This window comes from Streptomyces sp. NPDC033177, from assembly GCF_055577715.1.
On sequence record NZ_JBVIPS010000013.1, the window covers coordinates 1 to 115,343 of the forward strand.

The 115,343-nt window shown below is 70.4% G+C and carries 97 protein-coding genes, 3 pseudogenes and 2 riboswitches (1 of these 102 running past the window's edge); of the genes and pseudogenes, 63 read left to right on the plus strand and 37 right to left on the minus strand.

Features of this window, described 5'->3' with window-relative positions; all coding sequences use genetic code 11:
* The 3 genes from ACZ5U5_RS36505 to ACZ5U5_RS36515 form a co-directional block, all read right to left on the minus strand.
* A partial coding sequence (locus tag ACZ5U5_RS36505; RefSeq protein ID WP_365823831.1) for an alpha-amylase family glycosyl hydrolase occupies positions 1-611 on the minus strand: 611 nt, incomplete at its 3' end.
* On the minus strand, positions 608-2,818 hold the full coding sequence (locus tag ACZ5U5_RS36510) for an alpha-1,4-glucan--maltose-1-phosphate maltosyltransferase (RefSeq protein WP_469030654.1): 2,211 nt from the start codon (positions 2,816-2,818) through the stop codon (positions 608-610). The genes ACZ5U5_RS36505 and ACZ5U5_RS36510, both read right to left, overlap by 4 nt.
* 373 nt (positions 2,819-3,191) lie before the next feature.
* Complete coding sequence (locus tag ACZ5U5_RS36515) at positions 3,192-4,406, minus strand: S8 family peptidase (RefSeq protein WP_469030656.1); 1,215 nt, start codon at positions 4,404-4,406, stop codon at positions 3,192-3,194.
* A 347-nt stretch (positions 4,407-4,753) separates the two neighbouring features.
* Here ACZ5U5_RS36515 and glgP point away from each other — a divergent pair, with 347 nt between their 5' ends.
* Positions 4,754-7,384 carry an alpha-glucan family phosphorylase gene (glgP, locus tag ACZ5U5_RS36520; RefSeq protein ID WP_469030659.1) on the plus strand — a complete coding sequence of 877 codons (2,631 nt, stop codon included), beginning with the start codon at positions 4,754-4,756 and terminating at the stop codon, positions 7,382-7,384.
* Between the two features lie 151 nt (positions 7,385-7,535).
* Here the strand turns inward: glgP and ACZ5U5_RS36525 are convergent, their stop codons facing one another.
* The 4 genes from ACZ5U5_RS36525 to ACZ5U5_RS36540 form a co-directional block, all read right to left on the minus strand.
* Positions 7,536-9,170, minus strand: a complete 1,635-nt coding sequence (locus tag ACZ5U5_RS36525) for a M4 family metallopeptidase (RefSeq protein ID WP_469030661.1) — start codon at positions 9,168-9,170, stop codon at positions 7,536-7,538.
* A 319-nt stretch (positions 9,171-9,489) separates the two neighbouring features.
* Positions 9,490-11,547 carry a M4 family metallopeptidase gene (locus ACZ5U5_RS36530; RefSeq protein ID WP_469030663.1) on the minus strand — a complete coding sequence of 686 codons (2,058 nt, stop codon included), beginning with the start codon at positions 11,545-11,547 and terminating at the stop codon, positions 9,490-9,492.
* 369 nt (positions 11,548-11,916) lie between these two features.
* A complete protein-coding gene (locus ACZ5U5_RS36535; RefSeq protein WP_469030666.1) occupies positions 11,917-13,815 on the minus strand; it encodes an ABC transporter ATP-binding protein in 1,899 nt (632 codons plus the stop codon).
* Entirely contained in the window at positions 13,812-15,644 is a 1,833-nt protein-coding gene (locus ACZ5U5_RS36540; protein WP_469030668.1) for an ABC transporter ATP-binding protein, read from the minus strand. Before ACZ5U5_RS36540 ends, ACZ5U5_RS36535 begins: the two co-directional genes overlap by 4 nt.
* A gap of 177 nt (positions 15,645-15,821) precedes the next feature.
* Here ACZ5U5_RS36540 and ACZ5U5_RS36545 point away from each other — a divergent pair.
* The 3 genes and pseudogenes from ACZ5U5_RS36545 to ACZ5U5_RS36555 all read left to right on the plus strand — a co-directional run.
* Positions 15,822-15,968: pseudogene (locus ACZ5U5_RS36545) on the plus strand (ATP-binding cassette domain-containing protein); the annotation flags it as partial.
* Positions 15,962-16,123 (plus strand): annotated as a pseudogene (locus tag ACZ5U5_RS36550) (hypothetical protein); the annotation flags it as partial. The pseudogenes ACZ5U5_RS36545 and ACZ5U5_RS36550, both read left to right, overlap by 7 nt.
* A gap of 30 nt (positions 16,124-16,153) precedes the next feature.
* Positions 16,154-16,774 carry a LuxR C-terminal-related transcriptional regulator gene (locus ACZ5U5_RS36555; protein ID WP_469031004.1) on the plus strand — a complete coding sequence of 207 codons (621 nt, stop codon included), beginning with the start codon at positions 16,154-16,156 and terminating at the stop codon, positions 16,772-16,774.
* Positions 16,775-16,784: 10 nt separating this feature from the next.
* On the opposite strand, the gene ACZ5U5_RS36560 is transcribed toward ACZ5U5_RS36555, so the two are convergent.
* The 3 genes from ACZ5U5_RS36560 to glgX form a co-directional block, all read right to left on the minus strand.
* Positions 16,785-18,155 (minus strand): carbohydrate-binding protein, encoded by a 1,371-nt coding sequence (locus ACZ5U5_RS36560; RefSeq protein WP_469030671.1) that lies wholly within the window; start codon positions 18,153-18,155, stop codon positions 16,785-16,787.
* Positions 18,156-18,292: 137 nt separating this feature from the next.
* On the minus strand, positions 18,293-19,240 hold the full coding sequence (locus ACZ5U5_RS36565) for a LysR family transcriptional regulator (protein ID WP_469030673.1): 948 nt from the start codon (positions 19,238-19,240) through the stop codon (positions 18,293-18,295).
* Between the two features lie 78 nt (positions 19,241-19,318).
* Entirely contained in the window at positions 19,319-21,655 is a 2,337-nt protein-coding gene (gene glgX / locus ACZ5U5_RS36570; protein ID WP_469030675.1) for a glycogen debranching protein GlgX, read from the minus strand.
* 220 nt (positions 21,656-21,875) lie between these two features.
* Here glgX and ACZ5U5_RS36575 point away from each other — a divergent pair, with 220 nt between their 5' ends.
* The 7 genes and pseudogenes from ACZ5U5_RS36575 (at position 21,876) to ACZ5U5_RS36605 (ending at position 28,500) form a co-directional block, all read left to right on the plus strand.
* On the plus strand, positions 21,876-23,075 hold the full coding sequence (locus tag ACZ5U5_RS36575) for a L,D-transpeptidase (RefSeq protein WP_469031006.1): 1,200 nt from the start codon (positions 21,876-21,878) through the stop codon (positions 23,073-23,075).
* Between the two features lie 157 nt (positions 23,076-23,232).
* Positions 23,233-24,480 (plus strand): L,D-transpeptidase, encoded by a 1,248-nt coding sequence (locus tag ACZ5U5_RS36580; RefSeq protein ID WP_469030678.1) that lies wholly within the window; start codon positions 23,233-23,235, stop codon positions 24,478-24,480.
* 67 nt (positions 24,481-24,547) lie between these two features.
* Entirely contained in the window at positions 24,548-25,318 is a 771-nt protein-coding gene (locus ACZ5U5_RS36585) for an enoyl-CoA hydratase/isomerase family protein (RefSeq protein ID WP_469030680.1), read from the plus strand.
* Positions 25,319-25,517: 199 nt separating this feature from the next.
* The gene (locus ACZ5U5_RS36590) at positions 25,518-26,126 is read left to right on the plus strand and encodes an ATP-binding protein (RefSeq protein ID WP_469031008.1); all 609 of its coding nucleotides are present in this window, start codon (positions 25,518-25,520) and stop codon (positions 26,124-26,126) included.
* Positions 26,127-26,558: 432 nt separating this feature from the next.
* A pseudogene (locus ACZ5U5_RS36595) lies at positions 26,559-26,675 on the plus strand (polysaccharide deacetylase family protein); the annotation flags it as partial.
* A complete protein-coding gene (locus tag ACZ5U5_RS36600; protein ID WP_469030682.1) occupies positions 26,675-27,862 on the plus strand; it encodes a YncE family protein in 1,188 nt (395 codons plus the stop codon). The pseudogene ACZ5U5_RS36595 and the gene ACZ5U5_RS36600, both read left to right, overlap by 1 nt.
* An 86-nt stretch (positions 27,863-27,948) precedes the next feature.
* Positions 27,949-28,500 carry a glycoside hydrolase family 25 protein gene (locus tag ACZ5U5_RS36605; RefSeq protein WP_469030685.1) on the plus strand — a complete coding sequence of 184 codons (552 nt, stop codon included), beginning with the start codon at positions 27,949-27,951 and terminating at the stop codon, positions 28,498-28,500.
* Positions 28,501-28,527: 27 nt separating this feature from the next.
* On the opposite strand, the gene ACZ5U5_RS36610 is transcribed toward ACZ5U5_RS36605, so the two are convergent.
* The gene (locus tag ACZ5U5_RS36610; RefSeq protein ID WP_469030687.1) at positions 28,528-29,187 is read right to left on the minus strand and encodes an NADPH-dependent F420 reductase; all 660 of its coding nucleotides are present in this window, start codon (positions 29,185-29,187) and stop codon (positions 28,528-28,530) included.
* A gap of 222 nt (positions 29,188-29,409) precedes the next feature.
* On the opposite strand from ACZ5U5_RS36610, the gene ACZ5U5_RS36615 reads away from it, so the two are divergent.
* Together ACZ5U5_RS36615 and ACZ5U5_RS36620 are read left to right on the plus strand one after the other, a co-directional pair.
* Complete coding sequence (locus ACZ5U5_RS36615) at positions 29,410-30,105, plus strand: RNA polymerase sigma factor (protein WP_469031009.1); 696 nt, start codon at positions 29,410-29,412, stop codon at positions 30,103-30,105.
* The gene (locus ACZ5U5_RS36620; RefSeq protein ID WP_469030690.1) at positions 30,102-31,256 is read left to right on the plus strand and encodes a CU044_5270 family protein; all 1,155 of its coding nucleotides are present in this window, start codon (positions 30,102-30,104) and stop codon (positions 31,254-31,256) included. Before ACZ5U5_RS36615 ends, ACZ5U5_RS36620 begins: the two co-directional genes overlap by 4 nt.
* Before the next feature lie 127 nt (positions 31,257-31,383).
* Here the strand turns inward: ACZ5U5_RS36620 and ACZ5U5_RS36625 are convergent, their stop codons facing one another.
* Positions 31,384-32,076, minus strand: a complete 693-nt coding sequence (locus ACZ5U5_RS36625) for a FadR/GntR family transcriptional regulator (protein ID WP_469030693.1) — start codon at positions 32,074-32,076, stop codon at positions 31,384-31,386.
* Positions 32,077-32,406: 330 nt separating this feature from the next.
* Here ACZ5U5_RS36625 and leuA point away from each other — a divergent pair, with 330 nt between their 5' ends.
* Both leuA and ACZ5U5_RS36635 read left to right on the plus strand, forming a co-directional pair.
* The gene (leuA, locus tag ACZ5U5_RS36630; RefSeq protein WP_469031011.1) at positions 32,407-34,113 is read left to right on the plus strand and encodes a 2-isopropylmalate synthase; all 1,707 of its coding nucleotides are present in this window, start codon (positions 32,407-32,409) and stop codon (positions 34,111-34,113) included.
* Positions 34,110-34,910 (plus strand): ABC transporter ATP-binding protein, encoded by an 801-nt coding sequence (locus tag ACZ5U5_RS36635; protein WP_469030696.1) that lies wholly within the window; start codon positions 34,110-34,112, stop codon positions 34,908-34,910. The genes leuA and ACZ5U5_RS36635 overlap by 4 nt, the downstream gene beginning before the upstream one ends.
* Positions 34,911-34,970: 60 nt before the next feature.
* Here ACZ5U5_RS36635 and ACZ5U5_RS36640 read toward each other — a convergent pair whose 3' ends face one another.
* Entirely contained in the window at positions 34,971-35,186 is a 216-nt protein-coding gene (locus ACZ5U5_RS36640) for an EF-hand domain-containing protein (RefSeq protein ID WP_363212409.1), read from the minus strand.
* 81 nt (positions 35,187-35,267) lie between these two features.
* Between ACZ5U5_RS36640 and ACZ5U5_RS36645 the strand changes: the two genes are divergently transcribed.
* Complete coding sequence (locus ACZ5U5_RS36645) at positions 35,268-35,927, plus strand: GNAT family N-acetyltransferase (protein ID WP_469030698.1); 660 nt, start codon at positions 35,268-35,270, stop codon at positions 35,925-35,927.
* Positions 35,928-35,949: 22 nt separating this feature from the next.
* On the opposite strand, the gene ACZ5U5_RS36650 is transcribed toward ACZ5U5_RS36645, so the two are convergent.
* The 4 genes from ACZ5U5_RS36650 to gcvT all read right to left on the minus strand — a co-directional run bounded on the left by ACZ5U5_RS36650 (position 35,950) and on the right by gcvT (position 40,395).
* Positions 35,950-37,320: an L-serine ammonia-lyase gene (locus ACZ5U5_RS36650; protein WP_469031012.1), complete on the minus strand. Its 1,371-nt coding sequence runs from the start codon at positions 37,318-37,320 to the stop codon at positions 35,950-35,952.
* Positions 37,321-37,535: 215 nt separating this feature from the next.
* Complete coding sequence (glyA, locus tag ACZ5U5_RS36655) at positions 37,536-38,795, minus strand: serine hydroxymethyltransferase (protein WP_469030701.1); 1,260 nt, start codon at positions 38,793-38,795, stop codon at positions 37,536-37,538.
* Positions 38,796-38,825: 30 nt separating this feature from the next.
* On the minus strand, positions 38,826-39,203 hold the full coding sequence (gene gcvH / locus ACZ5U5_RS36660) for a glycine cleavage system protein GcvH (RefSeq protein ID WP_363314537.1): 378 nt from the start codon (positions 39,201-39,203) through the stop codon (positions 38,826-38,828).
* A 58-nt stretch (positions 39,204-39,261) separates the two neighbouring features.
* Positions 39,262-40,395 carry a glycine cleavage system aminomethyltransferase GcvT gene (gene gcvT, locus ACZ5U5_RS36665; RefSeq protein WP_469030703.1) on the minus strand — a complete coding sequence of 378 codons (1,134 nt, stop codon included), beginning with the start codon at positions 40,393-40,395 and terminating at the stop codon, positions 39,262-39,264.
* Between the two features lie 36 nt (positions 40,396-40,431).
* A riboswitch (glycine riboswitch) is annotated at positions 40,432-40,551 on the minus strand.
* Positions 40,552-40,659: riboswitch (glycine riboswitch) on the minus strand.
* A gap of 153 nt (positions 40,660-40,812) precedes the next feature.
* Here gcvT and ACZ5U5_RS36670 point away from each other — a divergent pair.
* The 11 genes from ACZ5U5_RS36670 (at position 40,813) to ACZ5U5_RS36720 (ending at position 53,174) form a co-directional block, all read left to right on the plus strand.
* Complete coding sequence (locus ACZ5U5_RS36670; protein WP_469031013.1) at positions 40,813-41,484, plus strand: AAA family ATPase; 672 nt, start codon at positions 40,813-40,815, stop codon at positions 41,482-41,484.
* A 133-nt stretch (positions 41,485-41,617) separates the two neighbouring features.
* Positions 41,618-42,421, plus strand: coding sequence for an enhanced serine sensitivity protein SseB (locus ACZ5U5_RS36675; RefSeq protein WP_469030706.1), 804 nt, complete (start codon positions 41,618-41,620; stop codon positions 42,419-42,421).
* 125 nt (positions 42,422-42,546) lie between these two features.
* Positions 42,547-43,320, plus strand: coding sequence for an enhanced serine sensitivity protein SseB C-terminal domain-containing protein (locus tag ACZ5U5_RS36680; protein ID WP_453450146.1), 774 nt, complete (start codon positions 42,547-42,549; stop codon positions 43,318-43,320).
* Between the two features lie 354 nt (positions 43,321-43,674).
* Positions 43,675-44,679 carry an ABC transporter permease gene (locus ACZ5U5_RS36685; protein WP_469030709.1) on the plus strand — a complete coding sequence of 335 codons (1,005 nt, stop codon included), beginning with the start codon at positions 43,675-43,677 and terminating at the stop codon, positions 44,677-44,679.
* A 100-nt stretch (positions 44,680-44,779) separates the two neighbouring features.
* Positions 44,780-46,549, plus strand: a complete 1,770-nt coding sequence (locus ACZ5U5_RS36690) for an ABC transporter substrate-binding protein (protein WP_469030711.1) — start codon at positions 44,780-44,782, stop codon at positions 46,547-46,549.
* Positions 46,550-46,681: 132 nt separating this feature from the next.
* Positions 46,682-47,683: an ABC transporter permease gene (locus ACZ5U5_RS36695; protein ID WP_469031015.1), complete on the plus strand. Its 1,002-nt coding sequence runs from the start codon at positions 46,682-46,684 to the stop codon at positions 47,681-47,683.
* Positions 47,680-48,777 carry an ABC transporter ATP-binding protein gene (locus ACZ5U5_RS36700; RefSeq protein WP_469030712.1) on the plus strand — a complete coding sequence of 366 codons (1,098 nt, stop codon included), beginning with the start codon at positions 47,680-47,682 and terminating at the stop codon, positions 48,775-48,777. Before ACZ5U5_RS36695 ends, ACZ5U5_RS36700 begins: the two co-directional genes overlap by 4 nt.
* A 35-nt stretch (positions 48,778-48,812) precedes the next feature.
* Positions 48,813-50,015 carry an ABC transporter ATP-binding protein gene (locus ACZ5U5_RS36705; protein ID WP_469031016.1) on the plus strand — a complete coding sequence of 401 codons (1,203 nt, stop codon included), beginning with the start codon at positions 48,813-48,815 and terminating at the stop codon, positions 50,013-50,015.
* Between the two features lie 108 nt (positions 50,016-50,123).
* Positions 50,124-51,509 (plus strand): M1 family metallopeptidase, encoded by a 1,386-nt coding sequence (locus tag ACZ5U5_RS36710; protein WP_469030713.1) that lies wholly within the window; start codon positions 50,124-50,126, stop codon positions 51,507-51,509.
* Positions 51,510-51,584: 75 nt separating this feature from the next.
* Entirely contained in the window at positions 51,585-52,256 is a 672-nt protein-coding gene (locus ACZ5U5_RS36715) for a trimeric intracellular cation channel family protein (protein ID WP_469030715.1), read from the plus strand.
* Between the two features lie 30 nt (positions 52,257-52,286).
* Positions 52,287-53,174 carry a thioesterase family protein gene (locus ACZ5U5_RS36720; RefSeq protein WP_469030717.1) on the plus strand — a complete coding sequence of 296 codons (888 nt, stop codon included), beginning with the start codon at positions 52,287-52,289 and terminating at the stop codon, positions 53,172-53,174.
* A 234-nt stretch (positions 53,175-53,408) separates the two neighbouring features.
* Here ACZ5U5_RS36720 and ACZ5U5_RS36725 read toward each other — a convergent pair whose 3' ends face one another.
* The 3 genes from ACZ5U5_RS36725 to ACZ5U5_RS36735 all read right to left on the minus strand — a co-directional run bounded on the left by ACZ5U5_RS36725 (position 53,409) and on the right by ACZ5U5_RS36735 (position 56,044).
* A complete protein-coding gene (locus tag ACZ5U5_RS36725) occupies positions 53,409-54,446 on the minus strand; it encodes a YeiH family protein (RefSeq protein ID WP_469030718.1) in 1,038 nt (345 codons plus the stop codon).
* Positions 54,446-55,015, minus strand: a complete 570-nt coding sequence (locus ACZ5U5_RS36730) for a cysteine dioxygenase family protein (RefSeq protein ID WP_469030720.1) — start codon at positions 55,013-55,015, stop codon at positions 54,446-54,448. Before ACZ5U5_RS36730 ends, ACZ5U5_RS36725 begins: the two co-directional genes overlap by 1 nt.
* A 123-nt stretch (positions 55,016-55,138) precedes the next feature.
* Positions 55,139-56,044: a LysR family transcriptional regulator gene (locus ACZ5U5_RS36735; RefSeq protein ID WP_469030721.1), complete on the minus strand. Its 906-nt coding sequence runs from the start codon at positions 56,042-56,044 to the stop codon at positions 55,139-55,141.
* 74 nt (positions 56,045-56,118) lie between these two features.
* Here ACZ5U5_RS36735 and ACZ5U5_RS36740 point away from each other — a divergent pair, with 74 nt between their 5' ends.
* Entirely contained in the window at positions 56,119-57,096 is a 978-nt protein-coding gene (locus ACZ5U5_RS36740; protein ID WP_469030723.1) for a helix-turn-helix transcriptional regulator, read from the plus strand.
* Here the strand turns inward: ACZ5U5_RS36740 and ACZ5U5_RS36745 are convergent.
* Both ACZ5U5_RS36745 and ACZ5U5_RS36750 read right to left on the minus strand, forming a co-directional pair.
* Positions 57,068-57,910: an alpha/beta fold hydrolase gene (locus ACZ5U5_RS36745; protein WP_469030725.1), complete on the minus strand. Its 843-nt coding sequence runs from the start codon at positions 57,908-57,910 to the stop codon at positions 57,068-57,070. The genes ACZ5U5_RS36740 and ACZ5U5_RS36745 overlap by 29 nt on opposite strands.
* A 68-nt stretch (positions 57,911-57,978) precedes the next feature.
* Entirely contained in the window at positions 57,979-58,620 is a 642-nt protein-coding gene (locus ACZ5U5_RS36750; RefSeq protein ID WP_469030727.1) for a TetR family transcriptional regulator, read from the minus strand.
* A 117-nt stretch (positions 58,621-58,737) separates the two neighbouring features.
* Here ACZ5U5_RS36750 and ACZ5U5_RS36755 point away from each other — a divergent pair, with 117 nt between their 5' ends.
* The 4 genes from ACZ5U5_RS36755 (at position 58,738) to ACZ5U5_RS36770 (ending at position 62,052) form a co-directional block, all read left to right on the plus strand.
* On the plus strand, positions 58,738-58,902 hold the full coding sequence (locus ACZ5U5_RS36755) for a hypothetical protein (protein WP_469030729.1): 165 nt from the start codon (positions 58,738-58,740) through the stop codon (positions 58,900-58,902).
* Positions 58,903-58,958: 56 nt separating this feature from the next.
* Positions 58,959-59,285 (plus strand): DUF4190 domain-containing protein, encoded by a 327-nt coding sequence (locus tag ACZ5U5_RS36760; RefSeq protein WP_469030730.1) that lies wholly within the window; start codon positions 58,959-58,961, stop codon positions 59,283-59,285.
* A gap of 48 nt (positions 59,286-59,333) precedes the next feature.
* Positions 59,334-60,497 carry a cysteine desulfurase family protein gene (locus ACZ5U5_RS36765; protein ID WP_469030732.1) on the plus strand — a complete coding sequence of 388 codons (1,164 nt, stop codon included), beginning with the start codon at positions 59,334-59,336 and terminating at the stop codon, positions 60,495-60,497.
* Positions 60,498-60,819: 322 nt separating this feature from the next.
* On the plus strand, positions 60,820-62,052 hold the full coding sequence (locus tag ACZ5U5_RS36770; protein ID WP_469031018.1) for a cytochrome P450: 1,233 nt from the start codon (positions 60,820-60,822) through the stop codon (positions 62,050-62,052).
* Positions 62,053-62,077: 25 nt separating this feature from the next.
* Here the strand turns inward: ACZ5U5_RS36770 and ACZ5U5_RS36775 are convergent, their stop codons facing one another.
* Positions 62,078-62,755 carry an N-acetylmuramoyl-L-alanine amidase gene (locus tag ACZ5U5_RS36775; protein WP_469030734.1) on the minus strand — a complete coding sequence of 226 codons (678 nt, stop codon included), beginning with the start codon at positions 62,753-62,755 and terminating at the stop codon, positions 62,078-62,080.
* Positions 62,756-62,816: 61 nt separating this feature from the next.
* Between ACZ5U5_RS36775 and mnmA the strand changes: the two genes are divergently transcribed.
* Positions 62,817-63,950 (plus strand): tRNA 2-thiouridine(34) synthase MnmA, encoded by a 1,134-nt coding sequence (mnmA, locus tag ACZ5U5_RS36780; protein WP_469030735.1) that lies wholly within the window; start codon positions 62,817-62,819, stop codon positions 63,948-63,950.
* Between the two features lie 17 nt (positions 63,951-63,967).
* Here mnmA and ACZ5U5_RS36785 read toward each other — a convergent pair whose 3' ends face one another.
* On the minus strand, positions 63,968-64,294 hold the full coding sequence (locus tag ACZ5U5_RS36785; RefSeq protein WP_469030737.1) for a DUF427 domain-containing protein: 327 nt from the start codon (positions 64,292-64,294) through the stop codon (positions 63,968-63,970).
* A gap of 80 nt (positions 64,295-64,374) precedes the next feature.
* On the opposite strand from ACZ5U5_RS36785, the gene ACZ5U5_RS36790 reads away from it, so the two are divergent.
* From ACZ5U5_RS36790 to ACZ5U5_RS36870, 17 genes are all read left to right on the plus strand, one after another.
* Positions 64,375-64,920, plus strand: a complete 546-nt coding sequence (locus tag ACZ5U5_RS36790) for an LOG family protein (RefSeq protein WP_453691455.1) — start codon at positions 64,375-64,377, stop codon at positions 64,918-64,920.
* Positions 64,921-64,951: 31 nt separating this feature from the next.
* Positions 64,952-65,641 (plus strand): SDR family oxidoreductase, encoded by a 690-nt coding sequence (locus ACZ5U5_RS36795; RefSeq protein ID WP_469030739.1) that lies wholly within the window; start codon positions 64,952-64,954, stop codon positions 65,639-65,641.
* Entirely contained in the window at positions 65,638-66,633 is a 996-nt protein-coding gene (locus tag ACZ5U5_RS36800; protein WP_469030740.1) for a methionine synthase, read from the plus strand. The genes ACZ5U5_RS36795 and ACZ5U5_RS36800 overlap by 4 nt, the downstream gene beginning before the upstream one ends.
* 30 nt (positions 66,634-66,663) lie before the next feature.
* Positions 66,664-68,847: an NAD-dependent DNA ligase LigA gene (ligA, locus tag ACZ5U5_RS36805; RefSeq protein ID WP_469030742.1), complete on the plus strand. Its 2,184-nt coding sequence runs from the start codon at positions 66,664-66,666 to the stop codon at positions 68,845-68,847.
* A gap of 251 nt (positions 68,848-69,098) precedes the next feature.
* Complete coding sequence (locus ACZ5U5_RS36810; RefSeq protein WP_469030743.1) at positions 69,099-71,495, plus strand: putative bifunctional diguanylate cyclase/phosphodiesterase; 2,397 nt, start codon at positions 69,099-69,101, stop codon at positions 71,493-71,495.
* A 122-nt stretch (positions 71,496-71,617) separates the two neighbouring features.
* Entirely contained in the window at positions 71,618-71,914 is a 297-nt protein-coding gene (gene gatC, locus ACZ5U5_RS36815; RefSeq protein WP_016642027.1) for an Asp-tRNA(Asn)/Glu-tRNA(Gln) amidotransferase subunit GatC, read from the plus strand.
* A 5-nt stretch (positions 71,915-71,919) separates the two neighbouring features.
* Complete coding sequence (gatA, locus tag ACZ5U5_RS36820) at positions 71,920-73,425, plus strand: Asp-tRNA(Asn)/Glu-tRNA(Gln) amidotransferase subunit GatA (RefSeq protein WP_469030745.1); 1,506 nt, start codon at positions 71,920-71,922, stop codon at positions 73,423-73,425.
* On the plus strand, positions 73,422-73,664 hold the full coding sequence (locus ACZ5U5_RS36825) for a hypothetical protein (protein WP_399396243.1): 243 nt from the start codon (positions 73,422-73,424) through the stop codon (positions 73,662-73,664). The genes gatA and ACZ5U5_RS36825 overlap by 4 nt, the downstream gene beginning before the upstream one ends.
* Positions 73,665-73,680: 16 nt before the next feature.
* Entirely contained in the window at positions 73,681-75,192 is a 1,512-nt protein-coding gene (gene gatB / locus ACZ5U5_RS36830; RefSeq protein ID WP_469030747.1) for an Asp-tRNA(Asn)/Glu-tRNA(Gln) amidotransferase subunit GatB, read from the plus strand.
* Positions 75,193-75,555: 363 nt separating this feature from the next.
* Positions 75,556-76,809: an SLC13 family permease gene (locus ACZ5U5_RS36835; protein WP_469031020.1), complete on the plus strand. Its 1,254-nt coding sequence runs from the start codon at positions 75,556-75,558 to the stop codon at positions 76,807-76,809.
* A gap of 128 nt (positions 76,810-76,937) precedes the next feature.
* A complete protein-coding gene (locus ACZ5U5_RS36840; RefSeq protein ID WP_469030748.1) occupies positions 76,938-79,043 on the plus strand; it encodes a phosphocholine-specific phospholipase C in 2,106 nt (701 codons plus the stop codon).
* 215 nt (positions 79,044-79,258) lie between these two features.
* Positions 79,259-81,502, plus strand: a complete 2,244-nt coding sequence (locus ACZ5U5_RS36845) for an MMPL family transporter (RefSeq protein WP_469030750.1) — start codon at positions 79,259-79,261, stop codon at positions 81,500-81,502.
* On the plus strand, positions 81,471-82,049 hold the full coding sequence (locus ACZ5U5_RS36850; RefSeq protein WP_469030751.1) for a GNAT family N-acetyltransferase: 579 nt from the start codon (positions 81,471-81,473) through the stop codon (positions 82,047-82,049). Before ACZ5U5_RS36845 ends, ACZ5U5_RS36850 begins: the two co-directional genes overlap by 32 nt.
* Positions 82,050-82,084: 35 nt before the next feature.
* On the plus strand, positions 82,085-82,669 hold the full coding sequence (locus ACZ5U5_RS36855; RefSeq protein ID WP_469030752.1) for a hypothetical protein: 585 nt from the start codon (positions 82,085-82,087) through the stop codon (positions 82,667-82,669).
* A 239-nt stretch (positions 82,670-82,908) separates the two neighbouring features.
* The gene (locus ACZ5U5_RS36860) at positions 82,909-83,094 is read left to right on the plus strand and encodes a hypothetical protein (protein ID WP_469030754.1); all 186 of its coding nucleotides are present in this window, start codon (positions 82,909-82,911) and stop codon (positions 83,092-83,094) included.
* 77 nt (positions 83,095-83,171) lie between these two features.
* Positions 83,172-86,282, plus strand: a complete 3,111-nt coding sequence (locus ACZ5U5_RS36865) for a helix-turn-helix transcriptional regulator (RefSeq protein ID WP_469030755.1) — start codon at positions 83,172-83,174, stop codon at positions 86,280-86,282.
* A gap of 79 nt (positions 86,283-86,361) precedes the next feature.
* Positions 86,362-86,586: a DUF6191 domain-containing protein gene (locus tag ACZ5U5_RS36870; protein WP_469030756.1), complete on the plus strand. Its 225-nt coding sequence runs from the start codon at positions 86,362-86,364 to the stop codon at positions 86,584-86,586.
* A gap of 17 nt (positions 86,587-86,603) precedes the next feature.
* On the opposite strand, the gene ACZ5U5_RS36875 is transcribed toward ACZ5U5_RS36870, so the two are convergent.
* A complete protein-coding gene (locus tag ACZ5U5_RS36875) occupies positions 86,604-87,785 on the minus strand; it encodes a PQQ-dependent sugar dehydrogenase (protein WP_469031022.1) in 1,182 nt (393 codons plus the stop codon).
* A gap of 118 nt (positions 87,786-87,903) precedes the next feature.
* Positions 87,904-88,896, minus strand: a complete 993-nt coding sequence (locus ACZ5U5_RS36880; protein ID WP_469030758.1) for an aldo/keto reductase — start codon at positions 88,894-88,896, stop codon at positions 87,904-87,906.
* A gap of 96 nt (positions 88,897-88,992) precedes the next feature.
* On the opposite strand from ACZ5U5_RS36880, the gene ACZ5U5_RS36885 reads away from it, so the two are divergent.
* From ACZ5U5_RS36885 to serA, 6 genes are all read left to right on the plus strand, one after another.
* On the plus strand, positions 88,993-89,943 hold the full coding sequence (locus tag ACZ5U5_RS36885; protein WP_469030759.1) for a 2-hydroxyacid dehydrogenase: 951 nt from the start codon (positions 88,993-88,995) through the stop codon (positions 89,941-89,943).
* Positions 89,944-90,244: 301 nt separating this feature from the next.
* Entirely contained in the window at positions 90,245-93,178 is a 2,934-nt protein-coding gene (locus tag ACZ5U5_RS36890) for a putative bifunctional diguanylate cyclase/phosphodiesterase (protein WP_469031023.1), read from the plus strand.
* A 233-nt stretch (positions 93,179-93,411) separates the two neighbouring features.
* A complete protein-coding gene (locus ACZ5U5_RS36895; protein WP_469030761.1) occupies positions 93,412-95,259 on the plus strand; it encodes an acetolactate synthase large subunit in 1,848 nt (615 codons plus the stop codon).
* Positions 95,260-95,288: 29 nt separating this feature from the next.
* Positions 95,289-95,816 carry an acetolactate synthase small subunit gene (gene ilvN, locus ACZ5U5_RS36900; protein WP_361838263.1) on the plus strand — a complete coding sequence of 176 codons (528 nt, stop codon included), beginning with the start codon at positions 95,289-95,291 and terminating at the stop codon, positions 95,814-95,816.
* A 110-nt stretch (positions 95,817-95,926) separates the two neighbouring features.
* Positions 95,927-96,925 carry a ketol-acid reductoisomerase gene (gene ilvC / locus ACZ5U5_RS36905; protein ID WP_469030762.1) on the plus strand — a complete coding sequence of 333 codons (999 nt, stop codon included), beginning with the start codon at positions 95,927-95,929 and terminating at the stop codon, positions 96,923-96,925.
* Between the two features lie 227 nt (positions 96,926-97,152).
* On the plus strand, positions 97,153-98,757 hold the full coding sequence (serA, locus tag ACZ5U5_RS36910) for a phosphoglycerate dehydrogenase (RefSeq protein ID WP_469030764.1): 1,605 nt from the start codon (positions 97,153-97,155) through the stop codon (positions 98,755-98,757).
* A 49-nt stretch (positions 98,758-98,806) separates the two neighbouring features.
* Here serA and ACZ5U5_RS36915 read toward each other — a convergent pair whose 3' ends face one another.
* Entirely contained in the window at positions 98,807-100,369 is a 1,563-nt protein-coding gene (locus ACZ5U5_RS36915; RefSeq protein ID WP_469030765.1) for an MFS transporter, read from the minus strand.
* Positions 100,370-100,464: 95 nt separating this feature from the next.
* On the opposite strand from ACZ5U5_RS36915, the gene ACZ5U5_RS36920 reads away from it, so the two are divergent.
* Positions 100,465-101,049, plus strand: coding sequence for a TetR/AcrR family transcriptional regulator (locus ACZ5U5_RS36920; protein WP_469030766.1), 585 nt, complete (start codon positions 100,465-100,467; stop codon positions 101,047-101,049).
* A gap of 104 nt (positions 101,050-101,153) precedes the next feature.
* Here ACZ5U5_RS36920 and ACZ5U5_RS36925 read toward each other — a convergent pair whose 3' ends face one another.
* A complete protein-coding gene (locus ACZ5U5_RS36925) occupies positions 101,154-101,561 on the minus strand; it encodes a hypothetical protein (protein ID WP_469030768.1) in 408 nt (135 codons plus the stop codon).
* A 66-nt stretch (positions 101,562-101,627) separates the two neighbouring features.
* Entirely contained in the window at positions 101,628-102,794 is a 1,167-nt protein-coding gene (locus ACZ5U5_RS36930) for a PucR family transcriptional regulator (RefSeq protein ID WP_469030770.1), read from the minus strand.
* Between the two features lie 180 nt (positions 102,795-102,974).
* On the opposite strand from ACZ5U5_RS36930, the gene ACZ5U5_RS36935 reads away from it, so the two are divergent.
* Together ACZ5U5_RS36935 and pruA are read left to right on the plus strand one after the other, a co-directional pair.
* Positions 102,975-103,901: a proline dehydrogenase family protein gene (locus ACZ5U5_RS36935; protein ID WP_469030772.1), complete on the plus strand. Its 927-nt coding sequence runs from the start codon at positions 102,975-102,977 to the stop codon at positions 103,899-103,901.
* A 58-nt stretch (positions 103,902-103,959) separates the two neighbouring features.
* Positions 103,960-105,591, plus strand: coding sequence for an L-glutamate gamma-semialdehyde dehydrogenase (gene pruA, locus ACZ5U5_RS36940; RefSeq protein WP_469030774.1), 1,632 nt, complete (start codon positions 103,960-103,962; stop codon positions 105,589-105,591).
* A 78-nt stretch (positions 105,592-105,669) separates the two neighbouring features.
* Here pruA and ACZ5U5_RS36945 read toward each other — a convergent pair whose 3' ends face one another.
* Positions 105,670-106,551, minus strand: coding sequence for an alpha/beta fold hydrolase (locus tag ACZ5U5_RS36945; protein ID WP_469030776.1), 882 nt, complete (start codon positions 106,549-106,551; stop codon positions 105,670-105,672).
* Between the two features lie 86 nt (positions 106,552-106,637).
* On the minus strand, positions 106,638-107,006 hold the full coding sequence (locus ACZ5U5_RS36950; RefSeq protein ID WP_469030778.1) for a MerR family transcriptional regulator: 369 nt from the start codon (positions 107,004-107,006) through the stop codon (positions 106,638-106,640).
* A 74-nt stretch (positions 107,007-107,080) separates the two neighbouring features.
* On the opposite strand from ACZ5U5_RS36950, the gene ACZ5U5_RS36955 reads away from it, so the two are divergent.
* On the plus strand, positions 107,081-108,208 hold the full coding sequence (locus ACZ5U5_RS36955) for an alkene reductase (protein ID WP_469030780.1): 1,128 nt from the start codon (positions 107,081-107,083) through the stop codon (positions 108,206-108,208).
* Here ACZ5U5_RS36955 and ACZ5U5_RS36960 read toward each other — a convergent pair.
* From ACZ5U5_RS36960 to ACZ5U5_RS36975, 4 genes are all read right to left on the minus strand, one after another.
* Entirely contained in the window at positions 108,187-108,894 is a 708-nt protein-coding gene (locus ACZ5U5_RS36960; RefSeq protein WP_469030782.1) for a nitroreductase family protein, read from the minus strand. The genes ACZ5U5_RS36955 and ACZ5U5_RS36960 overlap by 22 nt on opposite strands.
* Positions 108,895-108,913: 19 nt before the next feature.
* Positions 108,914-110,008, minus strand: a complete 1,095-nt coding sequence (locus ACZ5U5_RS36965; RefSeq protein ID WP_469030783.1) for a lysophospholipid acyltransferase family protein — start codon at positions 110,006-110,008, stop codon at positions 108,914-108,916.
* Positions 110,009-110,145: 137 nt separating this feature from the next.
* Complete coding sequence (locus tag ACZ5U5_RS36970) at positions 110,146-111,009, minus strand: phosphatidate cytidylyltransferase (protein WP_469030785.1); 864 nt, start codon at positions 111,007-111,009, stop codon at positions 110,146-110,148.
* A gap of 306 nt (positions 111,010-111,315) precedes the next feature.
* Entirely contained in the window at positions 111,316-111,912 is a 597-nt protein-coding gene (locus ACZ5U5_RS36975) for a CDP-alcohol phosphatidyltransferase family protein (RefSeq protein ID WP_469030786.1), read from the minus strand.
* Between ACZ5U5_RS36975 and ACZ5U5_RS36980 the strand changes: the two genes are divergently transcribed.
* Positions 111,911-112,516, plus strand: coding sequence for a GNAT family N-acetyltransferase (locus tag ACZ5U5_RS36980; RefSeq protein ID WP_469030788.1), 606 nt, complete (start codon positions 111,911-111,913; stop codon positions 112,514-112,516). The genes ACZ5U5_RS36975 and ACZ5U5_RS36980 overlap by 2 nt on opposite strands.
* A 29-nt stretch (positions 112,517-112,545) precedes the next feature.
* On the opposite strand, the gene ACZ5U5_RS36985 is transcribed toward ACZ5U5_RS36980, so the two are convergent.
* The gene (locus ACZ5U5_RS36985) at positions 112,546-113,535 is read right to left on the minus strand and encodes an NADP-dependent oxidoreductase (RefSeq protein ID WP_469030790.1); all 990 of its coding nucleotides are present in this window, start codon (positions 113,533-113,535) and stop codon (positions 112,546-112,548) included.
* 101 nt (positions 113,536-113,636) lie between these two features.
* Between ACZ5U5_RS36985 and ACZ5U5_RS36990 the strand changes: the two genes are divergently transcribed.
* The gene (locus ACZ5U5_RS36990; RefSeq protein WP_469030791.1) at positions 113,637-114,569 is read left to right on the plus strand and encodes a LysR family transcriptional regulator; all 933 of its coding nucleotides are present in this window, start codon (positions 113,637-113,639) and stop codon (positions 114,567-114,569) included.
* A 190-nt stretch (positions 114,570-114,759) separates the two neighbouring features.
* Complete coding sequence (locus ACZ5U5_RS36995; protein WP_469030792.1) at positions 114,760-114,888, plus strand: hypothetical protein; 129 nt, start codon at positions 114,760-114,762, stop codon at positions 114,886-114,888.
* A 33-nt stretch (positions 114,889-114,921) separates the two neighbouring features.
* Here ACZ5U5_RS36995 and ACZ5U5_RS37000 read toward each other — a convergent pair whose 3' ends face one another.
* On the minus strand, positions 114,922-115,343 hold the 3' end of the coding sequence (locus tag ACZ5U5_RS37000) for a purple acid phosphatase family protein (RefSeq protein WP_469030794.1). It continues 1,186 nt past the right edge of the window; 422 of the gene's 1,608 nt are visible here — the last part of the coding sequence; its start codon lies beyond the right edge, outside the window; it ends in the stop codon at positions 114,922-114,924.

Here is a 115,343-nt window from a genome sequence, read left to right on the forward strand (position 1 = left end):
AGGGCGGAGATGATTTCTTCCTGGACGGCCGGGTTCTCGTAGTTGAGGTCGGGCTGGTGGGAGAAGAAGCGGTGCCAGAAGTACTGTTTGCGCACTGGGTCGAAGGTCCAGTTGGAGACCTCGGTGTCGACGAAAATGATGCGCGCGTCCTGGTACTGCTTGTCGTCATCGGCCCAGACGTAGTAGTCGCCGTAGGGGCCTTCTGGGTCGCTGCGGGACTGCTGGAACCACGGGTGCTGATCGCTGGTGTGGTTCATCACGAAGTCGATGATCACGCGCATGCCCCGCTGATGCGCGGAGTCCACGAACTCCACGAAGTCAGCGAGATCGCCGAACTCCGGGAGGACCGCGGTGTAGTCCGACACGTCATAACCGCCGTCCCGCAACGGCGACTTGAAGAACGGTGGCAGCCATAGGCAGTCCACGCCCAGCCACTGCAGATAATCCAGCTTGGCCGTGATCCCCTTGAGGTCTCCGATGCCGTCGCCGTTGCTGTCCTGGAAGGAGCGGACCAGGACTTCGTAGAAGACCGCGCGCTTGAACCACTCGGGGTCGCGGTCCTTGGCGGGCGTGTCCTCGAATGTGTCCTGGACGGGCTCGTTGATGATCATGGTGTGGGTGACCCTCCGATCAACGGTGAGGACGGTCGCAGAACCTCGCTGTGCTCATCCGGGGGTAAATCCCCGGGCCCCCGGCCGACGAGCAACACATGCGCGCCGCCCGGACCGAGGCGCACGTAGTTGGCCCTGCCCCAGTGAAAGGTGTTGCCGGTGAGCTCGTCGCGCACCGGCACGGAATCGTGCCAGTGGAGGCCGAGTTCCGGCATGTTCAACGAGACCGTGGCCTCCTGGGTGTGGTGGGCGTCGAGGTTCACGACCACCAGAACCGTGTTCGATCCGTCCTCGCCCCCGGCCGTCTTCGAGTACGCGATCACCGCTTCCTGGTCCGTGGGGTGGAAGTGCAGGCCACGCAGTTGCCGCAGGGCGGGGTTGGAGCGCCGTACGCGGTTCAGCGTGGTGATGAGGGGCGCGATGGTGGAGCCGGTGCGCTCCGCCGATTCCCAGTCACGCGGGCGCAGTTGGTACTTCTCCGAGTTCAGATACTCCTCGCTGTCGGCCCGCGCAGGGGCGTTCTCGCAGAGTTCGTATCCGCTGTAGACGCCCCAGGTCGGCGCGAGGGTCGCGGCGAGCACCGCGCGGGCCTCGAAGGCGGGGCGGCCGCCGTTCTGCAGGTAGGCGTGCAGGATGTCCGGGGTGTTGACGAAGAAGTTCGGCCGGAGGTAGTGGGCGGTCTCCGTCGCCAACTCGCTCGCGTAGTCCGTGAGTTCTTCCTTGGCATTCCGCCAGGTGAAGTAGGTGTAGGACTGCTGGAAGCCGATGGCGGCCAGGGTGCGCATCATGGCCGGGCGGGTGAAGGCCTCGGCCAGGAAGATGACGTCGGGGTCGGTGTCGTTGATGTCGGCAAGCACCTGTTCCCAGAAGGCGACCGGTTTGGTGTGCGGGTTGTCGACGCGGAAGATGCGCACGCCGTGGTCCATCCAGAACCGCAGCAGGCGTACGGTCTCGGTGATCAGGCCGGGCATGTCGCGGTCGAAGGCCAGGGGGTAGATGTCCTGGTACTTCTTCGGGGGGTTCTCGGCGTAGGCGATGCTGCCGTCGGCGCGGTGCTGGAACCACTCGGGGTGTTTGTCGACCCAGGGGTGGTCGGGGGAGCACTGCAGGGCGAAGTCCAGGGCGACTTCGAGGTGCAGGTCGCGGGCACGGCGCACGAAGGCGTCGAAGTCCTCCAGGGTGCCCAGGTCGGGGTGGATCGCGTCGTGGCCGCCTTCAGGGGAGCCGATGGCCCAGGGCACGCCGACGTCGTCGGGGCCGGGGGACAGGGAGTTGTTGGGGCCCTTGCGGAAGGTGGTGCCGATGGGGTGGATGGGCGGCAGGTAGACGACGTCGAAGCCCATCGCGGCGATCGCCGGAAGCCGCTCGGCGGCCGTGCGGAAGGTGCCCGACTTCGGCGGCTGCCCCTCCCGGACCACGGCGCCCTCCGAGCGCGGGAAGAACTCGTACCAGGACCCGAACAGGGCCCTCTCCCGCTCCACAAGCAGCGGCAACCGCTCCGACTCCGTGACGAGTTCGCGCAGCGGATGCTCGGCGAGGACCGCGTCCACCTCCGGGGTGAGGGCGGCGGCGAGGCGGGCCGTGGCGGGACGCCCCGTGTCGCGCAGGGCCTCGACGGCGGCGCCGAGGGTGGCGCGGTCGCTCGCCGGGGCGACGTCAGCGGCGCGTTCGTGGAGGCGGGCGCCTTCCTCCAGGACGAGTTCGGTGTCGATGCCCGCCGGGATCTTGATGTGCGCGTGGTGGCGCCACTGGGTGAGGGGATCGCCCCACGCCTCGACGGTGTACGTCCAGTGTCCCTCCGCGTCCGGGGTGACGTCCGCGCCCCACCGGTCGGTGCCGGGGGCCAGCTCGCGCATCGGCGTCCATGGCCCGGGGCGCCCTTGGGGATCGCGCAGGACGACGTTGGCGGCGACCGCCTCGTGCCCTTCGCGGAAGACGGTGGCGGTGACCTGGAAGGTCTCGCCCACCACGGCCTTGGCGGGCCGCCGCCCGCCGTGGACGAGCGGCGCGATGTCGAGGACGGGTATGCGGCCGGTGAGGGTGCCGGGCCGGGCGGGGAAGGGGGGCGGTTCCTGCGGGTGCTGCTGGTCCCGCGGGTCCTGCTGGTCCCGCGCGTCCTGCTGTGGTGCCGGGGGTGTGGGCACTCTTGTGGAGACCTTTCCCGAGGCTTTTCCCGAGGGTGTCGCCGACGGGCGAGTTGAGGGCATTACCGCTCCTGTCCGCGTTACATGAGTGGGGCGGATACGGGGTTCTGGAGGGGTTCAGCGACTGCGTGCCGCGCTTGTGGCCGTACTTGAGCCGTGACTGCCGTACTTGAGCCGTGACTGCCGTACTTGAGCCATGACTGCCGTACCGAGTCGTGACTGACCGTACTGAGCCGTGTGCGTACCGGGGGAGCCTTCCCACCAACTTCGGGTGGGCAATCCGGCGCTTTGCTGGCTACTGGTGCGTAAGGCCCCATAACAAGACCGGTGTCCTATCGAGGGTGCTTCGGGATCGCGCAGGAGGCAAGGCCGCACCCGCACACACGAAACCGGCCCCGCCATGTGCGGCGGGGCCGGTTCTGTGCTGCGCCGTGCTCTACGGGTTGCTGACCTGCAGCAACTTGTTCGGGGATCCGAGGCCGGCGCCCGTCACCTTGCCCGGCACCGCCTGGTCGGTCAGTGCCTTGCTCACCTCGGCCGGGGTGGCCGACGGGTGATCGGCGAGGTAGAGCGCCGCCGCGCCCGCCGCGTGCGGCGAGGCCATGGACGTCCCGGAGAGGGTGTCCGTGGCGCTGTCGTCCGTGTTCCAGGCGGAGGTGATGCCGACGCCCGGCGCGAACAGGTCCAGGCTGCCGCCCCAGTTGGAGAAGCTCGCCTTGGCGTCCTTGACGTCGGTCGCGCCGACCGTGATCGCCTCCTTCACCCGGGCGGGCGAGAACAGGAACGCGGGAAGCCCGTCGTTGCCGGCCGCGACCGTGTAAGTGACCCCGGAGGCGATGGAGTTGCGTACGGCGGCGTCCAGCTGGGCGTTGGCCGTGCCCCCGAGGCTGAGGTTGGCGACGGCGGGCTTCGTCGCGTTCTTCGTCACCCAGTCGATGCCCGCGATGACCTGCGCGGTCGTTCCCGACCCCGCGTCGTCGAGCACCCTGACGCCCACGACGTCCGCCTGCTTGGCGACGCCGTGGCTCTCGCCCGCGACGGTCGCCGACACGTGCGTGCCGTGGCCGTTGCCGTCCTGTGCCGTGGCGTCGTTGTCGACGAAGTCCCAGCCGCTGCTCGCGCGGCCGCCGAAGTCCTTGTGCGAGGCACGGATTCCGGTGTCGATGACGTATGCCGTCACGCCCTGGCCCGACGACTCGGGATAGGTGTAGGACGTGTCGAGCGGCAGGTTCTTCTGGTCGATCCGGTCCAGGCCCCAGGAAGGCGGGTCCTTCTGGGTGTGGTCCAGGGACACGGTGCTGTCCTGGGAGACGGAGGCGACCCGGGGGTCACCCGCGAGCCTCTTGGCCTGTGCGGATCCGGCCTTCACCGCGTAGCCGTTGATCGCGGTGCTGTAGGTGTGACGTATCTTCGCCCCGTACTTCGCGGCGAGGCCCTTGCCCGCCTCCGACGGGGCAGTGGTCCCGCCCTTGAGCGTGACGATGTAACTCCCGCTGACGGAACCGGGCTCACCGGCGCCGAGTATCTCCCCGAGCGGGGGATCGGCGGGATCGGCGTGTGCGGGCAGCGTGATGGCCGAAAGTACCACCGCCGTGGTGGCGGCGGTCACGGCCCCGGCCCACCGCAGACGCTTCGTGCGCGACAGAGTCATACGCTGGTTTCCCTCCCCAACTTGACATGCGACTCGCGGAGTTGGAGCGGTCTGTGCCGGATTCCCCGTATCCTCCACGAGCGCCACTTGGCAGCCTCTCGTGCGGCGTGAGGGCCTACAAGACCACACGGCGTGGGGGAATCGGTCAGACCGCCGGTGGGAGTGCTGTGAGGGTTGCGCCGATTTCCGGACGGATTCGGGATGCCTGCGGCAGGTGCGGGACCACGGGGTGACCGCCGGGCCCTGTGCCGTGCGCGTCCGTGCGCCGTAGTTGCAGAGGGGCGGGCACCGCTACCTTCTACGCGTAGGTCGATAGGTAACGCATCCCCCGCAGAGGTGGAGTCGCTGTGAAGGCCATCCGTCGATTCACCGTACGTCCCGCCCTTCCCGAACCCCTCACCCCGCTCTCGGAGCTGGCGCGCAATCTGCGCTGGTCCTGGCACGCGGAAACCCGTGACCTGTTCACGTACGTCGACCCCGAGCAGTGGGCCGCGTCCCAGTGCGACCCCGTGCGCCTGCTCGGCAGTGTGTCGCCCGCGCGGCTCGCGCGGCTGGCCGGGGACGGGGAGTTCCTGCGCCGTCTCGCCGCGGCCTCGGACGGGCTTCGGGAGTACGTCACCGGGGACCGCTGGTATCAGGAGCAGGCCGCCGAGCGCGGGGGTGAGCTCCCGCGCGCCGTCGCCTACTTCTCGCCCGAGTTCGGCATCACCGCCGCCCTGCCGCAGTACTCGGGAGGCCTCGGCATCCTCGCGGGCGACCACCTGAAGGCGGCGAGCGACCTCGGGCTCCCGCTCATCGGGGTCGGTCTCCTCTACCGGCACGGCTACTTCCACCAGTCCCTGTCCCGTGACGGCTGGCAGCAGGAGACCTACCCGGTGCTCGACCCGAACGAGCTGCCGCTCACCCTCCTGCGCGAGGCGGACGGCACCCCGAGCCTGGTCTCGATCGCCCTGCCCGGCGGGCGCTCGCTGCGTGCGCACGTATGGCAGGCGAGCGTCGGGCGCGTACCGCTCCTGATGCTCGACTCGGACGTCGAGGAGAACGACACCGGCGCCCGCGAGGTGACCGACCGGCTCTACGGCGGTGGCAGCGAGCACCGGCTGCTCCAGGAGATGCTGCTCGGCATCGGCGGGGTGCGCGCCATCAGGACGTACTGCCGGCTGAGCGGGCACGCCGAGCCCGAGGTCTTCCACACGAACGAGGGGCACGCGGGCTTCCTCGGACTTGAGCGGATTCACGAACTCGCCCGCGAAGGGGTCGAGTTCGACGCGTCGCTCGAAGCCGTGCGCGCCGGGACCGTCTTCACCACCCACACGCCCGTACCCGCAGGGATCGACCGCTTCGACCGTGAACTGGTGGCCCGGCACTTCGGACCGGACGCCGAACTGCCCCGCATCGACGTCGAGCGGATACTGCGTCTCGGCATGGAGACGTACCCCGGCGGTGAACCCAACCTCTTCAACATGGCGGTGATGGGCCTGCGGCTCGGGCGCCGCGCCAACGGCGTCTCCACCCTGCACGGCAAGGTGAGCCGCGAGATGTTCGCGGGCCTGTGGCCGGGATTCGACGCCGAGGAAGTGCCGATCGCCTCCGTCACGAACGGCGTGCACGCCCCGACCTGGGTCGCTCCCGAGGTGTTCCGCCTCGGCGCACGGCAGATCGGCGCACAGCGCACGGAGGACGCGCTGTCGGTGGGCGGCTCCGAGCGGTGGGACGCGGTCGCCGAGATCCAGGACGCGGACATCTGGGAGCTGCGGCGTGAGCTGCGCGGGCAGTTGGTGACGGAGGTCAGGCAGCGGCTCTACGCGTCCTGGCGCCAACGGGGCGCCGCGAGCGCGGAGTTGGGGTGGATCGACGACGTACTCCACCCGGATGTCCTGACGATCGGCTTCGCGCGCCGCGTCCCCTCGTACAAACGCCTGACGCTGATGCTGCGGGACCGCGACCGGCTGATGGAGCTGCTCACGCATCCGGAGCGGCCGATCCAGATCGTGGTGGCGGGCAAGGCGCACCCGGCGGACGACGGGGGCAAGCGGCTCATCCAGGAGCTGGTGCGCTTCACGGACGACCCGCGGGTGCGGAACCGCATCGTGTTCCTGCCCGACTACGGCATGGCGATGGCGCAGAAGCTGTATCCGGGGTGCGACGTCTGGCTGAACAACCCCCTCCGTCCGCTCGAGGCGTGCGGGACCAGCGGGATGAAGGCCGCGCTGAACGGCTGCCTCAACCTGTCGGTCCTCGACGGCTGGTGGGACGAATGGTTCGAGCCGGACTTCGGCTGGGCGATCCCCACGGCGGACGGGGCGGCGACGGACGAGGACCGCCGGGACGACCTGGAAGCCGCGGCGCTGTACGACCTCCTTGAGCGCAGGATCACGCCCCGCTTCTACGAGCAGGGGCCGGGCGGCCTGCCCGACCGGTGGATCGAGATGGTGCGCCGGACGCTGACCCGGCTCGGCCCGAAGGTGCTCGCCGGGCGGATGGTGCGGGACTACGTGGAGCAGCTGTACGTCCCCGCCGCGCGGGCGCACCGCACGCTGGACGCGGATGCCGCGGCGGATCTTGCCGACTGGAAGGCGCGGGTGCGTGCCGCCTGGCCGCGGGTCGCCGTCGACCACGTCGAGGCAACGGCGACGGGAGCCACCGCCGAACTGGGGGCCACGCTCTCCTTGCGGGTCCGCGTGCACCTGGGCGACCTGACCCCGGACGACGTGGAGGTGCAGACGATCGCGGGTCGCGTCGATCCCGAGGACGTCATCGCGGATGCGAGCCCGATTCCGCTGAAGCCGGTGGGTGGGCCTGACGCGGAGGGCCGCCGTCTCTACGAGGGGCCGCTGTCCCTGGACCGCACGGGGCCGTTCGGCTACACGGTCCGCATCCTGCCGGCACATCGACTGCTGGCCAGCGGGGCCGAGTTGGGGCTGGTCGCGGTGCCGTCGGAGGGGACGGGGGAGGCTGCGGGGGTGTTGTTGCGGTAGGGCGGCCCTGCGGGGCTTCCCCCAACCCCGCCCCTTCCCGAAAAACCCGCTCTGGCGCGGGGGCCTTGGTTGCCGTTGATCACCGGCTCCGCCGAGTTCGTCCTCAAACGCCGGACGGGCTGACAAATCAGCCCGTCCGGCGTCGGGGGAGCTACTTGACGTTCACGCCCGTCCAGGCCGCCGCCACGCCCTTGGCCTCGGCCGAGTCCGCGCCGTACAGGTCCGTCGCCGCCTTCAAGGTGCCCTCGCGGGCCGCCTTGTAGTCCGTCGTCGTCGTGAAGTACGACGTCAGGGCCTTGAACCAGATCTTCTCGGCCTTGTCGCGCCCGATGCCCTCGACCTTGGAGCCGTCGGCGGTCGGGGAGTCGTACTTGACGCCGTTGATCTCCTTCGCGCCGCTGCCCTCGGACAGCAGGTAGAAGAAGTGGTTGGCGATGCCGGAGGAGTAGTGGACGTCTACGTTGCCCGCCTCCGCGCTCCAGTTGTCCAGGGAGTTGCCGTCCTTGGAGGGCTTGTCCATGTAGCGCAGCGGCGTACCGTCGCCGTTGATGTCGATCTTCTCGCCGACCATGTAGTCGGGCACGTCCTCGGCGTTCTTGGCGTTGAACTCGACCGCGGCCGCGAAGATGTCGGAGGTGGCCTCGTTCAGACCGCCCGACTCACCGCTGTACTCCATGTTGGCGGTCGCCGCCGTGACGCCGTGCGTCATCTCGTGCGCCGCGACGTCCATCGACGTGAGCGGCTTCTTGTCGCCCTCGCCGTCGCCGTACGTCATGCAGAAGCAGCTGTCGTCCCAGAAGGCGTTGACGTACGCGTTGCCGTAGTGGACACGCGAGGTCGCGCCCTTGCCGTCGCCCTTGATGCCCTCGCGGCCGTGCACGGCCTTGTAGTAGTCCCAGGTCAACTGGGCTCCGTAGGCGGCGTCGACGGCGGCGGTCTGGGCGTCCTCCGGCTTTCCGGTGCCCCAGGTGTCGTCGTCGTCCGTGACGAGCTTGCCCTCGCCGCTCTGGGCGTGGTTCAGGTCGTACGTCGAGTGGCCGCCACGCGCGTCGTCGATCAGGTCGAAGCCGCTCGAACCCTTCTTGGAGCCGACCTCGACGTCGCCGCTGTACTGGCTGTGGCCCGCGCCGTTCTCGATGGCCTGGTACTGGAAGAGCTTCTTGCCCGTGGCCGCGTCGGTGATGACGTGCAGCTTGCTGGGCGTGCCGTCCTTCTGGACGCCGGTGACGACGGTCTCGTGGGCGAGGACCGGCTTGCCGGACGCGGCCCAGACGACCTTGCGCGGGGTCTGCGCGTCGGCCTTCTTGGTGTCGCCGGACTTCGACGCGGTCGACTCGGCGGACTTCGCGGCCGACTTGGCGCCGACCTTCGCGGAGGTGGACGCGACCTTGATGGTGGCCTTGGCGGCCTTGGTCACGCTCTTGACCGAGCCGCTCTTGGCGGTGTGGACGACCAGATCGCCGCCGAGGACGGGCAGGCCGTCGTAGGTGCGCTCGTAGCGGGTGTGCGTGGTGCCGTCGCGGTCCTTGACGACATCTCTGACGACGAGCTTCTCCTTGCCGCCGAGGCCGATCTTCTCGGCGGTGGCGGCCTTGTCCGCGTTCGCGTCCTGCAGCAGTCCGGCGCGGGCGGTGGAGGAGAGCGCGATCTGCGATCCGGCGGGCGCCGCGGCCCGGTCGGGCTGCGCGGAGGCTCCGGTGGTCAGACCGCCGGCGAGCAGTGCTCCGGCGGCGACTGCGGTGGCGATGGCCAGCGTGGAGCGCTTCCGGGATATGTGGGGGGTCACGCATGCTCCTTCTGTGGGGGGCCCGGACGGCGTTGGGGAGCTGTCCGGGCTGAAAGATGCGGTGCGGGTGTACAGATGTTCTGTTGTGTCGTGCGAGGGAAGAGTGTCAGTTGGGCCACGCGCATGTCAGGTACCTGACCGCAGGTTGGCCGGAAATCGTCCGTTGAGCGATGGTCCATGTACGCAATGCGAACGGGGAGTTGAGCGGTGCCCCGCACACAGCCGTACACATGGGTGCGCCGCTCCGGGGAGTGGATCCACCCGGAGCGGCGCAGTCTGCATGTGCCATCGAGCCCGAGCCCGGACAGGGCTCAGAGGTCTACGGGAACGTCAGCTTCCAGCTGTTGATGCGGCCGACGTCCTGCGCGGCCACGTCCTGGACCTTCAGCTTCCAGGTGCCGTTGGCCACCTCGGACGAGGCGTTGACCGTGTAGGTCGCCTGGATGTTGTCGGCGGAGTCCGACGAACTCGAGTTCTTCAGGCGGTACGTCGAGCCGTCCGGGGCCACCAGGTCGACGACCAGGTCGCCGCGCCAGGTGTGGACGATGTCGACGCCGACCTTCAGGGCGGCGGGAGCGTTGCCCGTGCGGCCGGTGACGTTGATGGACGAGGTGACGGCCGCGCCGCGGTCCGGGATGGCGACGTCGGTGGTGTTCTCGAAGTCGGTGCCACCGCCGCCACCGGGACGCGCGCCGACGTTGACGCCGGCCCACGCGTGGGCCACCGCCGCGTACTCGGCGCTGCTGGTGCCGTACAGCTCACCGGCCACCGCGAGGGTCCCGGTGCGGGCCGCCGCGTAGTTGGTGGTCGTGGTGAACTTCGTCGTCAGCGCCTTGAACCAGATGAGCGACGCCTTGTCACGACCAATTCCGGCCACGGGCAGACCGTCCGAGGTGGGCGAGTCGTACGCGACGTCGTTGATGACCTTGGCGCCGCTGCCCTCGCTCAGGAGGTAGTAGAAGTGGTTGGCGACACCGGACGAGTAGTGCACGTCGATGTTGCCGATGCCCGAGTACCAGGAGTCCTTGGACGCGCCGTCCTTGGAGGGCTTGTCCATGTAGCGCAGCGGCGAGCCGTCGCCGTTGATGTCGATCTTCTCGCCGACGTAGTAGTCGCCCTTGTCCTGCGCGTTGTTGGCGTGGAACTCCACGGCCGCCGCGAAGATGTCGGACGTCGCCTCGTTCAGGCCACCTGACTCACCGCTGTACGTCATGTTGCCGGTGGCCGCCGTGACGCCGTGCGTCATCTCGTGGGCCGCCACGTCGATGGACGTCAGGGGCTTGGCGTTGCCCGCGCCGTCGCCGTACGTCATGCAGAAGCAGGCGTCGGACCAGAACGCGTTGACGTAGTTGTTGCCGTAGTGGACCCGCGAGTACGCGCCGACGCCGTCACCCCGGATGCCGGAGCGGCCGTGCACGTTCTTGTAGTAGTCCCAGGTCAGCGCCGCCCCGTAGTGGGCGTCCGCGCCGGCCGTCTCCAGGTTGGACGCCTGGCCGTTGCCCCAGACGTCGTCCGGGCCCGAGAAGAGCGTGCCGGTGCCGGACGTGCCGCGGTTCAGGTTGTACGTCTTGTGGCTGCCGCGAGCGGTGTCGGTCAGGGTGTAGTTGGACCCCGACTGCGCCGTTCCCAGCGTGACTTGACCGCTGTACTGGGTGTTGCCCGTGCCGTTCTCGATGCCCTGCCACTGGAAGAGCTTCTTGCCGGTGGCCGCGTCCGTGATGACGTGCAGCTCGTTCGGGGTGCCGTCGTGCTGAAGGCCGCCGACCACCGTCTCGTACGCGAGCGTCGGCTCGTCCTCGGCCATCCAGACGACCTTGCGCGGCTCGCGGTCCGCGTCGGTCTTCTTCGACCCCTCGGCCTTCGCCGCGCCGAGCGCCTGCTTCTCGGCGGTCGACGCCTTCACCTCGGCGCTGGTGTCGACACCCTTGAGCTGTGCCTTCGCGGCCTTGGTGACGCCCTCGGTCTTCCCCGACTTCGCCTCGTCGACCACCAGGTCGCCGCCGAGGACGGGCAGTCCGTCGTACGTGCGCTCGTAGCGGGTGTGCGTCGTGCCGTCGCCGTCCTTGGTGACGTCACGTACGACGAGCTTCTCCTTGGCGCCGAGCCCCAGGTCCTTGGCCGTCTCCGCCTTGGTGGCGTTGGCGTCCTTGAGGAGCGCCGCACGCTGGGCGGGGGTGAGCTTCACGGGCAGGGAACCGGGGTCGGCCTTGCCTATTTTCGCGGCGGCCGGGGCTTTGGACTGCGATATCGCCGGATCGTCGGCGGATGCCGGGCCCGTCTGGAAAGCCACCGCGATGAGGGCGGCGACGGCCGTCAGGGCGCCCGCGGCGGTGGCGCGTCTGTGGGAGGCAGGTCTGTGAGAGGTGCTTCTCAACACGGACTCCTTCTGCGTGGCCGCGGGATACGCGGCCAGGGGGACCGGGCGGCGCGGTCGTGCCGTCCGGGCAGAACAAGGCAGAACGTGGAGCTGGGAATTCAGGGGTCGAGCGGGGTCTTGCGGGGTGGAGCGAGGTGGCGCTGGGAATCGAGGGGAAGAGTGGCACTGGCGCGCATTGTTTGTCAGGGGTGCGTCAAGAGTTGGCCGGAACTGGTCCGCTGCCCGGTGGCTCACGTTCGATATACGGAGGGGTCGCCCGAGGTGAGGGGCTCCCGATTGTTCGACGAGAGCCCCGCACCACCGGGCCGGAGCGGCGTGGCTGATTCCGCACCCCTCGGCTGGGCGCGGGAGTCGGCCTGAACTGTTCGGCTACCCCACCACGCTGTCCCGCCACGCCCGGTGCAGGTCCGCGAACGACCCGCTGCCCTTGATGAGCTCGGCCGGGGTGCCGTCCTCCACGATGCGCCCGTGCTCCATCACGAGCACGCGGTCGGCGATCTCCACCGTGGAGAGCCGGTGGGCGATCACCACGGCGGTCCGCCCGCGAAGCACCGTGTGCATGGCGCGCTGCACGGCCCGCTCGCCCGGGATGTCGAGCGAGCTGGTCGCCTCGTCCAGGATCAGCACCGCCGGGTCGGCGAGCAGCGCCCGCGCGAAGGCGACCAACTGGCGCTGACCGGCGGAGATACGGCCACCCCGCTTGCGTACGTCGGTGTCGTAGCCGTCGGGCAGGGACGCGATGAAGTCATGCGCGCCGATGGCCTTCGCCGCCTGCTCGATCTCCTCGCGGGTGGCATCGGGGCGGCCGATGGCGATGTTCTCGGCGACGGTCCCGGAGAAGAGGAAAGCCTCCTGCGTCACCATGACGACACCGCGCCGCAGCTCGGCGTTGGCGAGATCCCGCAGGTCCACGCCGTCGAGCAGGACCCGGCCGTCCGTCGGGTCGTAGAAGCGGGCAAGGAGCTTGGCGAGCGTCGACTTGCCCGCGCCGGTGGAGCCGACCACGGCGACGGTCTGCCCGGCGGGCAGCGTCAGGTCGAAGCGGGGCAGGACCTCGCCGCCGGTCCGGTAGGCGAACCGTACGCCGTCGAAGTCGACCTCGCGGCCGGGGTGTTCGGAGGCGAGGGCGGGCAGTGGCCGGGCGCGGTCGGGGTGCGGCTCGGGCACGGAGGGGGTCTGGGCGAGCAGCCCCGCGACCTTCTCCAGGGAGGCGGCGGCCGACTGGTAGGAGTTCAGGAACATCCCGAGCCGGTCGATCGGGTCGTACAGGCGGCGCAGGTACAGCACGGCCGCGGCGAGGACGCCGAGCGCGAGGGTGCCGTCGGTGACGCGGTAGGCGCCCCACAGGACGATCCCGGCGACGGCGGTGTTGGCGACGAGCCGGGAGCCGACCACGTAACGGGCCATCTCCAGCATGGCGTCGCCGTTGGCCCGCTCGTGGTGCCGGTTCAGTACACCGAACTCCGCCTCGTTGGCGCGCTCGCGCCGGAACGCGCGGACCGGACGGATGCCGTTCATCGTCTCGGCGAACTTCACGATGACGGAGGCGATCGCCGTGGACCGCTCCCCGAAGAGGGGGCCCGCGCGGCGCTGATAGCGGCGTACGAGGAGGTAGAGCGGCACGAAGGACGCTACGGCCATGGCGCCGAGGCTCAGGTCGAGCCAGAGCAGCATCGCCGAGATGTAGACGAAGGACAGGATGACGGTGATCAGCTCCTGCAGCCCTTCGCTGAGGAGTTCCCGCAGGGATTCCACGTCGGTGGTGGACCGGGAGATGAGCCGCCCCGAGGTGTACCGCTCGTGGAAGTCCACGCTGAGGGCCTGCGCGTGCCGGAAGATGCGTCCGCGCAGATCGAGCAGCACGTCCTGGTTGACGCGGGCGGAGGCGACGATGAACGCGTACTGGAAGCCGCCGGACGCGGCCGCGCACAGCAGGTAGCCGATGCCGATGGCGATGAGAGGCCCGTAGTCGTCGGCACGGACGGCGGGCACCCCGCTGTCGATGGCGTACGCGACGAGCAACGGCCCGCCCTGCACGGCGGCCTGCTGGAGGAGCAGCAGCACGGCCGCGAGGACGACGCGCCCACGAAGGCGCGAGAGCAGGGACCGCAACAGGGCGGAGGTGGCACCAGGCGGCGCGGGAAGAGCGTCCCGATCGAAGTCATCGGCGGTCCCACCGCTTGCGACCGGCTGCTCGGTCACCTGCTCGTCGGGTTCGGGGGCTTGATCCGTGTCCGCCGTCCGCGAGGCGGGTGTCGAAGCGGTCATCGAGCAATCTCGCCTTCCGCGGACACGGGGCCCGCCTCTGTCCCTGCCCCCGACATCAGCCACGCGTACTCCGCGTTGCTTCGCAGCAGTTCGTGGTGGGTGCCCACTGCCGTGATTCTGCCTGCGGAGAGCAGGGCGACCCGGTCGGCGAGCAGGACCGTGGAGGGGCGGTGGGCCACCACCAGGGCCGTCGTGTCCCGCAGTACGCGGCGCAGGGCCGCCTCCACCAGGGCTTCCGTGTGGACGTCCAGCGCCGAGAGCGGGTCGTCAAGGACCAGGAAGCGGGGGCGGCCCACCACCGCGCGGGCCAGGGCCAGGCGTTGGCGCTGGCCGCCGGAGAGGCTCAGGCCCTGCTCGCCGACCTGCGTGGCCGTGCCCTGCGGCAGCGCGTGGGCGAAATCGGCCTGGGCGACATCGAGGGCGCGGAACAACTCCGTTTCGCCCGCCGCCTCTTCGGCCCCCATCAGGACGTTCTCGCCCACCGTCGCGGAGAACAGCGTCGGCTCCTCGAAGGCGACCGCCACCAGCGTGCGCAGCCGCTCGCGGTCCATCTCCGCGATGTCCTCGCCGTCCAGCGTGATGCGGCCCCCGCTCACCTCGTGCAGCCGCGGCACCAGCGCCGTCAGCGTCGTCTTGCCGCTGCCCGTCGCCCCGACGAGCGCGAGCGTCTCGCCGGGGCGGACGTGCAGGTCGATCCGGTCGAGCGCGGGCGGCACGTCGGCAGGCGCGTCCGGGTAGCGGAACTCCACGCCGTGGAAGCGAAGTCCGGTCGTGGCGGAGCCTCCCGCGGCAGGGAGGCCGGTCTCCGTGGAGGATTCCGGCTCCGCGTCCATCACCTCGAAGTACCGCTCCGTGGCCGTCGCCGACTCCTGGCTCATCGCGAGCAGGAACCCGATCGACTCCACCGGCCAGCGCAGCGCGAGCGCCGTCGAGAGGAACGCGACCAGCGTTCCCGTGGACAGGCCGCCGTCCGCCACCTGCACCGTCCCCAGGACGAGCGCCGCACCGATCGCGATCTCCGGCAGCGTCATGATCACCGCGTTGATCGCGGCGAGCAGCCGCGCCTTGGCGAGCTCCGTGCCCCGCAGGGTGTGCGACAGCTCGCGGAACGCCCGCGCCTGACTGCGGTGGCGGCCGAAGCCCTTGATGATGCGGATGCCGAGCACGCTCTCCTCGACGACCGTCGTCAGATCGCCGACCTGGTCCTGCGCCCGCCGGGCCACGGCCATGTACCGGCCCTCGAAGTACGCGCCGACGATCATCAGCGGCACCAGCGGGGTCAGCAGCACGAGGCCGAGCGCCCAGTCCTGTGCCAGCAGGATCGCCATGCCGACCACGATCGTCGCCCCGTTCACGACCAGGAACGTCAGCGGGAAGGCGAGGAACATCCGCAGCAGCATCAGATCCGTGGTGCCGCGCGACAGCAACTGGCCCGAGGCCCAGCGGTCGTGGAAGGCCACCGGGAGCCGCTGCAGATGGCGGTAGAGATCCGCCCGCATCGACGCCTCCACCGAGGCGAGCGGCCGCGCCACCAGCCATCGCCGCAGACCGAAGAGCAGCGCCTCCGCGACACCGAGCAGCAGCAGGAGCAGCGCCCCGAGCCACACCCCCGCGAGGTCCCTGTCCGCCACTGGGCCGTCCACGAGCCACTTCAGCACGAGGGGGAAGACCAGCCCCGTACAGGACGCGAGGACGGCCACAAAAGCCGCGCTGAACAGGCGAGTTCGGACAGGGCGGACGTACGGCCACAGGCGCAGCAGCGTCCGTACGGCGGACTTTCCGCCCGCCGGATCCGCTGAGTCCTTGGTCGGTGCATCTGGTTTCGGCATCAGGAGTGAGCCTACGGATGGCCACTGACAGAGCCCACCGAGTTTTGGCCCGTCCCTGTTCATCCGCTGGTCCTAAGACCGGGGCGAAGTCGTACCCCTCCGTCAACCGATCGGCTGATGCCCCTTCGAGCGCGATGGGCGATGCCCCGGCCCCCGCCCACCCGGGAGGCTCGACCCATGCCCATCATCGAAGTGCACGACCTGCGCAAGGCTTACGGCGGACGGCCCGCCGTCGACGGCGTCTCCTTCGCCGTCGAGGAGGGCGAGATCTTCGGCGTCCTCGGACCCAACGGCGCCGGCAAGACCACCACCGTGGAATGCGTGGAGGGGCTGCGCGTCCCCGACGCCGGAACCGTCCGCGTCGCCGGACTCGACCCCGTCGCCGACCACGACCGCGTCACCCAGATCCTCGGCGCCCAGCTCCAGGAGAGCGCTTCGGCAGGCTCTCCGGCGGCCAGAAGCAGCGCCTGTTCATCGCGCTCGCCCTGATCGGGAACCCGAGGGTCGTCGTGCTCGACGAGCTGACCACCGGCCTGGACCCGCGCGCCCGCCGTGACACCTGGCAGCTCATCGAGGACGTACGCGACAGCGGTGTCAACGTCCTGCTCGTCACGCACTTCATGGAGGAGGCTCAGCGCCTCTGCGACCGCATCGCGGTCATCGACCAGGGGCGGATCGCCGCGCTCGACAGCCCCGCGGGCCTCATCAGCCGGGCCGCGGGCCCACCGTCATGTCCTTCACGCCGTCCGCGCCGCTCGACGAGCGGGAGCTCGCCCACCCTGCCCGCGATTGAGGCGGGCGCGACGGGCTACCTCCTCAAGGACGCGCCCCGCGACGACCTGTTCACCGCGGTCCGCGCGGCGGCGCAAGGCCGCACCGTCCTCTCGCCCGCGGTCGCCTCCCGGCTCGTCTCACGTGTGCGTGCCCCCGGCAACGAAGCGCTGAGCACCCGTGAACGGGAGGTGCTCGCGCTCGTCGCCAAGGGCACGTCGAACCGTGCGATCGCCGTGGAACTCTTCATCAGCGAGGCCACGGTCAAGACCCATCTCACGCACATCTACGGCAAGTTGGGCGTCAAGGACCGGGCCGCGGCCGTCGCGACGGCGTACGGCCGCGGCATCCTGAGCTGACCCCCGGGGGTCAGGCGCGCTGCCAGAGAGCCGGGGTGTTCGGCGGCTCCCAGCCGGACTGTGCCTGGTGACCCTGGAGGCAGCGGTAGGTCGAACCGCCGTACGTGACGGTGTCACCGGGCGCGTAGACCTTGCCCGCGGCCCACGTGCCACCCGGCTCGGGGTCACCGGGGCCGGGGCCACCGCCCGTGGTCTTCAGCGTCAGGCCGAACTGCTGGAGCAGCGGATTGATCGGCTGGTGGAAGGTCGTCCCGCCGCTGGAGCAGTTGCCGGACCCACCCGAGGTGACGCCCTGCGCCTGACTGCCGGATATGTAGGAGCCGCCCGAGTCGCCGGGCTCCGCGCAGACCGTCGTACGCGTCACGCCGCTGATGGTGCCCTCGGGGTAGGTGACGCTGGTGTTGTGCTGCTGGATCGTGCCGCAATGCCACCCCGTAGTGGAGCCGGAACGGCAGATCGACGCACCCACCGGGGACTGTGTGGAGCCCCCGACGCCGACCCGTTGCCCGCCCTGGCCCTTCACGTACGGGGTGGCGGTCCACTGGGAGTTGGTGGCGACCCAGGCCATGTCCCTGCCGGGGAAGATGGACGCCTGGAACGTGCCCTGAGCCACCTGGTTGTAGCCGCTGGTCGCGGTGCCGGCCCGCCCGCAGTGACCCGCAGTGGCGAAGCCCTGCTGCGTGCCCTTGGTGATCGGGAAGCCGATGGAACACCGGCCGCCCATGTAGTACGCGTCCCCGCCCACGAGGTCGTACAGCGGGCGCGGCCGTTCCTTGGCCTTCTCGACGCGTACGAGGGCTGAGTCGACCCCCGCGGCGGCGACGAGGGATTTCGCGGCAGGGGCGTGCACGGCACGCACCACGACCGCGTTGGACCGCACGTCGACGTACCAGACGGGAGCATCGCGCGTGGCCGCCTTCTTGGCGGCCTGGTCCAACTTGGCCTTGGCGGCGTCCAGTTGGCCGACGGAGTACGGCACGACCTCGGCCCGTGCGCCGCGGGCCTCGATCGCGCGGACATCGGAGGCGTCGGTGGTGGCCACGGTGAGCCGCGCCGAGGTCGCGCCGTGCACCCAGGCGCCCGCGAAGTCACGGCCGAGCGCGGCCCGCAGGGCTCCCGCGACGGCGCCGGCCTCGGCCTCGTTGACCAGCCGGGCCTCGGCCTGCGCCGACGTGAGGCCGAGGTCCCGCTGCATGGCCTTCAGGACCTCGGGGGATGTCCTGTCGACGGCGGCGGTCTCGGCGGGGGAGGGCGAAGAGGACGAAGATGACGCGGCGGGATCGGCCTGGGCGTTCGCGGTGCCGGGCAACCCGGCGAGCAGCAGGGTACCGGCGGCGGCGAGCGCGGCGGCCGCGGCACGTCTGCGATGGATGGGGAGCACGGGGGATCTCCTCGGTGTCGAGGGCGAGCGGATCGCCCACACCGTAGAAGCCTCAACTGCCCACCAGTAGCTGTCAGCTGACCCCCGCCCCTGACGTTATGGAAGGCGCGGGGGCGGACATCCCGGAAGCAGAGGTGTCACGGCAGCTGTGGGGAAGGCGTTGCCAGCCATGCCGTGTAACTCTCGCTGCGGGCCACCGCCTCGGCGTGGGCCGCGCCGGCCTGGGCGAAGACCGTGAGTGCGTGGGCGCCGGTCGCCGGGTGCCAGCCCAGGAGGTGGCGCCAGTACAGCGGCGTTCCCGACAGGGGGCGGGTCACCACGCCCGGCGTCGGCGGGAACGTCGCGCGGCAGAGCCCCACCGCCCGCCCGACCTGGACCAGGTGGACGCACGACGCCACGTCCGTCTCGTACACGGAGGCCGGAGTGAAACCCGCGCGGGCGCACGCCGCCGTGAAGCAGTCCGCGAAGCAGCCGTCGCCCGGCACGTCCGTCCACGCCTCGTCGGCGAGCCACGCCAGGTCGATCTCCCGGCGGGCGGCCAGCGGGTGGTCCGTGGGCAGCATGACGAAGACCGGGTCACGTGCCACCTCCCGCCACACCAGGAGCTCGCTCTCCGGCGGTGTACTCGCCCCGCACGTGCCCACCAGCGCGAAGTCGAGGCGCCCGTCGGCCGTCCGGGAGGCGATCTCCCGCTCCGACCAGGAGATGTGGGTCGTCACCGGCACCCCCGGATGCGCGGCGGCGAGCCGGTCCACCAGGGCGCCGAGCAACGGCCCGTGCGTCGCGCCGAGCCGGAACCCCGCGCCGCCCTCCCAGGCCGTGGAGAACCGCAGCGCCTCCTCCCGCAGGCCGCTGACCGCGGGCAGCACCACGCGCGCGCGGGCCAGCACGAACTCCCCGAGCGCGGTGGCCCGCACGCCGTGCCGCCCCCGCTCGAAGAGCTCACCACCCAAGGCGCGCTCGATCCGCTTCAGCTGCGCGCTCAGGGCGGGCTGCGCGAGCCCCAGCACGGTGGCGGCCTTGGTCAGGCTGCCCGCGTCGGCGATCGCCCGGATCGTCTTGAGGTGCCGCAACTCCAGGTCCATGGGCCGAGCTTGACCGGTGCGGCGGACCGCGGCAATGGGAAGGTACGGACCAATACCCTCACCCGACGTCACCCGCCCTCACGCTCCCGCGCCCGCCTCCGCATCCCCCTCCCGCACCCGCAGCAACAGCACCGACCGCCCGGCCACCGTGACCGTCGTGTCGGCGCGCAGGACCGTGCCGGGCGCCTCGCCCTGCTCCTCCAGGGACGTGTCCACCACCACCTCGTACTCCCGCGCCCATGGCACCCCCGGCAGCACGAACCTCCCGGCACGGTCCGCCGCGTGCAGGATCGCGAGGAAACTGTCGTCGACGACCGGCGCGCCCCGGGCGTCCCGCCCGGGAATGTCCCGGCCGGACAGATACATGCCGAGCGTCGCGGCCGGCGCGTACCAGTCGCCCTCCGTCATCTCCGTCCCGCGCGCCGTGAACCACGCCAGGTCCCGCAGACCGTCCGCCGAATGCGCACGCCCCGAGAAGAAGGCCCGCCGCCGCAGCACGGGATGCTCGTGGCGCAGGGCGATCAGACGGGACGTCAGGCCGAAGAGCGCCGCCCACCCCGGCTCGTCGAGCAGCCCCCAGTCCACCCAGCTGACCTCGTTGTCCTGGCAGTACGCGTTGTTGCTGCCCCCCTGCGTACGCCCCATCTCGTCCCCGGCGACGAGCATCGGCACCCCCGTCGAGAGCAGCAGCGTCGTCAGGAGATTGCGCAGCTGGCGCCGCCGCAGCTCCGTCACCCGCTCGTCCGCCGTCTCGCCCTCCGCGCCGCAGTTCCAGGCCCGGTTGTCGTCCGATCCGTCCCTGTTCCCCTCCCCGTTCGCCTCGTTGTGCTTCCGCTCGTAACTCACCAGGTCCCGCAGCGTGAACCCGTCGTGCGCCGTCACGAAGTTCACCGACGCGTACGGACGCCGCCCGCCCCACGCGTACAGATCACTCGACCCGGAGAGCCGGTAACCCAGATCCCGCACATCGGGCAGCGCGCCCCGCCAGAAGTCCCGCACCGCACCGCGGTAGCGGTCGTTCCACTCCGTCCACAGCGGAGGGAAGGCCCCCACCTGATAGCCGCCGGAGCCCACGTCCCACGGCTCGGCGATCAGCTTCACCCGCCGGAGCACCGGGTCCTGCGCGATCACCGCGAGGAAGGGGGACAGCATGTCGACGTCGTGGAACGAGCGCGCGAGGGCCGCCGCCAGATCGAAGCGGAAACCGTCCACCCCCATCTCGGTCACCCAGTACCGCAAGGAGTCCGTGATCAGCCGAAGCACGTGCGGCTGCACCACCTGGAGCGTGTTCCCGCAGCCCGTGTAGTCCGCGTACCGCCGCGCGTCGGACGGCTGCAGCCGGTAGTAGCCGCGGTTGTCGATGCCCTTGAGCGAGAACGTCGGGCCCAGCTCGCCCGCCTCCGCCGTGTGGTTGTAGACCACGTCCAGGATCACCTCGATCCCGGCCGCGTGCAGCGCCCGCACCATCCGCTTGAACTCCCCGACCTGCTCACCCCTCGTCCCCGACGCCGCGTACGCCGCGTGCGGGGCGAAGTAGCCGATCGAGTTGTAACCCCAGTAGTTGCGCAGGCCCCGCTGCAGGAGATGGTCCTCATGGGCGAACTGGTGGACAGGCAGCAGCTCCACCGCCGTCACGCCGAGCCGCACGAGATGGTCGATCGCCGCCGGATGCGCGAGCCCCGCGTACGTACCCCGTAGTTCCTCCGGAATCCCCGGGTGCAGCTTGGTGAAGCCGCGTACGTGGACCTCGTAGATGACCGAGTCCGCCCACGGCGTCTTCGGGCGCCGGTCGTCCGCCCACTCGTCGTCCGGCGCGTCGTCGTGCACCACCACGCCCTTGGGGACGTACGGCGCCGAGTCCCGGTCGTCCCTGACGGTGTCGGCCACATGCTGCTGCGGCCAGTCCCGCACGTGCCCGTACACCTCGGGCGGCAGCCCGTGCGTCGCGAAGTCGCCGTCCACCGCGCGCGCGTACGGGTCCAGGAGCAGCTTCGCCGGGTTCCAGCGCGCGCCCGTCCACGGGTCCCAGCGGCCGTGCACGCGATAGCCGTAGCGCCGGCCCGGACGGACGCCCGGCACGAAGCCGTGCCATATCTCGTGCGTCAGCTCCGTCAGCGGCGCGCGGGTCTCGACGCCCCGGTCGTCGAAGAGGCAGAGCTCGACGGCCTGAGCGCCCCCCGCCCACAGCGCGAAGTTGGTGCCCGCGACACCGTCGGGCCCCACTCTGAACCGCGCGCCGAGCGGCGTCGGCGCCCCCGGCCACACGGGCACCGCGGGCGCGACCGATGCGGCCCGCGGCGCGGCGCGCGACTGCGTGGACGTCCCGTTCACGACAACGGCCTCCCCGTTCACGGCGGCCGCGCCGGTCCCGCGCCGCCCACCCCGGAGTGCTTCCTGTTCGGCTGCGCTGGACACCCATTCGCCTCCTGCGGCTCGACCCCTGCCGCGTCCCGGCGGCGGTGGCGTACCCGACCGGACGGCACCGTGGACCCGCGGGTCCGTGACGTCCTCCCCACTGTTCTGCCCAGCGTGTGCGTCGCACTCACGTTTCCCCAGGAGGGGGACCGTCGTTGGGACGGACGTGAGACAGGTAGCGAGGCGCGCTCGGCGCGCAGGGGCCGCGCTGGCCGCCGTGGTGACATGGGCAGGACTGCTTGCCGGGGCCGCGGGATGCAGCGGCGACGGCGACGGCATCGACAGGCTGATGGGCAAGCCACGGTCGCCCGCCGACGCGATCCGGGTGACGCCCGACGACGGCAGCAAGGGAGTCAAGGGAGACGAGAGGCTCCAGGTCGAGGTCCCCGACGGCCGCCTCGAATCGGTGAAGGTCGTCCGGGTGCAGGACGCGCGGGAGCAGCCCGTGCCCGGCCGCATCGACGAGGACGGCATGACCTGGAGGCCCCTGGACGAGGGCGGCCTCGCGCTCGCCGCGAAGTACTCGGTGGACGCCGTCGCCCTCGACGGCCACGGCCGCCGCTCGGCTCGGCACACCACGTTCACGACCGCCGTCCCCGACGAGCGCTTCATCGCCTACGTCTCGCCGGAGGACCGTTCCACCGTCGGCACCGGCATGATCGTCTCCCTGGAGTTCAACGAGGAGATCGAGAATCTGGAGGCCGTCCAGCGCGCCATCAGCGTCACCGCGAAGCCCGCCGTCGACGTCAAGCCGCACTGGTTCGGCAAGACCCGCGTGGACTTCCGCCCCGAGAAGTACTGGAAGCCCGGCACGAAGGTCACCGTCGGCCTGCGCCTGCGTGACGTCGAGGCGGCCCCCGGCGTCTACGGCCTCCAGGACAAGAGCTTCTCGTTCACGATCGGCCGGAGCCAGACCTCCCTGGTCGACGCCGCCGAGCGCACGATGGAAGTACGCCGCGACGGCGAGGTCATCTCCACGGTGCCGATCACCGCCGGGGCCCCCAAGACCCCCACGTACAACGGGAAAATGGTGGTCACGGAGATGCTGGAGGTGACCCGGATGAACAGCCGCACCGTCGGTTTCGGCGGTGAGTACAACATCCCCGATGTCCCGCACGCGATCCGTCTGACGACGTCCGGCACCTTCCTGCACGGCAACTACTGGGCGCCGGACGCCCCCGGCAACACGAATGTCAGCCACGGCTGCGTCGGCCTGCGCGACGTGAAGGGCGGCAGCTCACAGACCCCGGCGGGGTGGTTCTTCGACCGCACCCTGATCGGTGATGTGGTGGAAGTCGTCAACAGCGATGACAAGAAAGTCGCTCCTGACAACGGCCTCGGTGGCTGGAACATGGAGTGGAAGGAGTGGACGGCGCCCCCCGGGACGAAGCCGAAGGCCGATCCCACGGACGGGCGCTGAGGCAGGGCCCGCACCCCATGCGCAGTTGGGACTGAACGGTGACATTGGCGGGGAGTCATCGGTCAGGGCCGTGTGGTTATCTAGCGCAGGCGCGTGTCTGTGCGCGCTGAGGCACTGGGGTGCGGGCCTGACCAGGCCGTGCGAGGGGAGACACATCTTGAACGGGCGACCGATATCGGGGACGTCGGTTGGTGCGCGGGGGCGTGCACGACGACGGGGGGCCAAGGGCCTCTTTGCGGTGGCATCGGGTGTGACGCTGCTGTTGGTCACGGCGTGCGGCGGGGGCGGCTCGGACTCGGGCAACGACGGCAAGTCCGGCGACAAGGCGGCCGACAAGAACGCGCCGTCGACGGCGGTGGTGACCATAGCGCCGAAGGACGGTGCCGACTCGGTGGCGACCAGCGGCGCACTGAAGATAGCCGCCGACAAGGGCAAGCTTTCGCAGGTCAAGGTCGAGGACAGCAAGGGCAATCCGGTCCCGGGCAAGATCACCTCGGGCGGCGCCAGCTGGACACCGGCGCATCACCTCGCCGCCTCCACGAAGTACAAGGTCCACGCGATAGCCAAGGACTCCGAGGGACGTGAATCGGCCAAGGACACGTCGTTCACGACGCTGACGCCGAAGAACACCTTCATCGGCCAGTTCACGCCGGAGGACGGCTCGAAGGTCGGCGTGGGAATGCCGTTCTCGATCCACTTCAACCGTGGCATCACCGAGCCCGGGGACGTCGAGAAGGCCATCAAGATCAAGACCGAGCCGGCCGTGGACGTCGAGCCCCACTGGTTCGGCAACGACCGCATCGACTTCCGCCCCGAGAAGTACTGGAAGGCGGGGACGAAGGTCACCGTCGACCTCAACCTCGACGGTGTCGAGGGCCGGCCCGGGGTTTACGGCGAGCAGGCCAAGACCCTGAAGTTCACGATCGGCCGCAGCCAGGTCTCCACCGTCGACGCCAAGTCGCACCAGATGAAGGTCGTCCGGGACGGCAAGCAGATCAAGAAGATCCCGATCACCGCGGGCGCCCCCGGCACGACGACGTACAACGGCCAGATGGTCATCAGCGAGAAGCTGCAGGTCACGCGCATGAACGGCGAGACCGTCGGCTTCGGCGGCGAGTACGACATCAAGGACGTCCCGCACGCGATGCGCCTGTCCACCTCGGGCACGTTCATCCACGGCAACTACTGGTCGGGCGGCGCCTTCGGCAACACGAACGCCAGCCACGGCTGCATCGGCCTGAGCGACGTGCGCGGCGGCTACAGCAAGAAGACGCCCGCCGGATGGTTCTTCGACAACTCCCTCATCGGGGACCTCGTGGTCGTGAAGAACTCCGCGGACAAGACGATCCAGCCCGAGAACGGCTACAACGGCTGGAACATGTCCTGGGAGAAGTGGAAGGCCTGACCGGCCGACCGGGATCACACCCCGGCCACATGTCGCCGTCATGCGGGGCACGGCTAACGTGCCCCGCATGACATCTGTGCATCTCGAAGTCGCCGAAGGCGTCGGTACGATCCGCCTCGACCGCCCCCCGATGAACGCGCTCGACATCGCCCTCCAGGACCGGCTCAAGGAGCTGGCCGAAGAGGCGACCCTGCGCGACGACGTGCGCGCCGTGATCATCTACGGCGGCGAGAAGGTGTTCGCGGCGGGCGCGGACATCAAGGAGATGCAGGCCATGGACCACGCGGCGATGGTCGTACGGTCCAGGGCCCTGCAGGACTCCTTCACCGCGGTCGCCCGCATCCCCAAGCCCGTCGTCGCCGCCGTCACCGGCTACGCGCTCGGCGGCGGCTGCGAGCTCGCCCTCTGCGCCGACTTCCGCATCGCCGCCGACAACGCCAAGCTCGGCCAGCCCGAGATCCTGCTCGGCCTGATCCCCGGCGCGGGCGGCACCCAGCGCCTGTCCCGTCTGGTCGGCCCGTCCAAGGCCAAGGACCTCATCTTCACCGGCCGCATGGTCAAGGCCGACGAGGCGCTCACCATCGGTCTGGTGGACCGGGTCGTGCCCGCCGCCGAGGTGTACGAGCAGGCGCACCAGTGGGCCGCGCGGCTCGCGCAGGGGCCCGCGCTCGCGCTGCGCGCCGCCAAGGAAGCCGTGGACGCGGGCCTGGAGACGGACATCGACACCGGGCTCGCGATCGAGCGCACCTGGTTCGCCGGTCTGTTCGCCACCGAGGACCGGGAGCGTGGCATGCGCAGCTTCGTCGAGGAGGGGCCCGGCAAGGCGAAGTTCCTCTGAGTTCCTCTGGGTCTCTCTGGGTCTCTCTGAATTTCCGCCGGGACGCGGCCAGTTGAGGCCGCGTCAGCCAAAGTGTCCCCCGAAGGGGCGGATTATGCGCAGCTTAAGAGAACCTTAAGCCTGGGTGTTCAGAGGCCGTAAGTGATCACCCGTAAGCGGGCAGTCATCGCAGGTCAGTAGGGGTGCGGCAGGGTCCCTGCTGCCGCTGGCATATGCCTACCCGGCCCCCCGGAATGGATGGTTCCGGGGGGCTTATTCCGTCGGAACGGCCCCGGAGCGCGCTGTGTGCGGCCATGATGGGGGCATGGCGGGGCTGGAGGGTATCGAACAGCCGCGGCGACACGGGAGTGCGACCGCGGCGCGCTGGTCGCCGGCGATTGAGGACGAACACGCGCTCAAGGCGCTCGAGTTGTTCGGCAATCCGACGGACGCGGAGGTTCCGCTGCCGTCGCGCCCGGAGTCCGCCGCCATCGCGCGCCGGCTCGCCCAGGTCGTGGTGCTCCGGCACTGGGGGCTCTCCCCGAAGCTGACCGAGGACGCGGTGCTCCTCACCTCCGAGCTCGTCGGCAACGCCGTGCGGCACACCGGCGCCCGCGTCTTCGGGCTGCGGATGATGCGGCGGCGCGGCTGGATCCGGATCGAGGTGCGCGACCCCTCGCGCGGACTGCCCTGTCTGATGCCCGTCCAGGAGATGGACCTCAGTGGCCGCGGCCTCTTCCTGGTCGACAAGCTCTCCGACCGCTGGGGCGTGGATCTGCTGCCGCGCGGCAAGACGACGTGGTTCGAGATGCGGGTCGCCGACCGCTGAGGGTCCGCTGAAACGCGGAAGCCCCCGGTCGCCGGTTGTGGCGTTGCGGGGGCTACGCGGGGCGCCGCGGACAAAGGGGTGTGGTCCACGGACGCCGATGACGACCTGAGCCCGGGTCAATGGGGGTCGTGCTTCCGACTATGGCAGACGGGGGCCAGCGATCCAAAAGTCCCGTTCCGGGTATATGGGTGCAAATCATGACAATTCAAAGGTGAATCCTTGGTGAGCTGGGACACCTGCCTGGTAAACGCTGGTTAAGTTCCCGCTGTGACAGGTGTTCCGCAAGGGGCGCCGAGGTGGCCGCCCGTCTGCTGGGCCCGACCCGCGGGGGCGCGCGCACGAGCAATAAGCGTCTTTTGCCCTCTTAGCCCATTAAATGGTCGGGTGACCGAGACCGACTGCCGCGGAGCCCTGCGCACGGGCGCCGGCCTTGCCGTCGTGAGCCTGCGCTTCGGGTACGCGGACACGGTCGCCGCGCTCCCCGCCGTCCTGGAAGAACTGGCCCGCCGCAACCTGCGCGCGGTGACGACCACGGAGTTGCTGACCTGATGAGCCTGCACCTGAACCTCACCCGGCGCACCGGAGCGGTCGTCGCCGCCGGTGCCGTCGCCGCCGCCGCGCTCGCCGGATGCGGCGGCGAGCCCCGCGAGGACGAAGCCCTCGGCACCAAGGGCATCCAGAAGACCGCCAAGCCCAAGACCGCATCGGGCCTCCCGGGGATGCCGCCCGTCCTCGACCCCAAGGACGTCTACGCGGCCGACCGCCCGGGCAAGCTCTCCCCGGTGGTCAAGGACTTCCCGTCCCGGATCTACGTCCCCAACACCAACTCCAACACCGTCTCGGTCATCGACCCCAAGTCGTACGAGGTCATCGACACGATCGACGTCGGGGTCCAGCCCCAGCACGTCGTCCCCTCCTGGGACCTGAAGACGCTGTGGGTCAACAACAACCGCGGGCACACGCTCACGCCCATCGACCCCAAGACCGGCAAGGCGGGCAAGCCGGTCGACGTACACGACCCGTACAACCTCTACTTCACGCCCAACGGCAAGCACGCCATCGTGATGGCCTCCATGGACCGGGAGCTGGTCTTCCGCGACCCGCACACCATGAAGAAGGTCAAGACCGAACCGGTCAGCTGCTACGGCGTCAACCACGCCGACTTCTCCGCCGACGGGCGCTACTTCATCGTCTCCTGCGAGTTCTCGGGCGAACTCCTGAAGGTCGACACGGAGAAGATGAAGGTGGTCGCCCAGCAGAAGCTGCCCTTCAAGGGGGCCATGCCGCAGGACGTAAAGATCTCACCCGACGGCAAGACCTTCTACGTGGCCGACATGATGGCGGACGGCATGTGGGTCCTGAGCGGCGACAAGTTCGACAAGCCGAAGCTACTGCCGACCGGCAAGGGCACCCACGGCCTGTACGTCAGCCGGGACTCACGCGAGATGTACGTGTCCAACCGCGGCGAAGGCACCGTCTCCGTCTTCGACTTCCCCAAGAACAAGCTCACCAAGAAGTGGAAGCTTCCCCAGGGCGGCAGCCCCGACATGGGCGGCGTGTCGGCGGACGGCAACACCCTCTGGCTTTCGGGGCGTTACGACTCCGAGGTGTACGCCATCGACACCCGCACCGGGGTCCAGACCGCCCGCATCCCGGTGGGCGGCGGCCCGCACGGCCTCGCGGTCTACCCGCAGCCCGGCCGCTACTCGCTCGGCCACACGGGGATCTTCCGCTGAGCTGTTCAACGGTTGACCACAGCGGCCACCGGGCACGACAAGGGTAGATCTACCCGCCCTCCCCTCTGCCGCTCAGGAGGTCGCCCGTGCTGAAAGGCATCGACGTCAGCTCGTACCAGTCCACGTTCGACACGGCCGGCATCTCCTTCGTGATCATAAAAGCGACGGAGGGCCGCACGTACGTGAACCCACGCCTGACGGCCCAGACGAAGCGAGCACGGGACGGCGGCTGCGTGGTCGGCTTCTACCACTTCCTGTGGCCGGGGAACATCACGGCGCAGGCGGAGTACTTCGTGAGCAAGGCCCCTGAAAAAGCAGGGGACTTGCTGGCGGTGGACTGGGAATGGACGGGCGAACACACCCGGGCGAGCAATGCGGAGAAGGACCGCTTCATCCGGGAGGTGAAGCGGTTGCGGCCTTCTCATAGGACGGTGCTCTACACGAACCGCGATTTTTGGTTGAACCACGACACCACGTCCTACGCCGGCGACGGCCTCTGGATCGCCGACTACGTCACGGCGGGCAAGCCCCGCATCCAGGCGAAGTGGCGCATCCACCAGTACACGTCGACGCCGCTGGACAAGAACGTCGCGGACTTCGCGAGCGAGGACGCGCTGCGGGAGTGGGCCACGCCGTAGCCGCTCCCGCCGCGCGACCGCTGGCTGTCAGGCCCGCCACTCCGCCGTGCGTTCCGGGGAGGCCTCGGAGAGGGCCTTGGTGATTGCTTCTGTGTCCTTGGCCAGGCCGTAGACCGGGGTGCCGGGCTGCTGGCGCCAGGAGTTGTCCTGGCCGCCGTTGTCGACGGTGTCGAAGCCGATCTCGTCGATGAGGTCGCGTACGACCTTCTTCGCGGCCTCGTCGTCGCCGGAGACCGGGAGGGCGACGCGGCCGGGGGTGCCCTTGGGCTGGGGCTTGTCGAGGATGTCCTGGGCGTACGTGCCGTTGAAGGCCTTGATGACCGGGTGGCCGATCTGGCGCTCGGTCCAGCGGCTCTCGGTCAGCCCCTCCTCGATCTCGGCGATCTTCCCGTCGCGCTGCTGGGGGTAGTAGTTGCCGGTGTCGATGACGGCGACGTTCTCGGCGGCGCCGTCGAGGACGTCTGACGGCAGGTTCGGTACGGCCTTCAAGGGGATCGTTATTACGACCACCTCCGCGCCGCGGGCTGCCTCCTCGACTGTCACCGGCTTCGCGCCGGTCTCCTCGGCGAGAGCGGTGAGGGTGTGCGGGCCACGGGAGTTCGCGACGGACACGTCGTGGCCGAGGGCCGTGAGGCGGCGGGTGAGGTTGCCGCCGATGTTGCCCGCGCCGATGATGCCGATCTTCATGACTGACCCTTCCGGGGGTGGTTCGCCGGTGTCTTGACGTAACGGAGCCAACCTCCGGAACAGCTGACGTATTCCTGCCGGAGGGCGGAGTCCGACACTTGCATCGGCAAGGTCATCGGGGAACTCCAGGGGGCGGTGTGACGCGGGGCACAGGAACTCCTCGGAGGTCGCGGAGAGGTACGTGGTGTGAGGCGTACTGAACCGGGAGAACCGGGAGACGGCATCCATGCTCGGATCCGGGCGGGGGAGCGGGAGGCGTTCGGTGAGCTGTACGAGGCGTATGCGCGGGCGGTCTACAACCACGCCCTTCGGCTGACCGGCGACTGGTCGACCGCCGAGGAGGTCATGTCCGAGACCTTCCTCGCGGCCTGGCGCACCCGCGACCGCCTTGAGCCCGACGGGGGTTCGCTCAAGCCGTGGTTGCTCGGCATCGCGACACACAAGGCGCAGAACGCCAACCGCGGCCTGCGCAGACGGCTCGCCTTTCTGTCCCGTCAGCCCCCGCCGCCCGAAGTGGCGGACTTCGCGGAGGAGTCGGCGGGGCGGATGGACGACGCGCGGCGGCTCGCGGCGGTGCACGGCGCGCTGCGCAGGCTGCGCCGCCCGGAGCGTGAGGTGCTCGTGCTGTGCGTGTGGTCCGGTCTTGACTACGCGCAGGCGGCGGAGGCGCTCGGCGTTCCGGTCGGCACGGTGCGCTCGCGGCTCTCGCGGGCCCGCGCACGGCTTCGGCGGCTGAGCGAGGACGGGGCGGATGCGACGGGTGTGCCGAAAGCGGAGGACGTGCTGGAGGCGGAGAACGTGCCGGGAGTGAAGAACATGCCGGGAGTGAAGAACGTGACGGAACCTCTCCGTGGTCGCGGAGAGGTAGAGAGTGAGGCCGCGTTCGCGGCCCTGCCCCTGCGGGAGGAATTCCGATGAATGCCGCCACGCCGTCCCGGGGAGAGGACGAGGCCGCTGAACTGGCCCGCCTGCTCCCGGAATCGGGCGAGGAAGAATGGGAACTCCCGCCGGGGCGTCACCTCCACCACAAGGACGTCCTGATGCAGCAGATCGACCGCGACACAGCCGCCGACACCGCCCGCGAAATCGTGACTGACGGAGGGAAGCCCGGCCCCGCCGCTCTCCGCCGCCGGTTGCTGCGTCCCGGAGTGCTGATGCCCGCCGCGGCCGCGCTGGCGGTGGCCGGCATCCTGACCGGCACGCTCTCCTCCGGCGACGCCGACGGCGTACGCGACATGGGTGCGGGCCGAGGTGCCACCCCCGGTGCCGCCGTCACGCTCGACCGGATCGCGAGCGCCTCCCTCAAGTCCGGGACGACGTCGGTGAAGGACAGCCAGTTCGTCTACACACGCAGCCTCGTCCAGAGCAACGACGGCGAGCTCGACGACCCGGTGAAGCTCGGCACCCCGTACACGGAGGAAATCTGGCTGAACCAGAACCCGGCCCCCGTCACGGACATCGGCATGAGCCGCGTGAGCGGGAAGGGCGCTCCGATGGCGGGGCAGGACGTGCCCATCGAGGCGTCCGCCGTGGACGGCTCCGATGAGTCCGGTGCCGTTCCGGAGGGGCCCGACCGCCCGACGTACGACTGGCTGGCCTCGCTGCCCACCGATCCCGACGCCCTCCTGAAGAAGCTGTACGCGGAGACGAAGGTGACCGGTGAGCGGGAGACGAAGGCGCAGGCCGTCTTCGACCGGATCGGGGAGTTGGTCGGCGGGACGGTCATGCCGCCGGAGAACGCCGCCGCCCTCTACAAGGCGGCCGCCAAGCTCCCTGGCGTGGTGCAGGTGCCGGACGCGGTGGACGCGGCGGGCCGCCACGGGATCGGCATCACCATCGAGGAGTCGGCGTTCGCGACGCGCTCCGAGTGGATCTTCGACAAGAAGACCTACGCCTATCTCGGTTCGCGCGGCTACCTGACGAAGAACCGCAAGCCGGGCGGCAAGCCGGGCAAGGCCGGGAACCCCGAGGTCCTGTACGGCTGCAACGCGGTCCTGGAGCGCGCCGTCGTGGATCAACGCGGCATGAAGCCGACCGGGTCCTCCGGTTCCACCACCGGCCGCGGCTGAGCACGGTTCGCTCCCACTGCCCGCACCAGCAGGAAGAGCAGCAGCCCGAACGGCGAGACGAGGATTTTCAGGACCAGGACCAGGACCAGGACCAGGAGCGGCTGGGTGGGGGCTAGTGGGGTGTCTGTTAGTGGTTGCGCAGCAAGCGGCCCAGGGTTTCCTGGAGTTCGGACTGGGCCACGCGTGCTGCCTCCTCCGCGTCCCTCGCCTCGACGGCCCGTACGAGCGCGGCGTGGGCTGCGTCGCCGTGGTTCGTCTCCTCCGTCCGTACGTCGATCAGGTCGAGGAGATGGAGCAGGCCCTCGCGCAGTACGGGGGCGAACTCCGCGAAGAGGTCCGTGAGCACGGGGTTGCGCGCCGCCGCCACGACCGCCGCGTGCAGGGCGATGTCGGCGTCGATGAAGGCGGCGTCGCTCGCCGAAGCCGTGGCCCTGCGGCCTTCGAGCGCGGCGCGCATCGCGGTGATGTCCTCGTCGGTGCGCCGCATCGCCGCGAGGCGCGCAGCCTGTACCTCCACCAGCATCCGCACCTCGTACACGTCCGAGACCGCTGCCCGCCGCAGCCGCGTCGGCCAGTCCGCGACCGGCTCCGTCGCGATGACGAAGACGCCGGCGCCCTGCCGGGCCTTGACGAGGCCCGCCCCTGCCAGGGAACGCAGGGCCTCGCGGACGGTGGAGCGGCCGATGCCGAGTTCCTTGGCCAGGGTCGTCTCGCCGGGGAGTTTGCTGCCGATGGGCCACTGGCCGCCGGTGATCTGTTCGCGCAGGCGCTTCGTGGCCTGTTCGACCAGGGGGCTGGGGCGCAGGGAGCCGAGCGGCATCCGGGGGCCTTTCATCGAGTGGTACCGACGCGTACTTGTCTGAGGAGTACTTGTCTGAGGAGCTGACGTGTGCCTAGTGTAGCCCCGTGATCTTCCGCGGTCTCCTCCTTCTCGGCTGCCGCGGCGGGGCCTGAAGCGACCGGCACCCCGCCGCGGGGTGCCGTGCTGCCGGTCGGCAACCGACCGCGAGCAGAAGGAACACCGCTTCCCATGAGCGCAACCGCCGCCACCGATGACGTCACCGCCGCCACCGCGACCGCAGGCAGCACGCACGCAGGCAGCACGTCCGCAGGCATCACGTACGACTGGAACCCCCAGCGCCCCGGCCCCATGCCCCACCACCGCTACCGCCCCTACCAGGACCGGGTCAACGTCCCTGCCCGGGACCGCAGCTGGCCCAGCGCCCGCATCCAACGCGCCCCCCTCTGGGTCCCCGTCGACCTGCGCGACGGCAATCAGGCGCTCGCCGAGCCGATGGACCCCGCCCGCAAGCGGCACTTCTTCGATCTGCTCGTCTCGATGGGCTTCAAGGAGATCGAGGTCGGCTATCCGTCGGCCAGCCGCGCGGACTTCGACTTCGTGCGCGACCTCGCCGCGCTCGCGGCGAGCGGCGGTGTCCCCGACGACATCAGCATCGTCGTCTTCACGCCCGCCAGGCCCGAACTCATCGACCGCACCTTCGAGTCGATCGAGGGCCTGCCCCGCGCCGTGGTGCATCTCTACATCCCCACCTCGCCCGTCTGGCGCGACGTGGTGCTCGGGCGGTCGCGCGCCCAGGTGCGCGAGGTCGTCACGGAAGCCGCCGCCCGCATGGCCCGCCTGGCCGACGCACGGCCGGGCGCGGACATCCGGTTCCAGTTCTCGCCGGAGACCTTCAACCTGACCGAGCCCGACTACGTACTCGAACTCTGTGACGGGCTGACCGAGTTGTGGGACGCGAGTCCCGCCCGGCCCGTCACGCACAACCTGCCGGCGACCGTCGAGATCGCGACCCCGAACGTGTACGCCGACCAGATCGAGTATCTGCACCGGCACCTCGCCCGACGTGACTCCGTCATCCTCTCCGTCCACCCGCACAACGACCGAGGCACCGGCGTCGCCTGCGCCGAGCTCGCCGTCCTGGCCGGGGCCCAACGCGTCGAGGGCTGCCTCTTCGGCAACGGCGAGCGCACCGGCAACGTGGACCTGGTGACCCTGGCCCTGAACCTCTACGCCCAAGGCGTCGACCCCATGGTCGACTTCTCGGACATCGACGCCGTGCGCGAGGTCGTCGAGCACTGCAACCGCCTGCCCGTGCACCCCCGCCACCCCTACGCGGGCGACCTCGTCCACACCGCGTTCTCCGGAACCCACCAGGACGCCATCAGCAAGGGGTTCGCCGAACACACCCGCCGGGCAGCCGAGTTGGGGATCGCCGAGAGCGAGGCGCCGTGGGACGTGCCGTATCTGCCCATCGACCCCGCCGACATCGGCCGCAGCTACGAAGCCGTCATCCGCGTCAACTCCCAGTCCGGCAAGGGCGGCATGGCGTATCTGCTGCAGACCCGGCACGGTCTCGACCTGCCCCAGCGCATGCGGCCCGACTTCTCGCGCGCGGTGCAGGAGGCGACCGACGACAGCGGTCAGGAGGCGAGTGCCAAGGAGCTGTACGAGCTGTTCCGCGCGACCTATGTCGCGCCGGGGCAGGGCGGCGGCGAGGTGGAGCTGATCTCGTGGACCACCGACCGGGCACCGGACGGCGCCCACCGGTTCGTCTGCACCCTCCAAGTCGGCGACCGCGCGGGGGACTTCGAGGGCGCGGGCAACGGCCCGCTCTCCGCGTTCGTCGAGGCGCTCGCCGCCGCCGGTATCACCGTCGACATCCTCGACTACTCCGAACACGCGGTCGGGGAGGGCGGCGGCAGCGAGGCCGTCGCGTACGCGGAGTGCCGGGTGGGCGGCGCCGTCCGCTGGGGCGCGGGTCTGGACACCTCGCTCCTGACCGCGTCCGTGCAGGCCGTGCTCGCCGCCGTGAACAGGGCGGGGGTCACCCGGTGACACCGCCGCCCCCCGTCCTGCACGCCGACACCGTCACCGTCGTCCGCGAAGGACGCCCCATCCTCGAAGAGGTCACCCTCACCGTACGCCCCGGCGAACACTGGGCGCTGCTCGGCGCGAACGGCGCCGGCAAGTCGACCCTGCTCGGCCTCTGCGGAGCCGTCACCCATCCCACGCATGGCACGGTCGAGGTGCTCGGCCGCCGCCTCGGCAGCGTCGACCTGCGGGATCTGCGCGCGTACGTAGGCCATGTGAACCCACGCCATCCGCTCCGGTCACCACTGCGGGCCCGCGAAGTCGTTCTCACCGGCCTCACCAACAGCGTGGAACCGCTGCCCCGTTGGCGCCCCACGTCCGAGCAGGAGGAGCAGGCCGACCACCTGATCGCCATGCTCGGCCTCGCCCACCGCACGGACGCGCGCTGGCCCACGCTCTCCCAGGGCGAGCGCGGCCGGACCCTGATCGCACGCGCGCTGATGCCGCGCCCGCGGCTCGTCCTGCTCGACGAACCGGCCACCGGGCTCGACCTCGCGGGCCGCGAAGGTCTACTCGAAAGCCTGGACACCCTGCGCGAGACGCATCCCGAGCTCGCCACGGTCCTGGTCACGCACCACCTGGAGGAGCTTCCGTCCGGTACCACGCACGCGCTGCTCCTTCGCGACGGGCGCGCGCTCGCCTCCGGCGCCGTGGACGACGTACTGACGAGCGACCAGATCAGCAAGTGCTTCGACCACCCGGTGCGGCTCGAGCGCACGGACGGGCGGTGGAGCGTGCGGGCGGCGCGGCACGCCCGCTGAGCCGAGCACGCAGGAGGGGCCCGGCGCTCTCGCTAACCGGGCCCCTCCCGCTCACCGCCACTACTTCTTGTTCAGGCTCGCCCAGAACTCGTCGAAGGAGAGGCGCTTGTCCTTGTCGGTGTCCTTCGTACCGATCACGGCCTCGGCCACCGTCTCGGTGACGTAGAAGTCCCCCATCTTCGCCATGGCCGACTTCCACTCGGCCGCCGTGATGAAGCCGTCGCCGTCCGCGTCGAACTGGTCGAACGTCTTACGCGCTTCCTCGATGTCCGCCACCGGATCCACCCCTTCTTCGTGCACTACTGACGAGGGTTAGGGTATCGGCCGTCCGAGGACGCGATCACAAGGAGTACGCCCATGGCCAGCACCCCTGCGACGCTCGGCACCATCCTCGACGCGGCGGCCTACGGGCGGTTCCCGCCGCCCGACGGCACGACCACCGTCGTGCCGCAGCCCTGTCACCGCGACGCCGGTGTGCTCGCCTTCACCGCGCACTCGGTGGTCTTCACGGACGAGGACCCGCGGTGGGTGCACGCCACCCTCGCCGCGCTGGACTGCGATCCGCTGGCCGCCACGATGAACCCGCTGTTCCTCGCCGCCTTCCTGGACCGCACCGGCCGCGCGACGGACACCACCGACCTCCTGACCGTGGCCGACGCCCTGCCGGGCGGCCCCGACCCGGCTCTGGACCTGCGCGAGATCGACGACCCCGACCACCCCCGGGTGGCACGGGCCCGCAAGCGCCGCGACGACGTACGGGTGTGGGCGTCCGCGGGCGGAGGGGTGCTGGTCCTCGGCCGGGGGCTCGCCGGGCGCTGGGAGGCGGCCATCGAGGTCGACGAGGACATACGCCACCGGGGCCTCGGCCGCGCGCTGGCCCTCGCCGCCCGGCACCTGGCGCCCGGCGCGTCCCACGTGTGGGCGCAGCAGTCCCCGGGCAACGCGCGCAGCGTGCGGGTCTTCCAGGCGGCGGGGTACCGGCCGGTGGGCGCGGAGGCGCTGTTCGTGGCGCGCTGAAGGCTGCCGGCGGCCGGGGGACTCAGCACTCGATGATGTTCACCGCGAGCCCGCCCCGCGCCGTCTCCTTGTACTTGACGCTCATGTCGGCACCGGTGTCCTTCATGGTCTTGATGACCTTGTCGAGGGACACCTTGTGGCTGCCGTCGCCGCGCATCGCCATCTTCGCCGCCGTCACGGCCTTCACGGCCGCCATGCCGTTGCGCTCGATGCACGGGATCTGGACGAGGCCGCCGACCGGGTCGCAGGTCAGGCCGAGGTTGTGCTCCATGCCGATCTCGGCCGCGTTCTCGACCTGCTCGGGGCTGCAGCCGAGCACCTCGGCGAGGGCGCCCGCGGCCATCGAGCAGGCGGAGCCGACCTCGCCCTGGCAGCCGACCTCGGCGCCGGAGATCGAGGCGTTCTCCTTGAAGAGCATGCCGATCGCACCCGCAGCGAGCAGGAAGCGGACCACGCCGTCCTCGTCGGCTCCGGGGACGAAGTTCATGTAGTAGTGCAGGACCGCCGGGATGATGCCCGCGGCGCCGTTCGTCGGGGCGGTCACGACGCGCCCGCCCGCCGCGTTCTCCTCGTTCACGGCCATCGCGTAGAGGGTGATCCACTCCATGGAGCGGGCCAGCGGGTCGCCCTCGGCACGCAGCTGGCGCGCCGAGTTGGCCGCGCGGCGGCGGACCTTGAGGCCGCCCGGCAGGATGCCCTCGCGGGACATGCCACGCGAGACGCAGGACTGCATGACGCCCCAGATGTCGAGCAGACCCGAGCGGATCTCCTCCTCGGTGCGCCACGCCTTCTCGTTCTCCAGCATCAGCGCGGAGATCGACAGGCCGGTCTCCGACGCCAGGCGCAGCAGCTCGTCGCCGGTGCGGAAGGGGTGCTTGAGGACCGTGTCGTCCGGCACGATCGGGTTCTCGCCGGCCACCGCATCGTCGTCCACGACGAAGCCGCCGCCCACGGAGTAGTACGTCTTCTCCAGGAGGAGGGCGCCCTCATGGTCGTACGCGAAGATCGTCATGCCGTTGGCGTGGTACGGCAGGGCCTTGCGGCGGTGCAGGACCAGGTCCTCGTCGAAGTCGAAGCCGATCTCGTGCATGCCGAGGACATTGAGGCGGCCGCTCGACTTGATCTGCTCGACGCGGTCGTCCGCCGACTCCACGTCCACCGAGCGCGGCGATTCGCCCTCCAGGCCGAGCAGCACCGCCTTCGGGGTGCCGTGGCCGTGGCCCGTCGCGCCGAGCGAGCCGTAGAGCTCGGCCCGTATGGCGGTGGTGTGGGCCATCAGGCCCTCGTTCTTGAGGCGGCTCGCGAAGATGCGGGCGGCGCGCATGGGACCGACCGTGTGGGAGCTGGACGGGCCGATGCCGATCGAGAACAGGTCGAAGACCGAGAGGGCCACGAGAAACTCCAATGGTGGTTGGTAGACGCCGTTGTCTGCCAGAGCATTCAGCGGCGCGACAGCGCCTCGGTTGAGGGTGGTGGCGGGCGACGGGTGGGCGGTGCAGAAAGCAGGGCGTGAGCCGGGGCATGGACCGGGGCACCGCACTCACTGTCCTCAGTGTCCAGTGTGCGCGGTGCCCCGAAGGTCCGTACGAAAGAAAGCGTACGAAAATGCTACAGGTTGGGGTACAGCGGGTGCTTCTCCGCCAAGGCGGAGACGCGGGCCTTCAGGGATTCCGCGTCGAAGCCCGGCTTCAGCGCCTCGGCGATGATGTCGGCGACCTCACGGAAGTCGTCCTCCTGGAAGCCACGGGTCGCGAGCGCGGGCGTACCGATCCGCAGGCCCGAGGTGACCATCGGGGGGCGCGGGTCGTTCGGGATCGCGTTGCGGTTGACCGTGATGCCGACCTCGTGGAGGCGGTCCTCGGCCTGCTGGCCGTCCAGCTCGGAGTTGCGCAGGTCCACCAGGACCAGGTGCACGTCCGTGCCGCCGGACAGGACGTCGACGCCGACGGCCTTCGCGTCGTCCTGCACCAGGCGCTCGGCCAGGATGCGGGCGCCGTCCAGGGTGCGCTGCTGGCGCTCCTTGAACTCCTCCGAGGCCGCGACCTTGAAGGAGACGGCCTTGGCCGCGATCACGTGCTCGAGCGGGCCGCCCTGGAAGCCGGGGAAGACCGCGGAGTTCAGCTTCTTCGCGAAGTCCTTGTTGCGGGCCAGGATGACGCCGCCGCGCGGGCCGCCGAGCGTCTTGTGCGTGGTGGAGGTGACCACGTCCGCGTACGGCACCGGGTTCGGGTGCAGACCGGCGGCGACGAGACCGGCGAAGTGCGCCATGTCGACCCACAGCTTCGCGCCGACCTCGTCGGCGATCCGGCGGAACTCCGCGAAGTCCAGCTGACGCGGGTAGGCGGACCAGCCCGCGATGATCACCTTGGGGCTGTTCTCCTTGGCCAGGCGCTCGACCTCGGCCATGTCGACCAGACCGGCCTCGTCCACGTGGTACGCGACCACGTTGAACTGCTTGCCGGAGAAGTTCAGGCGCATGCCGTGGGTGAGGTGGCCGCCGTGCGCCAGGTCGAGGCCGAGGATCGTGTCGCCGGGCTGGGCGATCGCGAAGAGGGCGGCCTGGTTGGCGGAGGCGCCGGAGTGCGGCTGGACGTTGGCGTACTCGGCGCCGAACAGGTCCTTGATCCGGTCGATCGCGATCTGCTCGGTGACGTCGACGTGCTCGCAGCCGCCGTAGTAGCGGCGGCCGGGGTAGCCCTCGGCGTACTTGTTGGTGAGGACCGTGCCCTGGGCCTCCATGACGGCGACCGGAGCGAAGTTCTCCGAGGCGATCATTTCCAGGGTGGACTGCTGACGGTGGAGCTCGGCGTCGACGGCGGCGGCGACGTCCGGGTCCAGCTCGTGGAGAGGGGTGTTGAGAAGCGACATCAGGTGGTCCCTAAGGGTCTTCGGGGGGCTTCAGCTGCCGGAGAACTCGGTGTACTCGTCCGCGGAGAGCAGGTCCTTCGGCTCTTCCGTGATCCGTACCTTGAAGAGCCAACCACCCTCGAACGGGGCGGAGTTGACCAGCGACGGGTCGTCCACGACGTCCTGGTTGGACTCGACGACCTCACCGGTCACCGGCGAGTACAGGTCGCTGACCGACTTGGTCGACTCGAGCTCGCCGCACGTCTCGCCCGCGGTCACCGCGGCACCGGCCTCGGGCAGGTCGGCGTAGACGACGTCACCGAGCGCGTTGGCCGCGTGCTCCGTGATGCCGACCGTCGCCACACCGTCCTCGGCGGCCGAGAGCCACTCGTGCTCCTTGCTGTAACGCAGCTGCTGGGGGTTGCTCATGACCTGAATTCTCCTGTACGCGGGGGAGTGCTGATGGACGAGGCTGTTGTGCGGGGTGTCACTTCTGGCGCTTGTAGAACGGCAGCGCCACGACCTCGTACGGCTCGTGCGTGCCCCGGATGTCCACTCCGACACCCTCGGTGCCGGGAGCCGCGTGCGCCGCGTCGACGTACGCGATGGCGATCGGCTTGCCCAGCGTGGGGGACGGTGCACCCGAGGTGACCTCGCCGATGACCTTGCCGTCGGCGACAACCGAGAAGCCCGCGCGCGGGACACGGCGGCCCGCGGCGATCAGACCGACCAGCTTGCGCGGGGGAGCGGCCTCGGCGCGCTCGGCGGCGGCCGCGAGCGCCGCGCGCCCCACGAAGGTGTCGGACTGCGAGGTCTTCTCGAACTTGACGACCCGGCCGAGGCCCGCGTCGAAGGGCGTCAGCTCCGCGGTCAGCTCGTGCCCGTACAGCGGCATGCCCGCCTCCAGGCGCAGCGTGTCGCGGCAGGAGAGCCCGGCGGGGACCAGGCCGACGGGCTCGCCGGCCTCCATGAGCGCGTTCCACAGCTTCTCGGCGTCGCCGGGCGCGACGAAGAGCTCGAAGCCGTCCTCGCCGGTGTAGCCCGTGCGGGCGATCAGCGCGGGCACGCCCGCGACGGTGCCCGGCAGGCCCGCGTAGTACTTCAGCCCGTCCAGGTCGGCGTCCGTGACTGATTTCAGGATGCCGGGGGACTCGGGCCCCTGGACGGCGAGCAGGGCGTACGCGTCGCGGTCGTCACGGACCTCGGCGTCGAAGCTGTCGGCGCGGGCGGTGAGCGCGTCGAGCACGACCTGGGCGTTCGAGGCGTTGGCGACCACCATGTACGCGGGGGCCTCGGGCTCGCCGAGCCGGTAGACGATCAGGTCGTCCAGGATCCCGCCGTCCTCGGCACAGATCATCGTGTAGCGGGCGCGGCCGACACCCACGGAGCCGATGTTGCCGACGAGCGCGAAGTTCAGGAGGTCCACGGCCTCGGGCCCGGTGACCGTGATCTCGCCCATGTGGGAGAGGTCGAAGAGACCGGCCTTGGTGCGCACGGCGTTGTGCTCGTCGCGCTCGCTCGCGTACCGCAGCGGCATGTCCCAGCCCGCGAAGTCGGTCATGGTCGCGCCGAGCGCACGATGCACGGCATCGAGTGCGGTCAGACGGGGGGCAGTACTCATTCGTGGAACTCCCAGGGGCATGACGGGCGAGGTCGATCCTCCCCATCTGTCATCGGAACCTGAGAGGTTCACCACGACCGCCCGTATGTCTCGTACAGGAGGTCATGACTTGCACCTTGGGTGGAGCCGCGCAGGCGGCCCGCTTTTCAGATGTGCCTCGCCCGCGCGGTACGGGGCCTGAGAGATTCAAGGGAGGGACTTGCTCCTTCGGCGCCCCGGTGCGTCGTGTGCGACGGCCACCGGGAACTCTCCCGCGCGGATTCAAACGGCCTGTATGGAGTTTGCGCGCACATCATTGCACGCGCCTGCGTCACAGGGCAGTGCCAGTCCAGTAATGCTGTTGTGCCGCATTACCTTCTCTTTACACTTGCCGGGGAAGCTGCGGGAAGCAGGTACGTGACCGCTAAGGGGAGGCCGATCACGGTGCGCAGGACGAGCGTCTACGCGACCAACACAGGGGTGGCCCTGCCCAAACAGGCCGCCGCCTCCACCAGGGAGAGCTGCGGCCCCCTGCCGGCCGTCGTCCGCGACCTGCGGCAGCGGACCGGCCACAGCCCGCACCGGCTCACGTTCGGCGAGGGCGACCTGATCGTCGTCTCCGGGTTGCCGGGAAGCGGCAAGTCCACGCTGATGCGCAGAGCCGTCGCGGGCCCGCGCATCGACTCGCAGGACACCCGTGACCGCTGGGCCCGCCGCATGCCGGGCCTGCTGCCGTACGCGGTGTACCGCCCGCTGGTCCGCCTCGCGCACTACGCGGGCCTGCGCAAGGCCCTGCGCTCCGGCGAGGGCGTCGTGGTGCACGACTGCGGCACCCAGGCCTGGGTGCGCCGCTGGCTGGCCCGCGAGGCCGCGCGGCGCGGCACGACCCTGCACCTGCTGCTGCTCGACGTGCCGCCGGACACCGCCATAGAGGGGCAGCTCGCCCGCGGGCGCGGCGTGTCGCGGTACGCCTTCGCGCGGCACCGCAGGACGGTCGGCCGGCTCGTCGGTGCCGCCGAGCGCGGCGACCTGCCGCGCGGCTGCGGCTCGGCGGTGCTCCTGGACCGGACGGCGGCCGGGGTGCTGCGGGGGATCGGCTTCGGGGGCTGAGCCGCCCGCCGCTTCGGAGCCTGAGCCGCCCGCCGCTTCGGGGGCTGAGCCGCCCGCCGCTTCGGAGCCTGAGCCGCCCGCCGCGTTAGGGTCGTGCCGCAGGCAGAGCGGGACCGAGCAGGGGTTAGAAGTGATGGACATTCCGGCGCAGGCGCACCCCCATCCGTACGGAGGATGGCCGGGCAACGAACTCGAAGAGGTGCTCGCGGCATCCCTGGGCACCCCCGGCGCGCCTCAGGCGTCCGCGGGGGCCCGCATCGTCGAGGTGCTCGGCCGCAGCCACGTCTGGGTCCCGCTGCCGAACGGCGGGGCGCCGGACAGCGGCACCCTCGACCTGCCCACGCTGGAGATCGACGGCCAGGCCTATGTCCCCGTCTTCAGCTCCGAGCAGCAGTTCCAGCAGGCCACCGGCGGGCGGATGGGGTGCACCGTGGCGCCCGCCGTGGAGTTCGCGCGCGGCCTGCCCCCGCAGCTGGGCATCGCGGTCAACCCGGACGGCATGGTCGGTGTGCCGCTGCCGCCGCCCGCCGTCGCCGAGCTCTGCCGCGCCGGGCGCACCCCGCTGGACGGCCCCGCGACCGGCGGCCGCGTACGCCTCTTCGAACCGGACTGGCAGGAGGACCCGGTGGACTTCCTGTCCGCCACGGCCCGCGAGTTCGAGGCCACCGGTGTCGTCCTGAGCGCCCGCCGCTGTCTGGCGAGCGTCGAGGGCGGTGACCCCTCGCTGTTCGTCGGCGTCGAACTGACCTCCTGGGAGGGCAACGCGCGCGAACTCCCGATGGAGGCCGTGGGCCGTGCCCTGGGGCACGCCCCGGTGGCCTGGCCGGTGAACCTGGTGCTGCTCGACGTGGCCCAGGACCCGGTCGCCGACTGGATGCGCGAGCGGGTCCGGCCCTTCTTCGGCCGGACCCCGGGACACGAGCACGGACGTGTGTAAGGACATGTGCAGGTACGTGTGTGAGGGTGCCGTACGTCAAGTCGGTGTCAGGATCGCCGCTTAAGCTGGTTTCATGAGCCGGAGTTCCACCGGGTCAGCGGGTCATCGCGAAGGGGCGGTTAAGGGTGAGTGCGTCGGGCACGGCTGCGGCCGGGCAGGTCGAGCACATGCTGCGCCAGGTGACGCCGGGGCGCTACGACGCCTACGAGGCGCTCCTGCGGGCGCTCGCCGCCGACCAGGTGTGGATGCTCCTCTGGCACGGCCAGGCCGGGTCCCCCGACGCGCAGTACGGGAACATGGAGGTCGAGGGCCTCGGTTACGCGCCATGCGTGACCTCGGCCCAGGAGCTCTCCGCCAGTGGCTGGAACCGCTCGTACGAGGTGGTCGGCGGTCTCGACATCTCCCGCACCCTCTTCCCCGACCACTACGGCCTCTGGCTCAACCCGCACGCCCCCGGCGGCGGCGTCGGCATCCCCTGGCTCGACCTGCGGCGCATCGCGTCGGGCCTGGACCTGCTGCCCGCGGGGCCGCTCAGGCTCACCGAGCCGGCCATCGAGATCCCCCAGTTCTACGCCCTGCTCACGCAGAACGCCCACCGCACCCCCGCGGTCCGCTCGCTGCGCCGCGCCTGGGTGCAGCCCGCGCTCGGCGCCCCGTATCTGGCGATCGGCCTCGATGTGTACGACACCTCGCCGGCGTCGGTCGACGGGGTGCGCACGATGATGCAGCAGTCGATCGCCGCGGTCCCCGACGGCCTGCCCGTGTCGACGGTCGCGATGTCCGACGGATATGACCCGGTGGCCATGTGGCTGCGCGCCAATGCCCGCCCGTTCTACGACCGCGAGGCCCAGCCCGCACCGGCGCCCGCGGGCGGTTACGGCTACCCCGCGCAGTACTGAAACGGTGCCGCGACCCTCCCCCGCAGGGCCTTGAACCGGCCACCGCGGATCGTATACCTGCCCTGACCGTCATGATGTCCGTTCTGATGGTGGAGGGGGCCTATGGGCTCCCGTGGCACCTTCCGGCCCAACTGCCCCGTGTTCGCCCCTCGTTCACGTGCGTCCGGATAACGGAACACCTCGATCAGCATCACGGTTGCGCATCCATTCACCGTCAAGGCTGGTAACAGATCGCGACCCCGATGAAGACTCCCGCACCAGGGGTGCTTCGCCCCTGTGTACGACGGACTGATCACATCGCTACAGCGACAAGTGCGGGCCGGTCACCACCGGTTGAGAGGGGTCCCTGCCACGATGACGGCACCATTGCATGACACACCTGCGGACGCGGACCCGACAGCGGACGTCGCTCCCGCAGCTGATGCAGGGGTGAAGAAGGTCGAGGGGCGGTCCCTCAAGCAGATCGCGTGGAACCGCCTGAAGCGGGACAAGGTCGCTCTGGCCGGCGGCATCACCGTGCTCGTCCTGGTCTTTGTCGCCGTCTTCGCACCCTTGATCGTCTCCCTGCTGGGCCACCCGCCCAACGAGTTCCATCAGGAAGAGCTGGAAGACCTGACGAACCTGCCCAAGGGCGCGTTCGGCGGCATGAGTTCGGACTTCCTCTTCGGGGTGGAGCCCAACAAGGGCCGCGACGTCTTCAGCCGGATCGTCTACGGAGCCCGCATCTCGCTCCTGGTGGCGTTCCTCGCCGCCGTGGTGGCCGTGGCGCTCGGCACCTTCTTCGGCATCATCGCCGGTTACTTCGGCGGCTGGGTCGACGCGACGATCAGCCGGGTCATGGACGTGCTGCTCGCCTTCCCGCAGCTGCTCTTCGTGATCTCCCTGGTCTCGGTCCTCCCCGATGACCTGCTCGGCCTGACCGGCAGCGGCGTCCGCATCGCCGTACTGATCCTGGTGATCGGCTTCTTCGGCTGGCCCTACGTCGGGCGCATCGTGCGAGGGCAGACCCTCAGCTTGCGCGAACGCGAGTACGTGGAAGCGGCCCGCAGCCTCGGCGGCGGCCAACGGCACATCCTCTTCCGTGAGTTGCTGCCGAACCTGATCGCGCCGATCACCGTGTACGCGACGCTCATGATCCCCACCAACATCCTCACCGAAGCGGCCCTCAGCTTCCTCGGCGCAGGTGTACGTCCGCCGACCGCATCCTGGGGCGGCATGCTCCGGGACGCGCTCGCGACGTACGAGCACGACCCGATGTTCATGGTCTTCCCCGGCCTGGCGATCTTCGTGACCGTGCTTGCCTTCAACCTCTTCGGTGACGGGCTGCGCGACGCCCTGGACCCCAAGGGAACTCGGTAAACAGCTCCAACTGGCTTGCCCCTGCCGCAGCGTCAGGTGGCTTTTCCCATGGTTCTCAGGCAGTCAAGGCCAAGGACCCGAATCTCGGAGGATGCGAGAAATGCCCACAGGTTCCTCTAAACGACGGTTGACCGCAGGCGCGGCCCTCGTCGTGGCGGCGCTGGTGACCACCACGGCGTGCGGCGGCGGCAGCGACGACGACGACAGCAAGGGCGCCGGCTACAACGCGGCGATCGGCAAGGTCGCGAACAAGTCGGCGAAGAAGGGCGGAACGCTCAAGTTCATCGCCAAGCAGGACCTGGACTCGGCCGACCCGCAGCGTGCCTACTACGGCATGACGTGGGACTTCATGCGGTTCTACACCCGCACGCTGATCACGTACGACACCAAGCCGGGCGCCGCGTCCAACAAGCTCGTCCCCGACCTCGCCGAGTCCACGGCGAAGATCAGCGACGACGGCAAGACCTACACGTACAAGCTGCGTGACGGCCTCACCTGGGAGGACGGCTCGAAGCTGACCTCCAAGGACATCAAGTACGGCATCGAGCGCATCTGGGCGACCAAGGTCATCACCGGTGGCCCCGGTTACCTGAAGTCCACGCTTGACCCCAAGGGCGAGTACAAGGGCCCCTACGAGGACAAGTCGAAGGACAAGCTCGGTCTGAAGGCGATCGAGACGCCGGACGACAACACCATCATCTTCAAGCTGCCCAAGAAGAACGGCGACTTCGAGCAGATGCTCGCGATGCCGTCGGGCACCCCGGTCAAGCAGTCCGAGGACACCGGCGCCAAGTACACCCAGCGCCCGTTCTCCTCCGGCCCGTACAAGTTCCAGAACTACAGCGCGGGCAAGAGCATCACGCTCGTCCGCAACAAGAACTGGAAGAAGTCGTCCGACCCGGTCCGTCCCGCGCTGCCGGACAAGATCCAGGTCACCATCTCCGCGAACCTCGAGGAGAACGACAAGCGCCTGATGGAAGGCGACTACGACATCGACATGAATGGCACCGGCATGACCCAGTCGGGTCGTACCACCGCCATTCAGGACCACAAGGGCAACGTCGACAACATGCAGACGGACTTCGTCCGTTACGTCGCCCTGGTGACCAAGACGAAGCCGTTCGACAACGAGGCCTGCCGCAAGGCCGTCTTCTACGCCACGGACTTCCAGAGCCTGCAGAAGACCCGTGGTGGCCCGGTCGCCGCCGGTGAGATCGCCACCAGCGTCTTCCCGAAGTCGATCAAGGGTCACGACGACTACGACCCGTACGGCATCAAGGAGCGCAAGGGCAAGCCGGACGTCGCCAAGGCGAAGGCCCAGCTCAAGGAGTGCGGCAAGCCGAACGGCTTCTCGACCAAGATCTCGGCGCGCACCAACCAGCCGGGCGAGGTGGACGCCGCCACGGCGCTCCAGGAGCAGCTGAAGAAGGTCAACATCAACGCCGATGTCGACCAGATCGACGGCGCCGACTCCTCCAGCATCACCGGTTCCCCCTCGGTCGTGAAGAAGCGCGGCATCGGCATGACGATGGCGGGCTGGGGTCCTGACTTCCCGACCGGCCAGGGCTACGCCCAGCCGCTGTTCGACAGCCGTTTCATCAACGAGAACGGCAACTACAACGAGTCGCAGATCGACGAGCCGAAGATCGACAAGTACTTCGACGACGCGATCGGCACGGTCGACCCGAACAAGGCCGGTGAGATCTACACCGACCTCGCTCACGAGATCGTCGACAAGGCCTACTGGATGCCCTTCATCTACGAGAAGAACATCAGCTGGCGTTCCTCGCGGGCGACCAACGTCTACTCGTCCGCCGCGTACAGCGGCCGCTACGACTACGTCTCGCTCGGTGTGAGCGACAAGAAGTAGTCCCCGCCGCAAGGCAGTCGCCGTAAGGCCGTCCCACCGCCGAATCCCGCCAGTCCGAAGGGCAGGTGATGGCCCCGGGCGATGGCCGGGACTCCTCACAAGGGGGTCCCGGCCACCGCCGGGCCGCGCACAGTGCTTGCTTATCTCATCCGGCGCCTGATCGCCGTTGTCATCATGGTGCTGGTCGTACTGCTCGCGACCTTCACCGTCTTCTTCATGCTGCCCAAGTGGGCGGGACAGGACATCGCCGTCCTCTTCGCCGGGAAGTCGTCCGGTGCCGAGCAGCTCGCGGGCATCCGGATCAAACTGGGCCTTGACGACCCTCTGCTCGTCCAGTTCTGGGACTTCATCAAGGGCATCCCGATGGGGCGTGACTACGCCAACGGGACCGACGTGACCCACTGCCCGGCCCCCTGCTTCGGATACTCGTTCCGTACCGAGGCACCCGTCTGGGAGACCCTCAAGGACGCCCTGCCCGTCACCGGCGCGCTCGCCGCCGGCGCGTGTGTGCTGTGGCTGGTCGCCGGTGTCGCCACCGGTGTGCTCTCCGCGCTCAAGCGCGGCACCATCTGGGACCGTTCCGCGATGATCACCGCCCTCGGCGGCGTCTCCCTGCCGGTCTTCTTCACCGGCATGATCGCGATGGGGCTCTTCGTCCACACCCTCGGCTGGGTGAAGATCGAGGACACCCTCACCACGGAAGACCCGATCAACATCTGGTTCGAGACCCTGATCCTTCCGTGGATCGTGCTCGCGTTCCTCAACGCCGCCATGTATGCGCGACTCACCCGCGCCACCATGCTGGAAGTGCTCGGCGAGGACTACATCCGCACCGCGCGTGCCAAGGGGCTCGGCGAGGTCACCGTCATCAGGCGGCACGCGCTGCGCTCCGCCATGACGCCGATCCTCACCGTCTTCGGCCTGGACCTCGGTGTGCTCATGGGCGGCGCCGTCCTCACCGAATCCACCTTCAACCTGCCGGGGCTCGGCCTGGAGGCGGTCAAGGCCATTAGCAACAAGGACCTGCCGGTGATCCTCGGCGTCACCTTGTGCGCATCGCTCGCGATCGCCCTTGCCAACCTCGTCGTCGACCTTCTGTACGCCGTCATCGACCCGCGAGTGAGGCTGGGATGACCGAACTGCACAAGACCGGAGCGGCGGTCGGAGAACCCGTCACCGATTCGGTCGCTCCCACCGCCTTCCTCGAAGTACGCGATCTCAAGGTGCACTTCCCGACCGACGACGGCCTGGTCAAGTCCGTCGACGGGCTCAGCTTCAAGCTGGAGAAAGGCAAGACCCTCGGCATCGTCGGCGAGTCCGGCTCCGGCAAGTCGGTCACCTCACTGGGCATCCTCGGCCTGCACACCGCCGGGCAGTACGGCAGCCGTAAGCCGCGGCTTTCCGGTGAGATCTGGCTGAACGGCACCGAACTGCTCAGTGCGGACCCGAACGTGGTGCGCAAGCTGCGCGGCCGCGAAATGGCGATGATCTTCCAGGATCCGCTGTCCGCGCTGCACCCGTACTACTCCATCGGCCAGCAGATCACCGAGGCGTACCGGGTCCACCACAAGGTCGACAAGAAGGTCGCCCGCAGGCGCGCCATCGAGATGCTCGACCGGGTGGGCATCCCCCAGCCGGACAAGCGCGTCGACAGCTACCCGCACGAGTTCTCGGGCGGCATGCGCCAGCGCGCCATGATCGCGATGGCCCTGGTGAACAACCCCGAGCTGCTCATCGCGGACGAGCCGACGACCGCCCTCGACGTCACCGTCCAGGCGCAGATCCTCGACCTCATCCGCGATCTGCAGAAGGAGTTCGGCTCCGCGGTCATCATGATCACGCACGACCTGGGCGTGGTCGCCGAGATGGCGGACGAGCTGCTCGTGATGTACGGCGGGCGCTGCGTCGAGCGCGGCTCCGCGGAGAAGGTCTTCTACGAGCCCCAGCACCCGTACACCTGGGGCCTGTTGGGGTCGATGCCGCGCATCGACCGCGAGGAGATGGACCGCCTCGTGCCGGTCAAGGGCTCCCCGCCCAGCCTGATCAACCTGCCTACGGGCTGCGCCTTCAACCCGCGCTGCCCGTACGCGGACATCCCCAAGGACCAGATCACCCGCCGTGAGCGCCCCGACCTGCGTGAGGTCGAGCCCGGGCACTTCACCGCCTGCCACATGTCGCAGGACGAGCGCACCCGGATCTGGACCGAAGAGATTGCGCCGAAGCTGTGAAAGACGACACGAAAGACCAGGCGAAGGGCCAGGAGATGACGATCCCGGCGCAGGCGAAGAGCTCGGTCGAGCCGCTGCTCAAGGTCGACGGCCTGGTGAAGCACTTCCCCATCAAGAAGGGGCTGCTGAAGCGCCAGGTGGCGGCCGTCCAGGCCGTCGACGGGCTCAGCTTCGACGTGCGTCCCGGTGAAACGCTGGGCGTCGTGGGCGAGTCGGGCTGCGGCAAGTCCACGATGGGCCGGCTGATCACCCGTCTGCTCGAACCGACCGCGGGCCGCGTGGAGTTCGAGGGCGTGGACATCACGCACCTGGGCACCGGCAAGATGCGGCCGCTGCGCCGCGACGTGCAGATGATCTTCCAGGACCCGTACTCGTCGCTGAACCCGCGGCACACCATCGGCACGATCGTCGGTGCGCCGTTCAAGCTGCAGGGTGTCAAGCCCGAGGGCGGCCTGAAGAAGCACGTGCAGGAGATGCTGGAGCGCGTGGGGCTCAGCCCCGAGCACTACAACCGCTACCCGCACGAGTTCTCCGGCGGTCAGCGCCAGCGCATCGGCATCGCGCGGGCGCTCGCCCTGCGGCCGAAGCTGGTCGTGGCCGACGAGCCCGTCTCCGCCCTGGACGTCTCCATCCAGGCCCAGGTGGTCAACCTCCTTGACGACCTCCAGGACGAGCTCGGTCTCACGTACGTGATCATCGCGCACGACCTCTCGGTCATCCGGCACGTCTCGGACCGCATCGCGGTGATGTACCTCGGCAAGATCGTGGAGCTGGCGGACCGCAAGGACCTCTACTCCACGCCGATGCACCCGTACACCAAGGCGCTGCTCTCCGCGGTGCCCGTGCCCGACCCCAAGCGGCGCGGCGTCAAGAGCGAGCGCATCCTGCTGCGCGGTGACGTCCCCTCGCCGATCGACCCACCCACCGGCTGCCGTTTCCACACGCGCTGCTGGAAGGCGACGGAGATCTGCGCGAAGACCGAGCCGCCGCTGATCCCCCTCGCCTCCGGCCACCAGGTGGCGTGCCACCACCCGGAGAATGCCGAGGACCAGCAGCCGGGCGACACCAAGCTGCTGCAGGTCGCCAAGGAGGCGATCGACGTGGTGTCGGTGGTGAGCAAGGCGGAGGAGACGGCGGCCGAGGAAGCCACACCGGCCGTCTCGAAGGATGCTCCGAAGGCCGTCTCGAAGGACACCCCGGAAGCGGAGTCCAAGGGTCAGGCGTCAACTGACAAGTAGCACCTGATGACTTGGTAAAAATCAGTCACCAGGTCATGTACACGCCCATACGGGGGAGTGCAGAGTCTGCGTGTCCGTCTCATCGGAACACGCGCGAAGGGATGACTCATGGCACTCTCCCGTTCGGCACGTCTGGGGGCACTGGCCGCCGCCTCCTTCTGCTTGATCGCCGCCGTACCCGCACCGCACCCCGGCTCGCCCGGCGTCGGCGACCCGTACTTCCCGCTGCTCGGCAACGGCGGGTACGACGTACGCCACTACGGCCTCGACCTGGCGTACAACCCCGACACCGACCGCCTCGACGGCCGCACCACGATCACCGCACGCGCCACCCAGAACCTTTCCTCCTTCGACCTCGACCTCCAGCAGCTGGAGGTGACGAAGATCGAGGTGAGCGGCAGACGCGCGAAGTTCACCCGCGACGGCGACGAGATCCGCATCAGCCCCCGCGACCACCTGCGCAAGCACAAGTCGTTCACCGTCACCGTGACCTACGGCGGCGTGCCCGAACCGCTGAGCGGTCCCATCGTCTTCGGCTCCGACTACGGCTGGATGAAGACCACCGACGGCGTCTTCGTCGCCTGCGAGCCCAACGCCGCGTCGACCTGGTTCCCCTCCAGCGACCACCCCTCGGACAAGGCCGCCTTCGACATCCGCATCAAGGCCCCCAAGGGCCTGACCGGCGTCTCCAACGGACGGCTCGTCGACACGTACTCCAAGGGCGGGCAGACCGTCGCCCATTGGCGCGAGTCCAAGCCCATGGCGACGTATCTCGCGACCGCGACCATCGGCAAGTTCGACGTGCGGAAGGGCAGGACGCCGGGGGGCACCCCGATCTACGTCGCCATCGACCCCGTCCTGGAGAACAGCAACAACGTCGACGTGTACGGCGTCACGGCCGAGGTCACCGACTACTGGTCGAAGATCTTCGGTCCCTATCCCTTCGAGGAGACCGGCGCGATCGTCGACGACATGCCGCAGGCGGGCTTCTCCCTGGAGACGCAGACCAAGCCGGTCTACTCCGCGATCCGCAGCGAGTCGACCATCGCGCACGAGGTCGCCCACCAGTGGTTCGGCGACTCCGTGACGCCCGCGAAGTGGAACGACATCTGGCTCAACGAAGGCTTCGCGACCTACTCACAGTGGCTGTGGAGCGAGCACAAGGGCACCCAGACCGCCCGCGAGGCCTTCCTCGCCGGCTACAACTCACGCCCCGCCGACGCGCCCTTCTGGCAGATCGTCGTCGGCGATCCGCAGCGCGACACGATGTTCGCGTCCGCCGTCTACCAGCGCGGCGCCATGACGCTCCAGGTCCTGCGCGAGCGCATCGGTGACAAGGCGTTCTTCAAGCTGCTCCCGGCCTGGGCCGCGCAACAGCGCTACAGCAACGCCACGACCGCCGAGTTCATCCGGCTCGCCGAGAAGATCTCGGGCAAGCAGCTGGACTCGCTGTTCGAGACGTGGCTGTTCACGAAGGGCAAGCCCGCCCTGTAACCGCCGCGGGCGCCGCTGCCGCCGCGCGGTGCCGCCCTGGTGAGGCCCGCGGCGGCGGGCAGGTAAGAATGTCGCGTGATCCAGGATCTGTTCAGTCCCTCCGTCCAGCACGCGCTCGACATCGTCGGAATCTTCGTCTTCGCGATCTCCGGCGCCCTGCTCGCCGTACGCAAGAACTTCGACGTCTTCGGGATCGTCGTGCTCGCCGAGGTCACCGCCCTGGGCGGGGGGATCTTCCGTGACGTGGTCATCGGGGCGGTGCCGCCCGCCGCCTTCGTCGACCTCGGTTACTTCATCACGCCGCTGTTCGCGGCCGCCCTGGTGTTCTTCCTGCACCCGGAGGTGGAGCGCACGCAGCTCGCGGTGAACGTCTTCGACGCGGCGGGCCTGGGCCTCTTCTGTGTCACCGGCACGACCAAGGCGTACGACTACGGCCTCGGCCTCACCGCGTCGGCGGCCCTGGGGCTCGCCACCGCGGTGGGCGGCGGCGTGCTGCGCGACATCATCGCCAACGAGGTGCCCTCCCTGGTGCGCTGGGACCGTGACCTGTACGCCGTGCCCGCCATCGTCGGATCCGCGATGGTCGCGCTCTGCATCAACTACGACATGGTGAACGCCTACACCAGCACCCTCGCCGTGATCACGACCTTCGTCCTGCGGCTGCTCGCGCTGCGTTACCACTGGCGGGCGCCCCGGGCCTGGCACCGGCGGTCCACGGCGGTGGAGGTGGAGGAAGCGTCGCCGTAGCGGCACGCAAAGCTACCGCTCAGTAATTTCATGTTGTACGTTGCTGCCATGGCAGAGGCGACATCCCTATCGGCAGCGGTGCGCGCGAGCATCGGCGACAGCGAGTTCGACCGTGACACCGCGGTCACCCGGCGAGAGCCCGGTGTCTACGACATCGACCTCTCGGCCGGGTGGACGATCATCAACGCGGTGAACGGCGGCTACCTCCTCGCGGTCCTCGGCCGTGCGCTGGCCGACGCACTGCCGCACGCGGATCCCTTCACGGTCTCCGCCCACTACCTGACGGCGTCCCACCCCGGGCCCGCCGTGATCCGTACGGACACGGCACGTGCCGGGCGGACCCTGTCGACCGGGCAGGCCTCGCTCTTCCAGTACGACGAGGAGGGGCGCGAGGTCGAACGCATCCGTGTGCTCGCCTCGTACGGAGATCTGGCGGAGCTTCCCGACGACGTCCGTACGACCGCCGAGCCGCCGGTGCTGCCGCCGCTGGAGCAGTGCTTCGGTCCCCAGGACGCTCCGGATCACCGGCCGGTGCCCGGCAGTTCCGCGATCAGTGACCGGCTCTTCCTGAAGCTGGACCCCTCCACCCTGGGGTGGGCTCTCGGCCAGCCGTCCGGCAAGGGGGAGATGCGCGCCTGGTTCGGCCTCGCGGACGGCCGCGACGCGGATCCGCTGTCGCTGCTGCTCGCGGTGGACGCGTTGCCGCCGACCGCCTTTGAGCTGGGCATTTCCGGCTGGGTGCCGACGGTGGAACTGACGGTCCACGTCCGGGCCCGTCCCGCGCCGGGCCCTCTCCGGGTCTCGATCACCACGCGCAACCTCGCGGGGGGCTTCCTGGAGGAGGACGCGGAGGTCTGGGACACGGAGGGCCGCCTGGTGGCCCAGTCGCGCCAACTGGCGCGGGTGCGGCTGGCCTGAGCAAAACGTTCTTCTCCCCAACCCCGCCCCTTCCCGAAAACCCGCTCCGGCGCAGGGGCCTTGCGTGCCGTCGTCACCGGCTCCGCCGAGTTCGTCCTCAAACGCCGGACGGGCTGGGAAATCCAGCCCGTCCGGCGTTTGAGGACATCTCGTACGGGGTCTGGGGCGGAGCCCCAGGTAGGTCCGGGGCGCAGGCACGGTTTTCGGGAAGGGGCGGGGTTGGGGACAAATCCCTTACCCCACCAGCCGCACACCCCCATACGAAACCCCCGCCACCACCACCCACGCACACAGCCCAAGCACCGCCACCCGCCCACCCGTCCGACCCAGCGACGGCAGGTCCACCGCCGAGCCGAGCCCGAACAAGGCTGCCGCCAGGAGTAGTTCCTGGGTATGGCCCGCCAGGTCGAGGACGGACCCCGGAACCCAGCCCGTGCTCCGTACCGCGACCATCCCGATGAACCCCGCCACGAACAGCGGCAGCACGGGCGGCCGTCGCCTCCCCGCCCCACGCGCAGCGGACCGCGCCCGCAGGGCGAACGCAACCCCCGCCACCAGCGGCGCAAGCACCGCCACCCGCATCAGCTTCACCAGAACCGCATCCCCCAGCGCACCGGGACCGACGGTCTGCGCCGTGGCCACCACCTGGCCCACGTCGTGCACACCGGCCCCGACCCAACGCCCGAACTCCGCATCGCTCAGCCCCAACGGCCCCTGCAGCAGCGGCAGTACGGCGATGGCGAGCGTCCCGCACAGCGTCACGAGGGCCACCGAGACCGCCGCGTCCCGCTCCTCGCTCTCGGTCGCCTCGCTGACCGCGCCGATCGCGGACGCGCCGCATATCGAGTACCCGGTGGCGATCAGGAGCGGCTGGTCGCCGGGCAGCCCCATCCGGCGGCCGAGCCACCACGTCCCGAAGAACGTCGCCGCCACCACCCCGAGCACCATCACCACCGTCGCCCAGCCGAGGCCGAGGACGTCGTCCAGGCTCAGCTTCAGGCCGAGCAGCACGATGCCGAGCCGCATCAGCCGCTTCCCGGCGAGGGAGAGCCCCGCCTTCCCCCGGCCTCGTACGAAGGCGCGCATCCCCGGCGCATGCGCCGCCACCACCCCGAGCACCACCGCCGCCGTCAGCATCGGCACGGCCGGGAACAGGGCATGCGTCGCCCAGGCCACCGCGACGCCGAGTGCGGCAAGGCCGAGCCCCGGCAGCGGGCGGGGCCCGGGAGGCGTGACCGGGGAGATCTGATGGCGCTGCCCCAGAAGCGCCATCAGTGGTCGGCCGGCAGTTCGTACACCCGGCGCACGCTGGTGCCCAGGCGGGAGATGTCCGCGCCGTAGACATGGAGCGAGACCGCCCGCTCCGTGCCGCCGTTCCAGACCCGGTGGATGTCACCGGGCGGCGCGAAACCGCACACCGTGCCCTGCCGGTTCACCAGGTCCTCGGTGGCGACGAGCCGAGCCGGGGCGCCGGACGAAGCCGGGACCAGGCGGTAGCGCCGCTCGTGCTCCGCGCCCTCGTGGACGCCGGTGACGCACCACGAGACGTGGTCGTGGACCGGCGTGTGCTGGCCCGGCAGCCAGACGATGCCGACCACCGAGAAGCTGCCGTCGTGCTCGGCGTGCAGCAGATGCTGCCGGTAGCGCTCGGGGTCACCGGAGCGTTGTTCGTCGGTGAGCAGATCGGCTGCGCCCAGGTGCGGCGCGAGCCGTTCACCGACCAGGTACGCCGTCAGGTCCGGCGGAAGCCCCCGGCCGACGGCCTCGCGTACGCCGGAGACGAGGGCGTCCAGGCGCCCGGTGGTGCGGGCCGCTCGGAACGCGGTGGTGGAGGCACTCATACGGGCAGCGTCCTGCTGCCTTTCCATCACGTCCAACGACAGTTTCTAAGCCACGCCCCAACTTCTGCTTATGGACGGAGGGGGGTGTGGCAGCGGAGAGGCTGAGGAGAGGGGCGGGCCGCCTCAGCAGCCCACGCGGTTCGCCGCGACCGCCTTCAGTTCCTCAAGCACCAGCGCCGTCGCGGGTATCCGCAGGTGCTCCCGCAGCGCGTACGCCGAGACCTGCCGCCGTGAGGCCGGGTCGAGGGCCCGGCCCGTCACCTGCCGGTGGCGCAGGAAGTCGAGGACGAGGCCGGGCATCATCGCGATGCCGAGCCCTTCGGCGACCAGGCTCTGGATGACGAGATTGTCGTCCGTGGTGAAGGCGATGTCGGGCGTGAAGCCCTTCTCGGCACACTCGTGCAGGAAGTTGGCGCGGCAGCGCAGGCAGCCCGCGATCCAGCGCTCGCCCGCGAGGTCGACGAGCCGGACGGAACGGCGCCGGGCCAGCGGATGCCGGGACGGCAGGAGGACCGTCAACTGGTCCTCCATCAGCGGGATCTCCACCACCTCGTCCGGCACGTCCTCGTGCAGACCGGGGTAGTGGAAGGCCAGGGTGATGTCGCAGTCGCCGTCCACCAGGCGCTGGAGGGACTCCGGCGGTTCGTTCTCCTGGAGTTCGACGCGCACGCCGGGATGGCTCGCCGCGAGCCGGGACAGCGCCTCGGGGATGAGGGTGGCGTTGGCGCTGGGAAAGGCGCAGATACGGACGCGGCCGGTGCGCAGGCCCGTGATGGCGTTCATCTGCTGCTGGGCGGCATCGATGTTGCCGAGGATGATCCCCGCGTGCCGGGACAGCGCCTCGCCCGCCTCGGTAAGGCGCATCCTGCGGCCGACGCGGGTGAACAGGACCGTGCCGACGGACCGTTCGAGCGCCTTCATCTGCTGGGTGATCGCGGGCTGCGTATAGCCGAGCGAGCGGGCGGCGGCGGAGTAGGAGCCGGTCCGGACCACTTCATGGAATGACCTGATGTGCCGGGAATCGAACACGCCTGAATCATAAACATGATCCGGAGAGCGCCGACAGGCCGTCCTCGACCGGCCGACAGGCCATCCTTGACCGCGTGAAATCCGACCGGCTGCTCTCGATCCTGCTGCTGCTCCAGACCCGCGGGCAGGTCCCCGCCCGTGAACTCGCCGAGCGCCTCGAAGTCTCCGTACGCACCATCTACCGCGACATCGAGGCGCTCTCCGCCTCCGGCGTCCCGGTCTACGCGGAGCGCGGGCGGCACGGCGGCATCGCGCTCCTGCCCGGCTTCCGTACGGACGTCACGGGGCTCACGGCGGACGAGTCGCGGGCCCTCTTCATCCTGGCCGCGCAGGGCGCGCACGCCGCGCTCGGGCTCGACGAGGCGCTCGGCTCCGCGCTGCGCAAGGTCATGGCGGCGCTGCCCGCACCGCACCGCCCCGCCGCCGAGCTGACGAGCCGGCGCATCCTCGTCGACTCCGCGCGCTGGATGCCGGGGCCCCGCGGATCGGATCCGGTCACCGTCGATCTCGATGTACTGCAGGACGCCGTCTTCCGGGACCGGCGGCTGCGGCTGCGCTACCGGCACAGCGGTGACGCGGAACCGAGCGCCTACACGGTGGATCCGTACGGCCTCGTCTCCAAGGCGGGCGTCTGGTATCTGGTCGCCGACCGGCGCGGTTCCCCGCGGCTCTTCCGCGCCGACCGCGTGCAGGCCGCGACCCTCACGGACCAGCCCGTCCGGCGCAGGCCCGGCGTCGAACTCGCCGATGTCTGGGATGTGTTGAAGCGCCAGGTCGAGGACCGGCCGGTCGGCGTCGACGTGACGGCGCGGGTCGCGCGGGACCGTTACGCCCAGTTCCTGCGCCTCAAGGGGCAGTTCCTGAGCGCGCCACCCGAGGACGACGGGGAGAGCGAGTGGATCACTGTCCGCCTCGGGTTCGGCGATGTCGGTGACTCCCGCACGTTGCTCCCGTTCGCCGCGAGTGTGGAGGTTCTGTCGCCGCCCGAGGTGCGTGCCGAGCTGGCGGGCGCCGCCGCAGCGGTCAGCGACCTGTACGGAGGAACCGGCTGAGCTCGCCGGTGAGTTCGGCGGGCGCGTCCTCCTGTACGAGATGTCCCGCGCCCTCGATCAGTCGCAGCTCGGCGCCGGGGATCAGCTTGGCGAGCTCGTGGCCGCGCTCCACCGGGATCCAGGTGTCGTCCGTGCCCCAGCAGATGAGGACGGGCAGGTCCAACTCCCCGTAGCGTCCCTGGACTTCATCGGTGTACCGCTGGTCGTTCTGCTCGATCTGCCGGTAGAACGCGGGCCTGCCCTCCTCCGTGCACCAGGGCTCGACCAGGCGGTCGAGCACCGCCGGATGCAGGCCGCGGTGGCTCGCCGAACCGACGTACTCGCGCACGAGTGCCTCGTGCAGGGCGGGCGGCAGCTGGGCGAAGACGTCGGCGTGGGCGCCGAGCAGGCGGTAGGTGGGGGAGCCCCAGGGGGCGAGGGCCACCGGGTCGACGACCGCGAGACGTTCGTAGCGGGCGCCGTGCAGCAGGTGGGCGCGCAGGGCGACGCAGCCGCCGAAGTCGTGGGCCACGACCGCCGGGCGGTCCAGGCCCCAGTGGGGGAGGAGCTCGGTGAGGACGCGGGCCTGCGCGGCCAGGGACACGTCCTGTCCGGAGCGCATCTCGGAGGCGCCGTAACCAGGCAGGTCCCATACGTACACGCGGTGCTCGCGGGAGAGCGCGCGGGCCACGCCCCGCCAGACGTACGAGGAGAAAGGGGTGCCGTGGACCAGGACGACGGGCGGTGCGTCCGTGGGGCCGATGGCGGTCCAGCGGACGGCGCCGGTCGGTCCCGCGAAGGTCTGGTCGAGCGTCCAGTCGCGATCGGTCGTCATGACCGTAAGGCTAGTAGCTCCTTACGAGGGTGTCGAGGCCTGTGGTTGACCGTCGTGCCGCGCCGCGGTCACTGCTCGTCCAGCCAGTGCCGCCGTCCGAGCGAGACCAGGCGCAGCTGCCTGCGCGCGCCGGCCGCCACCCGTTCCTCGGTGCCGGGCGCCGCCTCCAGGAGTGCGGACGCGGTCATCACCATGTGGTCGACGTACATCCTGGCGAGCATCAGCAGATCGTCGTCGTCCCAGCCCGCGGACGTCGGCTCCAGGGCGAACTGGTCCTTCACCTCCTGGGCGAACAGGGCGAGTTGATCGCCTATCGCGGACCGCACGGCCTGTACCCCGCCGTGCTGCTCGCGCGCGACGAAGCGGACGTGCGCGGGATGCGTGCGCACATAGGCGACGATCAACTCGACCGTGGCCGCGATGCGTTCCTCGCCGTCACTGTCTCCGCTGCTGTCGCCGGTCGCCGCGAGGAGCGAGACGAGCGTGGTGTGCAGGCTGCTCAGCGCCTCCTCGACCAGTGCCACGCCCAGGTCGGCCATGTCGCGGAAGTGCCGGTAGAAGGCGGTGGGGGCCACGCCCACGGCACGGGTGACCTCGCGCAGTCCCAGGCTGCTCAGGCTCTGCTCCTCGAGGAGCTGGAGCGCCGCGTCGAGGAGTGCCTGGCGGGTTTTCTGCTTCTGGGCCTGCCGGATGCCGAGAGTGTGACTCATGCCATGCAGTTAACAACTGTTCTCCGGGATTGGAAAGCCGGAGAGGCGGTTACTCTCTATGTCAGTGAACAGTTGTTACCACAAGCGTTCACCGAAGTCCCCGACGAGAGGCACCCCATGTTGTTCCTCGTAGCCGCCCTCCTGCTGCTCGGTGTCGCGATGGGCTCCGTGGCCCACGCGCCGCTCCCCGTCAGCCTCGTGGCCGCCGTCGTGATCGGCGTGTGGCTGATGGTGTTCGCGGTCCGCGAGCGGCACTCGCGCCGCCGGTCCCGTCAGTTCTGAGCGCGTCACCCCCGATCCGCACCCTGATCCGTACGGCCCCTGAAAGGAGTCGCACCATGGGACTCACCACCACCGCCCCCCGCTCCGAGACGACGACGTCCACCGCGAAAGCCACGTCCACCGCGTCCGCCCCCGCACCCACCGGTCGGCGCGACACCGACGGCATGGCCGTCGCCTCGTTCGTCCTCGGGCTGCTCGGACTGCTCGTCCTGAACCTCTTTCTCGGCCCGATCGCGATCGTCCTCGCGAGCATCGCGCTCCTGCGCGGGACCGGCCGAAAGGGCCGCGCGATGCTCGGACTCGGGCTCGGTGTGGCCGATCTCGTCGTCCTCGCCGTGCTGATGTCCATGGACAACACCGTGTCCTGGGGTCTCGCGGGCTGACACCGCTTGGACGCGGGGCCCGGCGAGGCTCGTAGAATCGTGCCCACCATGGCCTACCTCGACCACGCAGCGACCACTCCGATGCTCCCGGAGGCGATCGCGGCGATGACCGCCCAGCTCGCCGTCACCGGCAACGCCTCCTCACTGCACGCCGCGGGGCGCCGGGCGCGTCGCACCGTCGAGGAGGCCCGCGAGACGCTCGCCGAGTCGCTCGGCGCGCGCCCCAGCGAGACCGTCTTCACCGCGGGCGGCACGGAGGCCGACAACCTCGCCGTGAAGGGCCTGTACTGGGCGCGGCGCGACGCCGACCCGGCGCGGACCAGAGTCCTGGCGAGCCCCGTCGAGCACCACGCCGTCCTCGACGCCGTGCACTGGCTCGGCGAGCACGAAGGCGCCACCGTCGAGTACCTCCCCGTCGACGCATACGGCCGCGTGCACCCCGAAGCGCTGCGCGAGGCGATCGAGCGCGACCCCGACGACGTCGCCCTCGCCACTGTCATGTGGGCCAACAACGAGATCGGCACCGTCCAGCCGATCCGTGAACTGGCTGACGTGGCGGGGGAGTTCGACATCCCGCTGCACGCCGACGCGGTGCAGGCCTTCGGTCAGCTGCCCGTCGACTTCGGCGCGTCCGGGCTCGCCGCGATGACCGTGTCCGGGCACAAGATCGGCGGCCCCTACGGCATCGGGGCGCTGCTCCTCGGCCGCGAGTACAGCCCCGTGCCCGTCCTGCACGGCGGCGGGCAGGAGCGTCATGTGCGCTCCGGGACGCTCGACGTGCCCGCGATCGCCGCGTTCGCCGTGGCCGGGCAGCACGCCGCCGGGCAGCGTGCGTGGTTCGCCCGGGAGATCGGCGGTCTGCGGGACGATCTGATCACCGCGGTGCGCGCGGAGGTCCCCGGCGCGATCCTGGGCGGCGACCCGGTCGACCGGCTGCCCGCGAACGCGCACTTCACCTTCCCCGGCTGCGAAGGGGACTCCCTTCTGCTGCTGCTCGACGCCCAGGGCATCGAGTGCTCCACCGGCTCCGCCTGCACGGCGGGCGTGGCCCAGCCGAGCCACGTCCTGCTCGCCACCGGCACCGACCCCGACCTGGCCCGCGGCACGCTCCGCTTCTCCCTGGGGCACACCTCGACCAAGGCGGATGTGGAGGCCGTGGCGGGGGCGATCGGACCAGCGGTGGAGAGGGCACGGACAGCGGGACTCAGCTGAGCAGTCAGCTGGCGCATGCACCAGCAATTAGCTGGCACATGCACCTACTTGCTCCCGGTTTGGCCCGGTACGTGACGCAGGTAACGCCGGACTGGAGTGGTCCCGCCCGGAGTTGGTGCCGGTTTCGGCCGCTATAGGCCGGACAGGCACCGGAGCGGGCGACGAGGCCCACAGCACGTCGATCTATGCTTGCCGCTCGCGAGTCCGCTCCGCGCGTTCGGGGCCGCACGACAACCCCCTCTTCGGGGCTGCACGACCACCCCTCCTGGAGTTCACATTGAAGGCGAACCTCCGCTCTCGCATCGCCGCGCGGCTCGGACGCATGTACCTCTCGCGGATCCAGCGGAACGGGATCAGCGCCTCCACGATCTCGAAGCTGCCCGAGCCCCTGCTCGCGCCGATGCGCCGCGACGGGCTCGACCCGGTGGCCAGCCTCACCGAGCACCAGGCGGAGCAGCCGATATCCAAGGTGCCGCTGCCGTTCGGCATGGACGCCTGGGTGGTCACCGGCTATGACGAGGTGAAGGCGGTCCTCGGCGCGACCGACGGCTTCAGTAACGACTTCATGAACCTCGCGGGCAACGCCGGAGTGGTCGACGACCACCACCCCGGCGGCCTCGGCTTCAGCGACCCCCCGGTCCACACGCATCTGCGCCGCGTCCTCACGCCCGAGTTCACGATGCGCAGGCTGCGCCGCCTCACGCCCAGGATCGAGGCCATCGTCGAGGAGCGGCTCGACGCGATGGAGGCCGCGGAAGGGCCCGTCGACCTCGTCCAGGCCTTCGCGCTGCCGATCCCCTCCCTGACGATCTGCGAGCTGCTCGGCGTGCCCTACGAGGACCGCCACGACTTCCAGCAGCTGGCCATGGAGCGCTTCGACCTCTTCGGCGGCGCGACCGCTCCCTTCGGCGCGATATCCGCCTCGCTCTCCTACTTCCGGGACGTCGTCAAGAAGCAGCGCGAGAACCCGGGCGACGGACTGCTCGGCATGATCGTGAAGGAGCACGGCGACACGGTCGGCGACGAGGAGCTCGCCGGCCTCGCGGACGGCGTCCTCACCGGCGGCTTCGAGACGACCGCGAGCATGGTGGCCCTCGGCTCCCTGCTCCTGCTCCAGCACCCGGAGACCGCCGCGCGGCTGCGCGAGGACGACGGGGCGGCCGCACCCTTCGTCGAGGAGGCGCTGCGCTACCTCACCGTCGTGCAGGTGGCCTTCCCGCGGTTCGCCCGCGAGGACATCGAGGTGGCCGGGGTGCGCATACCCAAGGGCGACCTGGTCCTGTGCTCCCTGAGCGGCGGCAACCGCGACGCCAAGTACACCCCCGACGGCGGCGGCTTCGACCCGCACCGCAAGGCTTCGGGCCACCTCGCCTTCGGCTGGGGCATCCACCGCTGCATCGGCGCCGAACTGGCCCGCATGGAGCTGCGCGCCGCTTACCCGGCCCTCGTGAGGCGCTTCCCCGAGATGCGGCTCGCGGTCGCGCCCGAGGAGCTCGCCTTCCGCAAGCTGTCCATCGTGTACGGGGTCGAGTCGCTGCCGGTGCACCTCAGGTAGGTCACCGCACTCTCGGTAGGTCACCTCACTTGAGGTCGGCGCGGGCCTTTCTGACGAGCTTCAGATACCGGTCCCAGTCCCAGTGCGGTCCCGGATCGGTGTGGTCCGTGCCCGGCACCTCCACGTGCCCGATGATGTGCTCGCGGTCCACCGGGATGTCGTACCGCTCACATATGCCTGCCGTCAGCCGCGCCGACGACTCGTACATCGCGTCGGTGAACGAGGACTTCTTGTCGACGAAGCCTTCGTGCTCGATGCCGATGCTCCGTTCGTTGTAGCTCTTGTTCCCCGCGTGGAACGCCACGTCCAGCTCGCGGATCATCTGGGCGACGTGCCCGTCCTTGCGCACCACGTAATGGGCCGCGGCGCCGTGTCCAGGGTCCTTGAACACCTTCAGCGCCGTCGCGTAACCGCCCTGCACGACGTGGATGACGACCATGTCGATGCCGTAGTCGTCGGGGCGGTCCGCGCGGCGCCAGTTGTAGTCGGACGCCGCTATCCACTGCGCGCCCCGGGCGTCGACCTCGCCCTCCTTGCGCTTCTTCACCACGCCGGGCATCCGCCACCACAGGCGCCCCAGCTCGTCCGAGGCGAGCACGGCCGTGCCGACGGCCGCCGCGGCGCCGCCGATCAGGAGCGTCCGCCGGTTGACGCCCCGGCGTCCCTGCCCCTGCTCCGCTGTCGAGTCCTGTTCTTCCCCCATGTGATCGTCAACGCTTACTCACGGGCGGCTGGTTCCCGCGGGCCCGTACCCTGTTAGAGCTATGACTGAGAACCGGACCCCGCAGCACCCCCGCCCCCTCCGCGTGCTCGCCGCCATGTCGGGCGGCGTGGACTCCGCCGTCGCCGCCGCGCGTGCCGCCGAAGCCGGGCACGACGTGACCGGAGTGCACCTCGCGCTCTCGGCGAACCCGCAATCGTTCCGCACGGGCGCGCGAGGCTGTTGCACCATCGAGGACTCCCGCGACGCCCGCCGCGCCGCGGACGTCATCGGCATCCCGTTCTACGTCTGGGACCTGGCCGACCGCTTCCGTGAGGACGTGGTCGAGGACTTCATCGCCGAGTACGAGGCGGGGCGCACCCCCAACCCGTGCCTGCGCTGCAACGAGAAGATCAAGTTCGCCGCGCTCCTGGACAAGGCCCTCGCGCTCGGCTTCGACGCGGTCGTCACCGGCCACTACGCCACGGTCGTGATGAACGATGACGGCACCCGCGAGCTGCACCGCGCCTCCGACATGGCCAAGGACCAGTCCTACGTCCTGGGGGTCCTGGACGACCGCCAGCTCGCCCACGCGATGTTCCCCCTCGGTGACACGCTCACCACCAAGGAGGAGATCCGCGCGGAGGCCGAGGAGCGTGGCCTGGCCGTCGCGAAGAAGCCGGACAGCCACGACATCTGCTTCATCGCGGACGGCGACACCCAGGGCTTCCTCGCGGACCGCCTGGGCAAGGCGGAGGGCGACATCGTGGACGCCGAGGGCAACAAGCTGGGCACTCACGAGGGCGCCTTCGGCTACACCATCGGCCAGCGCAAGGGCCTGCGGATCGGCACCCCGGCCCCCGACGGCAAGCCGCGCTACGTCCTGGACATCTCCCCGGTGAACAACACCGTGACGGTCGGCCCCGCGGCCGCCCTCGACGTCACGGGCCTGACGGCGATCAAGCCCCGCTGGTGCGGCGCGGCCCCCACCGGCCCCGGCACGTACACCGCGCAGCTGCGGGCGCACGGCGGCGAGACGCCGGTGCGCGCGGAGCTGGTGGACTCCGAACTGCGGGTCTCCTTCGACGAGCCCGTACGCGGCGTGGCCCCCGGCCAGGCGATCGTGCTCTACGACGGCACACGCGTGGTCGGCTCAGCGACGATCGCCACCACGGAGCGGGTCACGGCGGCGGTCTAGGCGGGCCCTCCCGGGATCTACCCGGCTGCTTCTACTTCGTAGAAGCAGAAGTGGTCCTTGATCTCGGCCACGGCGTCCTTCGGCTCCGGGTAGCCCCACACCGCGTCCTTCGCGTCCGGCAGCGACCAGTAGGACGCCGTTCCCTTGAACGGGCAGTACGTGGTCGTGTCCGAGGGGGTGAGGGTGTCGGTGCGTACGTCCTCCGGAGGGAGGTAGTACCGCACCGGGTAGCCCGTCTCGCGCAGCAGCAGCGGGCGGCTGCTTTCGGCCACCACCTGGCCCTCGTGTACCACCCGTACAGTGTCGGTGCCCTGCTCGATGGTGATCTTGTGCCCTGCTGTCACCGTGGTCTCCCTCCGTGAGCGATCAGGCCCTGTGAACGGCCGCGTCCCACCCAGTGTGTGCCGGATCGTACGGTGAGGCCATGAACATCTGCGTCTTCCTCTCCGCGGCCGACCTCCCCGAGCGCTACACCCGCCCCGCGCGCGAGTTCGCCGAGCTGCTCGGCAAGGGTGGCCACACCCTGGTGTGGGGCGGTTCGGAGAGTGGTCTGATGAAGGTCGTCGCCGACGGGGTGCACGAGGCGGGTGGGGGACTCGTCGGGGTTTCCGTGGACTTCCTCGCCGCCAAGGCCAGGGCCGTCACCGCGCCCGACGAGATGGTGATCGCGCGTGACCTCGCCGAGCGCAAGGCGCTGCTCCTGGAGAAGTCCGACGCGATCGTGATCATGGTCGGCGGCACCGGCACGCTGGACGAGGCCACCGAGATCCTCGAACTGAAGAAGCACGGCAAGCACACGAAGCCGGTGGTCCTGCTCAACTCGGCGGGGTTCTACGACGGCCTGAAGGAGCAGTTCCAGCGCATGGAGGACGAGGGCTTCCTGCCGGTGCCGTTGACCGGCCTCGTCTTCTTCGCCGAGGAGCCGGTGGGTGCCCTCGCCTACCTGGAGGAGAGCATGGGCACGCGCTGAGCCGCACCCGCCGGGGTGCGACGATGGGCGCATGGCAACACATGTGATCACCGGGGCCGGCTCCGGCATCGGCGCGGCCGTGGCCCGCCGCCTCCACGCACGCGGCGACGCGCTCGTCCTGCACGCACGGGACGCGGGCCGGGCCAAGGAACTCGCGGCGCAGTTCCCCGGGTCGGCCACGCTCGTGGGCGACCTCTCCGACCCGGACAAGCTCTCCTGGGCGTTCGGCCACCAGTCGCTGCCCGAGCGGGTGGACTCCCTGCTCCACATCGCGGGCGTCGTCGACCTGGGCCCGGTCGGTGACCTCACCCCGAAGACCTGGCGCCACCAGCTCAACGTCAACCTCATCGCCCCCGCCGAACTGACCCGGCACTTCCTGCCACAACTCCGCGCCACCCGGGGCCACGTGGTCTTCGTGAACTCCGGCGCCGGCCTGAGCGCGAGCCCCGCCTGGTCCGCCTACGCCGCCTCCAAGCACGGCCTCAAGGCCCTCGCGGACTCCCTGCGCGGCGAGGAGCACGCGAACGGCGTCCGCGTCACCTCCGTCTATCCGGGCCGCACGGCGAGCGCCATGCAGGCCAAGGTCCACCAGCAGGAGGGCAAGGAGTATGTCCCCTCCCGCTTCATCGACCCGGAGTCCGTCGCCACGACGATCCTGATGGCCATCGACCTGCCGCGCGACGCCGAGGTCAACGACCTGACGGTGCGGCCGGGACAGTGAACGCGATCAGTTGGGGCCCGGCCACCGGCATCGGGTCCATGCCCGGCGGTGACGCCCGCGAGGCCGCGAAGACCGTCACCGGCAGTTTCGAGGACTTCCCGTTTCTGGCCGAACTGCCCGCCCGAGGGCCCGGCGCCGACATGCTCGGACGCACCGCCGGAATGCTCGTCGAGCTCTACGCGCGCGTGGAGCCCAGCGGCTGGCGGATCGGCGACCGGCCGGGGCGCGACACGCGCCGCGCGAAGGCCTGGCTCGGCGAGGACCTGGATGCCCTGGAGGAGTTCACCCAGGGGTATGAAGGGCCGGTCAAGGTCCAGGCCGTCGGGCCGTGGACCCTGGCCGCAGCCCTGGAGCTGAAGAACGGCGAGGCCGCGCTCTCCGACCCCGGCGCCTGCCGTGACCTGGCCGGATCGCTCACCGAAGGCCTGCGCGTCCATCTCGCGGACGTACGCCGCCGCATCCCCGGCGCGCAGATCGTGCTCCAGCTCGACGAGCCCTCGCTCATCGGCGTACTGCGCGGGCACATCAAGACCGCGAGCGAGTACCGCACCCACCGCGCCGTGGACCGCCAGCTCGTGGAGAGCACCCTGCGGGAGGTGCTCGGCGTGCACGACGGGCCCTCCGTCGTGCACTCCTGCGCGCCGGACGTACCGTTCGCGCTCCTGCGCCGGGCCGGCGCCGACGCGATCTCGTTCGACTTCTCGCTGCTCACCGAGCGTGACGACGAGGCGATCGGCGAGGCCGTCGAGGGCGGCACGAAGCTCTTCGCCGGTGTCGTGGCGGGCGTGGACAGCCCATTGTCAGACCCTGCCGGTAGCGTCATGGGTGTCAGGACGTTGTGGCGCAGGCTGGGGCTGAATCCGGGGTCTCTCGCGGAGTCGGTCGTGGTCACTCCGTCGTGCGGCCTCGCGGGGGCTTCTCCCGCGTACGCACGCGCGGTGCTCGCCCACTGCGCCAGGGCGGCGAGATCACTCGCGGACAACCCTGAGTAATTGGGTATGACGTAACGGGAGGATGTAACGGTGGCTGTCGAACAGCAAGGCTCTGTGCCCGCCGAGGCACGGGATCAGCATGCCCAGCTGGCCGAACAGATCGAGGAGCACCGCTTCCGGTACTACGTGAACGACCAACCGGTCGTGAGCGACGCCGAGTTCGACAAGCTCCTCCGCTCGCTCGAGGCCCTGGAGGAGGAGTACAGCGAGCTGCGCACGCCCGACTCGCCCACCCAGAAGGTCTCCGGGGCGTACGAGACCGAGTTCACCTCGGTCCAGCACCGCGAGCGCATGCTCTCCCTGGACAACGCCTTCGACGACGAGGAGCTGGCCGCCTGGGCCGACCGCGTCGGCAAGGAGGTCGGCACCGGCGACCACCACTTCCTGTGCGAGCTGAAGGTCGACGGCCTCGCCGTGAACCTCACGTACGAGGACGGCAAGCTCACGCGCGCGGCCACGCGTGGCGACGGCCGCACCGGCGAGGACATCACTCCGAACGTCCGCACCATCGTGGACATCCCGGTCCGCCTCAAGGGCGACAAGATCCCCGCCCTCGTCGAGATCCGTGGCGAGGTCTTCTTCCCCATGGAGAAGTTCGAGGAGCTGAACGCCCGTTTGGTGGAGGCCGGCGACAAGCCCTTCGCCAACCCGCGCAACGCGGCGGCGGGTTCACTGCGCCAGAAGGACCCGCGGGTCACCGCCACCCGCCCGCTGCACATGGTGGTGCACGGCATCGGCGCCCGCGAGGGCTTCGACATCGACTGCCTCAGCCACGCCTATGAGCTGCTTCACGAGTGGGGCCTGCCCACCGCCCAGCACAACAAGGTGGTCCAAGGACTCGACGGCGTACGGGACTTCATCACGTACTTCGGCGAGAACCGCCACTCCGTGGCGCACGAGATCGACGGCGTCGTCGTGAAGCTGGACGAGATCCCGCTCCAGGGCCGCCTCGGCTCGACCTCGCGTGCGCCACGCTGGGCGATCGCCTGGAAGTACGCCCCCGAGGAGGTCAACACCAAGCTGGTGAACATCCGCGTGGGCGTCGGCCGCACCGGCCGCGTCACGCCGTACGCCCAGGTGGAGCCCGTCACGGTCGCCGGCTCCGAGGTCGAGTTCGCGACCCTGCACAACCAGGACGTGGTGAAGAAGAAGGGCGTCTTCATCGGGGACACGGTCGTCCTGCGCAAGGCGGGCGACGTCATCCCGGAGATCCTCGGCCCGGTCGTGGACCTGCGCGACGGCACCGAGCGGGAGTTCGTGATGCCCGCCGAGTGCCCCGAGTGCGGGACGGCGCTGCGGCCGATGAAGGAGGCCGACATCGACCTCCGCTGCCCGAACGCCCAATCCTGCCCCGCCCAGTTGCGCGAGCGCCTTTTCTATCTGGCGGGCCGCAAGAGCCTGGACATCGAGAACTTCGGGTATGTCGCGGCGGCAGCGCTGACCAAGCCGCTTGAGCCGTCCGAACCCCCCGTCCTGGACGAGGGCGACATCTTCGACCTCACCATCGAGCGCCTCCTGCCGATCAAGGCGTACGTACTGGATCAGGACAGCGGGCTGCCCAAGCGGGACCCGAAGTCGGGCGAGGAGAAGATCGCCACGGTCTTCGCCAACCAGCAGGGCGAGGCGAAGAAGAACGCCCTGTCCATGCTGGAGAACATCGCGGAGGCCAAGGAGCGCCCGCTCGCGCGCGTCATCACGGGCTTGTCCATCCGCCATGTGGGTCCGGTCGCCGCCGAGGCGCTGGCCCGCGAGTTCCGGTCCATCGACCGGATCGAGCAGGCCACGGAGGAGGAACTGGCCGCCGTGGAGGGTGTGGGCCCGACCATCGCCGCCTCCCTGAAGCAGTGGTTCGAGGAGGAGTGGCACCGGGAGATCCTGCGCAAGTGGCGCGCGGCCGGGGTCCGCATGGAGGAAGAGGGCGGGGGAGAGGACGAGGGGCCACGACCGCTCGAAGGCCTCACCGTCGTCGTGACCGGAACGCTGGAACACCACACACGGGATGGCGCAAAAGATGCGTTGCAGAGCCGGGGAGCAAAGGTCACCGGTTCCGTTTCGAAGAAGACAGCTTTCGTGGTCGTGGGTGACAATCCCGGCTCGAAGTACGACAAGGCGATGCAGCTGAAGGTTCCGGTTCTCAACGAGGAAGGCTTCGCCGTCCTGCTGGAACAGGGACCGGACGCGGCAGCGGAAGTCGCGCTTCCGACCGAGGAGTAGCGGTTGAAGGCCACCCGTTCAGCGCATACCAGATGCATACGGGTGGCCGGGTCGCATTCGGGCAACCGTTGTGGACCGCTGCCCGTAGAAGCCTTCTGCGGCCTACTGTTGAGGTGTGCGCCTGCCGTGCCCCGCTATGCGATCGGGGTATCCCCTGCTCATCGGGAGCACGGGGAAGGAGTTTCAGACGCGGCTGACTTCTGGAGCGAGTCCGCGTGGCTTGGGCACCGCCGGCTGTGAGAGGGACGGGAATGGAACCGACCGAGAGCGCCGCACCGGACTCCCGGCTGCGCGCGCGCCTGCGGCGCGGACCGGGCGCGTGGCTCAGCGGACGCAGAGCGGCACGGGAGGCACGCGAAGCGGAGATTGCGCGTCCCGCCGTCCCGAGTACCCCAGTTGAGCGGCGCGAACGCGCGTGGAGCACCGTCGGCGGGTACGGCACGCAGGAGCTCGGTGTGGGTGAGAGCGCGAGCGGCCGGGACGCGGGGACCTGTTCCCCCCAGACCGGCGTCGAGGGGCGGCGCAGGCCGCTCTGGCGCGGCGCCGAGGCGCACGGCCCGGACGACGGATCGGGCGAGCGCGACCCCTGGCCGGTCCTTCCGGTTGTCGTCGTGACGATCGCCGCGGTGGTGCTCGGCACGGGCTTCTTCCACGCGTTCACCGGACGGGGCGACCTGTTCCCCTCCGGCACGGTCGGCTGGTCCCTCGCCATCCTCACGGGGCTCATCGTCGGCCATCTCGTGGCACTCGGCCGCGACCGCTGGTGGGGCGGCACGGGGTCGGGCGGCGCGCTCACGGTCGCCGTGCTCCTGCTGTACGGCTGGGTGCCCGCCGGAATGGTCAGCCTCACCGTCGTCGTCCTCGTCGCCGTCGCGCGCCGCCACCGTTGGCGCCAGGGCATCCTGCACGGCGCGGTCGACATCCTCGGCATCGGCGCGGGCGCGCTCGCCATGGCCGCCTTCGGCACCGCCCCGACGACGGAGTCGCCCTGGCTGCCCGAGACCTGGGACCTGTACTCCGCCCCCGAGGTGGCCCTCGCCGCCGCCGCGTACCTCGTGGTCACCCGCGTCCTGCTCTGGTACGTCCACGCGCCGCGCACCGGCGCCCTGCCCACGGTCACCCGAACGGCCCTGGTCCGGCAGGGACTCGTCGGCGTCGCGCTGCTCGGTATCGCGCCGCTGATCTGCGTGGTCGCGGCCTCGACGCCCATACTGCTGCCGCTCTTCGCGATCCCCCTCGTCGCGCTCGACTCGACGCTGTGGATCGCGCGGGCCAGGGCGGAGGAGCAGCTGCGCGACCCGCTCACCGGCCTGCCCAACCGCCAGTGGCTCCTCGAACGGACCTGGACGGCACTGGACGACGCCGAGCGGATCGGGGCCCGGTCGGCCCTGATGCTGATCGACATGGACCGCTTCCGGTCGGTGAACGACACCCTCGGTCACCTCGCGGGCGACCGTTTACTGCTGCAGATCGCCGACCGGCTGCGGCTCGCCCTGCCGCGCGGTGCGGAGGCCGCGCGGCTCGGCGGTGACGAGTTCGCCGTCCTGCTGCCCGTCGCCGACTCCACGACGTCCGCCACCCGCGTGGCACGGTCCCTCGTCGCCGCCCTCGGCTCCCCCCTCGACCTCGACGGCCTGACGCTGGTCCTGGAGGCCAGCGCCGGACTCGCCGTCTTCCCCGACCACGCCATGGATGCCGAAGGACTGCTCCGCCGGGCGGACGTCGCGATGTACCAGGCCAAGCGGGACCGCACGGGCGTCGAGGTGTACGAGTCCAAGCGGGACTCCAACACCCCCGACCGCCTGGGCCTGTTGGGTGATCTGCGCCGGGCGCTCGACGCGGGCGACGTGGAGCTCCACTACCAGCCGAAGGTCCAGTTCGACGGACGGGTGGCCGGCCTCGAGGCGCTGGTGCGCTGGGTGCATCCCGAGCGCGGGAAGGTGCCGCCGGACGAGTTCATCGCCATCGCGGAGTCCTCCGGCCTCATGCCGCACCTCACGGAGTACGTCCTGGAGACGGCCCTCTGCCAGGTGGCGAAGTGGCAGGCGATGGGCCTCAAGGTCCCCGTCGCGGTGAACGTCTCGCCGCGTGACGTGCACACGCCCGGCTTCGCGGGCGCCGTCGCCGCACGCCTGGCCCGCCACGGAGTCCCCGCGGGAGCGCTCCAACTGGAGATAACGGAACACGTCCTCCTAGAGGACCCGCAGCGGGCCGCGGACACCCTGGCCGGTCTGACCGGCCACGGCGTCAAGATGTCGCTCGACGACTTCGGCACGGGGTACTCCTCCCTGGTGCACCTGCGGCGGCTGCCGGTGAGCGAACTGAAGATCGACCGCTCGTTCGTCGCGCGCCTGGCCGTCGACAACGAGGACGCGGAGATCGTCCGCTGCACGGTCGACCTCGCGCACTCCCTGGGGCTGCTCGTCGTCGCCGAGGGCGTCGAGGACGACGAGACGTGGGAGCGGTTGCGCGACCTGGGGTGCGACGCGGTGCAGGGGTGGCTGGTCGCCGCCGCGATGCCGCCGGACGAGACCACCGCCTGGCTGCGGGCCCGGGGCTCCCGCGGGTGGCGCCGCCCCGTCGATGTCGCCGCCGAGGAGGCGGCCGCCGCGGCCGCGGCCGAGGCCGGGGCCGACATCGCGAAGTAGGCCGGGCGGGCCCCGCGAGAAGGCGGCTGGGCCCGGCCGAGGCAATCCGTTTCACGGGCACGGGGTGCGGCCCCATAGGATTGGGGCCACACACCACACACTCACCCCCAGAGGATCGCCGCATGCCTGGCATTACGCGCGAGGAGGTCGCCCACCTCGCCCGCCTAGCACGTCTTGAGCTGAAGGACGAGGAGCTCGACCACTTCGCCGGACAGCTCGACGACATCATCGGCGCGGTCGCCCGCGTCTCCGAGGTCGCCGACCAAGACGTACCGCCGACCTCCCACCCGCTGCCGCTGACGAACGTCATGCGCGCGGACGAGGTCCGTCCGTCGCTCACCCCCGAGCAGGCGCTCTCCGGCGCCCCGGCCCAAGAGCAGCAGCGTTTCAAGGTGCCGCAGATCCTGGGGGAGGACTAACCACCATGACGGACAGCAAGATCGACATCATCAGGCTCACCGCCGCCGACATCGCCGCGAAGGTCGCCTCCGGCGAGCTGACGGCCGTCGAGGTCACCGAGGCCCACCTCGCCCGCATCGAGGCCGTCGACGAGAAGGTGCACGCCTTCCTGCACGTCGACCGCGAGGGCGCGCTCGCGCAGGCCCGCGCCGTCGACGCCAAGCGGGAGAACGGCGAGAAGCTCGGCCCGCTGGCCGGCGTCCCGCTCGCGCTCAAGGACATCTTCACCACCGAGGGCGTACCGACCACGGTCGGCTCCAAGATCCTCGAGGGCTGGATCCCGCCGTACGACGCGACCGTCACGCGCAAGCTGAAGGACGCCGACGTCGTCATCCTCGGCAAGACCAACATGGACGAGTTCGCCATGGGGTCCTCCACCGAGAACAGCGCGTACGGCCCCACCGGCAACCCCTGGGACCTCACCCGCATCCCCGGCGGCTCCGGCGGCGGCTCCTCCGCCGCCCTGGCCTCGTACGAGGCGCCGCTCGCCATCGGCACGGACACCGGCGGCTCCATCCGCCAGCCCGCGGCCGTCACCGGCACGGTCGGCGTCAAGCCCACCTACGGCGGCGTCTCGCGCTACGGCATGGTCGCGTTCTCGTCCTCCCTCGACCAGGGCGGTCCCTGCGCCCGCACGGTCCTGGACGCAGCGCTCCTGCACGAGGTCATCGCCGGGCACGACGAGCTCGACTCGACGTCCATCGACGCCCCGGTCCCCGCGGTCGTCGAGGCGGCCCGCAACGGCTCCGTACAGGGCATGCGTGTCGGTGTCGTCAAGCAGTTCGCGGGCGAGGGTTACCAGGCCGGTGTCGTCCAGCGCTTCCAGGAGTCGGTAACGCTCCTGAAGGAGCTCGGCGCCGAGATCGTCGAGCTGGACTGCCCGTCCTTCGACCTGGCGCTCTCCGCGTACTACCTGATCGCGCCGAGCGAGTGCTCGTCCAACCTGGCCCGCTTCGACGCCATGCGCTACGGCCTGCGCGTCGGTGACGACGGCACGAAGTCCGCCGAGGACGTCACCGCGCTGACCCGTGAGGCGGGCTTCGGCGACGAGGTCAAGCGCCGCATCATCCTGGGCACGTACGCCCTGAGCTCCGGCTATTACGACGCGTACTACGGAAGCGCCCAGAAGGTCCGCACCCTGATCACGAAGGACTTCGAGAAGGCCTTCGAGCAGGTGGACGTGATCGTCTCGCCCGCGACGCCCACCACCGCCTTCCCGATCGGCGAGCGCGCCGACGACCCGATGGCGATGTACCTCGCGGACGTGTGCACCATCCCGTCGAACATGGCGGGCAACGCCGCCATGTCGCTGCCCTGCGGTCTCGCACCGGAGGACGGCCTGCCCGTCGGACTGCAGATCATCGCCCCCGCCATGAAGGACGACCGCCTTTACAAGGTGGGAGCCGCCGTAGAGGCCGCCTTCGTGGAAAGGTGGGGTCACCCGCTGCTTGAGGAGGCACCGTCACTATGAGTCCCATGACTGCCAAGGCCCAGGGCTTCAAGAAGTCCAAGCCCGGCGCGTACCTGTCGATGGGCGCCACCGCCTTCGGCGCGATCTCGGTCGTCAAGCAGGCCAGGCTGGCCCGCAAGGAGAACGACACGCTCCGTCTCGTCGACGCCGCTGTCTCCGCCGCCGCCATCGTCACCGGTCTTGCTCTGCTCTATCGCGAGCTGAAGAAGCTCGGCGACGACGACGTCCTGCTGGGTTGAGAGGGAAAGTTTCACCGTGACTGTCACGACTGACCTGGTGTCGTACGAGGATGCCCTCGCGACGTACGACCCCGTCATGGGCCTTGAGGTCCATGTCGAGCTGGGCACCAAGACCAAGATGTTCTGCGGCTGCTCCACCGAGCTCAAGCAGGACGCCAACAGCCAGACCTGCCCGACCTGTCTCGGCCTTCCCGGCGCGCTGCCGGTGGTCAACGAGATCGGCGTCGAGTCCGCCATCAAGATCGGTCTCGCGCTGAACTGCGAGATCGCCGAGTGGTGCCGCTTCGCCCGGAAGAACTACTTCTATCCGGACATGCCGAAGAACTTCCAGACCTCCCAGTACGACGAGCCGATCGCCTTCAACGGCTATCTGGACGTCCAGCTGGAGGACGGCGAGGTCTTCCGCGTGGAGATCGAGCGCGCCCACATGGAGGAGGACACCGGCAAGTCCACGCACGTCGGTGGCGCGACGGGCCGTATCCACGGTGCGTCGCACTCGCTCCTGGACTACAACCGCGCCGGCATCCCGCTCATCGAGATCGTCACCAAGCCGATCGAGGGTGCGGGCGAGCGGGCTCCCGAGGTCGCCAAGGCGTACGTCGCGGAGCTGCGCGAGGTCATCAAGGCGCTCGACGTGTCCGAGGCCCGGATGGACAAGGGCCAGATGCGCTGCGACGTGAACCTGTCCCTGCGTCCGCACGGGCGTGAGGAGTTCGGTACGCGCTCGGAGACGAAGAACGTCAACTCGCTCCGTTCCGTGGAGCGTGCGGCGCGCTTCGAGATCCAGCGTCACGCGGCCGTCCTGAACGACGGCGGCACGATCATCCAGGAGACCCGTCACTTCCACGAGGAGGACGGCTCCACGACGTCGGGCCGCATCAAGGACAACGCCGAGGACTACCGGTACTTCCCGGAGCCCGACCTCGTCCCTGTCGCCCCGGCCCGTACGTGGGTCGAGGAACTGCGTGCCGGTCTCCCGGAGATGCCGCGCGTGCGCCGCAACCGGCTCCGCGAGGAGTGGGGCGTCTCGGAGCACGACATGCAGTCGATCCTGAACGCCGGTGCGGTCGACCCCATCGTCGCCACGATCGAGGCGGGCGCCGACTCGGCGGCCGCGCGCAAGTGGTGGATGGGCGAGCTGTCCCGTAACGCCAACGAGACGGGCAGGGCGCTCGACGAGCTGCCGGTCACCCCGGCGCAGGTCGCCAGGGTCGCCGAGCTGGTCACCAAGGGCGACCTGAACGACAAGCTGGCGCGCCAGGTCTTCGAGGGTGTCCTCGCGGGCGAGGGCACGCCGGACGAGGTCGTCGAGAAGCGCGGCCTGAAGGTCGTCTCGGACGAGGGCGCGCTGTCCACTGCCGTGGAGGAAGCGATCGCCGGTAACCCCGGGGTCGCGGACAAGATCCGCAGCGGCAAGGTCGCTGCGGCCGGCGCGTTGGTCGGTGCGGTGATGAAGGCCACCCGCGGCCAGGCGGACGCGGCCCGCGTCAAGGAACTGATCCTGGCGAAGCTGGGCGTGGAGGGCTAGCCCTTCCGGCTTGTACGGGATCCAGGGCGGCGGACCCTTCGCGGGTGCGCCGCCCTGCGCGTGCCTGAGCCTGAACCGCCGCTGCGCGGCGGATCTTTCCCGCCCACCCACCCGATTGCCCCGAGTCGTCGGGTGGTGGGCGGGAAAAATCCCGCGCTCCCGCGATGCCGCTCTCCCGCGATGCCGTCGTCCCGCCCGCCCGTGCGCAGGCTCCCGCCGTGCAGGCGCGTGGGCGCGGCCCCGGGCGTGCCGGTCGGGGCGGGCGGGTGTTCCGGTTCCGGTGTGATGCCGCCCGGCACCTCGCCTTACGCTGGGAACTCCGTCCCCGCCGAACCACCGCCCCACGCGGGCCACGAGGTCCCCCTGAACACCGTCACCGCCGAGATTCTCTCCGTCGGGCTGCTGCTCGGCGTGCTCGCGTTTGCCGTCATACGGCCCAAGAAGTGGCCCGAGGCCGCTGCCGCGTTGCCCGCCGCCGGGATCGTTGTGGGGCTCGGGGCCGTCTCGCCCGAGCACGCGCTCGCCGAGGTCGAGAGTCTGCTGCCCGTGGTGGGGTTTCTGGCCGCCGTGCTCGTGCTGGCGCAGCTCTGCGCCGATGACGGGCTCTTCGCCGCCGCCGGGGATCTCGTCGCCCGGCTCTGCGGTGGACGCACCCGGGCGCTGCTCGGCGGGGTCTTCGGGGTGGCCGCGGCGATCACCGCCGTGCTCAGCCTCGACGCCACCGTCGTCCTGCTCACGCCGGTCGTCTTCGCCACCGCGGACCGCGTCGGGGCGAGGCCGCGCCCGCACGTCTACGCCACCGCCCACCTCGCCAACTCGGCCTCGCTCCTGCTGCCCGTCTCCAACCTCACCAACCTCCTCGCCCTCAGCGCCAGTGGGCTCACCTTCACCCGGTTCGCGTTCCTGATGGCGTTGCCCTGGCTGGTCGCCATCGGGATCGAATACCTCGCCTTCCGGCGGTACTTCGCCGCCGATCTGGACGCCGGTGCCGAGGAGGCCAAGGAGGTCGAACCGACCCCCGTACCGGTCTTCACGCTGGTCGTCCTCGGGCTCACGCTCGCCGGGTTCGTCGGCACCTCGCTGGCCGGAGCGGAACCCCTGTGGGCCGCCCTCGCCGGGGCCGTCGTCCTCGGAGTCCGTGCGCTGCTGCGACGACGTACGAGCCCCACCGCACTCGTCCGCTCCGCGAGCCCGCTGTTCTGCCTGTTCGTGCTCGCGCTCGGCATCGTCGTCAAGGCGGTCGTCGACAACGGCCTGGGCTCCGGGATCGAGTGGATCCTGCCGGACGGCGCCTCGCTGCCCGCACTGCTCGCGATCGCGGGCCTCGCCGCCGTGCTCGCCAACCTGATCAACAACCTGCCGGCGATTCTTGCTCTCCTGCCCGCCGTCGCGCCCGCCGGCCCCGGCCCCGTCCTCGCCGCCTTGATCGGCGTCAACATCGGCCCGAACCTGACGTACGTCGGCTCGCTCGCCACCCTGCTGTGGCGCCGCATCCTGCACGACCACGGCACGGACGCCGAGTTGGGGACCTTCACCCGCCTCGGCGTGCTGACCGTGCCCCTCACGCTGGCGGCGTCGACCGTCGCGCTGTGGGCGGGGCTGCTGATCGGCGCCTGAGCCCCAGGCATCCGTTCACGTCGACTTCGTCCCCAAGTCTTCACACGGATACCGGACTTCACTAGCGTCCCGCCGTGTAGGCCAATGGATCAGCGGAGAACCATTGGCCGTCGACTGGAGGTCGTTACGTGTCCCCCGAGATTTCGCGCAGGCGTCTGATGGCGGTCGGCGGTGGCGCGGTGGGCGCCGCCGCCGTCGGATCCTTCCTGCCGCCGTCGTTGCAGCTGGCACTGGCGCAGGACCGGCACAAACCCGGCAGCGGCGGGCTCGACGCGATCGAGCACGTCGTCATCCTGATGCAGGAGAACCGGTCCTTCGACCACTACTTCGGCGCCCTGCGCGGCGTACGCGGCTTCGGCGACCGCAACGCCATCCGGCTCCCGGGCGGCACGTCCGTGTTCGAGCAGCCCGGCGCGCTGCGCACCGTCATGCCCTTCCCGGTCCGCGAGGCCGCCGTGGCGCAGAAGAAGGACCTGCAGTACATCGGCGCCCTCGACCACTCCTGGAGCGGGGGCGCCAAAGCCTGGCACGACGGCTGGAACGACGGCTGGATCACCGCCAAGACCGCCGCGACGATGGCGTACTACACGCGCGACGACATCCCGCTGCACTACGAACTCGCCGACACCTTCACCGTCTGCGACGCCTACCACTCCTCCGTCCACACCTCCACGAGCCCCAACCGCAACCACCTGTGGAGCGGCAAGACGGGCTACGAGGCGAACGGCAGGCGCGCCGTCGGCAACGACGCGTACGACGAGGGCAAGCACCCCGGCTACGACTGGGGGACGTACGCCGAGCGCCTGGAGAAGGCGGGCGTGAGCTGGCAGACGTACACGGAGTGGGAGAACTTCACCGACAACCAGATCGAGTTCTTCACCACCTTCAAGGCCATCGCCCGCAAGGTCCTCGCCAAGACCGGCCTCACCTTCATGGAGGCCTTCTACGCCAAGGTGCGCGACGCCAAGGACGAGGCCGAACGCGCGAAGCTGCTCGCCACCCTGGAGGAGGGCGTCGCGACCCTCACCAAGGCGGAGAGGTCACTGTTCGAGCGCGGCCTGCGGCGCGTGCCCACCGGCAAGCTCGCCGAGGAGTTCGCCAAGGACGTCGCGGGCGGCAAGCTGGCCAAGGTCAGCTACCTGGTGCCGTCCGCCCTGGACTCCGAGCACCCCAGCGTCTCCTCGCCGATCCACAGCGCGACCATCGTCTACAAGGTCCTGGACGCCCTCGCCTCGCACCCCGAGGTCTGGCGGCGCACCGCCGTCTTCATCAACTACGACGAGAACGACGGCTTCTTCGACCACGTCCCGCCCCCCGTGCCCGGCACGGAGTCCCCCGAGGACCAGGAGGAGCGCTGGGAGGGCAAGCCCACCGGCCTCGGCGTGCGCGTCCCCCTGCTCGTCGTCTCGCCCTGGACCGTCGGCGGCTACGTCACCTCCGAGGTCTTCGACCACACCTCCGTCGTGCGCTTCCTGGAGAAGTGGACCGGCGTCAAGGAACCCAACATCAGCGCCTGGCGCCGCAAGGTCACCGGCGACCTCACCGGCGCCTTCGACTTCCGGCGTGGCCACCGGCAGCCCGAGGTCGAACAGCCCGGCGCCATCCCGGAGTTCAGCGGCCGCTGGTCCCCGCAGCCGCCCCTGAAGCAGTCCATGCCGGTCCAGGAGCCGGGCACCCGCCGCGCCCGCCCGCTGCCCTACCAGCCCGACGCGTACGTGAAGCCGGGGCGCGAGGGAGCCCTCTCCGTACGGCTGCGCAACGGCGGCCGCTCCAGCGCGCACTTCGCGCTCTATCCGTACGCCGGTGAGTTCGCGGTCCCGCAGCACCAGGACGTCGTGCGCGAGGGTTCCTGGACCGTGCCGGTGGCCAAGGACACGTACGCCTTCACGGTCACGGGCCCGAACGGCTTCCGGCGCGAGTTCGCGGGCGGCAAGGACGGGGGCGCGCAGCTCGCCTCCGCGATCACCCGCCGCGAGCTCCACGTGACCCTGGCCAACCGGGGCCGCAAGGAGCTCGTCTTCACGGTCAAGCCGCTCGGATACGTGGACGAGGACGACGTCAGGAAGCGGACCAGGATCGTCCGGGTGAAGGCGGGCAGCAGCCGCACCCTCGCCTGGCAGACGGACGACGAGCACGGCTGGTACGACTTCCAGGTCACGTCCGCGGGCGAGCCCGCCTTTCGGCGCCGTCTGATGGGGCACATAGAGAACGGACGCGCGAGCGTATCGGGCTGAAGCCCTCAGTCCCTCAGGGTGTGCGAGGTCCCGGTGGGGCCTCGCACACCCTTTGTGCTCTTGTGAGGAAAGCCACGAACCGGACCGACGATCTCCAGATCCTGTCAAAGTGTCCCTGGCGCACATGTCGTCGCTCATGCGTTCTTTGCGGGCTGTTCAGTTCATTCACGGCTGTTCCCGATAAAGATCCACGAACCACCCCAGGGAGCAGGTCAGTGGCAGCACTCGCACGGTGGTGTGTGAAGCACCGACTCCTCGCAGTACTGCTCTGGCTCATCGCCCTCTTCGGTGCCGCGAGCGCCGCGGCGCTCGCCGGATCCGCGTACTCGAACGACTACGAGGTGCCGGGCACCGAGTCCGGCCGGGCGACCGAGCTCCTGGAGGAGGGGTTCGAGGGGCTCGGCGGCGACAGCAACACCGTCGTCTGGCGCACCGAGGCGGGCACGACGGTGCGCGCCGCCGACGTCGAGCAGACGATGACCGACACCCTCGCCACGATCGAGAAGATGCCGGCGGTGGCCTCCGTCAGCAGTCCGTACGGGGAGCACGGCGCCGCACAGATCAGTGCCGACGCGCGCATCGCGTACGCGACCGTCACCTTCCACGAACAGGCCGACGCCATCGACAAGGCGGACGCGCAGGACCTCGTCGACACCGCGAAGGCCGCCGATTCGGACCACCTGGACGTCCAGCTCGGCGGCAGCGCCGTCGCGCTCACCGAGTCCAAGAGCGCGCAGACCGCCGAGATCGTCGGGGTCGCCGTCGCCGCCGTGGTGCTCTTCCTCGCCTTCGGCTCACTCGCCGCCTCGATCCTGCCCATCGCCACGGCACTGGTGTCGGTCGGCACGGCCTACGCGGGCATCGTGCTGCTCGGGCACGTCATGACCGTCGCCGACTTCGCGCCGATGCTGGGCACCCTGATCGGGCTCGGCGTCGGCATCGACTACGCCCTGTTCATCGTGACCAGACATCGCAAGGGCCTCAAACAGGGCCTTCCGGTGGCCGTCGCCGCCGAGCGCGCGGTCGCCACCACCGGGCGTGCGGTCGTCTTCGCGGGCGCCACCGTCTGCATCGCGCTGCTCGGCATGCTCATCCTGCGGCTCAGCTTCCTCAACGGCGTCGCGATAGCGGGATCGCTGACCGTGCTCCTCACGGTCGCCGCCTCGGTGACGCTGCTGCCCGCGCTCCTGTCCTGGATCGGGCCGCGCGCGCTCAGCCGCCGAGAACGGCGCGCCCTCGCCGAACACGGCCCGGCCCCGGAGCTGCCCACCGGGCTCGCCGCCCGCTGGTCCGCCTTCGTCGAGCGGCACCCGAAGCTGCTCGGCGGCGTCGCCGTCGCCGTGATGGCGGTGCTCGCCCTGCCCACGCTCTCCCTCCACCTGGGCACCTCCGACCAGGGCAACAACCCGGCGTCTGCCACCACACGGCAGGCCTACGACCTGCTCGCGGACGGCTTCGGCCCCGGCGTGAACGGCCCTCTCACGCTCGTCACGGACGTCGACGGAGCGGGCGACCGGCTCGCCCTCACCAACCTCGGCACCACGCTCGAATCGACCCAGGGCGTCGCCTCCGTCAGCCCCATCACGTACGGCGCCGACGGCACGGTCGCCCACGTCACCGTCGTACCGGACTCGTCCCCCCAGTCGCAGCGCACCAGCGATCTCGTCGACCGGCTGCGCGACGACGTGCTCCCGCGGGCCGAGGCCGACACCTCGCTGGACCTCCAGGTCGGCGGTGTCACGGCGAGCTACGACGACTTCGCGGAGATCATCGTCGGCAAGCTGCCGCTCTTCGTGGGCGTGGTCATCGGGCTCGGCTGCGTTCTGCTGCTTCTCGCGTTCCGGTCCATCGGCATCCCCCTGAAGGCGGCCGCGATGAACGTGGCGGCGGTGGCGTCCGCCTTCGGGGTCGTGGTCGCGATCTTCCAGTGGGGCTGGGGGAGCGAGCTGCTCGGCCTCGGCTCGGCAGGTCCGATCGAACCCTTCCTGCCCGTGATCATGGTGTCGGTCCTCTTCGGGCTCTCGATGGACTACCAGGTCTTCCTGGTCAGCCGGATGTACGAGGAGTGGCTGGAGACCGGCGACAACCGGCGGGCCGTCCGCGTCGGCCTCGCCGAGACGAGCCGCGTGATCAACTCAGCGGCGGTCATCATGATCTCCGTCTTCCTCGCCTTCGTCCTCAGCGGTGACCGGGTCATCGCGATGTTCGGCATCGGCCTCGCCGCCGCGGTCGCACTCGACGCCTTCGTCCTGCGCACGCTGCTCGTGCCCGCCCTGATGCACATGCTGGGCGGCGCCAACTGGTGGCTGCCGCGTGGTCTCGACCGCTGGCTGCCGCGCATCAGCATCGAGCCGCCGGAATGTCGTTCGAGTAATTCCGTCCCTGGTGCGAGGATCCCCGTACTGCCGGACGGACTGAAGGAGCGGGATGTTCGCGATATCGCTGGGCGAGGGCGCTGAGCTGCGGCCCATCGAGCCGTGGCAGGCACAGGAGTTCCTGGAGCACGTCGAACGTGCGCGGGAGTACGCGGGGCCGTGGGTGCCCCTGACCGTGCGGGCGAAGGACCTCGACTCCGCCCGGGAACTGCTGCAGATGTTCGCCGACCGGCAGGCCGCCGACACGGGGCGCCTGTACGGCATCTGGCTGGACGGCACGCTCGTCGGGGGAGTGCTCTTCCGGATCTTCGACACGGCCACGGAGAGCTGCGAGGTGGGCGTCTGGCTGGAGCCTTCGGCCGCCGGGCGCGGTCTGATCACCAGGGCGAGCAGGGTCCTCATCGACTGGGCCGTGGACGAGCGCGGCATGCACCGCGTGGAGTGGCTGGTCTCCACACTGAACGGCCCGAGCATCGCGGTGGCCAAGAGGCTCGGGATGACCAAGGACGGGGTGCTGCGGGAGTGCTTCCCCTGGCAGGGGGTGCGGCACGACATGGAGGTGTGGTCGGTGCTCGCGCCGGAGTGGCGGAAGGCGCGCGGGGCCGCGCACGCCGCGGATTCGGCTCGTTAAGAAAGCTCTCAGACTCCGTCCGTACGGTGCGGGGCATGGGAACTAAGACAGAGGACGAGATCGCGGCCGAGGCGGCCGCGAAGCCCGCAGAGCCGGAGGCCGCGGACACCGCTGACACCAAGGACGTCACGAAGGTGGACGCCACCAAGGCGGACGCCGTAGAGGCCGATGACGCCGACGACGCCGATGAGCTCGTCGTGGTGGAAGAGGTCGCTCCGGCCAAGTCCACCGGCGTGTTCCAGGGCGCCGCGGCCGTCGTCTCCGCCGCTCTCGGCGTGATCGGCCTGTCCGGCGGCTGGCTCGGCACGGTCGCCGCGGCTCGTTCGAACATCGTCGGGCAGCTCGAGACCAAGCAGTCGGCGAGCGTCGCCGACCAGATCCAGGCCCTGTACGGCGACTCCTGGCAGGTCACGGCGCTGATCGCCGGAGCCTTCGCGCTCGCCGCGCTGGTCGTCGGGTTCGTCGTCCTTGTCAGGCCCGCTTTCGGTGCGCCCGACCAGGTGCAGGCACCGTGGATCAAGTCGGTCGCGTGGGCGGGTGTCGCCCTGGGCGTCATCGGCCTGCTCCTTGCCATCGCCAAGTACTCGGACCTGATTTACGGGCTGCCGTCGACGAGTTGATGGCGCGCTGGGTACTCAGAACGCCGGAGGGGCTGCATCGCAGCCCCTCCGGCGTTTTTGCGTACCTGAGCAACGAGAGCCCTAAGGCCCCCTCCCACCCTCCTAAGGCCCCCCAACCCCTCAAGATGCGGCACTCTCCCGATGTGCCACCCCTCCCTGGCAGACGAAAGTAGCGGTCAGAACGAAGGCAGCAGCCAGTCGGCAGCCGGCCAGAAGCCAGTCAAAGCCAGGGAGTTCTCATGTTCGAGTACGAGATGCACCAGCTGCGCGCCGCCGACCTCATCCGTGAGGCCGACCGCCGCCGCCTCCTGCGTGAGGCCCGCCAGGCCAAGGCGGCCCGCGCCGCCCGCCGCTCCGCCCGCCAAGGAACCGAGGGGCGGGTGAGCGCGGCCCAGTGGAGAAGCCGCTTCTCCCGGGCCGCGTGATGAGCGCGGCGGGGGCGAACGGAGCGGCGGTTTCTGCCCTCGGGATATCCACTGCCACCGAGCACTCACCCTGTGCAATGCTCACCGCTGTGGAGACCAGGTCCGTAAGCCCCGTGTTCGTCGGCCGTTCCGACGAGCTGGGCGTACTGAAAGACGCACTCGCCCGTGCCAAGGGGACGACCCGCGGCACGGGCGAGCCGCAGGCGTTGCTGCTCGGCGGCGAGGCCGGCGTCGGCAAGACCCGCCTCATCGAGGAGTTCACCGCGGCGGCCCGCGCCGAAGGCGCCGTCGTCGCCGTCGGCGGCTGCGTCGAGATCGGTGCGGACGGCCTGCCCTTCGCCCCCTTCTCCAGCGCCCTGCGCTCCCTGCGCCGCCAGCTCCCCGACGAGGTGGACGCCGCTGCTGCCGATCAGGAGGGCGAACTCGCCCGGCTCCTGCCCGAACTCGGCGAAGCGCCGCAGCGGCGCCGGGGCACCGACGCCCAGCACGACGAGGAAGGCATGGCCCGCCTCTTCGAGCTCACCGCCCGCCTCCTGGAACGCCTGGCCACCGACCGCCCGGTGGTGGTCGCCCTGGAGGACCTGCACTGGGCCGACGCCTCCACCCGCCACCTCCTCGCCTACCTCTTCCGCACGCTGCGCAGCGGCCGCCTCGTCGTCGTCGCGACGTACCGCGCCGACGACATCCACCGCCGCCACCCGCTGCGCCCGCTCCTGGCCGAGCTCGACCGCCTGCGCACGGTGCGGCGCATCGAACTGTCCCGCTTCAGCAAGAGCGAGGTCGCCCGCCAGATGGCGGGAATCCTCAGCGCCGAGCCCGCGCAGAAGCTGGTCGACGACATCTTCGACCGCTCGGACGGCAACGCCTTCTTCGTCGAGGAGCTCGCGGTCGCCACACACGGCGGCAGCTGCGCCAGCCTCACGGACTCCCTGCGCGATCTCCTGCTCGTACGCGTCGAGGAGCTGCCCGAGGACAGCCAGCGGGTGGCCAGGATCGTCGCCGAGGGCGGCTCGACCGTCGAGTACCCGCTGCTCGCCGCCGTCGCCGGCCTCGCGGAGGACGACCTGATCGAGGCGCTGCGGGCCGCCGTCGGAGCCAACATCCTGCTGCCGTCGCCCGACGGCGACGGCTACCGCTTCCGGCACTCCCTGGTGCGCGAGGCCGTGGGCGACGACCTGCTGCCCGGTGAGCGCTCCCGGATCAGCCGCCGCTTCGCCACGGTCCTGGAGGCCGACCCCTCACTCGTCGCCGCCGACCAGCGCGCCGCCCGCCTCGCCAGCTACTGGTACCACGCACACGACGCGGCGAAGGCGCTCCCCGCGGTCCTGCGGGCCTCGGTCGAGGCCCGCCGCCGCTACGCGTACTCCGAGCAACTGCGGCTCCTGGAACGCGCGATGGAGCTGTGGGACGACGCCCCCGAGGACATACGCCTCGAACTGCGCCCCCTGGACTACGCCGAGGTCTACCCTCCCTGCGGTTGCGACCCCGCCTCCACCCCCCTGCGCTACCTCGACCTCATGGCGGAGGCCGCCGTCGCGGGCCGCCTCTGCGGGGAGCGGGAACGCGCCCTGAAGATCACCAAGCGTGCGCTGCGGTTCCTGGAGGACGAGCAGGACCCCCTGCGCGCCGCCTGGTTCTGGATCCAGCGCTCCCGGCTCACCTCGACGCTCGCCCGCGGCGACGGCTGGGCGGAGATCGCCACCGCGCAGGACCTGGTCCGCGGCCTCCCGCCGTCCGAGGTGCACGCCGAGGTCCTCACGAACGTCGCCTCCTGGGGCATGCTCCACAACCCCGGCGCGGAGACCCTGGCCGCGGCCCAACGCGCCGTCGAGTACGCCCGGATGGTCAAGGCCGAGGAGATCGAACTCAACGCCCGGCTCATCCTCGGCGGCCTCATGGTCGACGCGGGCGACGTCGAGGACGGGCTCGCGGAGATGTACGCGGTGAGGGACCGCTGCATGGAGCCGCCTCCCCTCGTCTCCCGCGTTCCGCACATCCACGTCAACCTGCCGTCGGTACTCGAAGGGGCGGGCCGCTCCCTTCAGTCCCTGGAGGTCAGCGAGCAGGGCCTCGCGCTCTGCCGGAAGTACGGCCTCACGGACACCGAGAGCTGGGTCCAGGTCAACAAGGCGGAGACCCTTGTCTCGCTGGGCCGTTGGGACGAGGCGGTCGACGCGTCCGAGGCGGCCCGCCGCGGTGCGCTCAGCGTCAAGCCGCGGGGCGGCGCGGCCCTGCAGCTCATTTCCGTCGCCCTCGGCCGCGGTGACACGGCCGAAGCCGCCGCCCAACTGGCTGCGGCCCGCGCCCACTACGGCTCGCACGACATCATGCCGCAGTACTCCCTGCCCATGGTCACCGCCGCCATCGGCATCGCGGCCGCCGACCCCGACCGCGCGGCCGGTGTCGCCGAGGCACGCGCCGAACTCGAACGGGCCCTGGCCGCGGGCTTCCCGCACGGCACCCAGCGCTACACCTGGCTCATGCTGCTCGCCGCCGCCACCCTGGAGGCCGATACGCGCGGCCTGCCCGCCGCCGAGCCCGGCCGGGCCGAGGCCATCGACAGCATCCGCCGGATCGCCAGACACCTCCCCTCACCCGTGCCGGTCTGGGCCGCACACGAGAAGTGGGTACGCGCGGAACTCCTGCGCGCCGAGGACCGCGACACCCCCGCCGACTGGTCCGCCACGGTCACCGCCTTCGAACCCCTCGGCCGCCCCTACGACTTGGCCCGGGTCCGCCTCCGCCTCGCCGAGTCCCTCCTCGCGACCACCGCGGGGACGGGCACCGAGGCGGACCGTGAGCGCGCCGCCGGGCTGCTGCGACAGGCGCTTGAGGCCGCCGAGGGGCTGCGGGCCCGGCCCCTCGCCGAGTCCGTCGCCGGGCTCGCCCAGCGCGCCCGCCTCGTCCTGAACGACGACGAGCACCACACCGCGGGCCCTCACCTCACGCCGGTCGACCCCGCCGAGGCGCTCGGCCTCACCAGCCGGGAGCGTGACGTGCTCCGCCGCGTCGCCGCGGGCCGCAGCAACCGTCAGATCGCCGAGGAGCTCTTCATCTCCCCGAAGACGGCGAGCGTCCACGTCTCCAACATCCTCGCCAAGCTGGGCGTCGCCGGCCGGGGCGAGGCCGCGGCCCTGGCCCACCGCCTGCGCCTCTTCCCCGCGGAACGCGCCCGGCCCACGGGCTGACCTGCGCTTTCCCGCCCCCGGAGGGTTTCGCGGGCGCTCGCTTACGCTGGAAGGAGGAATCCGGCCGCCAGGAGGCGCAGTGTTCAACCCGATCGAGCTTTTCCAGCCCGGCCGCAAACACACGGACGACGAGCAGAGGCGGCTGGAACTGAGCCGGGTCGACGTGGCCGACGGCGACCCGAGCCGCGGCCCCATAGACCTGACCTCCGGCAAGGTGGTGGTGAGGGTTCCGCAGCAGCCGGTCCCGAAGCCGGCCGAAGCCGCGGCCGACGCTGACGCCGGCCGAGACGCCTCGCCCCAGTAGCGGAACCGTCGGCAGGTCTACTTCACCGTCACCTCAAGGATCTTGTCGTCCCCCTTATCCGGGGTGCCCCGGGAATCCGTTTCGTTCGTCACCAGCCACAGCTTGTCCTTGCCCGCCGCGACGACCGTGCGCAGGCGGCCGTGCTTGCCCTCCAGGAAGGACTGGGGCTCCACGGTGCCCTCCACGCCCCGTACCGGAATGCGCCAGAGGCGCTCGCCGCGCAGGCCCGCCATCCAGACCGACCCCTCGGCGTAGGCGATACCGCTGGGGGAGGCGTCCGAGGTCTTCCACTGGGCCACCGGGTCGTTGTAGCCCTCCTCGTCGGCCTTGCCCTCCACCTCCGGCCAGCCGTAGTTGTCGCCTGCCTTGATTTCGTTCAGCTCGTCCCAGGTGTCCTGGCCGAACTCCGCCGCCCAGAGCCGCTTCTCCTCGTCCCAGGCCAGTCCCTGCACGTTCCGGTGGCCGTACGAATAGACGGGGGAGTCGTCGAAGGGGTTGCCGGGGGCCGGGTCGCCGTCCGGGGTCAGGCGCAGGATCTTGCCGCCCAGCGACTTCTTGTCCTGGGCCAGACCGGTGTCGCCTGTCTCGCCCGTGCCCGCGTACAGCATCTTGTCCGGGCCGAAGGCGATCCGGCCGCCGTTGTGGACCACGCCCTTGGGGATGCCCTTGAACACCGTGTCGGGCGCGCCCAGTTGCTTTCCGGAGGGCTTCTTCTCGTCGTACAGCATGCGGCTGATGCGGTTGTCCGACTCGGTGGTGAAGTACGCGTAGACCATGTGGTCCGATGCGTACGAGGGAGAGAGGGCCAGGCCCATCAGGCCGCCCTCGCCCGCGGGGGAGACGCCGGGGACCGAGCCCAGCTCCGTCTTCTTGCCCGTCTCGCCGTCGACGCGGGTGATGGTCCCCTCGTCCCGCGAGGACACGAGCAGGTCGCCGCCCGGCAGCGGCGCGAGGCCCCACGGTGACTTCAGGTCCTCGGTGAGTGTCTTGGTGACCGACGCCGAGCCCTTTTCCGGCGGGGCGTCGCCGGCGCGCGGCTTGCCCGAGGGCGTCCCCTCCGGCCCCTCCGACTTCGCGGGGCTCGACCCGGCGCTCTTGCCGTTGTCCGGCGTATCCGAGCCCCCGGACGAGCAACCGGCCGTGAGCACGAGGGCGGCGGCAGCCAATGCGGCCGTGACAGCAGTCCGTTGCACGATCAGGTTCCCTTCGACGCAGCGCTTCTACTGTTCATACACCGCTCGGTCCCCGCAGGTTCCCAACCCCGCTCCATCGGCTCCCTGCCGTGGGCGGCGAGCGGACGTCATCGACGAGCGGACGTCACTCCCAGGATCCCATCGCCGACGGCAGCTCCGCGATCTCGGCCAGGTCCGCCCCGGTCAGCCGCACCTCCGCGGCCCCCGCGTTCTGCACCGCCCACCGCTCCCGCTTGGCACCCGGTATCGGCACCACATCGCGGCCCTGCGCGAGCACCCACGCCAGCGCCACCTGCGCCGGGGTCGCCCCGTGCCGCTCGGCCACCCGGCGCAGGCCCACCACCAGCGGCTGGTTGGCGGCCATCATCTCGGCGGTGAAACGCGGATGCCGCGCCCGCAGGTCGTCCGGCTCGAAGCCTTGCCCCGGCGTCAGCGTCCCCGTGAGGAAACCGTTCCCCAGCGGCATCGCCGCCAGGAAGCCGATCCCACGCGCCGCACACCACGGCAGCAGCGTCTCCAGGGCCTCGCGCGACCACACGGAGAGCTCCGCCTCGACCGCGCTGACCGGAAAGACCTGCTGGACGCGCTCCAGCTGCCGGATCGTGCCCTCGTGCAGCCCCCTGCCCTCGCGCCGCGAGGCCCGCGCCCCCAACGCGCACAGCCCGAGCGCCCGCACCTTCCCGGCGGCGACGAGCTCGGCCATCGCGCCCCACGTCTCCTCGACGGGCACCTCGGGGTCGGCGCGATGCAGCTGGTACAGGTCGATCGTCTCGGTCTGCAGCCGCCGCAGCGAAGCGTCGCAGGCCCGCTTCACATAACCGGGGCGGCCGTTGGCGACGATGTGCTGCTCGCCCACAAGGAGCCCGCACTTGGTGGACACGAGGGCCTCGGCCCGCCGCTCCTTCAACGCCCTGCCCACAAGGAGTTCGTTGGTGAACGGCCCGTACATGTCCGCGGTGTCGAGGAGGGTCGAGCCCTGGTCGAGCGCGGCGTGCACGGTGCGCAGCGACTCCTCGCCCCGCTGCCGTGAGCCGGTGTACGCCCAGCTCATCGGCATGCAGCCGAGCCCGACCGCACCCACCTCGAGCGCTGCCGCGCCGATCGTCCTGCGGTCCACCTGGCCGTGCCCTCCCACCTCTGTCCGAGCGGCCCCCAACGTAACCTCTGCCTCCCTCCACGCGGCGTGCGGCCTGTGCGCATTAGCCTCCTGACCATGACGACAGATGTATGGCTCCCCTATGCCGAGGACGAGATCGAAGGCCTGCCCCGGGCAGCCGAAGCGGGGGTCAACTACCGCTTCTGGGACGGCGGCCCGGACTTCCCCGCGGATCCGGCCGACTGCGCCTTCTATGTGGTGCCCTATCTGAAGGGTCCGGAGATCGCCGTACGGCCGCTGCCGGAGATGACATCCGTACGCGCCGTACAGACACTCTCCGCGGGCGTCGACCAGATGCGGTCCGGGCTCCGATTCCTCGCGCCCGGCGTGCAGTTGTGCAATGCCAAGGGGGTGCACGAGGCCAGCACGGCGGAGCTGACGCTCACCCTGGTCCTCGCGTCGCTGCGGGGCATCCCCCGGTTCGTCGAAGGGCAGCGGCAGGAGGACTGGCGGTCCGGCTTCTATCCGGCGCTCGCCGACAAGTCCGTGCTGATCATCGGATACGGATCGATCGGTTCCGCCATCGAGGACAGGCTCGCCCCCTTCGAGTGCGCGCGGGTGGCGCGCGTCGCGCGCTCTGCCCGTGCCACGGAGCGCGGCCCCGTGCACCCGCTCACCGAACTGCCGTCGCTGCTGCCCGACGCCGACGTGGTCATCCTCTCCACGCCCCTCACCGACACCACCCGAGGCCTGGTGGGCGCCGATTTCCTGGCCCGCATGAAGGACGGCGCGCTGCTCGTGAACGTCGCGCGCGGCCCCGTCGTCGACACCAAGGCGCTCCTGGCCGAACTGGAGAGCGGCCGGATCACCGCCGCCCTCGATGTCACCGACCCGGAACCGCTGCCCGCAGGTCACCCCCTGTGGCAGGCTCCTGGAGTGCTCATCAGCCCGCATGTGGGCGGATCGACCTCCGCCTTCCAGCCACGCGCCAAGCGCCTGCTCGCCGCGCAGCTGACCCGATACGTGGCCGGGGAACCCCTCGGCAACGTCGTCCTGACGACCGAGTAGGCGACCAAGCCACGGTCACTCAGAGACCGTTCGAGCACACTCCGCACCTGTTTGTGCGCGCCCCGTGTTCGCAATCGCTCCGGCAGTCACGGAGCGTAGAGAAGCTATGTCCCTGAGTGACGAGACTGGTGTATCGTCCCGACAGGGGCTGCGCCGTGGAGAGTTCGTCGGCGCCGGGGACGAGACAGCAGACGCGAGGGGGGCTACGGGCGATGGACGGCCAATGGGCGAACCATCCGACGCGGCGAGGCCGCCGACGACGACTCTCACGCGGACCGGCGCCACGGATCAGGGCGGCCCGGTGAGCACCCGCCCGTCACCCGCCACCGCCCTGGAGGGCGGCGGAGGACTGACGGCGCAGATGCCACCCGGCTCACCGCTGACCCGGCGCCCCGCCTCCGGCGCGAGCCTGGCCTCGCAGATCGCGCTCCTCGTGGTCTGCGGCGGGTATGCCACCGGGGCCGCGTTCGGCTGGGGATCGCCCCGGGCCGCCCTGATCATGGGCGACTTCGGTCTGAGCATCGCGGCGGCCGCCGCCGCGGTCTCCTGTTTCCGCTACTCACGCACCCGGCGCAGCCGCTTTCGACCCGCATGGCTGCTGTTCGCGCTCTCCTCCGCGATGGCGTCCCTCGGCAACGGCGTGTGGGGCTGGTACGAGGTCGTGCTCGAGCAGCCGGTGCCGAGCCCCGGCCTCGCCGACCTGTTCTTCCTCTGCTTCGCGCCACCCGCCATCATCGGCCTGCTCGTGCTCGCCAAGCGCCCGGTGACCAAGGCCGGCTGGATCTGTCTGGCGCTGGACGCCTGGCTCATCGGCGGCTCACTGCTCACGCTCTCCTGGAGCCTCGCCCTCGCGCACACGGCACAGTTCGAGGGCCAGAGCGTCGCACACGCCGCGCTCTCGCTCGCCTATCCGCTGCTCGACATCGCGCTGGTCAGCATGGTCCTCGCGCTGCACTTCAGACGGTCGTCCGCCAACCGCACGGCGGTGAACACGGCGATCGGCGCCCTCGCGCTGACCGTCATGTGCGACGCGATGTTCACCTCGCCCCTCCTGCACGCCAGTTACCGCTCGGGACAGATGCTGGACGCGGGCTGGTTCGCCGGCTCACTGCTCCTCGCGTACGCGCCCTGGGCGGTGCCCTGGCACAAACAGGGGGACGACGCGCAACAGCACGCGCGCGTGCGCCGCGAGGACGCCCCCAAGGACGCGCGGTCCGCCCCCACCCGGCCCATCGCCGGGTCGCTGGCCGCGCTGACGCCCTATCTGGCCGCCGCCGTCTGCACGTTGGGAATCCTCTACAACGTCCTCAACGGCCGCAGCGTCGACGAAGTGGTCCTCTTCACCGCGGGCACGGTCGTGCTCGCCCTCGTCGTGCGCCAGGGCATCATGCTCCTTGACAACATCACCCTCACCCAGGAACTGGCCCAGAAGGAGAACCACTTCCGCTCCCTGGTCCAGGGTTCGAGCGACGTCATCATGATCGCCGCACCGAACGGCATACTCCACTACGTCAGCCCGGCCGCCTCAGGGGTCTACGGCCGCGAGGCCGAGGAACTCGTCGGCTCCGAACTGGCCTCGCTCATGCACCCCGAGGACCTGGGCCGCGTCGTCCACGAAGTCCGCAGATTCCTCACCGCGAACCCCGCCGAAGAGCCCACGACCCGCATCGAGTGCCGCTTCAAGTCCGGCCACGGCGACTGGCTTAACGTGGAGTCCACGGTCAACCGCCACCAGGGCGGACTCCTCTTCAACAGCCGTGACGTCACCGAACGGGTGCGCCTTCAGGCGCAGTTGCAGCACAACGCCGAGCACGACCCCCTCACCGACCTGCCCAACCGCTCCCTGTTCACCCGCCGGGTGGGCCAGGCCCTCACCGGCCGCCGGGTGACCGACCGGGGCACGGCCGTGCTCTTCATCGACCTCGACGGATTCAAGGCGGTCAATGACACCATCGGCCACCAAGCAGGAGACGAACTCCTGATCCAGGCGGCCCGCCGCCTTCAGGAGGCCGTCAGGTCCGGGGACTGCGCGGCCCGGCTTGGCGGCGACGAATTCGCCGCGCTCATCGTGGGTGACGGCACCCGCGACCAAGCGGCACGCGAGCAGCACATCTACGAACTCGCCGACCGTCTCAGAATCACCCTCTCCCAGCCCTACGCGATCGACGGGAACGACGTACGCGTGGCGGCCTCCATCGGTGTGGCCTTCGCCGAACCCGGCATCGGCGCGGGTGAGCTCCTGCGCAACGCCGACCTCGCGATGTACCGCGCCAAGGCCGCGGGAAAGGGCCGCGTCGAGCTGTACGCACCCCAGATGCAGGCCGACGTGGTCCGCAAGGCGGAGCTGGCGACACGGCTGCGCACCGCCCTGCACGACGGTGAGTTCGCGCTCCTCCACCAGCCGGTGGTCTCCCTGGACGACGGCCGCATCACCTCCGTCGCCGCCCAGGCGCGCTGGCGCTCGGCGCAGGGCATCCTCTTCACGCCCGCCGAGTTCCTGCGTGTTGCCGACAGCTCGGACGCGCAGGAGGGTGCCCGCACCGCCGAGCTGGGCCGCTGGATGATCGAGGAGGCCGTCCAGCAGGCCGCCGAGCGCGGCCGCACGGGCCGTGCGGCGCCCGTCGCGGTCCGCATCAGCGCGCGGCGCCTCCTGGACCGCTCCATGCCGCTGGGATCCATCGAAGCGCTCCTCACGCGGTACGGACTGCCCTCCGGGGCGCTCATCATCGAGCTCGCCGACAGCGACCCGCGGGTGTCCCTCGACGACCTGGAGCGCAGGCTGACCGCCCTGCGCAGGCTCGGCGTGCGGATCGCCCTGGACGGCTTCGGGAGCGGCTATGCCGCCATCACCGCACTGCGGCGGCTCCCCGTCGACGTACTGAAACTGGACCGCAGCCTCATCGAGGGCGTCGTCGAGTCCGCACGCCTTCACAAGATCACCTCTGGTCTGCTGCGCATCGCCGGCGATCTGGGGCTGTGTTCGGTGGCCGACGGCGTCGACCTCCCGGAGCAGGTCATCGCCCTGCGCGCGATGGGCTGCACGCACGGGCAGGGCATGGCGTTCTCCGGGCCGCTCGACGAGTACCGCCTGCGCCGCGCGCTGTCGATCGGGCAGTATCCCGTCCCGCACGGACCCGCGGAGCCGGTCCTCGCGGGCGGCCCGCAAGTGGCGTACGGAGGAGGTGCCGAGTCCTTCGCCCGCTCACATAATGAGACCCCCGTCCCACCTACTTGACAGGCACAGTGCGCCGGGGAGAGGGTCAATGCCATGCGCACCCGAATTCTCGTACTTGGAAAGCGCGTCGGCTGAAGCTGGGACTCACCGGTCCGAACTCCGGAATCCCCGCACCCGCTCCGACGCGCTCCCCTCGCTTGCCTTACGGCACGAGGGGTTTTTTGTTGCACAGGCACCTGCCAAATCTCCGCAAACACCCCGCAAAAACCCTCAGCTTCGAGAAGAGAATGCCGATGACCGAGCAGGCCACCGGGGCCCACCATCCGCAGCCGCGGCCCCGATCCTCAGGACAGCAGTCCGCCCCCGTCGAGCACGTCACGGGTGCGAAGTCCCTCATTCGTTCTCTCGAGGAAGTCGGGGCCGACACGGTATTCGGCATTCCCGGCGGTGCCATCCTTCCCGCGTACGACCCGATGATGGACTCCACCCGCGTCCGTCACGTCCTGGTCCGTCACGAGCAGGGCGCGGGCCACGCCGCCACCGGTTACGCGCAGGCCACCGGCAAGGTCGGGGTGTGCATGGCGACGAGCGGCCCCGGTGCCACCAACCTCGTCACCCCGATCGCCGACGCCCACATGGACTCCGTCCCCCTGGTCGCGATCACCGGCCAGGTGGCCTCCAAGGCGATCGGCACGGACGCCTTCCAGGAGGCGGACATCGTCGGCATCACGATGCCGATCACCAAGCACAACTTCCTGGTCACCAAGGCGGAGGACATCCCGGCGACGATCGCGGAGGCCTTCCACATCGCCTCCACCGGCCGCCCCGGGCCGGTCCTGGTCGACATCGCCAAGGACGCACTCCAGGCGCAGACCACCTTCCAGTGGCCGCCCACCCAGGACCTGCCCGGCTACCGCCCGGTGACCAAGCCGCACGCCAAGCAGATCCGCGAGGCCGCCAAGCTGATCACCGCCGCCAAGCGGCCCGTCCTCTACGTCGGCGGCGGCGTCCTGAAGGCCCAGGCCACCGCCGAGCTGAAGGTCCTCGCGGAACTCACCGGAGCGCCCGTCACCACCACACTGATGGCGCTCGGCGCATTCCCCGACAGCCACCCGCTGCACGTGGGAATGCCGGGCATGCACGGTGCGGTCACCGCCGTCACCGCGCTGCAGAAGGCCGACCTGATCGTCGCCCTCGGAGCCCGCTTCGACGACCGCGTCACCGGCAAGCTGGACAGCTTCGCGCCCTTCGCGAAGATCGTCCACGCCGACATCGACCCGGCCGAGATCGGCAAGAACCGCGCCGCCGACGTGCCGATCGTCGGCGACGCCCGCGAGGTCATCGCCGACCTGATCCAGGCGGTGCAGGCCGAGCACACCGCCGGGGTGCAGGGCGACTACACCGCCTGGTGGGCCGACCTCAGCCGCTGGCGCGACACCTACCCCCTCGGCTACACCCAGCCCGAGGACGGTTCGCTCTCCCCGCAGCACGTCATCGAGCGCGTCGGGCAACTCGCCCCGGAGGGCACGATCTTCGCGGCGGGCGTCGGTCAGCACCAGATGTGGGCCGCCCACTTCATCCAGTATGAGAAGCCCGCCACCTGGCTCAACTCCGGCGGCGCCGGGACGATGGGGTACGCGGTTCCGGCCGCGATGGGCGCCAAGGCCGGAGCGCCCGACCGCACGGTCTGGGCGATCGACGGCGACGGCTGTTTCCAGATGACCAATCAGGAACTGACCACCTGCGCCCTGAACAACATCCCGATCAAGGTCGCCATCATCAACAACGGCGCCCTCGGCATGGTCCGCCAGTGGCAGACGCTGTTCTACAACCAGCGCTACTCCAACACCGTGCTGCACAGCGGTCCCGAGGACATCGGCCCCAACAAGGGCACCCGCGTCCCGGACTTCGTGAAGCTGTCGGAGGCGATGGGCTGCGTGGCGCTGCGCTGCGAGCGCCCCGAGGACCTCGACAAGGTCATCGCCGAGGCCAACGCCATCAACGACCGCCCCGTGGTGGTCGACTTCATCGTCCACGAGGACGCCCAGGTGTGGCCGATGGTCGCCGCCGGCACCTCGAACGACGAGGTCATGGCCGCCCGCGGGGTCCGCCCCGACTTCGGCGACAACGAAGACGACTGAGACCGAGAGCGAAAGAGAGACCACGAGTCATGTCCACCAAGCACACGCTCTCCGTCCTGGTCGAGAACAAGCCCGGTGTCCTCGCACGGATCACCGCCCTGTTCTCCCGCCGCGGCTTCAACATCGACTCCCTGGCCGTGGGCGTCACCGAGCACCCCGACATCTCACGCATCACCATCGTCGTGAACGTCGAGGATCTGCCGCTCGAACAGGTCACCAAGCAGCTCAACAAGCTGGTCAACGTCCTGAAGATCGTCGAACTGGAGCCGTCCGCCGCCGTCGGTCGCGAACTGGTCCTCGCCAAGGTCCGCGCCGACAACGAGACGCGCTCGCAGATCGTCGAGATCGTCCAGCTGTTCCGCGCCAAGACCGTGGACGTCTCGCCCGAGGCGGTCACCATCGAGGCCACAGGATCCAGCGACAAGCTGGAGGCGATGCTCAAGATGCTGGAACCCTTCGGCATCAAGGAACTCGTCCAGTCCGGCACCATCGCGATCGGCCGCGGCTCCCGCTCCATCACGGACCGCAGCCTGCGGGCGCTCGACCGCTCGGCCTGAACCAGCCCGCACGAACCCCAGGGCCCGCCCGTATGGCGAGACCTGAAAACTTTCTTCCGCAAGACCGCCGTACGGTGGGTCGCAACACCAGCACACATAGGAGATTTCCAGTGGCCGAGCTGTTCTACGACGACGACGCCGACCTGTCCATCATCCAGGGCCGCAAGGTCGCGGTCATCGGATACGGCAGCCAGGGCCACGCCCACGCGCTGTCGCTCCGTGACTCGGGTGTCGACGTCCGCGTCGGTCTGCACGAGGGCTCCAAGTCCAAGGCCAAGGCCGAGGAGCAGGGCCTGCGCGTGGTGACTCCCTCGGAGGCCGCCGCCGAGGCCGACGTCATCATGATCCTGGTCCCGGACCCGATCCAGGCCCAGGTCTACGAGGAGTCCATCAAGGACAACCTCAAGGACGGCGACGCGCTGTTCTTCGGTCACGGCCTGAACATCCGCTTCGGCTTCATCAAGGCCCCCGAGGGCGTCGACGTCTGCATGGTCGCCCCCAAGGGCCCCGGCCACCTCGTCCGCCGTCAGTACGAGGAGGGCCGCGGCGTTCCGTGTATCGCGGCCGTCGAGCAGGACGCGACCGGCAACGGCTTCGCGCTGGCTCTCTCGTACGCCAAGGGCATCGGCGGCACGCGTGCGGGCGTCATCAAGACGACCTTCACCGAGGAGACCGAGACCGACCTGTTCGGCGAGCAGGCCGTGCTCTGCGGTGGCACCGCGGCGCTCGTCAAGGCGGGCTTCGAGACGCTGACCGAGGCCGGTTACCAGCCGGAGATCGCGTACTTCGAGTGCCTCCACGAGCTGAAGCTGATCGTGGACCTCATGTACGAGGGCGGCCTGGAGAAGATGCGCTGGTCGATCTCCGAGACCGCCGAGTGGGGCGACTACGTCACCGGCCCGCGCATCATCACGGACGCCACCAAGGCCGAGATGAAGAAGGTCCTGGCCGAAATCCAGGACGGCACCTTCGCCAAGCAGTGGATGGACGAGTACCACGGCGGTCTGAAGAAGTACAACGAGTACAAGACCGCGGACTCCGAGCACCTCCTGGAGACCACCGGCAAGGAGCTCCGCAAGCTCATGTCGTGGGTCGACGAAGAGGCCTGAGGCACCCCGGAAACGCCGGAGGGGGCGCTCTCCCTCCGGCGTTGTCCACCTCGTCCAGCCACGGACGAGTGATCCTTCCGCAGAGGCGTAAGACACTCGTCACCACGCCACTAGACTGCTTTCAACATTCGCGTCGGGCCCACAGCGTCGTGCGTCTTCCACGCGGCTAAGCGACACCGCATGCGGCCGTCGGGACGGCCGTCCGCATTGGACTTGTGAGGACTCACGTGAGCACTGCTGCCAACGGCAAACCGGTCGTACTCATCGCTGAAGAGCTGTCGCCCGCCACTGTCGACGCTTTGGGCCCGGACTTCGAGATCCGGCAGTGCAACGGCGCGGACCGCGCCGAGCTGCTGCCCGCCATCGCCGACGTCGACGCGATTCTGGTCCGCTCAGCGACCAAGGTCGACGCCGAGGCCATCGCGGCCGCCAAGAAGCTGAAGGTCGTCGCCCGCGCGGGCGTGGGCCTGGACAACGTGGACGTGTCCGCCGCCACGAAGGCCGGCGTGATGGTGGTGAACGCACCCACCTCGAACATCGTCACCGCAGCCGAGCTCGCCTGTGGCCTGCTCATTGCCACCGCCCGCAACATCCCCCAGGGCAGCCAGGCGCTCAAGGCCGGCGAGTGGAAGCGCTCCAAGTACACGGGCGTCGAGCTCGCCGAGAAGACCCTCGGAGTCGTCGGCCTCGGCCGCATCGGCGCTCTTGTCGCCCAGCGCATGAGCGCCTTCGGCATGAAGGTCGTCGCCTACGACCCGTACGTACAGCCCGCGCGTGCCGCGCAGATGGGCGTCAAGGTCCTCACGCTCGACGAGCTGCTCGAGGTCTCGGACTTCATCACCGTGCACCTGCCCAAGACCCCCGAGACGGTCGGTCTGATCGGCGACGAGGCCCTGCACAAGGTCAAGCCCGCCGTCCGCATCGTGAACGCCGCGCGCGGCGGGATCGTCGACGAGGAGGCGCTGTACTCGGCGCTCAAGGAGGGCCGCGTCGCGGGCGCCGGTCTGGACGTGTACGCGAAGGAGCCCTGCACGGACTCCCCGCTCTTCCAGTTCGACCAGGTCGTCTGCACGCCGCACCTCGGCGCCTCGACGGACGAGGCGCAGGAGAAGGCCGGCGTTTCCGTCGCCAAGTCGGTGCGCCTCGCGCTCGCGGGCGAGCTGGTCCCGGACGCCGTGAACGTCCAGGGCGGCGTCATCGCCGAGGACGTGCGTCCCGGTCTGCCGCTCGCCGAGAAGCTCGGCCGCATCTTCACCGCCCTCGCCGGCGAGGTGGCGGCCCGCCTCGACGTCGAGGTGTACGGCGAGATCACCCAGCACGACGTGAAGGTGCTCGAACTGTCCGCGCTCAAGGGCGTGTTCGAGGACGTCGTCGACGAGACGGTGTCGTACGTGAACGCGCCGCTCTTCGCCCAGGAGCGTGGCGTCGAGGTCCGCCTCACCACGAGCTCGGAGTCCCCGGACCACCGCAACGTCGTGACGGTGCGCGGCACGCTCACCGGCGGCGAGGAGATCTCGGTCTCCGGCACGCTGGCCGGCCCCAAGCACCTGCAGAAGATCGTCGCCATCGGCGGGTACGACGTGGACCTGGCCCTCGCCGAGCACATGGTCGTCCTCCGTTACGCCGACCGCCCCGGTGTCGTCGGCACCGTCGGCCGTGTCCTCGGCGAGGCGGGCATCAACATCGGCGGCATGCAGGTCGCCCGCGCCGACGTGGGCGGGGAGGCACTCGCCGTCCTCACGGTGGACGACACCGTCCCGCAGCCGGTCCTGAACGAGCTGGCCGAGGAGATCGGCGCGGAGTCCGCCCGCGCGGTGAACCTCACGGACTAGGGCTCCAGAGCCTCGGGCGCCGCTCTCACCGGCTGCGCCGCGTTCGTCCTCACACGCCGGACGGGTTGGACATCTCCAGCTCGTCCGGCGTTTGCTTTGCGGGCTCAGACCGCCGCAGCGTCACCGACGCCAGCACCGCCGACGCGACCAGCAGCGTCGCCCCCGCGAGCGCCGCGGCATGCATGCCGCTGGTGAATGCCTCCCGGGCGGCGGCGGTCAGCGCGGAAGCCGCCTTGTCCGGCATCTCCCGCGCCACCGCCAGCGCGCCGCCGAGCGTCTCGTGGGCCTCTGCCGGGGCCGCGTCCGGGATCTCGTCGCGGTAGACCGCGTTGCCGATGGAGCCGAGCAGCGCCATGCCGAGCGCGCCGCCGAACTCCTGGCCCGTCTCCAGGAGCGAGGAGGCGGAGCCCGCCTTGTGAGCTGGGGTCGAACCGAGGGCGAGGTCGGTGAGCTGTGAGCCGACGACCACGGCGCCGCAGGCGAGGAGCCCGGTGGCGGTGAGCAACGTCCACATCGAGTCCGTGCCGGTCAGGGTCAGCAGGCCGTACCCGCATGCCGAGACGACGAAGCCGGCCGAGACGACGTGGGCGCGGTTGATGCCCCGCTGCACCAGGGCCGTGGCGACCGGGGCGGCGAAGCCGATGAGGGCCGAGGGGAGCAGTGCCCACAGCGCCGCCTCCAAGGCGCTCTTGCCGAGGACGGACTGCAGGTACTGGGTGGTGAAGTAGGCCGAACCCATCATCGCCAGCGTGGAGATGAGGTTCAGGAGGACCGCGGGGGTGAAGCCGCGGCCGCGGAACAGTGCGGGGGAGATCAGCGGGGAAGCCGTGGTGCGCTGGCGGTGGACGAAGAGGGCGGTGAAGACGAGACCGACGGCGAGCGAAGCCACGTACGCGGTCTCCAGGCCCTCGGCGGCGATCTCCTTGATGCCGTAGACGACGGGCAGCACGGCGGCCATGGACAGCGGCACGCTCAGCAGGTCGAAGCGGCCCGGCTCCGGGTCCTTGAACTCCGGGATGAGGACCGGCGCGAGGACCAGGAGCATCACCATCGCGGGCAGGTTGACCAGGAAGACCGAGCCCCACCAGAAGTACTCGACGAGGATGCCGCTCATCACCGAGCCGAGGGCGATGCCCGCGACCATCACGCCGGACCAGAGGCCGATCGCCTTCGCGCGCTGTCCGGCGTCGTTGAACATCGTGCGGACGAGGGCCATCGTGGACGGCATCAGGGTCGCACCGCCGATGCCGAGGACCGCGCGGGCGGCGATGAGCAGTTCGGCGCTGCCCGCGTAGGCGGCGGTCAGGGAGGCCGCGCCGAAGGCCGCCGCGCCGAACATGAGCAGTTTGCGGCGGCCGATGCGGTCGCCGAGCGACCCCATCGTCATGAGCAGCCCCGCGAGCACGAACGCGTAGATGTCGAAGATCCACAGCTGCTGGGTGCCGCTCGGCTCCAGGTCGGCGCTGAGCGCGGGGATCGCGAAGTAGAGGACGGAGACGTCCATCGAGACCAGGAGCAGCGGCAGCATCAGGACGGCGAGAGCGGTCCACTCCTTGCGGCCCGCGCGGTCCGGGACCGCCGAATTCGCTTGATCATGCGTCGATTTCGTCATGCGAGGACCGTACGGACGTCTTATACGCTTGTCTAGTACGATCGTGTAAGACGTGCGTATGGGACGGGTGTATGGATCGGGAGTAGGCTGGCCGTATGGGACACCGTGATGATCTGCTCGAAGGCGCCACGCGCTGCCTGTTGGAGAAGGGCTTCGTGAGCACGACGGCCCGCGACATCGTGAAGGAGTCGGGGACGAACCTGGCTTCGATCGGGTACCACTACGGCTCGAAGGACGCGCTGCTCGTGGAGGCGTTCGTCGCCCTCGTCGAGAAGGCCGGCGGCGGCTTCGGCGAAGCTCCCGCCGGGGAGGGCGGCGCGAAGGGCGGCTCGCTGGAGCGGTTCGAGCAGGTGTGGTCGAACATCCTGCGCGGGTTCCCCGAGTCCCGCTCCATCTGGATGCTGACCTTCGAGGTCATCACGCAGGGAGAGCGCCTCGCCGGAGTCCGTGAGCTGCTGGTCAAGGCGCAGCGGGAAGGTCGCAGCGGGCTCGCCGCGGTGTTCACCGGGATCGAGGAGAGCGTCATCCCGGACGACGTGGTGGAGAACGAAGGCCGTCTCTACGCGACGCTGCTCCACGGCCTGATGGTGCAGTGGCTCTTCGACCCGGAATCGGCCACCACCGCCGAGCAGCTCACCGAGAGCATGCGGCGTGTGATGAGGCGGGCGTCGGAGTCCTGAAATGCCAGTGGTGCGGGCGGCTTCGAGCCACCCACACCACTGTGGTCATGCGAACGAGCTGTTCCTGGCTACCAGTTCACGTACGGCTGCCAGTTCATGCACGGCTACCAGTTCATGCACGCGCGGGGGACGTAGCCCTTCACGTTCGTGCTGTTCGTGTAGCCGTAGAGCCACTCGGTGCTCGTCTTGCCGCAGAGCGTGTACTTGTCGCCCTTGATCGAGTCGCCGCCGTTGCAGATGGTGCCCTTCTGGCCCTTGGCCCACAGGCCGAGTGCCGTGGCGCCCACCTTCGTGGTCGTACGGATCTTCACGCTTTCCTTGGCCGGCACGTTCGAGATGTTGTTGCCGCAGTACGGCGCCGCGGCGGCGGCGAGTGGCGCGGAAGGGGTCTGAGCCACGGCGACGCCGCCGGTGAGGGTGGTGCCGACGAGAGCGGCAGCGGCGACGGCGGGTGCCAACGACTTGAGTTGCATCGGGTGTTCGGTCTCCCCTGTGGAGTTCTGAGTGATCATCGGGTGTGATCAAGGGGAGACGCTACCCGGGCATGATCACGTCAGGTGACGCCTGTAGCCGTGCCCTTACAGTCGTGACGCTTTCAGGACCATGTGCAGGAGGAGGCGGTCCTCGCCGTCGTCCAGGTCCAGGGCCGTGAGCTGCTCCACGCGGGAGAGGCGGTAGTAGAGCGTCTGGCGGTGGATTCCCAACTCCGCCGCCGCGCGCCCCGCTTGGCCCGCGCAGTCCAGGAACACCTCCGCGGTGCGGGCGAGTTCGCGGTGGGCGGGGGAGAGCAGGGCGCGGGCCGCCGGGTCCTCGGCCGCCTCCGCGGGCAGCGAGGTCAGAAGGCGGTAGGGGCCCACCTCCGACCACTGGGCCACGGGGGCGAAGCGGGGTTCGGCGCGGGCCGCGCGGGCCGCCGTCGACGCCTCCCACCAGGCGGCGCCCAGGTCGTCCAGGCCGTGCCGGGCATTCGCGATGCCCGCCGCCGCGTGCTGTGCCGTCTCCAGGAGCCGCGTGGCCGCCGACACCGCCGGGGTCGGTACGTCCGCCGAGCGCAGCCGGACCAGGACCGCGAGGCTCTGGCCCGCCGTGCCCCAGGGGACCGTGCACAAGGCCGTCGCTCCCTGCACCGTACGGACCGATGGGGCCGAGTCCGGGTCGGCCGACGGCCACGGGGCCACGCACACCACCGCGTGCAGGCCCTCCCCGCGCGGGCCGAGCGCCGTGCGCAGGTCGGCCACGGCCATGTCCCGCTGCCAGCCGCGCTCGGCGGTCAGGACGGCCCGGAACTCCCGGGTCAGGTCGGCGCCCGCCTGCACCTCGTCGGCCAGCAGCGCGCCGATGCGGGCGGCGACCTCCATGGCGGCGGTCAGCTGGGCGTCCGTGGGCCCGGGATCGTCGTCGAGCAGCCATACGTACCCCAGGGCGAACCCCCGATGCCGTACGGGAAGGCAGATCCGCCCGCGGTGGACGCCCGCCTCCGGAGTGGGCGGGATGCGGACCGGGGCCGTGGCGCGCGTGATGCCGAAGCTCTCGAACCAGGTGCGGACCCCTGCCGTCGAGCGGCGCGTGAGGATCGAGCGGGTGCGCACCGGGTCAAGGGCCGCCGCGTCGAAGTCGCTGTCGCCGCTGTCGTGCGCGCCGAACGCGATCAGCTCGAAATCGCGGTTCTCCAGTGTCGCGGGCGCGCCGAGGAGGGCTGAGATCTCGTCGACCAGTTCCTGGTAATCGCCTTTCACGCTGTCCATTCTGACGTAGTTCGACCCGGCCTTCAGACAGATGTCTGAGATCCAGGGCACGGATGCGTGACAGCTGTCGATGGCACCGGATCGGAGGGATCCTTAAGTTTCACGGTGGTTCTCCGTGCCGTACCGCTTCGTTCCGCATATCCAGGTACGGCCCTGTTTCTACTCTCCGTGGAGGTGCCCGTGCTGGGTCCCGTGATCCTCGCCGCGTCGCGCAGCGACCAGATGCGCCGCTTCGTTTCGGCGGCCCCGGGCACCAAGCAGGTCGTCGCCCGCTTCATCGCCGGTGAGACCGTGGACCAGGTCGTGCCAATCATCACGGACGCCGCCGACAAGGGCCTCGAGGTCACCCTCGACGTCGTCGGCGAGGACATCACCACGCCCGAGCAGGCCGCCGCCGCGCGCGACGCCTACCTGGAGCTCGTCGAGCGCCTCAAGGACCTCGGCCTCGGCACCAAGGCCGAGATGTCCGTCAAGCTGTCCATGTTCGGCCAGGCGCTGGAAGACGGCCACGAGCTCGCCCTCGGCAACGTCCGCCCGGTCGTCGAGGCCGCCGCCGCCATCGGCACCACGGTCACCCTGGACGCCGAGGACCACACCACCCTCGACTCGATGTTCGCCATCCACGAGGAGCTGCGGAAGGACTTCCCGCAGACCGGCTGCGTCATCCAGTCCTACCTCTTCCGCACCGAGGACGACGCCCGCCGCCTGGCCGCCGCGGGCAGCCGCGTACGCATCGTGAAGGGCGCCTACAAGGAGCCCGCCGAGGTCGCGTACCAGGACAAGGCCGAGATCGACAAGGCATACGTGCGGATCATGCGCATCCTCATGGAGGGCGACGGGTACCCGATGATCGGGTCCCACGACCCGCGTCTGATCTCCATCGCCCAGGAGCTCGGCCGGCGCGCCGGGCGCAAACTGGACGAGTACGAGTTCCAGATGCTGTACGGCATCCGCAGCGACGAGCACCTGCGGCTCGCGGCCGAGGGCCACCGGATGCGCGTCTACACCGCCTACGGCACCGACTGGTACGGATACTTCATGCGCCGCCTCGCGGAGAAGCCGGCCAACCTGCTCTTCTTCGCCCGCTCCATCCTCACCAAGGGCTGATTCCCCAAAAGGGCTGAGCTCCCTTTCCCCCGACCCCCCCTAAGGAGATACGGAACTCATGGACGCTGTGACCCAGGTCCCCGCGCCGGTCAACGAGCCGGTGCACGGCTACGCACCCGGTTCCCCGGAGCGTGCCCGCCTCGAGACCAAGCTCAAGGAGCTTTCCGAGAACCCCATCGAGCTGCCGATGACCATCGGTGGCGTCAAGCGCCTCGGCGGCGGCGAGCCCTTCAAGGTCGTGCAGCCGCACAACCACAAGTCCGTCATCGGCACCGGCCGCGCCGCCACCAAGCAGGACGCCCAGGACGCGGTCGACGCCGCCCTCGCCGCCGCCCCGGCGTGGCGCGCGATGTCCTTCGACGACCGCGCCGCGATCATCCTGCGCGCCGCCGAGCTGCTCTCCACGACGTGGCGCGAGACCCTCGCCGCCTCGACGATGCTCGGCCAGTCGAAGACCGCCCAGCAGGCCGAGATCGATACGCCCTGTGAGCTCATCGACTTCTGGCGCTTCAACGTCAAGTACGCCCGTGACCTGCTCGCCGAGCAGCCCCCGGCGAACGCGACCGGCGTCTGGAACCGCCTGGACCACCGCCCGCTCGAGGGCTTCGTCTACGCGATCACCCCCTTCAACTTCACCGCCATCGCGGGCAACCTCCCCACCGCCCCGGCCCTCATGGGCAACGTGGTCGTGTGGAAGCCGTCCCCGACGCAGACGCACGCCGCCGTGCTGCTCATGCAGCTCCTTGAGGAGGCCGGTCTTCCCAAGGGCGTCATCAACCTCGTCACGGGTGACGGCATCGCCGTCTCCGAGGTGGCCCTGACCCACCGCGACCTGGCGGGCATCCACTTCACCGGCTCGACCCCGACCTTCCAGCACCTGTGGAAGACGGTCGGCGAGAACATCGCCAACTACCGCACGTACCCGCGTCTGGTCGGCGAGACCGGCGGCAAGGACTTCGTCGTCGCGCACCCCAGCGCCGACCGCGCGATCCTCAAGACGGCCCTGACCCGCGGTTCCTTCGAGTTCCAGGGCCAGAAGTGCAGCGCCTCGTCGCGTGCGTACGTTCCCGCCTCGATCTGGAACGACGGCTTCAAGGAGGAGTTCGCGGCCGAGGTCGACGGCATCAAGATGGGTGACGTCACCGATCTGTCGAACTTCATCGGCGCCGTCATCGACGAGCGCGCGTTCGCCAAGAACAAGGCGGCCATCGACCGTGCCGCGGCCGACCCGACCTGCACGATCGTCGCGGGCGGCACGTACGACGACTCCGTGGGCTACTTCGTCCGTCCGACCCTCGTCGAGTGCTCGGACCCGGCCAACGAGGTCTTCACGACCGAGTACTTCGGCCCGATCCTGGCGATCCACGTCTACGAGGACGACAAGTACGAGGAGATGCTGACCCAGATGGAGTCGGCCTCGGACTACGCCCTCACCGGCTCGGTCATCGCGGGCGACCGCGCCGCGGCCGCGTACACGATGGAGAAGCTCCGCTACGCGGCGGGCAACTTCTACATCAACGACAAGTCGACCGGCGCCGTCGTCGGCCAGCAGCCCTTCGGCGGCGGTCGTTCCTCCGGCACCTGCGACAAGGCGGGCGCCCCGCAGAACCTGCAGCGCTGGACGCTGACCCGCGCCATCAAGGAGACGCTGGTCCCGCCGACGGAGTACGCGTACCCGCACATGGGCTGACGCCCCCCCCGGGGCCTCCGGGCCCCCTTGAACCCCGCCTCCGACCTGGGCCCCACCCCGGTCGGAGGCGGTGCTGTTTCACCGTGCCGGTGTGGTGAGGCGCCGGGTCAGGAAGTCGTCGATCAGTCCGGCGATCTGCGCCGCGTGGGTCTCCAGGGCGAAGTGGCCGGCGGGCAGCAGGTGCACCTCGGCCTCCGGCAGATCGCGGAGGAAGGCGAGGGCGCCGCCCCGCACGAAGATCTCGTCGTGGGCGCCCCAGGCCGCGAGCAGCGGGACCTGGGAGGCGCGGAAGTATTCCTGGAACGCGGGGTACAGCTCGATGTTGCTGCCGTAGTCGCCGATCAGGGAGAGCTGGATCTCGTCCTGGCCCTCGCGGGCCATCAGCGCGGCGTCGTGCAGCCAGGCGTCCGGGCTGACGAGGGTGGGGTCCGGAACGCCGTGCGTGTACTGCCACTTGATGCCTTCGAGGGAGCGGATCTCCCGTACGGGCGCGGCGGTCTTGTCGTTCGGGTCGGCGATGTACGCGAGGACGGGCGCCCAGGCCTCGGTGCCGAGGCCCTCCTCGTACGCGTTGCCGTTCTGCGTGACGATCGCGGTGACGCGCTCGGGGTGCGCGAGGGCCAGGCGCAGGCCGATGGGGGCGCCGTAGTCCTGGACGTAGAGCGCGAAACGCGTCAGGCCCAGTTGCTCGGTGAACTCCGCGGTGAGGTCGGCGAGTTCGGCGAAGGAGTACGTGACGTCGTGTGCGGACGGGGTGGCGGAGCGGCCGAAGCCGAGGTGATCGGGGGCGATGACGCGGTAGCGGTGGGCCAGGAGCGGAATGAGGTCGCGGAACATGTGCGAGCTGGAGGGGAAGCCGTGCAGCAGGAGGAGGACGGGGGCGTCGGCGCGGCCGGCCTCGAGGTAGGCGATCTCGTGGCCCCGGACGGTGATGGAGCGGTGGTGGGTCCTGTTGCTCATCTATAACCCCTCAAGCACGTTTTAGTGGTTGGCTTGGGGGTGAGTAGAGCACGCGTCGACATAACCAGTCAATGCACGTTGAGGGGTTAGGTATTGCTCTTTCCCGCCGCCGCGGTGATGACCTCGTCCAGCACGTCTCTGGCCCGCAGCAGCTCCTCGACCATGCCGTCGATCCGCGCCCGCTCCACCGAGAGCTCCTCCACCAGCCACGGCGACGCCTTCTCCGACGGGCCGCCGTCCTGGTCCCGCATGCAGGGCAGCAGCTGCACGATCTTCGCGCTGCACAGGCCCGCCGCGAACAGCTCCTGGATGTGGACGACCCGGTCGACCGCGGCCTCCGGGTACTCACGGTGGCCGCCCGGTGTGCGGTCCGCGTACAGCAGGCCCTGCTTCTCGTAGTAGCGCAGGGACCGCTCGCTCACAGCGGTACGCTTCGCCAGCTCGCCGATCCTCATGTCACCCGTACCTCCGCACTCGAAGCGCCTCCGCACTTGAATCTGACACCGGTGTCAGCTTCTACCGTTCCGGCATGACGAACACCAAGCTCCTCACACCGTATTCCGCGCCCACCGCCCACGGCCTGCGTCTGCCCAATCGCATCGTCATGGCCCCCATGAGCCGCCACCGCGCCACCGAGGACGGCACCCCGCTGCCGGTGGTCGCCGACCACTACGCCCAGCGCGCGAGCGCCGGCCTCATCGTCACCGAGGGCATCTGGCCCAGCAGCCGGGGCCAGAGCGGCTGGCGCTTCCCCGGCCTGGAGACCGCCGCGCACATCGAGGGGTGGCGGCGGGTCACCGAGGCCGTGCACGACGAGGGCGGCCGCATCTACGCCCAGCTGATGCACGGCGGCAGACACGGGCACCCGCTGTCCCGGATCGACGAGGACGTTCCCGCGGCGCCGTCCGCCGTGCTCGTCGACCCGAGCCGCGTCCACGTGCGCGACGGCGGCAAGGCCGACCCGGTCACCCCGCGCGAGATGAGCGTCGACGAGATCCACACGGCGGTCCGGGACTTCGCGGACGCCGCCCGCAACGCCATCACAGCGGGCTTCGACGGCGTCGAACTGCACGGCGCCAACAGCTACTTGATCCACCAGTTCCTCGCGGACAACTCCAACCTCCGCGACGACGCGTACGGCCGGAACACCATCGCCGACCGCATCCGCTTCGCCGTGGAGGTCGTGCGCGCCGTCGCCGACGCCATCGGCGCCGACCGCCTGGGCCTGCGCCTCTCGCCGGGCAACCCGCAGTTCGGCATGGCGGAGGCGGACCCCGGCCCCGTCTACCGCGCGCTGCTCGACGAGATCGACGGCCTGGGCCTGGCCTACCTCCACCTCACCGACAACGACCGCTACCCGGCCCTCACCGACCTGCGCCCCCACTGGCACGGCACCCTCATCGGCAACGTCGGCGAGAACGGCGACCCGACCACGCGCGAGGCGGGCGAGGCGGTCCTGGCCGAAGGGCTCGCGGACCTCGTCTCGTACGGCCGTGCCTTCATCTCCAACCCCGATCTGCCGGAGCGGTTCGCGGCGGGCGCGCCGCTCCAGGAGATCGACGCGGCGCACCTCTACACCCACGGGGCCGAGGGTTACACCGACTACCCGTCCCTGGAGAGCCGGTTGGTCTACGCTCAGACCTCCACGAGCACCTGATCAAGGGATTTCCGTACGAGGTCGGGGACCTGGCAGTCCGGCGCCGGGTAGCCCACGGGGATCACCGCGAACGCCTTCTCGTTCTCCGGCCTGCCGAGCACCTGCGACAGGAAGCGCATCGGGCTCGGCGTGTGGATCAGCGCGGCGAGGCCCGACAGGTGCAGCGCGGACAGCAGCATCCCCACCGCGATGCCGACCGACTCGTCGACGTAGTAGTGCTTGTGCTTGGTGCCGTCATCGCCCAGCCAGTAGCGCTGCTGGAAGACGACGACCAGGGCGGGCGCGTCCGTCAGATGCGGCTTCACCTCGTCCGTGCCGAGCGGGCGCAGGGCCGCGAGCCACTCCTCGCCCAGGCGCCCGTCGTACGAGACGCGCTCCTCGTGCTCGGCGGCCTCACGGATACGGCGGCGTACCTCCGGGTCCTGGACGAGGACGAAGGTCCACGGCTGCTGGTGCGCACCGGACGGCGCGGTCGCTGCGCACGCGATGGCGTCCCGCACGACCTGCGCGGGCACGGGGTCCGGGGCGAACTGCCGCACGGTGCGGCGCTCCCGCATTCGCTCGCGCAACTCGGCCGCGCGGTCGAGGGATTGGGACTCGGGCATGCGCTCGGGGCGGTACGGAACGGAGCGGTAGGGCTCGCCGTGGATCGGGGTCCAGGGCCGTTCTGTGGTCTCGTCAGCCATGGTCCCGAGTGTGCCCCGGTCAGCTCCATCCCGTCACGATCAATGAGAGCGCGAGCGTGAATCCGCCCCCCAGCAAGGCCAGATACAGCCCGTAGAACCGCCGGAGCCTGTGCACGAGGAACCCGAAGGCCCCGAAGGCGAGGCCCACCGTGAGGGTGCGGGAGCCGCGGGAGAGTGCCGAGTGGGCCAGCCAGTCGTGCGGCGCGATGTCGGCACGGCCCGCCTCGCGTGCGTACACCTTGAAGGGGATGCCGTTCCAGGGCTGGTGGCGGACGGCCGCCGCGCCTTCTGCGGCGAGCTCGGTGCGTACCTCCGCGCGCATCCGGTCCGTGGTCAGCGGGTGCGGCAACTGCACGCCGGAGGCGGCGAGTTGCAGGGCGAGCAGGCCGCCCGCCAGGCTGCCCGCGAGGGCCGTGAGGGACAGCTTCAGGGCCCGGCGCGGTACCGCCACGCAGGCGATCGCCAGGAACAGTTCCGGCATCAGGGGCCAGCTCAACGCCTCCGCGAAGGCCCAGAGGAAACCGAGCGCGAGCCCACCGCGGGAGGCCGCGACCGCCGCGATCCGCTTGCGCGCGGGGGAGTCGGCGAGGGGTTCTTCCGCCGTACGGCGACGCAGTGCGGCCACCGCGTCGCGGGCCTCTCCGGGGGTGGCCGACGCGGGCAGCGGCTCACCGACGGCGACCCGCACCAGGGCGGGGCGGAGCCTGCCGTGCTTGGGCAGCAGGCGGTCCGTGCCCGCGATGGCGACCGGCACCACGGGTACGTCCGCCTGCCGGGCCAGGATCAGGGCGCCCTTGTGGAAGGCGCCCAGCTCGCCGTCCCTGGCGCGGGTGCCCTCCGGGAAGAGGACCACGGCCGCACCCGCGCGCAGGGCGTCCGCGTGGTTCAGGAGATCCTCCATGCCGCCTCCGGTACGGCGCACGGGGAACCCGGCGGCCAGGCGGCTGCAGACGCGGCTGCGCCAACGGGAGGCGAACCAGTAGTCGGCGGCCGCGCCGATCGCCGGTGCGTGGCGGGCGTCCAGTGCGGCGAGGAGGGCGGCGGTGTCCGCGTGGGAACTGTGGTTGGCCACGACCACGCAGCCGCCGGGCGGGAGTTGACCGCGTCGCTCCACACCTCCGGTGAGGGTGAGCAGCGTCCACCAGAGGTCTCGGCGGAGGCGGGCTGCGCCACGCTTCGGGCGCCGTCGGTCACCGGCTCCGCCGGGTTCGTCCGCAGCGGCCGGACGGGTTGGATGCTTCGTACGGGTCCTCACAGTGTCACCACCATCGTCAGCAACAGCGCGACCAGCAGCGAATCGATCCGGTCGAGCAGGCCGCCGAACCCCGGCAGCCAGCTCCCCGCGTCCTTCACGCCGGCCTCCCGCTTGACCATCGACTCCAGGAGATCTCCGAGTACGCAGCCGACGAGCACCGCGGCCCACAGCACCGGGGAGAACGCGCCGACCGCGGCCAGCGCGGCGGCGGTCGCGGCGGCGGCTCCGGCGACGCCCGCCCAGGTCTTGTTGGGGGAGAGGGGCGAGAGCGGCCGGGACAGGAGTCCCCTGCGGCCGAGCGCCGTGCCCCCGCACCACGCGCCCACGTCCCCGAACGCCACCGCGACGCCCACCGCCACGGCCGTGTCGCCGAGCAGCACGAGACCGCTCAGCGAGACGGGGATCCAGAGCAGCCCGAAGACCGTACGGCTCGCCCGCGTGAAGCCCTGGGCGGCGTCCCCGGAGAAGAGGGCCACCCCGGCGGCGGCGATCAGCAGCGCACCCGCCGCCCGCAGGTCAAGGGCGCCGGGCGCGCCCCAGGCGATGCCCGGCAGCGCCACGGCAGACACCGTGAGCACGGCCCGCTCACCCCGCGGAAGCCCCGCCATCCGCGCGTACTCGCCCACGGCGACCACTCCGAGCCCGGCCGCGAGCGCGAACGCCCCTGCCCCGCCGAGGAAGAACGCCCCGAGGAAGAGCGGCGCGGCAAGCGCCCAGGTACGCCACCGCTTCCGCAGCTCGGCCCGCATCCGCACCCGCGAGGGCAGCGCGGCGACGGCCACCCCACCGACACCGAGCACCCCGGCCACCACGGGCACGGCCCGCCCGGCGACCTCCCCGGCGATGAACGCGGCGCTCATCGCGTGCTCCAACGGGAAGCCGAGGCAGTGCCGGGCTCCGGGCGCCGGTGGGTGAGGGGCAGCGGTGACGTCGGGCCCGAGCCCGCACCGAGCGCTCTGGCGGCATCGGGTACGGGCCGTGCCGCGACCTCCCCGGCGATGAACGCGGCGCTCATCGCGTGCTCCAACGGGAAGCCGAGGCTGTGCCGGGCTCCGGGCGCCGGTGGGTGAGGGGCAGCGGTGACGTCGGGCCCGAGCCCGCACCGAGCGCTCTGGCGGCCTCGGATACGGGCCGCGCCGCGGCCTCCCCGGTGATGCAAGCCGCGCTCATCGCCGGCCCCCCGCGGGAGTCGGGCCCAACTCCCGCCACAGCCGGGCGAGTCGCAGCCCCGCTGTCAGTGCCGAGCCCGCCGCGATCGCCGCGAGTACCGGCACGAACCAGCCGGAAGCCGCCGCGAGGATCACGAGGGCGCAGCGTTCCGTCTTGCCGACCGGGCCCCCGTTCAGGCGGGGCGCGCCCGCCGCCGCGCCCGCGAGCGACACCCAGGAAGGGAGCGTCGCCGCGAGGCCCGCCGTCGCCACCAGCCACAGCGGGGCCAGTGTCAGGAAGCCCGCGAGCACGACCAGGTCGGCGGCCCGGTCGCCCAGTTCGTTCAGGAGCGCGCCGCGCCGGGTCATGCGGCCCGTGTCACGGGCCAGCGCTCCGTCGAGGTTCGCGAAGGCGAGACGCGCGGCGAGCAGCACGGCCACCGGGAGCGCCGCGAAGGGCGTCGGCAGCCAGGCGAGTGCCGCCGCGGCGCCCGCCGCGCAGAGCACACCGGCCGCAGTGACAGTGTCGGGCGACACCTCCCGGCGGGCGAGCGCGCCGCGTACGCCGGACAACCGGTCCGCGTACCAGGGCTTGAGAGCGTAGAGGCCGTTCATGGCACTGACTCTGCCGCCGCCCCGCCGCGGTGAAATCGGCGTGCGTACTCAGATCTGGCCTGAGTACGGTGGAGAGGTGACCACGCTGCGTACGGCCCACACCTGCGATCTCGACCCGACCGAACTCCGTGCCGCCCGCGCCCTGATGGACGACGCGTTCGACGGGGACTTCAGTGACCAGGACTGGGAGCACGGCCTCGGCGGCATGCACGCCCTGGTGCACGACGACTCCGGCCTCCTCCTCGCGCACGGCTCCGTGGTGCAGCGCCGAATCCTGCACAACGGCCGTTCACTGCGCGTCGGTTACGTCGAAGCGGTCGCCGTCCGCCCGGACCGGCAGCGGCAGGGTCTGGGCGGGCAGGTGATGGGCGCCCTGGAGCGGGTGATCGACCGGGCGTACGTTCTGGGCGCGCTCTCGGCGTCGGACGAGGGGGAGCGGCTCTACCTCGGGCGCGGCTGGCAGCGGTGGAAGGGCTCGGTCGGCACCCTCGGCCCGCAGGGCGTGATCCCCATGCCGGACGAGGAACCCCCGCTCCTGTGGGGCGCCGACTTCGACCCGGCGCACGAACTCCTCATCGACTGGCGTGACGGGGACATCTTCTAGCCGGTTTGCAGGCGGTTTGCAGGCGGCTCCTAGGCGCGGACGATGATCTTGCCCAGGTTCTCGCCGCGCAGCATCCCCAGGAACGCGTCCACGATGGAGCCGAAGCCCTCCACCACGGTCTCGTCGAGCCCGACGCGCCCGCTCTGCAGATGCGGCACCACGAACTCGTACAACTCCTCCTGCACCGCGTAGTGGTCGCGGACCAGGAAGCCCTCCATGCGCAGGCTCTTCTCGACGATGTCGGGGAGATTGCGCAGGGCGTACGGCGTGCCGGTGCTGTTGTACTGGGCGATCGTGCCGATGCGTACGATCCGCCCGTACGCGCGCAGCGAGGAGATGGCCGCTTCGAGGTGCTCGCCGCCGACGTTGTCCATGTAGAGGTCGATCCCGTCGGGCGCCGCCTTCGCGAGCAGCTCGGCCGTCGGGCCTGCGCGGTAGTCGAAGACGTCGTCGTAGCCGACGTGTTCCGTCAGGTACGCCGCCTTCGCCGCCGTGCCCGCGCTGCCGACGAGCCGCCCCGCGCCCATCAGCCGGGCGAGCCGCCCGGTGGCCGTGCCGACGCCGCCGCCGGCCGCGGAGACGAACACGTCCTGCCCCGGGCGGAGTTCGGCGATGCGGGTGAGGCCGACGTATGCCGTGAGGCCCGTGCCGCCGAGGATGCTCAGGTGCGCGGAGAGCGGTACGCCCTCGAAGCGGGGGACGGCGCGTGCCTCGTCGGGGGTGACGACGGTGTGCGTGCGCCAGCCCTGCCGGTGGAAGACGATCTCGCCCTCGCGGAGCGCGGGGTCGCGGGACTCGATGACACGGCCGAGGGTGCGGCCCTCCAGGGGCGCGTTCAGGGCGAAGTCCCCGTCCATCATCTCGCGGTGGTAGGGGTCCACCGACCAGTACAGGTTCTCCACCAGGGCGGTGCCCGGGGCGGGTTGGGGCAGCGCGGACTCGACGAAGGCGAAGTGGTCGGGGGTGGGGAAGCCGTGGGGGCGGGCGGTCTGGTGCACGGTGAGCGCGGTCTCGGTCATGGCGGTGACCGTACGGAGGAATGCGGGGGCCGGGGAGAGGGTTGCGCTCATGGAACGGCCCGAACCATGAAGAGCCCTCATAGAAGCAGGTGGGACCCACGATGAGCGCTGCTGGAACGCCGAACGCGACCACCGCCGCCACCGACCTCGCCCCGCACGAACTCCGCATCCTCGTCGCCGTCGACCGCGAGCGCGGGTTCTCGGCGGCGGCCGAGACACTCGGGGTGACACAGTCCGCGGTCTCGCACTCCATCCGCGGGACGGAACGCAAGGTCGGCGCCGTCCTCTTCGAACGCGGCCGCAAGGGCGCGACCCCGACCCCGGCCGGCGTTGCCGCCGCCGCCCACGCCCGGCGTGTCCTGCGGCTCCTGGACACCCTGGCCGCCGAGGCCCGCGGCGCCGCGCACGGCACGGTCGCGGGAGTGCTGCGCATCGCCGCGTTCCGCAGCGTGGCCCTGCATCTGCTGCCGCCCGTCCTGGAGCGGCTCACCGCCCGCCATCCCGGCATCGAGCCACAGGTGCGCGTGGTCCGCGAACTGGGGGCCGGGACCGCGGGTGAGGTGGCGGAGGGGCGCGCCGACCTCGGCATCGCGACGATCGGGGCGAACTCGCCGGTGCCCGCCGGGCTCATCGGTGACGTACTCATCGAGGAGCCGTACTCGCTGGTGCATCCGGCGGGGCACCCCGACCCGCGCTCCCTGCCCCTCGTGGACTGGCACGAGAACTGCGGCTCTTACACCCGGCAGTGGTGGGCCGGACAGGACTGGATCCCGAAGGCGACCGTGCTGACCGAGGACGACGGAGCGGTGCTCTCGATGGTGAGCAGGGGGCACGGCATGGCGATCATGCCCGCGCTCTCGCTGAACGGAGCACCGGACGGAATCGAGATCACCGATCTCGGTCCGGAGCGCCCGTCGCGTTCCGTGGGCTACGTCACCACGCCGGAGCTGGCCTCCACGGTCGCTGTCCGCGCCCTCATCCGCGAGCTCAGGGCCGCCGACGGAGGGGTCGTGGGGGAAGGCCGTCTCAGATAGTAGGAAGTCCGAGTAATTGTGGAGACAGACGCTCCGTCCTCCCTTAGCTTTGTAGGAGCCGAACGTCTCGCTCGATCAAGCGAATGGCGGTCGTGAGCCGGAGCCCCATGCAGGCAACCCCTGCGGCTCCGCCGCTCCCCGCCTCTCCGGCGTCTCGAAATACCGCCTTCCCTCAAGGAGTGGATCTCCCATGGCCGAGACGACCGCACGCCGAGTCCGCCACGCCTCCCGTACCAACGATGCCGACCGCAGGAAGGCCGCCGCAGCCCTGCAGCGCGCCCTCGACCGCAGGGACAACGGCGGCGAGACGGGTCACTGACCCGCCCGCCCCCGAGCCCCTGCTTTCGAGCCCCTACTTTCCGCGCACCACCTCGAAGTGGTCCACGCGCTCTCCGCTCTCGGCGAGCGCGGAGACCGTCAGCTTCGGGTGCGCGCCGGCCGTCACCTCCACCGCGAGGAACGAGAAGCCGGTGTACCGCACCCGTGACCACTCCACGGTGTCCGGCTCGTGGCGGCGTGACTTGGTCCAGTGGAACGACCGGATCGCATCCCGGTCGTCGGCATGGCCCTCGTAGCTGTCCTTCACGCCCGCCGGAAAGTCGTAGAGGTCCTTGCCCGCGCCGCCCGCGGTGACGTACACGATGCCGTCGCGCGTCGGATCAGTCGACGCGCCGACCGGAACGGGCTTGCCGACCTCGCCGCCCTTGATCGCGTCGGTGCGCTCGTAGACGTGGTTGTGGCCGTTGACGACCAGATCGACCTGGTGCTTGGTGA

Coding starts and splice junctions, on each gene's coding strand:
- ACZ5U5_RS36510 (WP_469030654.1), bottom strand. CDS start 2,818: ATGCCCTCAACTCGCCCGTCGGCGACACCCTCGGGAAAAGCCTCGGGA.
- ACZ5U5_RS36515 (WP_469030656.1), bottom strand. CDS start 4,406: ATGACTCTGTCGCGCACGAAGCGTCTGCGGTGGGCCGGGGCCGTGACC.
- ACZ5U5_RS36535 (WP_469030666.1), bottom strand. CDS start 13,815: ATGACCGCTTCGACACCCGCCTCGCGGACGGCGGACACGGATCAAGCC.
- ACZ5U5_RS36540 (WP_469030668.1), bottom strand. CDS start 15,644: ATGCCGAAACCAGATGCACCGACCAAGGACTCAGCGGATCCGGCGGGC.
- ACZ5U5_RS36565 (WP_469030673.1), bottom strand. CDS start 19,240: ATGGACCTGGAGTTGCGGCACCTCAAGACGATCCGGGCGATCGCCGAC.
- ACZ5U5_RS36585 (WP_469030680.1), top strand. CDS start 24,548: ATGACATCTGTGCATCTCGAAGTCGCCGAAGGCGTCGGTACGATCCGC.
- ACZ5U5_RS36600 (WP_469030682.1), top strand. CDS start 26,675: ATGAGCCTGCACCTGAACCTCACCCGGCGCACCGGAGCGGTCGTCGCC.
- ACZ5U5_RS36610 (WP_469030687.1), bottom strand. CDS start 29,187: ATGAAGATCGGCATCATCGGCGCGGGCAACATCGGCGGCAACCTCACC.
- ACZ5U5_RS36620 (WP_469030690.1), top strand. CDS start 30,102: ATGAATGCCGCCACGCCGTCCCGGGGAGAGGACGAGGCCGCTGAACTG.
- ACZ5U5_RS36625 (WP_469030693.1), bottom strand. CDS start 32,076: ATGCCGCTCGGCTCCCTGCGCCCCAGCCCCCTGGTCGAACAGGCCACG.
- leuA (WP_469031011.1), top strand. CDS start 32,407: ATGCCCCACCACCGCTACCGCCCCTACCAGGACCGGGTCAACGTCCCT.
- ACZ5U5_RS36645 (WP_469030698.1), top strand. CDS start 35,268: ATGGCCAGCACCCCTGCGACGCTCGGCACCATCCTCGACGCGGCGGCC.
- glyA (WP_469030701.1), bottom strand. CDS start 38,795: ATGTCGCTTCTCAACACCCCTCTCCACGAGCTGGACCCGGACGTCGCC.
- gcvH (WP_363314537.1), bottom strand. CDS start 39,203: ATGAGCAACCCCCAGCAGCTGCGTTACAGCAAGGAGCACGAGTGGCTC.
- gcvT (WP_469030703.1), bottom strand. CDS start 40,395: ATGAGTACTGCCCCCCGTCTGACCGCACTCGATGCCGTGCATCGTGCG.
- ACZ5U5_RS36675 (WP_469030706.1), top strand. CDS start 41,618: ATGGACATTCCGGCGCAGGCGCACCCCCATCCGTACGGAGGATGGCCG.
- ACZ5U5_RS36685 (WP_469030709.1), top strand. CDS start 43,675: ATGACGGCACCATTGCATGACACACCTGCGGACGCGGACCCGACAGCG.
- ACZ5U5_RS36690 (WP_469030711.1), top strand. CDS start 44,780: ATGCCCACAGGTTCCTCTAAACGACGGTTGACCGCAGGCGCGGCCCTC.
- ACZ5U5_RS36700 (WP_469030712.1), top strand. CDS start 47,680: ATGACCGAACTGCACAAGACCGGAGCGGCGGTCGGAGAACCCGTCACC.
- ACZ5U5_RS36705 (WP_469031016.1), top strand. CDS start 48,813: ATGACGATCCCGGCGCAGGCGAAGAGCTCGGTCGAGCCGCTGCTCAAG.
- ACZ5U5_RS36710 (WP_469030713.1), top strand. CDS start 50,124: ATGGCACTCTCCCGTTCGGCACGTCTGGGGGCACTGGCCGCCGCCTCC.
- ACZ5U5_RS36720 (WP_469030717.1), top strand. CDS start 52,287: ATGTTGTACGTTGCTGCCATGGCAGAGGCGACATCCCTATCGGCAGCG.
- ACZ5U5_RS36725 (WP_469030718.1), bottom strand. CDS start 54,446: ATGGCGCTTCTGGGGCAGCGCCATCAGATCTCCCCGGTCACGCCTCCC.
- ACZ5U5_RS36730 (WP_469030720.1), bottom strand. CDS start 55,015: ATGAGTGCCTCCACCACCGCGTTCCGAGCGGCCCGCACCACCGGGCGC.
- ACZ5U5_RS36745 (WP_469030725.1), bottom strand. CDS start 57,910: ATGACGACCGATCGCGACTGGACGCTCGACCAGACCTTCGCGGGACCG.
- ACZ5U5_RS36750 (WP_469030727.1), bottom strand. CDS start 58,620: ATGAGTCACACTCTCGGCATCCGGCAGGCCCAGAAGCAGAAAACCCGC.
- ACZ5U5_RS36755 (WP_469030729.1), top strand. CDS start 58,738: ATGTTGTTCCTCGTAGCCGCCCTCCTGCTGCTCGGTGTCGCGATGGGC.
- ACZ5U5_RS36760 (WP_469030730.1), top strand. CDS start 58,959: ATGGGACTCACCACCACCGCCCCCCGCTCCGAGACGACGACGTCCACC.
- ACZ5U5_RS36765 (WP_469030732.1), top strand. CDS start 59,334: ATGGCCTACCTCGACCACGCAGCGACCACTCCGATGCTCCCGGAGGCG.
- ACZ5U5_RS36770 (WP_469031018.1), top strand. CDS start 60,820: ATGTACCTCTCGCGGATCCAGCGGAACGGGATCAGCGCCTCCACGATC.
- ACZ5U5_RS36775 (WP_469030734.1), bottom strand. CDS start 62,755: ATGGGGGAAGAACAGGACTCGACAGCGGAGCAGGGGCAGGGACGCCGG.
- mnmA (WP_469030735.1), top strand. CDS start 62,817: ATGACTGAGAACCGGACCCCGCAGCACCCCCGCCCCCTCCGCGTGCTC.
- ACZ5U5_RS36790 (WP_453691455.1), top strand. CDS start 64,375: ATGAACATCTGCGTCTTCCTCTCCGCGGCCGACCTCCCCGAGCGCTAC.
- ACZ5U5_RS36795 (WP_469030739.1), top strand. CDS start 64,952: ATGGCAACACATGTGATCACCGGGGCCGGCTCCGGCATCGGCGCGGCC.
- ACZ5U5_RS36810 (WP_469030743.1), top strand. CDS start 69,099: ATGGAACCGACCGAGAGCGCCGCACCGGACTCCCGGCTGCGCGCGCGC.
- gatC (WP_016642027.1), top strand. CDS start 71,618: ATGCCTGGCATTACGCGCGAGGAGGTCGCCCACCTCGCCCGCCTAGCA.
- gatA (WP_469030745.1), top strand. CDS start 71,920: ATGACGGACAGCAAGATCGACATCATCAGGCTCACCGCCGCCGACATC.
- ACZ5U5_RS36825 (WP_399396243.1), top strand. CDS start 73,422: ATGAGTCCCATGACTGCCAAGGCCCAGGGCTTCAAGAAGTCCAAGCCC.
- ACZ5U5_RS36850 (WP_469030751.1), top strand. CDS start 81,471: ATGTTCGCGATATCGCTGGGCGAGGGCGCTGAGCTGCGGCCCATCGAG.
- ACZ5U5_RS36855 (WP_469030752.1), top strand. CDS start 82,085: ATGGGAACTAAGACAGAGGACGAGATCGCGGCCGAGGCGGCCGCGAAG.
- ACZ5U5_RS36860 (WP_469030754.1), top strand. CDS start 82,909: ATGTTCGAGTACGAGATGCACCAGCTGCGCGCCGCCGACCTCATCCGT.
- ACZ5U5_RS36865 (WP_469030755.1), top strand. CDS start 83,172: ATGCTCACCGCTGTGGAGACCAGGTCCGTAAGCCCCGTGTTCGTCGGC.
- ACZ5U5_RS36885 (WP_469030759.1), top strand. CDS start 88,993: ATGACGACAGATGTATGGCTCCCCTATGCCGAGGACGAGATCGAAGGC.
- ACZ5U5_RS36895 (WP_469030761.1), top strand. CDS start 93,412: ATGACCGAGCAGGCCACCGGGGCCCACCATCCGCAGCCGCGGCCCCGA.
- ilvN (WP_361838263.1), top strand. CDS start 95,289: ATGTCCACCAAGCACACGCTCTCCGTCCTGGTCGAGAACAAGCCCGGT.
- ACZ5U5_RS36915 (WP_469030765.1), bottom strand. CDS start 100,369: ATGACGAAATCGACGCATGATCAAGCGAATTCGGCGGTCCCGGACCGC.
- ACZ5U5_RS36920 (WP_469030766.1), top strand. CDS start 100,465: ATGGGACACCGTGATGATCTGCTCGAAGGCGCCACGCGCTGCCTGTTG.
- ACZ5U5_RS36925 (WP_469030768.1), bottom strand. CDS start 101,561: ATGATCACTCAGAACTCCACAGGGGAGACCGAACACCCGATGCAACTC.
- ACZ5U5_RS36930 (WP_469030770.1), bottom strand. CDS start 102,794: ATGGACAGCGTGAAAGGCGATTACCAGGAACTGGTCGACGAGATCTCA.
- pruA (WP_469030774.1), top strand. CDS start 103,960: ATGGACGCTGTGACCCAGGTCCCCGCGCCGGTCAACGAGCCGGTGCAC.
- ACZ5U5_RS36945 (WP_469030776.1), bottom strand. CDS start 106,551: ATGAGCAACAGGACCCACCACCGCTCCATCACCGTCCGGGGCCACGAG.
- ACZ5U5_RS36950 (WP_469030778.1), bottom strand. CDS start 107,006: ATGAGGATCGGCGAGCTGGCGAAGCGTACCGCTGTGAGCGAGCGGTCC.
- ACZ5U5_RS36955 (WP_469030780.1), top strand. CDS start 107,081: ATGACGAACACCAAGCTCCTCACACCGTATTCCGCGCCCACCGCCCAC.
- ACZ5U5_RS36960 (WP_469030782.1), bottom strand. CDS start 108,894: ATGGCTGACGAGACCACAGAACGGCCCTGGACCCCGATCCACGGCGAG.
- ACZ5U5_RS36970 (WP_469030785.1), bottom strand. CDS start 111,009: ATGAGCGCCGCGTTCATCGCCGGGGAGGTCGCCGGGCGGGCCGTGCCC.
- ACZ5U5_RS36980 (WP_469030788.1), top strand. CDS start 111,911: ATGGCACTGACTCTGCCGCCGCCCCGCCGCGGTGAAATCGGCGTGCGT.
- ACZ5U5_RS36975 (WP_469030786.1), bottom strand. CDS start 111,912: ATGAACGGCCTCTACGCTCTCAAGCCCTGGTACGCGGACCGGTTGTCC.
- ACZ5U5_RS36985 (WP_469030790.1), bottom strand. CDS start 113,535: ATGACCGAGACCGCGCTCACCGTGCACCAGACCGCCCGCCCCCACGGC.
- ACZ5U5_RS36990 (WP_469030791.1), top strand. CDS start 113,637: ATGAGCGCTGCTGGAACGCCGAACGCGACCACCGCCGCCACCGACCTC.
- ACZ5U5_RS36995 (WP_469030792.1), top strand. CDS start 114,760: ATGGCCGAGACGACCGCACGCCGAGTCCGCCACGCCTCCCGTACCAAC.